Origin of the sequence: Chryseobacterium piperi, from assembly GCF_002285635.2 — a bacterium.
Taxonomy (GTDB): Bacteria; Bacteroidota; Bacteroidia; order Flavobacteriales; family Weeksellaceae; genus Chryseobacterium; species Chryseobacterium piperi.
The window spans coordinates 1,038,084-1,153,426 of the sequence record NZ_CP023049.2; the positions used below are offsets into that span (position 1 = coordinate 1,038,084).

A 115,343-nucleotide genomic window follows, 5' to 3' on the forward strand; every position below is an offset into this window, starting at 1 on the left:
AATAAGCTTAAAATCATTAAGTTTAATTTCTTGTGCATTCAACATTAAACTTAATATTAAAGTCAAAAAAAACAATAAGTTTTTCATTTTTGAAATATTAATGAGTAATTTTTTTTAAAGAGATTTCTCTAATCTCACTTTGTTCTAAGTTATCATAAAAATAAATACTATCATTCTCGATTTTTATTAAATCTATTATTTGATACATATCTGATATTACAGTAAATTCTAATGTAGAAGTATTTATTTTGACCAAATAAAATCCAGAGTTAAACCATTTTTTTCTAAAACAAGGAATATAAATAAATCCATTCTCATATAATAACGGACCTCCAAATATTTCTCTTTTTATCAGATTTCCATCAATAGACAATTTTCCAACTTCCGGACAACCTTGACAAATTTCGTATAGATCGTGATATAAAACTTCTTTTTTATTTGGAAGATTTATTTTTAGTCTAAAACTTATTGGGGTTTCAAGTTTCATAATTTTTAACGAGGAATAATTTTAGTTGCTTGATTTACTACACTTTTAGATTCTGTCAAAAACTGGATAGAGCCTCCTGTATAAAATCCTCCACCTTGAGGTCCAACTATTCCTATTTTAATTGGAGTTCCTTTAGGAACTATACCAGATGTATATTGAGTTAAAGGATTCCACTCTTGCTTTATTGCCACTACTGTTCTATTTGCAAATTCACTAGTTCCAACTCTTACACCCCAGAAATCACTCTTCCCAATAGACATTTGCCCAAATCTTTGAGCAGGAATATCAAAAGGAGCTTTCATATTAATACTTCCAAATAAGAACCCATCTGAAGTAGTTGCAACTTTTGCTACTGCTCCTAATGCCTTAGAAAATCCAATTTCTGCAGCTGCTCCTTGCAATCCATATAGACCCGCAACAGCTAACTGCCCCGATGGATTTCCCATTGCTGCTTCCGTTGAATTGGATGCAGGAGTTTCTCTTATATACGAACCATTATCAGGAGTACCAAAAGCAGCGACACTCATTGCTGATGCGGAATCACCTGCTTGAATTAAAGGATCTAAATTATTCATTATCCCCATTCCTCCCAATAAAGAGTTATTGGTATATGAACCATCAGAATTTAAGGCAGTTGTAGACCCATTCTCCGTTGTATATGTCCCAGATTTACCTAAATAAGTTTCATTTTCTCTTGCTGTTGCTTGGCTTGTTGCATTTTCATTCCAATAAACACTATTTGTTTGTCTATTGTGTACCCAATCCGTTCCTTGCCTTCCATCAGGGTCAATAAATCTCAAAGGATTATTAAAAGCATAGTTATAAGGACTATGTCTTGTCATTTTCTCCGCCAGCGGATCCACCACGCCCCATCTTCCCAAGTCAGGCATATAGAATCTTGCTCCATAATCATACATCCCGGTCTCTTGCAGCTCCTTGCCGTTATACTTGTAATTCAAGGAGGTTATCTAAAAAGCTTATTTATTGTTATATTGACATTTCTTCTGATCTTTTGTAAAAGACTTTTGAACTCTTTTCATTGTTCCTCCTGGGATTTCATAGTCATATGTATAGCTCTTTCCTGGTAAAGGATTATAAATCTTTTTATACTTATTATTATCCGTATTATAAACATAAATAATAACATATGGCTGATCTAACCAGCTTAATTTAAAATCATCTATTTCGTAAGTTTTTGATTCTGATTCTCCTTTACAGCTACTAGAGTATGTAAATTGAAAAGATTTGATTTGACTACCTTCTAATACTTTATAATCAGATTCCTTAAGTTGAAGTTTTCCAGGCTGTATAGTACCCTTTATTATTTCACCATTTTCTAAACCTATTTTAACATATGTATATTTTATTATTTCTCCATCAACCAATATTATAATATTGGCATTTCTATTTTGAGCATAAGTATAGAAACTTATACACATCAAAAACATATAAATCAATTTATTCATATTATTATTCTAAAATTCGTTTAACAGCTTTAGTTTCAAGTTTTAATGGTTCAGGATATGAACTATTATAAATAACAATCCCATTTGGATTAGCATTGGTTGTTGTTTCCATCTTTCCTGTAGAAGTATTGACACCAGATTGTCCCGTAGAATAGCCTAAAGGCCCAACAATAACATTGGTGTCATATTGAGCAAAGGTTGTTGTATCTGTAGCTGAAGGCTCTTGAGCATTACCACTATAAACTTTTTCTCCCACAACTTCCGTTTTAGTGGGATGAGAGTGTATGGATGCTGCTGCATCTGCTGTTGTTTTTCCTGTTGGTAGATCAGGTAACGTAGCACTTGCATAAGCATCCTTTCCATATTGTACTTCTGGGCCTTGTGTACCTCGTAAAACAGAACCATCTTTCATTACGATAGAACTTTCTTCTTTTTTACCACCATTGTTTATTGTTCTATCTAAAACATTTAAGCTTTCTTTTAATACGGCTGTACTTGGTAATGTCGCTCCTGATTTTACAGAGCTTGTATCAACATTCCCTTTTATTTTAGAAATAGATCTCGCCTCCTTATTATCTGTAACTACGACTCTTACTCCGTTATTCACTCCATCTGTACCAATTTTTTTTCCACTCAAATTGTAAAAATCAGTAAGAGGTGCTCTTCCATCCGGATCGATAAATCGAATTGGATTATCAAATGCATAATTATATGGAGACCACCTACGCATTAATTCAGCCTTCGGATCCACAACTCCCCAACGTCCTATATCTGGCATGTAAAATCTAGCCCCATAATCATACATTCCGGTTTCAGTTTGTAATTCTTTACCGTTGTATTTGTATTGATAAGCAGAATTTCCATTCAAGGGATTATATCCCTCATGCTTTAATCCAAATGGGTAGTAGTTATTCTCTTCAATAATTTCTAAGCTTGTATTGTTTCTGGTATAACTTAATCTCACATTTCCTAAATGATCCGTATAGTGGTAAATATACTTATTTTTTACAAAATCATAATAGCCCTCTGAGGTTGGAACAAATTGTAAAACATTATCTTCATATTGAAACCCATCCAGATAATCGGTTTGAATATCGATTGTAAGTCCCGGGATAGAATTCTTTTTTACTTTCACCCCATCTGATCTGTAAGTATAATTATAACTAGGTCTGAATCTCCCTTCACCCAATATCTTAAAGCTATTCGGTAAGTTTAAATAATTATAAGAGATTTCATTAATTTTTTTATCAGGATGACTCGTCATATTCCCATTTTGATCATAGCTAATGGTTGCTCCTCCGCCTGCCGGATACCCTAAAGAGCTTTGGGTTGCATCTGTAATTGTATTAAGTCTACTTCCATTGTAAGAATAGGTAAGATCATCAATTAATGCTGCGGTATTTCCAGATTGTATATTAGCTGATCTTTTGAGATTGATAATGTTTCCGCTCAAATCATAATCCATCTTTTCAAAATATTCTCTTGCCGATGGATTGGCATCTCTTTGATAGAACCCTGCCAGTAATCTATTTAAACCATCATATACATACCCATATCTTCTTAAATTATCATTAGGAGAAGATGCCGACTTCCAGTCGACTTCAGCAATATTTCCATTAAACTTAGGGAGTACCTTCAGATTAGAAAAGCTAACATTTGGCGTTTGTAATCCTTCTACCTGATTGTACTTCATTTTATACCCAAACAAATCAGTTCCCAGGTTAGCAGGATCATTCATATGAGTCACCCAGCCTCGGATATTGTATTGATAATCTACCTGCTGAAGTGGTGCAGCAGCACTAACTCCACCCACTTTCTTATTTTCCAACTGGGAAAGCTCATTGTATTTATTCTGGGCTAAAATCTCAAGAGGATTAGGCCCTACTTTATGTCGATGCATCAGAAGTCTGTTCTGATGGTCATACGTGAAATATTCGTGTATCTGTCTTTCGGCATCACCAGCCAACCTTTTATGGTAAGTACTGGTTCTAAGAGGTGTGCCAGAAAAATCAAGCTGATGGTTAAGAATGGTATATCCTCCTAAATGATTAATGCTTCTGCTTCCCATTACCTGACCTTTGGAATTATACCAGGTGAAGTTTCGGGTCCAGGCATCATCTTCTATATTTTTAATGTACGAGGCTAAAGGTAATCCTTTGGTGGAACGATCCTGTGAAGGGTTATCAGCTAAAAGCTGATGATTAAAAACATTGGTTACTGCAGGAGATCCCGGAGGATAGGTATCGTAGTAATTCACACTCAAAACCGTCTCTATATTAGAGAAGTGGCTGTTACTATAATAGATACGCATTCCATTGCGGATAAATCCACCAGATTCCCTTGATTCAATAATAGCTAAATTTCCTGCCTGAGTCTGCCTATCCATTCTATTGTTCCCAGTTAAAATTCCAGTATAGGCAACTCTTCCCAACTGATCATATTTAGTGATCAGCCATTTATTGGTCTTACGCATTTCTGCATCTTGAGTCATAATAAGACGGTCAGCTTTATCATACACCATATGTTCCCATTCTTTACCCGGAAGTTTCTTTTGTACTAGCCTGTTTTTCCCATCATAATGATACTGGTAACAGTGATTAATCAAAAACCCATCTAAAAACTGAACCCCTACACCTAAGCTTTTAGCAGCATTTGATCCTTCGGGCGGAAGGACAAAAGCCAATTGATTATATTCATTATAGATATAATAGGTATCTGCATTCTGACCGGCTCCTACTACTTTTCTGACTAAGACAGTTTGACCCTGGCCATTTTTAAACTCTATGGTTTCATTGCCATCTTCATCCTTTACTGAGTTCTTATACAGTTGATTGGCTTTATAAAATCCACTTGCAGAGTTCGCATCATTGGCAGCCACTTTTAAGACAGAATTCGTTCTTCCTTCTATGAAAGTGGTGGTGGTCACATATTTTCTGACCTCTGTAGCCGTATTGGTTCCATAGTCAAACTTTACCGGTTTTGTGTTCCAGGCATTACCCACCTGTTTCTGTTCCAGTATTCTATCCAGAGGAGAATTTTCCAGGGTCTTTTCTGCAAAGATCTTTTCCTGGCCATAGATGCTGGTCTGGGTGGCATTAGCTAAAGGATTGGAAACAACAGCTCCATTGGTGCTTTGAGCCTGGGGAACAGGAAGAAAGTCTTTGACCTGTCTTCCAAAGCCGTCATATTCAATATGGGTAACCACATCTCTTCTTAAAGGTGAGGCTTTGATATTAATAATTTGTTTAGGTCTCCCTAAACCATCAAAATATTCTACCGTTTCTGCAGTTTTGGTAGGCTGATTACTGGCATTATAATCAAGATATGTTTTAGAATAAACGTAATTTTCAGTCGGGCTTAATTGGGCATGGGCTAATCCTGCGATCAGCAAGGCTCCTATAGGGATAATTATTTTTTTCATCAGGGGTTAGTTTTTATAATTGTACTTGAATTCTTTGACCAAGTTTCCTGTTTTGGAATCCTGTCTTATTTCTTTCAGCCTGTTAGCGGTGTCATAGATATACACTTCTCTGATTCCTGATGGAGGCGTAATACTCGTTACTCCTACTAAAGGGTCGTAAGTATACGTTGTGATCTGGTAATTGGATAAACCTGAATTTTTTCTAAAGTTATCTAACGCGATAATCAGTGAAGGCTCCTGAGCAGGATCAGCTGCATCATCATTGGAAGCATTGACAATGGTAGTGATCAAGGATTGGGTAATATCAGATAGCTTGGCACCTTCTATTTTAGCAATAGGCTGAGTTCCATTATATCCCCAGATAATGGTTGTTGAAACTCCAGCTTTTGTAGTATACTGCTGAATGTTTCCTTTGGAATCATATCGATCATAGGTAACTTCGATAGTCCCTGGTGATGAAAGGTTGGAAATATCATAAGAGAGTACAGACATCGGTAATATGAGTCCTGATGTTTTTGTATTGGCTTCAGTTTGAGTTTTGGGATAGATGGTTTCTATTTTTGATAAAGTTTTAGTACTATTTCCAATAGTTTGAGTGGTCATTGTTTCTAAGGGAATACCCACTATATTTTTACTGATCATCAATGGATTGTTTTTCTCGTGAGCATAGCTAAATACAGATGTATTCTTAGTTCCAGTAGTATCTAAAAACTCCGTTTGAGTCACTTGATTATGTTGGTTTGACCCATAAAAATATTTCGTAGTTTGTACCAATGCCGGAGCATTATTATGGTAAAGAACCTCTTCTTTTTCACTTAAATAAGGATGATAAGAGTAGATATTATAAGCAGATAGCCTTATTAGCTCTGCTACTCCCTGCAGTCGTGTAAAAGCACCATCGGTGATCGCCTCACCATATACATTACTTTGAAAATCATATGCTCTGATATTGTCATCAAAACGTGTGGGAAGAGCATTATACTTAAAATTAGTTTGGTGTACAATCGCACCATTCTTATCCTTTTTAATAATGTTTAATGGTTTCCCTCTTTCAAAATCTAAGGAATTAAACCCAACGTATCTCAAATTATTATATAAAGAGTTAGTACTGAATGCTGAAAAAACATAAGCATTTGCACTCTTGTCTATATACCCGTTATCACTATTGGTAAAATTGTATTCGGTTGTTCCCCCATTCCCATTTTCAGAAACTTTTTCAATGACTTTAGTATAAACAATATGTTTTCCTTTAGTATTGTTTGTTTGAATTATAGGTACATCAGCAAATCTGTAAATTCTGGATTTACTATCCTGATCTTCTTCATAGTAAACCGGTTTTCCAGATAAAACTCCTGTAGACTTTCCATTTAATGCCCCATTCTCAGTATAAAAATAGTCTTTAACAATTCTTTGGCCATCTCCGGGATCTGTAATTATCCTTTTTATTCGTAATCCTCCTGCTATTTTTTTTGCTGTATCTTCTATATAAAAATTATATGGAGATGAAGTTTTAACATCGATGACTTTTGTATAATCATGCGGTTCGAAAATAAATTCACTAAACCCTTTTGTTGGGAAAGTCACTCTCTTTAAAACACCTTTTGTTAATTGAGCAGGATCCGTTTCTTTATAAGTTGGAAGTACATTTTTTAGTTGATTGGGTGTATAAAAAAGTCCGTCACCAGGTTGTACACTAGTTAAAAAGGATTTATTATTATAATATCCCCAATGATCATTTTTCCTCTGGTTATACTTTGGTAAATCTGTTGAAAAATAATCCATAGAATAAATTTGTCCGTTTTTATTAAAGCCTGTTAAGTATAATTTTTTATTGGGATCTTCCAAATAATTAAAATTAATTTCCTCTATTACAGCACTTTTGTCTATAGTTATTTTATCAAGCTTGAAAAAATGTTTAGCGTTCCTGATATCCACCCCATAGTGATGACTATATTGAAAGGATTCATTCCACTGTTGAGTAGTAATGGGTGAATAGTCATATTCTTCTACATTGGCCGGGGTTTTAAAAAAATTAATAGAATATTCATTGTTCACATTAATATTTTTCAGATAGGTAACAAAGGTTCTTTCCGGATTTATATATACACCTTGTTGTTTTTTAGCTGATACCCCTGAGTTTATATTATAATACATTGAAGTAAAAGAATGAGAGACTTTATAAAACGCTCTATTGTCTCTTTCATAATTGTAAGTAATTTCAAATTTATTAGGTAGAATTACTTTTGTCAGGAACCAGGAATTAGCAATAAAATGAGTGTTAAACGAATTAATTGTACTACTATTATAAGGAGTCGCTGAAAATTCAATAGATTCAGGGGTTTTACCAAAAATATATTGAGTCCCTTTTTTGTCAGTAAGAACAAATCCATAAATAATTCTTTTTACCCTATGGGTCTTACTGTTTAAAGGCTTAAATCCGTTTTCATAAACTTCAAAATCAGAGGCAAGTTCACTTGTAATTTTAATATCTTTAAAATCTCCGGATGCTACTATCCATTCTCCTTTATGATTCTTATAAAATGTTCCCGACATTCCATTGACACTGAAATTAAACTCATCTGGAGATGGATATACTGTTCTTCCACTCCCAAAAAGAGATTTGTTTATATTTATAAATTGATATAACTTAGATGATGAAGCCCAATCTGCAGCATCCAGCATTCCATAATTATCATAATATGAATATTTGTTACTTGGGGAGTCATTATGGACTAAAACTTCATCGATTCCTCCTTTCACTGTTCGGGTTATAACACCCCCTACATTTACATTCCATCCTACACCAGCCCAGGTAGGAGGAATATCTGGCTTTATAGAAGATAAATTGTAAGATAGATCAATATTCAAATTGTAATTATCTTTGGTATAGCTGAATAGATTAAAGGAAATAGACGGCTGTCCTGTAAATAAATCTATCCCCATCGGATCAAACTGTCCCAAACTTGCAGAAATAGGACTATTACTAAAAATAGTTGGAGTATATGGATTTCCACTATTAACCTGCCCATTAAATAAGGAAGAAAGCAATGTAGAAGCTAATATTATTTTTCTTTTCATCATGTTATTTTTTAATCAGTTTAGTACTTGCAGTTTTATTCCCATCCGTTTTTACAGTTACCAGATAAGCTCCCTGAATCAGGTTCTGAGTATTAATCTTCGTTACTTTATTCTTCGTTTTCATGCTCTGTAATTGTCTCCCGCTCATATCGTATATGGTTATCTCAGCCTCAAACAATCCTGCTTTTAAACCTTCAAATCCAATCTCCACATACGCAAAGTCAGATACAGGATTTGGATAGATCTTGATATCCTGTTTTTCAATCAACTGATCAAGCTGTTTATCTCCCAGCTTCACAATCTTCCAGTTCTCCTTTCCTAACTCATCTGCACTGGTTCCTGCCAGGATGATCGAACCATCTTTATTTAATTTTAAATCTGAAAGTCTTTCCTCTTTTTTCTTCTCCTTTCCTTTAACATGTTTTCTCCACTGTTCATTTCCATCCTGATTTACATACAGCATCCAGAACGTTTCATCATTAGATTCTATTCTTCCTTCTGCCTGGGTGTAACCTCCGAGTAAGATGCCCTTAGTTGCTGGTTGAGAGTTGCTAGTTGAGAGGCTACTAATAGTACTCATACTCATTAGAACGTCTCTGTTTCCAAAATTGTAAGATTTCTGCCATTGCTCATTTCCTCTTTCGTCTAGTGAAACCAGCCAAAGGTCAGTTCCTTCTTCAATCCCTACAGTCTTATTTCCTGATCTCTCAGATCTGGACTCTCCACCGATCATATATCCGTTTGATGTTAAAGCAAGGGTTCTTACATGATCATCTCCTTTTCCTCCAAAGTTCTTTTCCCATTCAACTTTTCCATCTTTGCTCAACTTTACGATCCAGTAATCACCTTCTCCGAAATTCTCAGTGGTTTTGGATTGATAAGTAATGGGTAATGAGTGATTAGTAATAGTAGAACGATCAGCTTTTGAATTGGAGATCGTCTCTTTTTCATTACTCATTACTGATTGCTGATTACTCATATTCACAGCTTCGCTGCGTGAGTAAATCCCTACCAACACACCTCCATCTTTTGTAGGAATCATTTTCTCTACTTCATCTAGTCCTCTCGCACCTAAAATCAGTTGTGAAATTTCTTTTCCGTCTTTATCAAGCCTGATGATCCACACATCTTTGGAGCCATAACCTTTAGAGGCATTTTGTACATTACCGGCTACAAAGAATCCTAAATCCGTGGTTTGAATAACAGATCTGGCTTCTTCATCAGCAATTGTCCCTAACGTTTTCTGCCATAATTCATCTCCAAACTCGTTGATTCTTATCAACCAGATATCGCTACCTCCTTTGGAATCTTCTTTTTTATCAAGACCCTTACCTGAATATGAGGTTCCTGCTAGAAGCGCTCCTCCTTCTTGGGTATTCACCGTTGCAGATAGATAGTCATGGTTGCTTCCTGAGAAGTATTTTTCCCAAATCTGCTCTCCCTGTTGATTGAGCTTCACCAAATGAAAATCGTACCCGTTATTCTGCCCGGTAGTACTTCCAGCTCCCATCTTCTGGCTTCCAGCCTGAATACTACTTCCTGTAATTAAATATTGCTGATCAATAGTAGTGGTTACCTGGCTCAAAAAATCCTGGGTAGAGGACTTGATATTTTTCTGCCAGAGTGTTTCCTGAGCAGAAATGCTCAGAATAGTACATATCGAAAATGCACTTAAGTAGAGTTTCTTCATCTATAACGCTTTTGTATTTTTTTATTATGGCTGCTAATCTAAAAGATTCGACTAATAATATCAAAAGAATTATGGTAAATATTTCACCTTCTAAAGAATTTTTAGATAATTTAATTGTGACTAAATTTCTTAATTAAAATGATTTTATATAAAATAAATATATAATCAATCAGTTATATATAAAATACATAACTAAATAGAATATAGTGAGTGGTATTGATAGATAATAAAAAAATAATATTAAATTAATTTTATTAATAAATAATTGTTTTTTAACGAAATATATACCTTTAAAAACACTAGATTCATAGCATAAAATGTGTTATTGGTCACTTTTTATGCTTCTGAATTTACTCAATATGGTATAGAAACATAGAAATTCAGCTTTTTTACTTTAAGTTTATATTTTTAGATGATTTTGAAAGAGAAGAAATAAGCCAATTTTGGTCAGGTTTTTGAAGCATTAATTAAGAATAATAATCATTTATTCTTTTTAATAAACCAATCACTTAAAAATATTATATTATGTCAACACAAAATCTGACTCATCTTGAGGCTATTAAAAAAATCCAGGAACTTTCTACTAATGCTAAAATCTGTATGTTCTGTACGGATCTGGAAACTTTGCCTGTTACTTCTCGTCCTATGGCGTTGCAGGAAACAGATGATAGTGGAAATCTGTGGTTTATCAGCAGTGAGACCAGCAATAAAAATTTTGAAATTAAAGAAGACCGCAGAGTACAATTGTTCTTTATGAATAATGGAGATTCACAATACCTTTCAGTATATGGAACTGCTTCTGTGTATAAAGATAAAGCTACCATAGAAGAAAAATGGTCTGCTATGGCCAAGGCCTGGTTTGACGGAAAAGATGATCCGAATGTTTCTATTATCAGGGTAGAACCTAAGGAAACCTACTATTGGGATACCAAAGCAGGAAAATTAGTGAGCTTATTGAGTTTTGTGGCATCAGCGGTTACAGGAATTAAAACAAATAATGCTGATGGCGTCGAAGGTAACGCCAAAGTATAAATAAAAAACAGGCAACCTTTTCAGGCTGCCTGTTTTTTATAAATATTTAAAATGGCTTTGCATCTTGTTTCATGAATTTTTTTCCAAAATAGCTTTAGTTGGAATCTTAAACCGGCAGGTCATTGGAGGCTAAAGCCTGGTTTGGAATAAGGGCTCCTATTCATTGAAAGCCATTTTTACTTATTTTTTTACATCTTCAAGAGAAGCTCCAAAATTAATATGCAATACATTTCCATTAGGAGTCACTAATGCAGGTACAGACTGTACCCCTGCTCTTTCTGCAGCTTCAATTTTACTTCTGTCTTCTCCAAGGTGAATACGTTCTACATTTTCTTCACCGATAAGGCTGATGATATCTTCCTCTGCACTGACGCATACCGGACATCCTGCATGATAAAAAACGGATTTTGTCATTGTATTATTTTTTAAGGTTTTTAATAATAATTTTTAATTCTTCAATTTCTTTTTCCTGCAAAGGTTTCAAAGGGCTTCTTAAGTTTCCGCCTTCTTCCCCCAGAATATTCAGACCTGCTTTAACGGCTCTTGGTAAGCCTTTAGCTACGATGAATTTTAATAATTCAACCTGTTGATAGAAAATATCCTGAGCTTCTCTGAGCTGATTATTTTCGATGGCCTGATATAATCCAATATTTAATTCCGGGATTAGATTAGGTGCTGCTGTACACCATCCCCTTGCTCCTGCTGCAAAAGCTGCCAATGCTAATGGATTTGAACCATTGTAGAAAGCAACATCTTCTCCCAATTCTTTTCTTAAATAATGCATTCTCTGAATATCACCCGTACTTTCTTTGATCATCGTGACATTAGGAATTTCCAATAATCTTTTCAAAAGAGCTGGTGACATATCTACCCCACCTGTTGCAGGATTGTTATAAGCCATGATAGGAATTGAAATTTTACGGGCGACCGTATCATAATGGGTAACAATTTCATCATCGGTGAGCTTCCAATAGGTCATGGGAATGATCATCACAGCATCAGCACCTGATTTTTCAGCAAATTGGGCATGATATACTGTTTTTTCAGTTGTGAGATTAGATACCCCTACCAATGTCGGAATTCTTCCCTTTACCTGTTGTATAGTTGCTTCAGTAATAGCCTCTTTTTCTTCATCGGATAAATAAGGCAAAACACCTGTGCTTCCCAGTGGAGCAATACCATGATTGCCTGATATCACTAATCTTTCGACAAGCTTTTTAAACAATGGAATATCTACCTTTTCATTGGCATCAAAAGGAGTAATGGGATAAGCAATAATCCCTTTAAATGGAACATTTTTCATATAAATCATTTTAAATTGTAATAGGATCTGATCAACATCTGTTTTGAGATCCTGTCAAAACTATTTTTGAAGTACTTTTTGTGGCTTTTAATTACTCAATCCACAGTATAAATAATTTCATCTCTGAAATGAACCAACTTTTGTTTATTTAAACCACCTTTATTATACATCATAAAAGCCACAAAAAGCATTCACCTGTTTACAGGTCTCTTCCTTCTTCCTCTCTCAATGCGACACCCAGATTCTGCAATTGGGGTGCATTTTCACAGGCAATATATTTTGCCGGTTCCGTATCGCTCAGATTTTGATGCTTATGCCATCCCCATGAAGGAATATATACTGCATCTCCAGCCTGCCACTCTACTTTTTCTCCTTCTATTTCTGTCCATCCTTTTCCTTCGATCACATACAATACCGTTTCATACGTATGACGGTGTTTGTTGGTCTGTTGTCCTGGTAATAGTCCACCAATGGTCATGCTTACATTTTTACTGGGCAGGTCTACAAAGAATACCGGATGTTTTCTCTCCGTTGAAAACTGATCATGCTCTCCTGCTTTTTCTACATTTTTATGAATCAAGTGAGTAGGTTTCTGAAACTGAGGTCTTGCAAAAGTTTCGTGAAAGTCTTTTGAACTAAATTTTTTACTGTCCATGATTTTAAAATTTTAGTGTTTTCTGCATTATTGCTCTACAAAAATATCTTATATTTGGACTATTCAGGTGATTCAGTTTTAACATAAATAGGTAGTCCAGATGTTGCGTCCATGGAAATTAGAATTAGAAATTGACAGAAAATCAGGTAAAGCCATTTACCTCCAGATTGCAGATACTATTATTTCAGATATACAATCCGGAAGGTTAAAAGCGGGTGATGCCCTTCCTGGAAGTCGTGTCCTGGCTGCTATGCTGAAAATAAATAGGAATACAGTAGTAGAGGCTTACCAGGTATTGATCAATGAGGAATGGGCAATTTCTAAAGACAGGAAAGGAATCTTTGTTTCCGATCGATTGCCTTCTTTAGGCATACAGCCAAGAAATAATATTCTGAAAGATCATGAACATACCGGACCAGACATTCCCTTTTTGATCAATTTTGATGATGGTCATCCGGATAGTAAAATAGCCCCTGTAAAAGAGCTGGCAAGAGCATATCGGCAGATATTCAACCGGAAAGCTAAATGGCAGATGATGGGATATACGGATGTACATGGCGATATAGAATTCCGGAAAGCAGTTTCTCAAATGCTCAATCACCAGAGGGGCATGCACAGCAATGAAGATGAAATTTCGATTACACGGGGAAGTCAGATGGCTATGTTTCTAACAGCTCAATGCTTAGTCGAAGCCGGAGATGCAGTAATCGTTGAAAACCCGGGATATCAGCCGGCATGGAGAACTTTTGAACATGCAGGCGCAAAACTTCTTCCCATATCTGTTGATGAGGAAGGTCTGGTTGTCGACGATATTCTTCATCTTTTAAAACAAGGAAATAAAATAAAAGCTATCTGTATTACTCCTCACAGACAGTATCCTACCACGGTTACCTTAAGCTTAGCACGAAGGCTAAAACTGGTAGAACTATCGAATACTTATGGTATAACGATTATTGAAGACGATTACGATAATGAGTTTCATTTCGGTTACCGCCCTATCTTGCCGCTTTCCAGTTTTCCGGAGCTGGATCATTATGTATACATTGGTACTATGAGTAAAGTTGTTGCGCCAGCTTTAAGAATAGGATATCTGGCTACTAAGGACCAAAATCTTCTTCAAAAAATTGGAAAGCTGAGAAAAATGATTGATGTACAAGGGGATATTATTATGGAACAAGCCGTTTTACAGCTGATCAGGGACGGTGCTGTTAAAAAGCACATTAAAAAATCTACCATCCATTATAAACATAAACGGGATTTTGTACATAACCTTCTGGAAAAGTATTTGAAAAACCAGGCAGATTTCAGCTTGCCGGATGGAGGATTGGCTTTTTGGATTGTACCGAAAGTAAAATTGAACTGGGATAAGGTAACTGATTTATTATTAGATAAAAATATCAGAATAATCCATCCTGAACAATACAGTTTTAGCACCCCGGTAAACGGATTCCGATTAAGCTACGGTTCCCTTTCTGAAGAACAACTGGAACAGAGTATCAGAATAATCGGAGAGATTTTAAGAGATCAGAATTAGATAATCTTTTACTTTTATCCTTTAAATTTAGTGAGTACTCCATTCTTATAACAATAAAATTCATAGACAGGATCTTTGCGGAAAGCAAATACTTTTTCCAGATCAATTCTGTCATATTGTGAACGTATCCGATCATATTTTTCTTTAAGATGAACCGGTAATTCGTCCGGTCGTATAGGCCTTTCTATTTCCAGTCCATCCTGAATAGCAAATTCAATAACAAAATCCATTTGCCTCCATGAGATTATGGATTCGGTTTGAAAATTATGGTGTGTTGCCGAAAAGGAAATGTTATCCTGTTCGATAATTTTGCCGGATGTTCCGATAAGAAGCATAATTCCTGATGCCACCATGGCTCCATATCCGATTTTTCTGAAAATAAACTCACTCAAATAAGGAAGAATATACTTCACGGTATAAGATGATACGATGGTAGCTACAGCAATGGCAAGTCCTAGCCAAAGTGCAGTTTTGGAATAAAGTCCCAAAGAAATATAAATAACCAGTTTTATCATATGCAGGAAAATCTCATTCGCTGCCCGGGTTGCCACAATTTCTTCTTTCTTAAGTCCGAACTTCAGATAAAAACGGTTAAAAAGCAAGCCTATAGCACCTGTAATTCCGGATACAAAGCCGGCACAAAAGCCAATTATACCCAGCATAAACTTGGGATAAGGCTTTTCTTCTTCAACAACTGTTTTTTTACTTTTGAAAAGCTCTGGAAGATTGGCCAATAGGAAAAATGCAACGATTAACTGAAGGTAATCAGGATTGACATATTTGATCATCCAGGCACCTGCCAGTACAGCCGGAATAGAAAAAGGCACAAACCAAAAGAATATCTTCCATTGGATATGCTTTTTAAAGACAGCAATCCTTGATGCCGAACTGGTAAAAGTTCCTATGGTTAATGAAAAAGGAACAACAGAACTGGGTAATAACAGATTAAGAATTGGAATTAATATTAAACTCGCCCCACCACCACAAATAGCACTAATCCAAAATGCTATGATAGCTCCTACAAATAAAAGAATGATATTGAAAGTCATGTTTTAAAATTGAATTGATCAGAAATTTTTTACCAGCCCTATCCCTACGTTTCCCTGTTGGTAAAAAGGCATCATCATTGTTTGGGATTTTTCTTTTTTTCCTCTTAAAATTTTGTTGATTTTAGGATATAGCCAGTATGCGAGTTCGGTGGATAAAATTCCAAAGCCTGCTCCTCCTACGACATCACCAAACCAATGTTTGTTATTCAACATCCGGTATACACCCGTAAAAACAGCAAATGAATATCCTGAGATTCCCAACCAAAAATTGGTGTCTTTGTATTCTCTAAACATAAACTGGGCAGAAGCAAAGGCCATCGCTGTATGCCCTGAAGGGAAGGAAAGATTGTTGGAACCGTCCGGCCTTTCTTCTTGGGTTATATGCTTAAGGGGTACAACCATTGCAGAAGAGATCAGTAAAGAAGTTCCGTAAATAATACTGCGATCGCGGAAATTATGTTTTCCCTTTATTCCTAAAGCATTTAAACCATATACAAGAGCTGCAGGAGCAAACTGAGAATAATTATCCAATTGGATAGGATCAGGTTTGTGTTCGCTGATTTCATACTGGGTTGAAGAGTTCAGTTGTTGAAGTCCTTTTATACTTAGGCTTGCAATACCATAAGAAATTAATGCAGCAGGTATAATCAGTTTTTTATAGGTTAATCGGTGACTGGTATCATTGATATCCGCAGGGGCTGAACTTATGACACTATCTTGAGGAGACGTAACCAATAAGCTGTCCTGAGCTTTTATATTTTGAAAGCCTATACAAATTAAAACCAGACTGATGAATATATGTTTCATTGGGTTATTTTATTTGACTTAAAACTTATAACTGTACCCTAATCTGATGACCTGTGTTTCATAGTAATCATCACTTGTATATCTAAATCCTGCACCCTGGATCTGTTTTTTTATAACCATGGTATTCAATAAATCAGAAGCATTGAGAAAAACTTCTCCCTTACCATTCTGTATTGATTTTTTTGCACCAAGATCCATTGAAAATCTTGAGCCTATTTTTCCTTGCGGAATAATATCCGGAGCCAAATATACCATCGTTAACTGCGCATTAATTCCTTTAGAAAACTTGAAAATATTGTTCAGTTTTACATTTCCTGAAACTGCAGACTGCTGATCTGCAGAAAATACATTAGGCTGAGGATACAGATTTTCAACACTAAATGCATTGATTTGGTTGCGGTAAATATTTCCATTGATATTAAAAGAATATACCGTGGATACTTTCTGATTCCAGATCGCTTCAAGCCCTGAATTATAACTTTTTCCTGCATTTTGAAATATAGCATATATCAGAGTACTTTCAGGAACAATACTGGAAATTCTGGTAATCGTTCCATTGGAAAAACGATGATAGATGGAAGAGTACAGGTATCCGCTATCCCAATTGTATTTATGGCCTAACTCTATAGAGTTGGTAAACTGTGGTCTGAGTCCCGGGTTTCCTACTTTAATGATTTCAGCATCATCATACTTAGGGAAAATTCTGATATCCACTTCATTCGGACGGTCTACTCTTCTGTTATAAAATATAGAAAACTTATTACGATCATTAAGCTTATAGGCTACTCTCAGATTCGGAAACGGCTGAGTGTAGTTGTACCCATCGCTTGAATAAGTTGGATGATTAGGGTTAACATCGTACTGAATTCTTACATACTCCATTCTAAGCCCAAGTTCCGCCTCCCATTTTTTGTTTTCAAAAATATAGTTTCCGTATACAGCAGGAATTAATTCCCTGTAATTAGCCCAGCCCCCTGCATTCGCATCGATCACAGAATTGGTTCCGGGCATAAAGTTCATATTGGTAGGAATACTTCTGTTTCTCAGTTTAATCCCGGCCTCAATACGTCCGTATTTGAGAGGTTTTACGTAATCAATATTGAAATCATAAACCTGTTCATCCGACAGAAGTTTAAAAGCATCGGTCCCTGAAGATGCCGGCAGAAAATTATCATAGAAATATTTTTCATCTTCCCTGTGGAAAGTATAATTAAAGCCAATATTTAATAAATGTCCGGCCTCCTTGAATTTATGCTGATAGGCCGCTGTGGCCATTACAGTAGTTTTCAGCTCATCTTCCAGAAACTGCCATAAGCGGAGTCTTTGTGATAAATTGCCATTAAAAAATGGCTGGTCTCCCCGATCGGTAATTTTTTCACTTCCATACATCCCTGAAACAGTTAATGTATTCTGGCTGTCGATGTTCCAGTCTATTCCTGCTTTTGTTGTCAGAAAATTGGTATTTCTGTTTCTTTTGAGCTGTGAATTGATAACTGTTCCATTATCATAAGTACGAGTTACAAATTCATTTTTATTAAGTGTTTCCGTATATAAGTTATCAGCCTGCAGGAAAACATTAATCTTATCTTTTCTGTAATTCAGAGAAACAGAAGGATTTATTTTCGGGGTTGAAGTATATTGAGGACGAATGGTTGGCAAATTACCCTTTCTTTCCCAAAGAGATCCTAATCCTAAAGTTAATCCTACTTTACCATTCCAGCCGTTTTGCTTGTTTTTCTTCATGATAATATTAATAATTCCGGCATTTCCATTCGCATCATACTTTGAAGACGGATTGTTAATGATTTCAATTTTATCAATGGCTGAAGAAGGAATGTTATCTAGTCCGGTCTGGCTTCCAAACCCCGTTAATGCAGTTTGTTTTCCGTCTATTAAAACCGTTACCTTATCATTTCCGCGTAGTTGTACCTTACCATCCTGTACGGTAATTCCCGGAAGATTCTGTATACTTTGAAGTACGGAGCCTCCACTCTGGCTGATATTATCAGCTACAGAATAGGTCTTTTTATCAAGCTGATTACTTATCTCACTCTTTTTATTAGCTGTCATTATCACCTCTTCAATTTTTGCTTCCCTGGCATTATTGTTCAATCCCATTTCTATTGGTGGGATATCCAGAAATTCGGAAAGACTTCCCACAAAAAGAACCTGTGTATGTGTTGTATACCCCGGAACAGAAGCTTCTACCAGATAACTTCCGGGTTTCACGTCTGTGAGAGAGTATCTGCCCTCTTCATTAGTGATGGTTCCGGATACAAATACACTGTCTTTTGCCGATTTCAGCATAATATTGGTATAGGGTAATGCAGATTTTCCGGCAGAGGTTACCATCCCTGAAACAGTCACCGATGATACCTGGGCTGTAGCTGCGGAAGAAAATAACATAACCATTAAGAAGAAAAATAACAGCTTGAATCTATTCATTATATTTTGTGTTTAGTCTTTAATTTCTTTTATAAAATTTCCTTGAGTATCAAAAATCAAATCCATTCCATTAACTTCAGCTTCATAAGTCTCAACTCCTTTTGAATCTGTAATTTTTGCAGCTTCTTTTATTTTATGATCAGGATATTTTTTCAGAATAAATTCTCTGGCAGGAACCGGAAGATCTTTGATATGAACAGGAACTTCCGTTTCTATAATATTTCCTGAAGCATTTAAAAGAACAGAATAAATTATCCCTTTCGACTGAAATCCGGCTTCATAATTTTCTTTTTCCTTTTCCCATTTCACATTTTTAAGATCAGGAAACTGTTTCTTTAAAGCAGACTGTACAGAAGCAGGAATCTCTTTTTGCTGGATCTTTTGTGCTTTCATGACAACCGTACCTGCAACGATAGTCAATAGCATGATTAATTTTTTCATTGTATTTAATTTTTATTCTGATACAATGATCGGACATGATTTAGAAGAAATTTAGAATTTTTGATTCTGGGGATTTAATATCACTGTTTTTTTATGTGAAATCATAACCATTACAACAAGTAACACTACAGAGACCATTGATGCATTCAGTGTTCCCAGATTCAGACCTCCACTTGAAAGAGGCTTGGTAAGAAAATCTCCGAAAGTAGCTCCAAAAGGTCTTGTAAAAACAAAAGCAATCCAGAACAGTAGGACATGATTAATCTTCGTGAAATAGTGCAGAAGAATAACGACAAGGATAATAATGCCGGTCACTAAGGCACCGGTTAAATAACTTAATCCCATATTATCGCTTAAGAAATCACCAAACGCAGTTCCAAGGCTGTTTGAAAAAAGAATAGCAACCCAGTAGTATACCTCTTTAGTCCTCTCAAAAATGGGATACACTTCAAGGTTCCAGTACTTCCTGTACCACAAAAATAGGGTTCCGGAAAGTCCGGTAATTAACAGTAGGCTTCCTACCAGATATCCTGCTTTCAGAGTTCTATCTATAAAATCGGAAATCTCCGTGCCTAATGTTGTGGTTCCTACAATCACCAGCCAGTAAATGGCGGGAATATATTTTTTAACCTTTAATTGAATGGATATGGTGGTTATGAAAAATAATAGAGTAACCGCAATTCCTACAGTATATCCAAGGTTAAGGGTCATAGAGATAAAGTCTCCTAGGGTTTCTCCAAGAGTTGTTGCTGTAATTTTCATCAGCCAGAAAAGAAGGGTGACAATGGCAACTTTGTTAAATGTTTGCATGATTTTTTATTCAAAGTTCCTAACCAATTTTGTAGAAATTTTGAATGTTTATTTTGTAAGGATTGATAAGATCTGCTAAATCAGCAAGATTAAAAATAATCTTCAACATCCGTGTAAATCTAAAGGTAATCTGTGGTGAAAAAATTAAACCACAAAAGACACAAAAGTTTTTAAACACTTTAGTTATTTAAGTCCAATTCATAATGTATAACAAGTACACATAAGCTTTTTAAAAATCAAAGATTTTTAAAAGATCTGCTAAATCAGCTCAATTTGCGAGAGCTAAAAATAATCCTCAACATCGGTGTAGATCTGAATAATCTGTGGTAAAAAATGAATCACAAAAGCTTTTTAAACAATTCATTTATCGTTCCGAAAGCTTAGCCACAAATGCACGAATGATCTTTCTGTAATGTCTTTTTTATCATTGTATTCGTGCATTCTTGGCTATAATATTTACCATTTTAAAAATCTGCTAAATCAGCTCAATCTGCGAGATTTAAAAATAATCCTCAACATCCGTGTAAATCTAAAGGTATTCTAAGACATATGCAAATTATATCTTGTTAAATTTACAAAAGGTTCTTCCCTTTTTACGACAGCAAATATTCTATATACAATTTTACAGCATACAGCATTGATAATAGAATTATGTGCTTTTCCCTGTTGTTTTTTTCTTTGGTAATAAGATTTTAATTCTTCATCATAAATTACGGCAGAATTAGCACCATTAAAAAGAATCGTTTTAATTCTTTTATTTCTAAGTTTACTTGTTTTAGTTTTGCCTTGAACACTTGTTCCTGATGTATGCTCAAAAGGAGCAATCCCTGCATAACAGTTGAATTTCCTTGGGTTTTGAAAACTTGTAAAATTATTCGTTAATACAATCATATAAGCTGCTGTGAGGAATCCAACCCCTTTCACTTTGGTTATTTTTTCAAAGTTTCGGTTGAGGTGTTGTTGATTATGGATTTCCTGTTTTATTTTTTCTTCAACTAATGCTATATTTTTATCCAGTTGCTGTATATGGCCCATAATATCATTAATTTCAAAACTTACATCAGCTATTTTATTGATCTGATAAAAAGCTTTTATCTCATTCTTGAACTGTGTTCTTACCTTTATCAAATGATTTCTGTAGGTAAGAAGATTTTTTATCTTAAGCAGTTCTTTACTGGGAAGGAGATAAGGTTTAAGTTCTTTGCAATATGTTTTTGCATACTTGGCAATCCTCCAGGCATCAACTCGATCATTCTTTCCTCTTTGTATTCCCTGACTTAATTTTATTTCGAGAGCCGGGACCTGATAATAGCTTATTTCTTGGCTTTCCAATATCCTGGCAAGGAGCAGCCCATAATTTCCTGTATTTTCAAAGCAATACCACAATTGAGCATTCTCTGGGATGTTTCTTGAAATCATACTTTCAATTCCTGATAGAGTATTTTCAACTTTAAAAAAAATGTCTTTCTCTTCAGAATCACTCATGATACAAACATCCAAGGTATCTTTGGAAATATCAATTCCTATAAAATAACTTTTCATAACTTTGGATTTAGGATTTATCCTGAATGAACCATTTTGAATAATGCTAAAACCTTTAATAAGCCTTAATGCTTAACATTCTAAATGGCAGATATTCAAAAGAGAAAATAAAGTCTGATACTCAGAATAGTTCTGTTCTGGAAATCTGTTTAGTTCACTTTATTTTCTCTGGTTCTTCAGAATATAATTATTATCTAATTTAATACTAATTCATTGTGTAAATCTAAAGGTAATCTGTGGTGAAAAAATTAAATTACAAAAGACACAAAAGTTTTTAAACACTTTAGTTATTTAAGTCCAATTCATAATGTATAACAAGTACACATAAGCTTTTTAAAAATCAAAGATTTTTAAAAGATCTGCTAAATCAGCTCAATTTGCGAGAGCTAAAAATAATCCTCAACATCGGTGTAGATCTGAATAATCTGTGGTAAAAAATGAATCACATAAGCTTTTTAAACAATTCATTTATCGTTCCGAAAGCTTAGCCACAAATGCACGAATGATCTTTCTGTAATGTCTTTTTTATCATTGTATTCGTGCATTCGTGGCTATAATATTTACCATTTTAAAAATCTGCTAAATCAGCCCAATCTGCGAGAGTTAAAAATAATCCTCAACATCCGTGTAAATCCATTTATGAAAAAGAAATAGAAAAAATATGGTAATTGTTATCAAAATGGTATTCTAAATTCCATTGCTGATGAATACAAATCTCCTTGATAATAGCTAATCCAAGCCCACTTCCATTATTATCTGTTGACGCTCTGGAAAATCTCTTGAATAAAGTATCTTTATTCAATGCAGCAGATCCCGAATTGGAAATAATCAGGTGCTTTTGAGTAAGTTCAATATTTGCCGTTCCATGAGATTGCGTATGCCTTACGATATTAATCAGGAAATTATTAATCAGAGTTTCTGCCAATGTTCTGTTACCTTTGATTGTGATTCCATCAGCAATTTGGGTGTGAAGTGAAATGCTTTTTTGGTCAAAATGTTCCTGAAACACCTCTATATTCTGATGAAGTATTTCACTCATCAATAGGCTTTCACTCTCTGCAAACTGAAAATTTTCAATTTTAGCGAGCAGCAACAGGTTTTTATTGATGCGGGCGCTACGGGTTAGCGCTCTATTGATCTCTTCTGCAATATGATATTGCTTTTCAGTGAGATCCTCATTTTGAAGCAGGATGTCCAGTTTATTTTTAATAATAGCTAGTGGAGTTTGCAGCTCATGAGAGGCATTTTCAGTGAATTCTTTCTGGGTTTTGTAGACAGAAACATTATGTTCTATCAGTTTCTTTAAGGACTGATTTAATTCTTCAAATTCTACAATATCAGAACGTTCAAATTCTATGGTATCCTGACTGTTCAGATTGAACGTCTTTAGCTTTTCCAATGTATTTCTGAATGGCCCCCATATAGAAGCTGAGAGTCTTCGGTTTAAAAACAAAAGTCCTAAAACAATCAACACGAAGAAAAAAACGGTGATTGCTGCAATCACTGCAATCGTTTCATGAGACTCTTCAATATTGGTTTCTACAGTAAAAAGATAAGGTTTTTGATTGATATAAATCACTTTTTTAAGGCAGCGGTAACGTTCAACCTCAGGCTGATCCTTAAATGTCTTTTGTTTCTCTGCCGTAAATGTTATATCTTTTTTTAGATGATTAAAGGGAATTTTTTCAATATCAGTTCCGGGTTGAATTCTATTCCAGAGAAGAATGCTTTTATCAAGTTCAGCCTCAGAGAGCTTTAGACGATTGAATCCATACGCTGTTTTCTCTGCAATCGTTATATTATGTTCATCCAGTTCACTTTCCCAGATTGTATCTACTACCCAGTAATAAACGGGGATGCTCGTGATCAGTATCACAAGAACATAGATCAGGAAGGGCTTTGTGGTTTTACTTAATAGAGGCTTCAACAATTTAAATTTATAATTAAGGTTAAAATTACAGGGTATTGAGTAGTTTTCTCTTTATTCTTCATCATTACTCATTACTCATGATTAATTAGCTATCTCCTTCCCATTTATACCCTGTTCCATATACTGTTTTTAAATAATGTTCACTGCCGGCATCATACAATTTCTTTTTCAAGTTTTTCACATGGGCATAAACAAAATCATGATTATCAAGCATATCGGCAAGATCACCGGAAAGATGCTCTGCCAGGGTACTTTTGGAGATTACTTTATTTTTGTTTCCGATAAAATAGATCAACAGGTCAAATTCCTTTTTAGTGAGGGCAATAGGTTGATTGTTAATTGCTACAGTTTTGGCCAATAGGTCGATTTGCAATTCATTTTGTTTGATAATATTGGAATTATTGAATTGTTTTCTTCTGATAATAGAATAAATTCGGGCCATAAGCTCTGAAAGATGGAAAGGTTTGGTCAGATAATCATCTGCCCCTAATTGCAATCCGGCAATCTTATCATCCAGTGCATTTTTTGCAGAAATGATAATTACACCATCCTGCTTATTCTGTTTTTTTAATTCTTCGAGTATTTTGAGCCCGTTTCCATCAGGAAGCATAATATCTAGTAGAATACAATCATATTGGAACACCTCTATTTTATTCAGTGCCTCATGAAATGTTGAAGCAAATTCGCATAAATAGTTTTCTCCCGAAAGATATTCGGCGATACTTTTAGCAAGTTCTGCTTCGTCTTCTATAATCAATATTTTCATGTGGCTAATTTACAGATTCAATTTTGAAGAAATTTTGAATACCTTAAAATAACCATTAAATACAATCTATTAAGCACCTAAAACAAAATGTTAAAGGTACCCATATCAAGACTCTCGTGAAACTATTGACTTTCCTATCCTATTGTAGAATAATAAGCTGGTTAAGTTCGCTTTTAAAGCAGCCCAATATAAACTCGGTGTAATATTTTTGTGCGTTAAATGCCTGTGTTTTCGGATGCAATTCCAGCTGTTTGGAAAGAATGACCTCTCCCTTATAGCTAAATGAGAAGAAAGAAAAGATTTTATAGGCTGAATTTCGGATAGGTGTTGCATACCCTGTAATCGCAATAGACCAATCCGTATTGAAAAGTTTAGCAACATTTAAAGCCATCGTTTCAGCAATATTTCTTGAAACACAGTCACAATTTTCGGCTTCTTCTTTATCAACATCCAGGAACTTTACTTTTTCGGGTAAAGTATAAGTGGTAATACCTCCTTTATAAAACAAAGAAGCATTAGGCATCTGTGAGAAAGCTAACTGCATCAAACCGGATGTAACACTTTCTGCTATTGAAATGGTTTCATTAGTGGTGATTAACGAATGGCTGATATATTCTAGTAAATTTTTTTGAAACTCCATGATAAATAATATTTTGTGGTGATTGAATAAGTATTAAAGCGTAATATATGGAAGGTTTTCCCTTCGCCCGGCTTGTAAAACTTTGAATATTAGATCTTTCAAATTTACAATCGAATAACTCACATTTTTATGACTTGAGTCATAAATCTCTGCTAAAACAGTATTTTCCTGTTCTCAATTCTAAGCATATTTTCTTTTTCCATTTTTTTCAAAACCCTTATCACTGTTTCTACACGTAGTCCTGTCAGATTGGCTATCTGTTGTCTTGTAAGCTGTACCTGAAAAGAATACTGGCAACTATCTTCCTGATAGCTTTTCAGGTATTCCATTAGTCCCTTTAACCTCTGAATAGGATTTTGGGATGCCATATTCTGAACCATGATGGTCTTATAATAAAGCTGCTGAGAAAGACATGAATTCATTTTTAAAGAAATATCCGGGTATTCTTTCAGAATTTCTAAAAAAACATTTTTAGGTAATCTTATAATTGTACTGGCCGTTATAGATACCGAATTAATTGGATAATATTTATCCAGAAAAATTAAAGGATCTCCAAAACTCTGCTTCTCTCCTAATATATTATGGATAAACTCCTTGCCTTCATCACTGTAATTATTGAGCTTCACCCTCCCTTTAATAATCTGAAAATAGTAAAGCGCGTGGTCTCCTTCTCTAAAAATCAATTCACCGGGTGTATACGTTTTAGTTTCTCCACCAAATGAATATAAAAGTTCTTCATCGATGTTCATACAGCTTACTGTCTTCATAGTTGTGCGCTTATTTTTTATCAGATATTAATGTTTAGTTTTTATAGGTAAATAATTCTAAGCAAATGTCACACCGCATTTTTATAAGAAATTGTTAATAAAAGTTAAATCCATAAATTCTTTTGAGAATAATTTAATTATTAAATAAAAACAAGATATATGTAAAATCGAAATTCGAGATTAATCTAAAAAAATAAAAGACCGCCGGAAAAGCAGTCTTTTATGTTATTATAGAAGCAAGTTTACTTTGCAAATTTTTTAGTGCCGGCGACACAAAGAATAACTCCTACCGTTACCCCAAGCATTCCCATACTTACCGGTTCGTGAAGCAGATAGGCAGCCAGTGCCAATCCAAAGAACGGTTGTAAAAGCTGTAACTGTCCTACCGTCGAAATACCACCCTGCGCGAGTCCTTTGTACCAAAAAATGAAGCCTATAAACATGCTGAATAAAGAAATATATCCCAATCCAAACCATCCTCTGAAACTCACATTTTCAATATGATCTGGAAAGTAAATAAAAAATAAAGGAATCATTAAAGGTAAAGATAAGACCAAAGCCCATGAAATAACCTGCCATCCACCCAAAGTTTTTGAGAGCTGAGCACCTTCAGCATATCCTAAACCGCATAAAATAATAGCAGCCAACATTAACAAGTCGCCTACAGGCGAAGCTGAAATTCCTTGTGAGACCGCAAAGCCTATTACAAGAAGACTACCTATAATAGAGAATAACCAAAATACAGGATGTGGACATTCACCCCCTCTTAATACTCCGAATATAGCGGTTGCCATAGGAAGCATTCCCAAAAAAACAATAGAATGAGCAGAAGTTAAATACTGTAATGCCAATGCCGAAAGTAAAGGAAAACCGATAACACAGCCTACAGATACCAATAATAATGGGAAGATCTGTTTTCTTATCGGACGTTTTTCTTTGTAAATTAATAAAACCGCCAAAGCGAGAATACCTGCGATCCCTGCTCTCGCAATTGTAACGAAAATAGGATCCATATCCATAACAGCCAGTTTGGTAGCAGGTAAAGAACCACTAAATAGAAGTACTCCTATAAAGCCATTGATCCAGCCATTAAGTGATTGATCTTTTGAGATTGTATTTGTTGTCATTGCATTTTTATTTAATAATTCAAAATTAGAAAGGAATAATAAATAAACACAGTCTCAGTTTTGTATATTTGCATGAGCACAGTTGAAATATGAACAAAGAATTTTTATATACCGAAATTACCAATGGACTCGCTTCTCAAATTAGAAACGGCCTCCTGAAGCCGGGAGATAAACTTCCTTCGGTACGAAACCTATGTCATGAGCATCAGATAAGTATGAATACCGCAAAGCGCGTATTCCTCGAATTGGAATCCCAATCTCTGATAGAATCCAAACCACAATCGGGCTATTTTGTGAGCCCGTCACTTTCTGTAAAACTACCCTTACCCGAAATAAGCCGCCCATCTTTAATTGCCAATAACAATGAACCCGATGAACTGATCAGTACGGTGTACGAAAATATGGGAAAAAGTAATCTTACTCTTTTCTCAATCGCGATTCCATCAGGTGATTTGCTTCCTCAGGCCAAACTTAAAAAAGAGATTATCAATGCAACCAGAGAACTTAAATCAGGAGGTGCAGAATATGAAGAGCTTCAGGGAAATTTAAAGTTAAGAAGAATGGTTGCCCAAAGATCATTGTCATGGGGTGGAAACTTTAATGAAAATGATCTGATCACCACAAATGGCGGAATGAATGCTTTGTCTTTTTGCCTAATGGCTTTAGGTAAACCTGGAGATACGATTGCTATAGAAAGCCCTTGCTATCCTGGGATTTTACAGCTGGCTACAGGTTTGGGGCTTAAAGTATTGGAACTTCCCACCCATCCTGCCCATGGAATTGAAATTGAAGCTCTTAAAAAAGCGATTCCAGATATTGATATCTGTTTGTTGATTCCTAATTTTAATACTCCCTTGGGAAGCTGCATGTCCGATGAACATAAAAAAGAAGTCGTAAAACTCCTTGCAGAAAACGGCATTCCCCTTATTGAAGATGATGTATATGGAGATATTTATTTTGGAGCACACCGTCCTAAATGCTGCAAATCTTTTGATAAAGAAGGAAATGTTTTGTACTGCAGTTCTATTTCCAAAACCCTGGCTCCAGGATATCGTGTCGGTTGGATAGCCCCCGGAAAATATAAAGATAAAATATTGAAGCTTAAGTTACTGCATTCCACATCATCGATTTCTATTGTCAATGAAGCTGTCGCTAACTTTTTAAAAACGGGACGGTATGACAAACATCTTCAGCAGCTTCGCAGAACATTACAAAGCAATTATCAGAATTATGTACAAACCATTGTGGAATCCTTTCCCGAAGGAACTAAAATAAGCAGACCTCAGGGCGGACTTTCCCTTTGGATAGAATTTGATAAAACCATACAGACCAGGAAATTGTATGATCTGGCTATTAAACAGGATATAAGTATTGCTCCTGGAAGGATGTTCAGCCTTCAGGATCAGTTTGAGAATTGCATGAGACTTTGTATAGGGCTTCCATGGTCTGAAACTATTCAGGAAAAATTAAAACAGGTAGGAGTTCTTGCTAAAACGATCTAGCGATCGGCTTATTTAATCTACCACAAAGTTTTTCCTGGCCAGCTCTTTTCTTACACGACTCAAGCTTTCAGGGGTAATTCCCAGGTATGAGGCGATCATCCATTGCGGCACTCTTAATAATAAGTCAGGATACATTTTGATGAATTTCAAATATCGTTCTTCAGCAGTTTCTCCCAATAACGAATTGATTCTATCCTGAAGACTTCTTACATGTTTTTGTAAAAGGATATCCCTTCTCTCTGCGCTGTCAGGAAATTGGGCAACCAGCTTATTAAAAAAATCAGGATGTAGAAATAAAATCTCGGAATCTTCTACAGCTTCGATATAATAGACCGATTGTTCGTTGAAGTAAATACTGGTGCGGTCAGAGATTAACCAGTTTTCAGGAGCAAACTGTATGATATGTTCTTTCCCATTTTTATCAATAGAATACATTCTCATCAGTCCTTTTTCTACAAAAAAGACGTATCGGCAGATTTCACCATATTGTAAAAGAAACTGATTTTTAGGAATTTTCTTTACCTCATAGTGCAGACTGCAGCTATTGACTTGCTCCGTGGGAACTTTTAAAATCTCGGCTAAATAGTTATTAATATTTTTCATCGTGTAATTTGAGTTATGGATATATCCTGGTGAGAAGCATGGTTAATTACTTTTCCGTTTTCTATAACAATCAACTGAGGACTTTGGTGATTGACACCAAGATCATCAGCTATTTTATTTGAAATAGATCTGTATGCCAGAAGATCTAAATAGTACAGATCCGTATCTTCATTCAGTCCATTCATTTCTTTCTCAAAATTCCGAAGTACTGTTTTACTGATGAAACAGCTGGTAGAATGTTTGAATATAGCAATTCGTTTATTGTATGAATTTTCAATAGCTTTTGCTAAATCTTCTTCTGACTGTATCTTTTTCCAGAAAGACTTCTGTTCTGATTGTTCTTCTTTACCGCCAAATATTTTATCAAAAAAACTCATACATTAAATTGTTTAAGGTGATGATTGAGGTGTTTGTATTCTAAAAAACCCCAATCTTTTTCAGTCATTGTTCCAAAAAGGCTATGTTTATCAGGTAAATTATGATGGGTATAGCAAACCTGATATTCCTTCATCGTTTTTAAAAGTCCTTCCCTTGCTTCATTAAAGTCACATTCAAAATTAACGATTAGTTTTTTAAAAGTAGGCATATTTCGGGGAATTCCATTGTTAAATGCCTGCATTTCTATCTTAGTAATCGTTCCTATTGCTTCAAAAAGAAGATTAACATGTGGCAGTTTTACTTTTTGTACAGCAACCTGAAGAACCAGGTCACAATGTTTCAGCATCTGTGCCACATCCATTCTCCCCCATTTACGGGTAGAATTTTCTGTGAGCTGAGAGATTCTGCCGATGATTTCCTCAAAATAGACCGGGTTATGTAAACTCTTTTTTACCAACCTTTTTCTTTCTTCAGATTTTCAATATGAGCAAAATGATGATGGCAATGCCATGCGTAGAAAGCAAGATAATATCTTAAATCATAATCCTGGTTATTTTCCGGATGATGAAAAGTTCTTTCGAATTGCTTATTGGTAAGGGTTTTGAGTAGAACATGCCATCTCTGATGAGTTCCTTTGATCATTCTCATGGCTGGTTTCACCGGCATGCTAATACTATCCTGAAGTTCAGCCCATTTGGCTTCATCATAAGGTTTTATGGTAGGATTATCTTCCGTCAAAGCCAATTTAAAACGAATAAAACTGTTGATATGGCTGTCAGCGATATGGTTAATGAGCTGTCTTACCGTCCAACCTCCTTCTCTGTACGGAGTATCTAACTGATCATCTGTAAAGTCTTCAATAAGGTCTTTTAATCTTTCCGGAAAAATCTTAATCACCTTCATGTACTTATCCAACTCGATATCACAAATATAATTAGGTTTTTCAAACTGCCCTATCGGAAATTTCTTTTGTTCTAGAGTACTCATTTTTAATTATCTTGGTTAATATGTTCTTTATTTTTAATTAGGCAATAGAAAATTTTCTACCCTTCCGAAATCCGTTCTAAAATTACTACAAGAAAAGCAACAAAACAATAAGCAGTAAAAGAATGGGAGAAATGTGGTACCTAATATTCGTTTTGTTGGAAAAGAATACAATAAAAAAGCTTCAATTCTATTAAATTGAAGCCATTATTTTTTTAAAATCTACACTTAATAACCATGCAGATTAATCCCTTCTGTTCTTTGTAGAGTTACTTTTTTCCCCATTTTCTTTTGAATTACTCTGAAATGATGCAATTCATCATCCGTCAGGAGACTAATAGCAGTTCCTTTTTCGTTGGCACGCCCGGTTCTACCAATACGGTGAATATAATCCAAAGGCGAACGCGGTAATTCATAATTGATCACACAAGGCAAAGAGTCTATGTGAATACCACGACCAAGTAAGTCTGTAGCAACCAAAATCTGAGCCCCGTTGACTTTAAATTCTTCTAAATTATTTCTACGGGCACCTTGGGATTTCTGACTATGAATCGCGACTGCTTTAATTTTATTTTTTTTAAGCTTTTCAACTAAATTATCGGCAGATTTTGTAGAAGAAACAAAGATTAAAGCTTTTTCAACCTTTTTTTCTTTGATTAAATAACGTAAAAAAGGACCCTTATCTTCCGGAGAAACATGATAGGCCAGTTGCTCAATATGATCAATTTCAACTTCTTCTTTTTTGATTTCAATAATCGTCGGATTTATTGACAACTGTTTCTTCATTTCAGAAACTTTATCATCTAAAGTCGCCGAAAACATTGTTGTCTGTTTCATTACAGGCATTAGAGCGAAAAGCTTGTTCATTTCTTCACCAAAGCCTAATTGAAACATTTTATCTGCTTCATCAATGACCAAGTGTTTAATCTCTGAAATGCTCAGTGCTTTATGATCAATTAAATCTAATAAACGACCGGGCGTTGCAATAAGAACTTCTACCCCAAACATCCCTTTCATTTGTGGGTTAATAGAAACACCACCATAGACAGCCATCGTTCGAATCTCACGCTTTAGATTTTCTGTAAAAGCTCTGAAAACTTCATCAATTTGAATGGCCAATTCTCTTGTAGGAACCAATATTAAAACCTGAATATTACGATCTTTCTTAACCTCTGCATTTTGTAATTTTTCTAAAATGGGCATTACAAAACATGCTGTTTTTCCAGAACCTGTTTGCGCAATTCCCATCAAATCTTTCCCCTCTAAAATAACAGGGATAGCTTGTTCCTGAATGGGAAACGGCTTTAAATAGCCCAGTTTTTTAACAGAATGAATAATATTGTGTGATAATCCTAAAGACTCAAATGACATAGACTATTGATTTGGTGCAAAGATAAGCTATTGATATTTACTTTTCGTCCGAAATACAATTCTGCTGATAATTATCAATTGTATGAGGAAGTTATATTCAAAATAGTAGAATGTTTTTTTCTGATTTTAAATTTTATTGTTGCCGTTTTGTCCGATTATTTGTTTTTGGACAATTTTTTGAATAGTAGTTTTTATAAATTTATCAAAAATTAGAGAAACCCTAATATGAAAAAAGCATTAATAATAGTAGATGTACAGAATGATTTTTGTGAAGGTGGAGCATTAGCTGTTCCGGGAGCCAATGAAATTATTCCTTATATTAATCTTCTGATGGAAGAAAATGAATATGATCAGATTGTTTTAACCCAGGACTGGCATCCGGCGGACCATAAAAGTTTCGCCAGCAACAATGGGAAAAAAGTAGGTGAAAGTATTATTCTTAATGGGGTTCCCCAATTTATGTGGCCTGACCACTGTATCCAGGGAACTTTTGGTGCTGAATTTCATAAAGATCTGAATAGAGACAAGGTAACTCATATTATTCAAAAGGGTAAAAATACAGAGATTGACGCATATAGTGGTTTTCAGGATAACAACCATTTCATGAAAACCGGCCTGGATGATTTCTTAAAATACCATGATATCCAGTTATTGGAAATTGTTGGTCTGGCAATGGACTATTGTGTGAAGTTTACCTGTACAGATGCCGTAGCTAACGGATATGTTACTTGTCTTCATTTCAATGGAACCCGTGCTGTCAATGTAAAACCGGATAACGGAAGGGATGCCATTTATGAGATGCTTCAAAAAGGAGTTACTGTCTTAGGATAGGACCCAAGAAATAATAAAAAGAGGCTGTCCTTTTGAGACAGCCTCTTTATTTTTCTAAATGCTAAATGATTTTCAATAAAAATTAAAAAAGATCTTAAAGCATTTTCAAATTGTTTACTTCTAATTCTGTAAGGATTCTCCAGTGTCCTCTTTTGATGTTTTTCTTGGTAAGACCTGCAAACATAACACGGTCTAAAGCTTCCACCTCATAACCTAATCTTTGGAAAATTCTTCTGATAACACGGTTCCATCCGATGTGGATTTCAATCCCGATTTCAGTTTTAGGTTTTCCTTCAATGTATGAGATCTGATCTACATTAGCTACTCCTTCATCCAAACGAATTCCTTCTGCGATTAATTTCATGTCTTCACCGGTTAATTTCTTATCCAATGTTACATGATAGATCTTTCTCGCTTCAAAAGAAGGGTGAGTCAGCTTTTTAGTCATGTGACCATCATTCGTTAAAAGAATTACACCTGTTGTAGAACGGTCTAATCTTCCAACCGGGAAAACGCGGTAAGGAGAAGCATTCGCTACAAGATCCATTACCGTTTTTCTTGCTTTATCATCTTTTGTTGTAGAAATGTATCCTTTAGGTTTATTCAAAAGAACATATACCGGCTTTTCAGGCGTAATATTTTGTCCGTCGAAAACTACCTTGTCGGTTTTCTCAACCTGGTAACCCATTTCTGTTACTACCTTTCCATTAACTTCCACCAAACCTTGGGTGATCAGTTCATCAGCCTCTCTCCTGCTGCAGATTCCTGAGTTTGCGATATATTTATTAAGACGAATCGTATCCTTATGGACATCCTTTTCTATTTTGTTATATCTTCTTTTCTGTACAAAAGATCTTGCTCTGTCTTCATCTCTTTCATTTCCGCTAGAAGGTCTTCTACCGTACTTTAAACTCCCTCTTTCATATTTATCTCTGCTGTCAAAATCTTTACCTCCTCTTTTCGGAGCAGATTTTCCAAAAGTTTTTCGTTCTCTTCCTTCACTTTGATTAGTGATGAAAGGCTTTCTTTCAGATTTTGAATTTCCCTCATCAGCTTTACCTTCAAAACTGCCTTCGCTCTTTTTGAAAGGTTTTTTATCAAACTTTGAATTGCTGCCTTTATGGTCAAGGTTTCTCTCTCCTGCTTTTGGAAAAGGTTTCTTGAAAGATTTTGATCCTGAAGAATTTCCAGATTTAGAAGCACGAGAATCATCAGAATTTTTTCTTGTTGAAATTCTTGGTCTTTGTGGTTTTCCTGACTTATTATTATCTCTGCTCATTCTAAAAATTTTTGCAAAGATAGTAATTTAGTTACGAGTTAAAAATTAAGAATCATAACTTTGCAATATTGTTTTACAATTAACTATATATAATTCCGGAAATGATAACACTATTAAACGATCAGTTTTCCCAGATCAATGCGTTTTTACATGAAAAATCTTTCAGTAAAATTTTCATCCTGGTTGATGAAAACACACATGAATACTGTCTTCCTACCCTTTTAGGCAATATGGAAACAGATTTAGCCTTTGAAATTTTAGAGATAGAAGCAGGTGAAGAGATGAAAAATATTCAGACGGCGAATCAGCTTTGGGAAATTTTAACCGAAATGCAGGCAGACAGAAAAGCACTGGTCATTAATTTAGGTGGTGGTGTCATCACAGACATGGGTGGTTTTGTTTCCTCTACCTACAAAAGAGGAATCCAGTTCATCAACATACCTACTACCCTTTTATCTATGTGTGATGCTTCTATTGGTGGAAAAACAGGAATTGATCTGATGCATTATAAAAATATGGTGGGAACATTTACTTTTCCGGAACAGATTTTCGTGTATCCTCAATTTTTAGAGACTCTTCCTTTCAAAGAGTTAAGAAGCGGATTTGCAGAAATGCTGAAACATGGCTTAATCGCTGATAAAACACATTGGGAAAACCTGATACAAATCCAGAAGCTTGACGTAGAATCTGTACTTACCCATATTCAAACATCTATGGAAATCAAGCAGGAAGTGGTGAATCAGGATTTCCATGAAAAGAATATCAGAAAAACACTGAATTTCGGACATACTATTGGACATGCCATAGAAAGCTCTTGTCTGGAGCAGGGAAATCCTGTTTTACATGGTGAGGCTGTTGCTGCGGGAATGATTTGTGAAACTCACCTTTCTCATCTGGAAGGTCTTTTATCCAAAGAAGATGCAGAGATCATTATCAGTAACATTCAGAGATACTATCCTTATTTGGATATCAGCGATTTTACAGATGAACACCTGTGTGCATTATTATTAAATGATAAAAAGAACACTGAAAAGAAGATTAACTTCTCTTTACTATCCGGAATAGGAGCTTGTGTATTTGATCATGAATGCAACCAAAAAAACATTGAAAAATCATTACACTTTTACAGAAAATTAAATGATGCTTAATCTTACATACAGAATGAGTACATCATAAAAAATGAACCTGTTTTTAAAGTGATACACAACCTCACTTTAAAACAGGCTCATTTACTATTTTATATTAATTGACTTTTTCTAATGCTTTCAATCGTTTCTCAAAATACTCTAAAGTATTTTGCATTTCTGTTTGAGCTTTCTTTAATCTTTCATTTTCTTTCTCAAGAACTTTGATCTTATCAGCCATTGCCTGACTGGCAGAAACATTAAGCATTGACAGCGCATCATAATCTACAGTTCTTACATCAGAAACTTCAGTACCGTAAACAAAGACTTTTCCTTTTAATATTCTTCCTTTCATATCTACTGTAATAGAATGAGGAGTTATTTTTTGTATCCCAAGAATTATTTCTCCGGATTCATCATATACTTTTAATTGCTGATCTTTTTCATCAATAGCAATAGGTTTTTCAAATGTAAAAGTAGATCCGTTTTGTTTGGATAGCTGATAAACATTAGGGATGAAAACTTTTGTTCCGTTTTTACTTACCGCTTGAGGATAAACGGATTCTACTTCCTGTGCAATTACTTTTTTAAACTCTTGTTTTCCATATACGGCTTCATCTTTCATCACATAATCTGTAATTGCAATTTTTCTCAATATTTCCAGATCTTTCGCACGGTCGGACCTTCCTTTGATATTTTTAATTCTCTGATCAGAAAAAAGTGAGGTTTGGGTTACACTAAGTTTTCCTACAGAAATAATATTCCCTTCCGTATATAAAGAAGTATTCGTATTAAAACCACCTATGTCGTTAGTATAATTAGCATAGGTTGCAGGAGTTCCGCCTGCTGTACCTGCATCCGGATTAATACCGTAATACGTAAGACTGGTAACTGCCAATGGCCACGAAGAAGTTTTTAAACGAATATCCAATGGAAACTTTGGGGTGTCTGTTCCGACTCCTATATTGCCATTCTGATCGATATTAATCCTTTTGTTTCCATCTCCGTCAGCAATAATAACCGTATTTGAGAGGGCCGCGGGTAATCCAATGATATTAGCTCCGATAATGGTGTTTGATTTACCGCTTATAATGCCCATACCAGCCTGATATCCTATTAAGGTATTATTCCCTAAATTTCCTGATGAATTGACATTATAACCCGCCCGGGTTCCAATAGCTACATTACCTCTCCCTGCAACTGTAGAACGAAGCGCATCACTACCTATTCCGACATTTCCATCGCCACTAATCAGTTCACGAAGCGTGCTGGCACCGATTCCTACATTTCCTATGGTGCTTTTTGCCGAATATATTGAAAAATAACCATTCGCGACATTATTGTTTCCATCCACATTAGAATATAACGCCCGGTAACCGTAGCCTGTGTTTTGTATTCCGGATTTATTATTGCTCAGAACTTCGGTTCCAATAGCGGTATTCATACTTCCTGTCGTATTCGAAATCAGATTTCCAGCACCTACGGCTGTATTATTGATTCCGGTTGTGTTGGTTGCAAGGCTGTTGACTCCAAATATAGTATTGGTTGTATTTAATACCCCAGATACAATATTATTACGCTTAAAGATCACATCTACATTATCTGTAGTTCCTATAAAATTGGTTCCATTGACCATTCCGGAATTTCCGGTAAGGCTCCATCCTGTCATTACTATAGGAGTAAGGTCATCTAACACTTTAGCCCATCGGGCCGCTGTTCCACTCCAATAATAATATCCAGGGACCATCCCATTACCTATTGTTGTATTGTAGACTATTAATGAATTGGAGGAATTGGGTATTGTAGTCATATCTGAGTTCCCACTTAACGAAACTCTAGGGATTAAAAGTCCTTTATTGTTGCTTACCATTTCCATAATAGAAGATGGATGGGGTTTTGTGGTATTGATTCCTATTTGCGCCTGAAGGTTATTTTCAAGAGCAAAGGCAAGCATTAGTACCATGCATTTTTTCATAGCTTAGATCATGTTAATGAATCCTTACAAAACGATTATGCTTTATAAGTTTAAATTCGAGTTATACTTTTAATGGTTTATCAGTTAAATATTTTTTTCTTTCGTGTGTTGTGATAGTGTTAAATACAGCAAATTTAATGAAGTGCCGAAAAATAAGCCTATAGAATTAATTCTTATCTCTCTATTAACAAATTATGATGACATTTATTTTTAAAACAGTGGGGAATAACTAAAAAAGTTGTTTCAAATAATGTAAATTTTTCTTGATACAAAGCCTTTTGCTTCTATTGCATTCATATAAATGAAAAATTAAGCGCAATTTAAATTATGTTAAACAAACATTTGTTTATATGTAAAAAATATTGATTATCAGCACATTAAGTAGAGTGGAAATGACATTTTAGTGACTTTCAACCACCTGACTTTTATCATATTTTAGTTTTTGGCATTCAATTTGAAAGATACTCTGCGTCTAACGAAAGTTGACAGTAGTAAAATTTAAAATTATAAATAGTAAAATATTAAAAAATTAAAGTTATGAAAAAGTTAATTTTGGGATTAGCAGTAACTGCAAGTTCATTAGCATTTGCTCAGCAAACAACTTCATCTTCTAATCCAGTTACATTTGGTATCAAAGGAGGTATGAACGTTTCATCTCTTTCTAAAGGAGCTGACTTGAGCGATTCTAAATCCAAAATCGGTTTTAATGCAGGTGTTTTCGCAAACATCCCTGTTGCTAGCTCATTCAGCATTCAGCCGGAGGTTCTTTATAACGACTTAGGTTCTAAAGTAACCAGAGAGTATAATGTACTTGGAAATACTTACAGAGATGAATCTTCAAGAAATTTAGGATATATCGCAGTACCGGTAATGTTCCAGTATAACGCAACTCCTGAATTTTTCTTAGAAGCAGGACCTGAATTTGGATTCTTGGTTAGCGCTAATGATAAATTTAAGAGTTCTACAAACAATAATACAAGCACAAGAGTACAGAGCCTTAACAAGGATAACTTCAGTACGTTCAATTTCGGGATCGGTCTTGGTGCAGGATATTATTTCACTCCAAACTTAGGAATTACAGCAAGATATACAGCTGGTTTAACAGATGTATACAAAAATAATAATGGAAGTGCAGTAAGAAACAATGTATTCCAGGTAGGTTTAGCTTATAAATTTAAATAAGCATAAAACACATTCACATAACAAATTTTAATTTCAGTAAAATGTCTAGATTTAAATTATTAAGTCTAGACATTTTTTTGTTTAAATGTTTCTTACTTCTATTTTAAACAGGCCTTTCATCCGGGGTTTCATTTTAGTTTTTGGCATTTAATTTGAAGGACATTCCGCGTCAAGCAACTTGACAATATTAAATTAAAAAAACATAAATTGATGAAAAAATTAATTTTAGGATTCGCGGTAACCGTCGGTTCACTAGCATTCGCTCAACAAACCACTCCACCTTCTAGTAATCCAGTTACATTTGGTATCAAAGGGGGGCTGAACGTTTCAACACTTTCAAAGGGAGCAGATCTTAACGATTCTAAATCCAAGACTAGTTTTAACGCAGGTGTTTTTGCAAACATCCCTGTTGCTAGCTCATTCAGTGTTCAACCTGAGGTTATTTACAATGCTCTAGGTTCAAAAGTTGTAAGGGAATATAATATCCAGGGAAACAGATATGTAGAGGCATCTTCAAGAAATTTAGGATATATCGCAGTACCGGTAATGTTCCAGTACAATGCCACTCCCGAATTCTTTATTGAAGCCGGTCCTGAATTTGGATTCCTGGTGAGCGCTAGGGATAAAGTAGAAAGCTCTACCAATAATAATACCATTACAAGAGTTAACGGTCTTAACAAAAATGATTTTAATACTTTCAATTTTGGAATCGGTCTTGGTGCAGGATATTATTTCACTAAAAATTTAGGAGTTACCGCAAGATATACGGCTGGTTTAACAAATGTTGTAAAAAACAGACCTAGTGGTTCAGATGGAGTAAGAAACAATGTGTTCCAGGTAGGTTTAGCATTTAAATTTAAATAAGCGTAAGTAATACATTCAGATAACAAGTTTTAATTTCAATCAATGGTTAGATTTCATAGTTAAATCTAACCATTTTTCTTTCTACCCTATTACTTCAATACTTTCCGATTAAAAGTTCTGTATGCCTAGTTTGTTTTAAAACTAAATTCATAAGCTATGAAAAAATGAGTATAATAGTATGATCGCATTTTAACCTTTAGAACGACTATTTTAGATTTAACCTAAATCATTGTTATTTATTTTTTATAAAATTAACATAATTTGGCAAGAATTTTGCATAAAAACAGTTGAAATTTCAAAACAATTTTAACTATGAAAAAATTATTATTAGGGTTAGCAGTCGTTGTAAGTTCATTGACATTTGCCCAGACGTTTGGAGTAAAGGCAGGTCTGAATATTTCCAGCATTTCAGGTGATGATACGAAATCAAAAGCCGGATTTTATGGAGGATTATTGATGAACGTTCCTGTTGCATCAAGTTTCAGTATTCAGCCTGAAGTTTTATATAATGGTATGGGAGCAAAAGCTGATGGAAATAATGATCTTAAAATCAATTTAAGTTACATTTCAGTACCGGTAATGTTTCAATACAACGCTACTCCGGAGTTTTATCTTGAAGCAGGGCCCCAGTTCAGCTTTCTGATCGATTCTAAATTTAAAAACAACTCTGCATCAGCAGACGCCAAGGATTTTATCAAAGGTTTTGATTTTGGTATCGGTCTTGGTGCAGGATATTTCTTTACAAAGAATATCGGAGTTAACGCAAGATATGTAGCTGGTGTAACAGATATTTCTAAAAAAGTAAATGGTATACAACCTGACGGTAAAAACAATGTATTCCAAATTGGATTGGCTTATAAGTTTAAATAATCAATTCATAACAAATAGTAAAGGTTAGATTTTACAAAGTCTAGCCTTTTTTTATGCTGTTTGATCATCATTTTGAAACTTATTACCACTCTACTTCTTTCTTATTTTCTTTATTTTTTTTAACAAGATGAAAAATATACCATGCATTAAATAAGGAAAAATAGTGACAAATTAGGGATTGGCATGACCATCTTTGTCTTGATTTAAGATCTTTTATAATAAAATCTGACAAAAACCGTGACTAATACAAATGAACTCAGAAAAAAGCTGTTATTTTTTTTAATTAAAAATTAACATAAAAAATAAAGCAATACATTACAATCGTTTAATATAATTCAACATAAGTTGAATATTTCTGTTTCTTTTTAATTTTCGCCCTATAATTTATCTTTTTGCAAATCATGGCATTAAAGGTTTGGCAAGCATTTTGCAAAATAAAACAAGTCTGAGTGAAAACTCGGATAAACAAAAGACTAAATAGTAAAATTAAAAAATAAAATTATGAATAAGTTATTTCTAGGACTAGCGATAGTTGCTGGTTCATTAGCTTTCGCTCAAGAAACACAAACGACACAGACTACTACTATTACTACTGTGACTACTGTTAATAAGGACAAAGATCCTGTTAGATTCGGTATTAAAGGTGGTGCTAACTCCGCTTACTTCAGCTCACAAAAGCTAAGTATCAACAACCAACAATTAGGATTCCACGCGGGTGCTTTTGTTAACATTCCGCTTTCTAAGGAAATTAGCTTACAACCAGAAGTAATGTTTAATCAGTTAGGAGCTAAAAGTGTACTTTCTGATGTGACAACACCAGATGGAGTGACTAGGACTCAACGTGACTACAGAACAACATTGAACTATATTTCAGTACCATTAATGGTGCAGTTCAAGCCAGCTGATAATTTCTATGTAGAAGCAGGTCCTGAGTTCAGTTATTTTGTTAGTGGAAAAAACAAAGGAGAAACTACGGTTACTACTACCACTGATAATATGACAACTACACAAAGATCTTCAGTTTCTGAAACCATCAACAAAGACAATATCAACAGATTCAACTTTGGTTTAGGATTAGGTCTTGGTTACTACTTTACACATAACTTAGGTATTAACGCAAGATATGTAAACAGCTTAACAAAAATTGATAAAAGTGTTCCTGCAGCGCTAAATAACAACAGAGTGTTCCAATTAGGATTGAATTATAAATTTTAATAATCACTAACCAATTTTTTAACCATAAATGCATCTTTTTGCATTGTAAAATGGCTGGGAGAATTTCTTCCAGCCATTTTTATTGAGTTGACAAACCTATTTAAATATTCTGGGGTCATCACTAATCACTCCATCAATTCCCATAATCCTAAGCTCCTGTAACCTTTCCTTGGTATTCACGGTCCATGGTATCACTTTCATGCCCAATTGGTGGCATTCTTGTACCAATTCAGGAGTGACAAGAGATTGATCAGGGCTATAGATAGTCGGAACAAAACTTAAAAACTTCATATCACCGGGTATCCCATTAAGATGGTCCGGATACAATTTAAACTTCTCTAAAGGTATATTTTTGAAATAGCTCCTTTGCTGTGCCAGCTTTTTATCATCTACTTTCTCTACCAGTAAAGCAGTCATTACCTTTGGGTATTCTTTGTGAATGATTTCCAACGTTCTCGGATCAAAAGATTGAATAATAACCCGATCCTGAATTCCTTTTGCTACGATAATCTTCATCATAAGAGCTACAAATTCTTTCGGTTCCGGATGAAAGATGTTATCTGAGAAAGGACGTGTTTTAGTTTCTATATTATAGAAAGGTAAAGGTCTTTTCAACTCACGGGAATAAGCTTCACAAGCATCTATTACGTCTTCAAAAAGAGGCTTCTGTACTTTCATTTTCTTTTGATCAGGATAATTATTAAGCGCTTTTAAACCTACATCAAACGTCTGAATTTTCGCATAAGGCATCTCATAAATTTTGTAATAAAACCCCGAGTCTCTGGGAATATAAGTTCCATCAGGCTTTGTGACCAATTCAGGTGAAAGAAAAGAGTCATGTGAAAGAATGACCTGCTTATCTTTTGTTATCGCCAAATCCATTTCAAGGGTGGTGACGCCCATTTTTAGAGCATTTTTCATTGCCGGAATGGTATTCTCAGGATATAGAGATTTACCTCCCCGATGTGCCTGTTTGTCAAAAGACTGAGCGGAACACAACTGAACAAATGCAATAAAAATACTTGTAAAAAATATACCTTTCATATTCTGAAGTTTAATTTCACGAAATTAAAACTTACCTGAATATTATATAATACAGCAATATTAAGCTTTTAATACATTTTCATAAAATGCCATTATTCGTAAGTGAAAACTCAGAAGAGCAAAAAATAGAAAAGGGTCAGATTATAATAACCTGACCCTTTTACTTGTATATGGTAAATACTATTAATTAAATAGTTCTACTTCTTCTCCTTTAGCCACAGGATATTTTTCTGTAAAACATCCGAAGCAATGATCAGAAGATCCTAAAATCTCTTTAAGGTTATCTGTACTTAAGAATTCTAAAGAATTTACTCCCAGGTAATCTCTAAGCTGATCCGTTGTCATATTAGCTGAAATCAGATCATCTTTTGAAGGAGTGTCAATTCCAAGATAACATGGAGCAATAATAGGTGGGGAAACACTTCTGAAGTGAATTTCTTTTACTCCTGCATCTTTTAAAATCTTAACCAATCTTTTAGAAGTAGTACCACGAACGATGGAATCATCTATGATCACTACCCTTTTTCCTTTAATTTCAGAAATGATAGGATTGAGTTTCAGATTAACGATCCTTTCTCTCATCTCCTGTGTCGGAACAATAAAACTTCTTCCAATGTATCTGTTCTTAATTAAAACAGGACGGAATGGTATTCCTGACGCTTTTGAGAAGCCAATAGCAGCCGGTACTCCGGAATCAGGAACACCAATGACAATATCAGCATCTACAGGAGCCTGTTCCCATATTTTCTCTCCTGACTTTTCTCTGATCTCATACACATTGATGTTTTCCAGCGTAGAGTCGGGTCTTGCAAAGTAGATATATTCGAAAGAACAAATTCTTTGTCTGCCCTTATCATTAACCATATAAGAATGTAATCCGGTTTCATTTTCGTTGGTATAAACGATTTCTCCCGGTAAAATATCTCTTACGTACTGTGCACCCACCGCATCTAATGCTACGGATTCGGAAGCAACAACATAGGTCTTTTCATCAATAGCTCCTAAAACCAAAGGACGGATTCCATTGAAATCCCTGAAGGCAAAAAATTTATTTCTGGTCATTCCTACGACGGAATAAGCCCCTTCGATCTTTTCCATAGTTGCTTTAATTGCTCCTCTTAAGCCTAAATCAAGATTTTTTTGAATTAATCTTAAAATAACTTCAGAATCTGAAGTTGCTCTGAACACTACCCCTTCTGCTTCCAGCTCAGCTTTGAGCTCTTTAGCATTAGTCAGGTTACCGTTATGTGCAATTGAAAGTATAATCTGGTCATATTCGTTTTTCGCGAAAAATGGCTGAAAATTATATTTCTTCTTGTCTCCTGCAGTCGTATAGCGGGTATGCCCGATTGCAGAATTTCCCATAAAAGCTTCAGGATCTTGAATATCTTTATAAACGTCTAATACCAAACCTTCATCTTTCAGGTTGTTGATCTTTCCGTTTTTCAGAACAGAAATACCACAAGCTTCCTGACCTCTGTGCTGTAAAGCAAAAAGCCCGAACTGAGAAAGAGAAAAGGTATCTAAATCATTATCAGAATACAATCCGAAAATTCCACACTCCTCATTAGGAGCATCCAATCTCTCTTCTTCCTGTGTTCTGAAAAGATTCCTACCATAAGGATGGTCTTTAAACTGTTTTAAATATTCACTTTTATGAATGTCTAAACTTTCCATTTTTTCTAAATATTAGAAGTTAGATCTCAGAATATTGTCTAAGTTAACTTCAAATTATAATTTTAAACTTTTCTTTAATGAATAAACCCTTTCCAGTGCATATGCATCTGGTGTTTAACTTCTGAATTATTTACCTAATAAGGTTTTCAGTCTGTTATAAATTTCAACGTATGCTTCAGTTACTTCTCCTAAATCTCTACGGAAACGGTCTTTATCCAATTTTTTCATGGTATCTTTATCCCATAGTCTGCAAGTATCCGGAGAAATTTCATCTGCCAGGATGATCTCGCCATCTGAGGTCTTACCTAATTCAATTTTGAAATCCACCAAAATAATATTCATCTTATCAAAAAGATCAATCAGAATTTCGTTGATGTCTGAAGTTAATTCATACATTTCATCAAGTTCTTCATAAGTAGCAGCACCTAAGAAAACAGCATGATGATCGTTGATTAGAGGATCTCCTAATTCATCTTTTTTATAGCAGATATCAAAAATAGTTACCGGAGATTTAATTCCTTCTTCTACTCCTAATCTTTGTGCCATACTTCCTGCAGAATAGTTTCTTACCACCATTTCCAAAGGAATAATAGACACTTTTTTTACCAATTGTTCTCTTTCGTCCAATTGTTTAATGAAATGAGTTTTAATCCCTTTTTCGTTTAAATACTCAAAAATTAAGGTTGTAATGGCATTGTTCATTTCGCCTTTCAAATCAACCTGTCCTCTTTTCTGAGCATTAAACGCTGTAGCATCGTCTTTAAAACGTACGACTACCTGGTCAGGATTATCGGTAGCAAACACTTGTTTAGCCTTACCTTCGTACAACATTTCTTTCTTTTCCATTTTCTAAATTGTCTTTATAGTTAGATTTATAATTATTGTATCAAAATTCCCGTTAAAACAGCCATTCCAAAACTTAAAAGTGTACCGACAAGTACATACTCCGTTAACTTTCTTTGTTTGGCCTGAGCCAGATCGCTGAATCTGAAAACAGATTTTGCAGCTACCATAAAACCTACGCCTTCCCAGTGATTCACTAAAATAAAAATGAATACCAGCAGACGTTCCAAAATTCCTATATATTTTCCGGCACTCGTTAAAGATTCGGTTTGTATATTATTTTGTACTTCAGCAACCGGAGTCCATGAAGACAACAATGTTTTAATAATAATAGATGAAGGTGTGGTCAGAAACAGAACAGCCATCAATATTTTCAGAAACTCCTGATCGTTAAAAATACCCAGATCAAACTCTTTAAAGTATAGTGAAATACCAGCGATAACAGCTACATGAAGAAACTGATCTATAAAAAACCATCTTTTTTTAGTTTTAATATTCTGAAAGCTAAGCTTACATACATCAATAATATAGTGAGACACCCCTACCAAGGCTGCAATCCACCACAGTTTTACATCCCAAAGGAAAATAAAAGCTAAAGCAGTATGAATGAGAATGTGAAAGTAAAGGTATTTGCTTTTCAGTTTACGATTTTCCTTATCAGCAACCCATGCATTTGGCTGAAGAAGAAAATCTCCGAGTAAATGTGCCAATATGAGCTTAGTGAAAATCATCTTTACAGTTCTGAAATTTTCTGTCTAAAATATTGATTAGTCTCTACGATAAGGTCATAGTTTGCCCGTTTCAGCCTCTGGCTCACCGAAGATTGTGAGATATTGAATTTTCTGGCCAGATCTTCCTGGGTAATATCTTTATTCATAATCATCTCATGAATAATCTCAGCAGTCGCCATAGTCCATTTATCAAAGTCTTTAGAAGACCATTTAAGAAGGATATTAAGGTCTCTGTCTACAATTTCACTGGACGTTTTAATCGCCACCGTATCGCCATCATTCTTAAGGTCATTTAGTAATCTTCCGGAGTTGACGTAAGCAGTTCCGTTAGACTCTGTAATTTTTTCAGATGAAAAATTTTCCTCGCCGATACCTATGGCTATTCTTACATCTAAATTCTCCAGACTTTTTATAATAGATTTGATGGCTAGAAAATGCCAGAAAACGTCATCAATATTACATTTAAGTTGAAATTCGTCGCCTCTGTAAATTTCCCATGTAAGAGGTGAGCTCCCCCAATTCTCCAGGAGATTCTTTAGTTTGGTAATCCAAACTTCCGTGTCTGCATGTTGCGAATTTATAATATCACCGGTAATGACCGCTATCATTTTGCAAATATAAGCATAATTACTTATAAATAAAAGATATAAGCAAAAACCCTTATAGATAATAATTATTAGTGATTCTGCTTATATCGATGATCCCTTAAATCTAAGATTTCATGCGGTTTACACGTTAATAATAAACATTGAAACCTATTTTTAACTTTTATTTTTTACTTAAAAATACAATACTTGTTTATTTTTTTATAAAATGATACGCTTTGTCATCTAACTGTAAGAGATAAACACCAGGCTGCAAATTCTGCACAGAAATACTTTTCTTATTTTTAAATGGTGTGTATTCTGTTGCTACTACCTTCCCTAATAAATTGATAATTTTTGCCATTTTTATATTTTCTGTTTTTCCACTCACAAAAATATTTTCCTGAACAGGATTCGGATAAATCTTAAAATTATTATTTGCAGCCAATCGATTATCTGAAACTGATAATGTTCCTAAGTCTTTACAATAATCACTTTCATAAGAATCCCATTCATCAATATCGAAAGTATTGATGGGTTGATTAACATAAGGTTTTCTGTAAAGAGAAACATTGCTTAATACTGAAGAATTGGATTGAAACCTTGTCCCTATAGCGTCTATAGTAGTAGATTTATACCTTAGTTCAATATACTGGCTTCCTGAATAAGTCATCTGAGGAGCTGCTGTTGCCAACTTGGCCTGATCTGTCGTAAAACAAGATAAATCAGCCTTGGGATTCAGAATGACAAACACCTCATTATTCTGAACAACACCTTCTAATTCGTAAGGTGCCGGAAAATAATAGTTATTTCCACTGAAAAACTGGATAGACAGTTTGTAATCACTCAGGCTAACTGCATGCCCTGTCTTATTGGTAATCTCAATAGCTTTATTATTAGAGGTTCCTTCAATATATTTGGAGACAAACAAATCCTTAGAATACATATCCGAAGCAAGTGTTGTAACAGTCGTACTATTGGTTTCAGAAGAAAATAAATACCCATTATCATAAGCCTTAACGGTGAAATTATAAGTTGTATCGGGAGAAAGATGATCAATACTGATCGAAGTATCTTTTGTTGAAGCCACCAATGTTCCGTTCTGATAAATTTTATACCCAATCACATCTGTGCTCGTACTTGGAGACCAATTTAACGTAGTAAAATAAGCCCCCGCTTGAGTAGCTGCGAGATTAGATGGTGCCTGGGGAGCGACGACATCAGGAGTTTGACTCCAGATAAGATCGACCCACTGTGGATAATCTACAAAAGGATTTCTATTGTGTTGGATGGCATAAACGTTATTATTTCTATCAATTTCTTTCTGAGAAACGGGATCCTGAGCATGCCATTGAAGGAGCATGGTTATATATGCATCATCAAAAGCCTTTTCCTCTGTGCCGTCCAAAGGATTGGTATCCGAAGCAGGATTTACGTTATTATTAAATCTGAAGGTTCCCAGCTTTCCTTCATATCGCACGGCAAAATACAAGAGACTTCTTGCTACATCACCTTTAAATTCATCAATCGGCTCATAAACACGACCTGTGTACGCATAGTTAGGAATTGCACTTCTTCCGATCTTTGAAGAATTCGTAAACGTATGAAATATACCGGAAGGAACTGTTGTTGAAACTCCATAAGGATAATTGCTTCTTAGTTGATTGATTCTGGCATCAGTAGGAATTACGAAAAACAAATCCGAATACATAGGATAATTACTGTAGAAAGTGCTTTGAGGCATCATATGTTCTCTGTTCCACCCCAGCCCCTCTGCAGATGCACTTCCAATAAGGTCAGCAGTCGTGTATTCATAAGCATCAGGACCTGTCGGAATCTCAGAATACATATCGAGCAATATCGTCGTATTATTTATATCATGGTCGTAATAAATATCCAGATCGGTCTGATTGTAATAATTGGTAAGATCGCTATAGTGCCAGTTGATATTCTTTTCTGAAATAATATCATGCAATTTAGATTTAAGAGCATAACCCGTTAACCCGGCTGTTCCGTTATAATATCCAGACGGAACCTGGGCATCAATAAAAAACGTCAATAAAAGGAAAGGAAATAAAAGTTTTTTCATACATTAAAATTTAGATACTTAAAATAGGGAAATAATTGAATTGTTCTACCCTATGCTCCATTAAAAAAAGATTAAATATTAGCCTGTAATAATCTGACAATTAAATTATTGTAAAATCAACCCTATCGCAGGGGCGATTTTTTTTCGTATTTCCACAATTTAAGTATCTTTGAGAACTAACTATTTATCACTTATATGAATACAGAGACTATGGACAATATTAAAATGATAGCAGAAACAGCAAGGGAATTTGCTGAAAAAAATATCAGACCCAATATTATGGAGTGGGACGAAAGCCAGACTTTTCCTAAAGATTTATTTCATCAGTTAGGAGAAATGGGTTTTATGGGAATTGTTGTCCCTGAGCAGTACGGCGGTTCTGGTCTTGGTTATCATGAATATGTTACTATTCTGGACGAAATTTCTCAGGTAGATCCGTCTATCGGACTTTCTTTAGCAGCGCATAATTCACTTTGTACCAATCATATCTATGAATTTGGAAATGAAGAGCAGAGAAATAAATGGCTTCCTCAGCTGGCAAGCGGAAAAGTGCTTGGAGCATGGGGATTAACAGAACATAATACAGGTTCAGATTCAGGAGGAATGTCTACTACTGCCGTAAAAGATGGCGACGAATGGATTATTAACGGTGCTAAAAACTTTATTACTCACGCCATCTCCGGAGATATCGCTGTTGTAATGACAAGAACAGGAGAAAAAGGAGCAAAAAATAATTCTACAGCGTTTGTCCTTGAAAAAGGAATGCCTGGCTTCACTTCCGGAAAGAAGGAAAATAAATTGGGAATGCGTGCTTCTGAAACAGCTGAGCTGATTTTTGATAATGTACGTGTACCGGATTCTCACCGTTTAGGAGAAGTTGGAGAAGGGTTCAAGCAAGCCATGAAAATATTAGATGGCGGTAGAATTTCTATTGCAGCTTTGAGTTTAGGAACGGCAAGAGGAGCTTATAAAGCTGCTTTAAAATATGCGAAAGAAAGACATCAGTTCGGAAAAGCTATTGCAAGCTTCCAGGCGATTAACTTCATGCTTGCTGATATGGCAACAGAGATTGATGCTGCTGAACTTCTTATCCAAAGAGCCAGTACACTGAAAAATGCAAAACAAAAAATGACAAAAGAGGGAGCGATGGCAAAGTTATATGCTTCTGAAGCTTGTGTAAGAATTGCAAACAATGCAGTTCAGATTTTTGGAGGATACGGATACACTAAAGATTTCCCTGCAGAGAAATACTACAGAGATGCTAAACTTTGTACCATCGGAGAAGGAACTTCAGAAATCCAGAGATTGGTTATCGGAAGAGATATCACTCAATAATTGTATAAAAACAATAGATTCTAATATCAGATATCTGCCGAAAACTTTTCGGAATAGGCTAAATTTTTAAAGCCTTATTATATAAATTAGAATTATCATACAAATAAATGAATAGCATACGCATTTTGTGTATGCTATTTTCTTTTTCTGATACAATATAAATTAAAGTATTTTCAATGTATTAAATAATATTTTAAATCAATACTCTAAATTTTTCTTAAAAAATTTTGTTTTTCGTGATAAAATTTTTATTAGCTTTGATATTCCACAATCAAAATATATTTTATATGAAAAAACAATTATCAATGATTGGGATGCTTCTCATTTCGGGCATCTCTTTCGCGCAGACTGATCGTCTTTGGTCTCAAAGCTCACAAAAATCAACCACAGAAATCTTTGAGAACAAGACTAGCATTAACAATCCGAAAGTGTATACACTTGATATTAACGGATTAAAAAATGCACTATCCAGAGCTCCCAAAAGATTAGCTGCCGGAGAAAAATCAGAAATTATTATTTCCTTTCCTAATTCTGAAGGGAAAATGGAAAACTTTAAAGTAAAAGAAAATTCAAATTTTGATCCGCAACTGGCCGCCAGATACCCGGATATCAAATCTTACGTAGGTGAAGGCCTTGAAAATTCTACTTCAACAGTGTATTTCAGTATATCTCCATTAGGGCTTTCATCAATGGAAATCTATGGAAATAAATCAGCAGTTTTTATTGAACCCTACACCAAAGACCTTTCGACCTATGTCGTTTACAAAAAATCAGATAAAAAAGACAATCTCAGCAAATTTGAATGTACTGTAATTGATGTTGCTCAAAAAGGAATTAACAACACTAATCTTGCGGCAAGACCCAATGCTGATGATGCTAAATTAAGAACATTCAGATTAGCTCTTTCCTCTACCGGAGAATACACGACGTACTTCGGAGGAACAAAAGCCAATGCCTTAGCAGCTATGAACAACACCATGACGCGTGTTAACGGTGTTTTTGAAAAAGATTTTGCCGCAAGAATGGTACTGATCTCTAATAATGACGCTGTTATCTATACCGATGCCTCTACAGACCCTTACTCTCCTTCTTCAGGTATGAGCAGCTGGAATTCACAGCTTCAAAGTACTTTAACTTCCGTAATTGGTGAAGCCAATTATGACATAGGCCATTTATTTGGCGCTACAGGAGGTGGAGGAAATGCAGGTTGTATCGGTTGTGTATGTACCAATGGATCTAAAGGAAGTGGATACACCTCTCCTGCCGATGCCATTCCTTCAGGGGATAATTTTGATATCGATTATGTAGCTCATGAAATGGGTCATCAGTTCGGAGGTAATCATACATTCTCAATGAGCAATGAAGGAACCGGTGCTAATATGGAACCGGGATCCGGATCGACTATCATGGGATACGCAGGAATTACAGCCCAGGATGTACAGCCTCACTCAGACGCTTTCTTCCATGCTATAAGTATTCAGCAGATTACCAATAACATCAAAGCTAAAACCTGCCCGGTAAGCACATCAACAGGAAATGCAATTCCAACAGCCAACGCCGGTCTTGATTATACTATTCCTAAAGGCACTCCATTTATCTTAACCGGAAGCGGGACAGATGCTGATGGCGATTCATTAACCTATATCTGGGAACAAATGGATAATGCCTCATCTTCCCAAACCGGAGCCAGCTCTGCAGCAAGTGCAACTAAAGCGTCAGGACCTACTTTCAGATCATGGGCTCCTGTAGCTTCACCTGTACGGTATTTTCCAAGAATGGCGTCAATACTTACCGGTGCTACTACAACAGCAGGTTCGGAAATCACCGTTGAAGCACTTTCTAACGTTGCCCGAACATTAAATTTCAGATTTACTGTTCGTGATAACAGAGCCGGTGGTTCAGGAAATAATTCTGATGATGCTGTCGTAACGGTTAATGCAACAGCAGGACCATTCACGGTATCCTCACAAAACTCTGCAACAACCTTTACAGGAGGTAGCTCTCAGACAGTAACATGGGATGTTGCCGGAACTACAGCCAATGGTGTGAATACTGCTAATGTTGATATCCTTTGGTCAACAGACAGCGGAAATACATGGACAACCCTATTAGCAGGAACTCCGAATGACGGTTCTCAGGCCGTAACGATTCCTAACTCTTCGACAACTACAGGAAGAATTATGGTAAAAGGCTCCAATCATATCTTCTTCGATGTCAACAATGCTAATATCACAGTGAACGCAGGATCAGGAGGTACTGATACTGTAGCTCCTACAGCTCCTACTCTTTCCGCTTCAGGAACTACTTCTTCAAGTACCAATTTATCATGGAGCGGTGCTACGGATAACGTAGGCGTTACAGGATATGATGTATATCAAGGTTCTTCACTGATTGGTTCTACAGCTTCTACTACATACACCGTAACAAGCTTAAGCCCGTCAACAACATACAGCTTTACCGTTAAAGCAAAAGATGCCGCAGGAAACATATCTGTTGCCAGCAATTCTGTCAGTGTAACTACTCTTGCAGGAGGTACTGTAACGTATTGTTCAGCATCTGCAACGAATACTGCTGACGAAAGAATCGGCAATGTAAAATTCGGAACAATCAACAATACTTCTACAGGAACTGCAGGATATGAAGACTTTACTTCCGTTTCTACCAATGTGACGAGAGGTAATGCTTATACTATTTCTATAACGCCTGTATGGACATCTACAGTCTATAACGAAGCTTATGCTGTATATATCGACTACAATCAGAATGGAAACTTTACAGACAGCGGAGAATTAGTATGGTCTAAAGCAGGCTCTACAACAACTCCGGTAACCGGAAGTATCACTATTCCTGCTTCTGCAACTTCAGGAGCAACAAGAATGAGAGTTATGATGCAGTACAGCTCTATTCCATCATCATCTTGCGGAAGTTATACGTATGGACAAGTGGAAGATTATACTCTTAATATTGTTTCTTCAGGAAAAGGAGACGTTCTTAACGCCGGTGACTTAATCACAGATGTTAAACTATATCCTAATCCGGTAAAAGATGTTTTAAGTATTTCAAATGCTACTACTGATGAGTTCAAAATTTTCGATATGGGTGGAAAGATAATTTACTCAGGAAAACTTGAAAGAGGAACTGTTAATGTAAGCCATCTTGTAAAAGGGGTATACATGATTCAAATCGGAGAAGCAACCAAGAGATTTATTAAAAACTAAATCTTAAAGTAAGTTATATCTATATAAAGGGCTGTCTAGAAATGGGCAGTCTTTTTTTATAGTTGATAGTTGATAGTTGATAGTTGATAGTTGATAGTTGATAGTTGATAGTTGATAGTTGATAGTTGATAGTTGATAGTTGAAAATTACAGATCTATTGAGTAACTCATCTTATCATTTGCTAATTAATCCACATCATGAATACATTTTACATGAATACGCTAATACAAATTTTGTCAAAGCTATTCATACAATTTATATTCTACATTGTACAAGATTTACTTTCAATCATTATCTTTGCTTTAAATTTAAAAAATTCATGGATAAAATTGATAGTCTGAACCAAGTAGCAGAATTCCATACTACTTTCAAAGCCCCTATTTTAGAAACACCACAAATCCCATCTCAGGAAAGATGCAATCTTAGGGTTGAACTTTTACAGGAAGAATTAAATGAATTGAAACAAGCTATTGAAGACAAAAATATGGTCGAAATTGCAGATGCTCTTTGTGATCTTCAGTATGTTTTAAGCGGAGCGGTTCTTGAATTCGGGCTTGGCAATAAATTTGTAGAATTATTCAACGAAGTTCAACGTTCCAATATGTCAAAAGCTTGCGATAATGAAGAACAGGCCAAAGAAACCGTTGAATTCTATAAAGAAAAGGAAGTAGAATCTTTTTATGAGAAATCAGGAGAGAAATTCAATGTTTACAGAAAGGCAGATCATAAAGTATTAAAAAACAAATATTATTCTCCTGCTGATCTCAAAACGATTATCGAACAATAACAAAATATGAAAAAATTTATTACAAATATTGTTGCCATTTCAAGTCTGGTCTTAGCTGCTCAGCAGTACCACGCTCAAAAAGTTGTGGTAAACCGTGAGGTTGAAACTCAAAAAGACGGAAAAATGCTTTTAGGCAATCAGTTAAAAGAACAGTTCTTAAAAGAACCGTATGCTGATTGGTATCTGAAAGAGCATGATGAATACACACTTGATCAGAAAGCAATCAGTGAGCTGAAAAAAGCTAAAATTGGTTCTTATAACATTATGGTTTTCATGGGAACATGGTGTGAAGACAGCCACAGAAATTTTCCAAGGCTGATGAAAATCTTAGAAGAAGTAAAGTTTCCTGAAAACAGATTGACAATTATTGCAGTAAACCGTAAAAAAGAATCTCCTTCTGGTGAAGAAGGCCTATATAATATTCATAAAGTACCTACCATTATTGTAGAAAAGTATGGTAATGAAATTGGAAGGATAATAGAAATGCCTAAAACCGGTTATGTAGAAAGAGATTTGGTAGAGATTTTGAAAAAAAATGACAAGTCGGTATTTAAAGAAATATTTAAAAAATAAATATTGAAAAATAATAAACTAATACTATCATTTGCAGCCGGAATTCTGGTTATGCTATTTCTATTTTTGGGAGTTAAATCATGTTTTAATTTTGGAAATAAAACTGAAAAGACAGATTATTATATTCTGACGAATCAGATTTCCAAAATGAATAAAATGGTCGTTCTGGAACAGAATACGTCCAGTATGCAAAAGACAAAGATGGGCTATGAAGTATTGGGCAACGAAGTTTCAAGTAACAGCATCATTACCTATACTAAAACCAATGCCCAGGTTACTTATGATCTCAACAAAATGAAAATGGAGGTAGACTCTGTCAATAAAAAGCTGATCATTACCGAATTGCCTGATGCAGAGATCAGAATTACCCCAAGCGTAGAAATACAGTCTCTGGATGATTCTTTTTTCAATAGGATTTCTGAAAAGGACATTAAAAATGTTACTCAGAAAGCGAAAGAAACTGCGATGAAAACAATTGATGAAAATCGTCTGAGAAATGAAGGTCGTCAACAATTAATGGAAAATCTTAATAATATTTTCGTTTTGGCAAAGGCTTTGAACTATACCATAGAAGATAAAACAGGTCAACTGGGTATCTTAAAACTTTAAAAATATAAAGCTATGGGTTCAAAAAACGATCAAAAGAAAAAAGAATCTACCAATTCTGCAGAATCAAAAAAGCAAAATCAGGATTTTCCTGATATTCCTGCTTCATCAAAAAAGACCAATCCACCGGATATTGATAAAGATGATGTTCAAAAGGCATCCAAAAACAAAACCGGGAAAACAGATAATACGGACGAATAAAATAAAAATAGTCTGCTTCATTTGAAGCAGACTATTTAATTATAAAAAAAATAAAATCAAACTCGTCATGAATTATACAATCGTAGACTTTCCAATCTTAATATTTTCAAAGTTGTAATATGACTTTTCAGAGAATTTAATATAATCTGCAATAAAATCACCTACTTCTGCTGTTGAATAAGGTTGTTTGGAATTCAGGTCAATAGTGACATATTTATTTTCAATAGCATGTTCTACCGACTCTCTCAATTTATTGGCAGCCTGTTCTAATTTCAAATGATCCAGCATCATAGCTACGCTTAAAATAGAAGCGACAGGATTGGCAATACCTTTTCCTTTGGCCTGTGGATACGAGCCATGAATCGGCTCAAATAAAGCATTAGATTCCCCTATTGAAGCTGACGGCAACAAACCGATTGATCCTCCAATAACACTCGCTTCATCTGAAATAATATCACCAAACATATTCTCTGTGACAATCACATCAAACTGTTTTGGATTTAGGATCAACTGCATGGCTGCATTATCTACAAACATGAAGTCAAGTTCCACTTCCGGATATTCCTGAGCAATTTCCCTACATATTTTTCTCCATAATCTTGATGTATCCAAAACATTAGCCTTGTCAATCAATGTTACTTTTTTTCTGCGTTTTTGTGCTTCCTGAAACGCCATGTGAACAATCGGAATGATATCTTCCCTGCTGTATCTACAAACATCATAAGCATAAGCTTCATTCTCTTCGGTAAATTTCTCTCCAAAATAAATTCCGCTTACCAACTCTCTGAAAATCTGAATATCTGTTCCTTCGATAATTTCCTGTTTTAACGGACTTTTTTCAATTAATGAAGGATATGTTTTTAAAGGTCTGATATTGGCAAAGAGACCTAACTCTTTACGAAGTTTTAAAAGCCCTTGTTCAGGTCTTACTTTCGCATCCGGATTATTATCAAATGAAGGATCACCTATTGCTCCGAAAAGAACAGCGTCAGACTTTTTGCAAAGTTCAAGGGTATCATCCGGCAACGGATTTCCCGTCTGAAAAATCGCTTCAGCTCCAATAAGTCCATATTTAAACTGGAATTTATACTGAAATACTTCACTGATCACATTCAGGATTTTCACACTTTCCTGAACCACTTCCGGACCGATCCCATCTCCCGGCAATACTGCTATTTTGAAATCATTATTGCTCATATACTTTTTGTGTTTTTAGTTCAAATTCTTTGATTGTTTCTTTTCTACTGATTAAAAAATCAATGTCATCATATCCGTTAAGCAAACATATTTTTTTATAAGAATCAAGTTCAAACTTTTCAGTTTTATCATTGAAACTGATTGTTTGCTGTTCGACATCCACTGTAATTTCTTTTTCAGGATTTTGTGTAATATCCTGTAATATTTCCTTTAAAAAATTCTCTGAAACTTTTACAGGTAGCAATCCGTTATTTAAAGCATTCCCTTTAAATATATCAGCAAAGTAACTTGATACAATCACTTTAAATCCATAATCAGTTAAAGCCCATGCCGCGTGTTCCCTACTGCTACCGCAGCCGAAGTTATTTCCTGCTACTAAAATCTCTCCGCTATATTGTAGGTTATTTAATACAAATCCGGTATTAGGAGCACCTGTATGAACATCATATCTCCAATCTCTGAATACGTTATTCCCAAATCCTTTTTTGTCAATACTTTTCAGAAACCTTGCGGGAATAATCTGATCCGTATCTATATTTTCCACCGGCATTGGTATAGCTCGGGATTTTATTACGATTAATTTTTCCATTGTAAATAATCAATAGTTTAAACTATGAATGTATGAGATATTTAAGATGTTTTAATAAAAGCTGCTTTTGATCATGTATAATTCACCTCGCAAAAGCAGCATTCTTTCTCATCTTTTGTTTTTTTTATTAATTTAAATTTTCAAATACTGAAATCCTTCCTTCTACGGCAACTTTAGCAGCAGTTAACGGGCTTGCCAAAATAGTCCTCGCTCCCTGTCCTTGTCTTCCTTCAAAATTTCTGTTTGATGTAGACACACAGTATTCACCTTCCGGGATTTTGTCATCATTCATCGCAAGGCATGCTGAACAACCGGGTTGCCTGATCTGAAATCCTGCTTCGTTAAAAATCTTGTCCAATCCTTCCTCATAGATCTGCTTCACAACCAACTGAGACCCCGGAACAATCAATGCTTGTACGTGTTCTGATTTGCTCTTGCCTTTGATATATTGTGCTGCCGACCGGAAATCTTCAATCCTTGCATTGGTACAACTTCCAATGAATACATAGTTTACCTTGATGTCAGCAGGAGATTGACCGGCATGCAATCCCATATATTTTAAAGCCTTTTCCTCTGATTCATTCTGAGGATCAGGAATCACATCTTTCAATGAAATTCCCATTCCCGGATTGGTTCCGTAAGTAATCATAGGATGTATATCAGCGGCATCAAACGTAAACTCTGCATCGAATATCGCATCCTGATCTGTTTTTAAGGTTTTCCAATATTCCAGTTTTTCATTCCATTCTTCTCCCTGGGGTGCAAAAACTCTTCCTTTTACATACTCAAAAGTAACATCATCAGGTGCGATCATTCCTCCTCTTGCTCCCATTTCAATACTCATATTGCAAACGGTCATTCTTCCTTCCATCGACATGTTTTCAAAAACTTCTCCTGCATATTCACAGAAATATCCGGTTCCACCATTAGTTCCGACTTTGGAAATGATATAGAGAATCACATCTTTAGACTGAACATCTTTATTCAGTTTTCCGTTTACCGTAATCCTCATGGATTTAGGTTTATTAAGTAATAAACACTGGCTTGCAAATACCTGTGCTACCTGGCTTGTTCCGATTCCAAAAGCAATCGTCCCGAAAGCACCATGCGTAGACGTATGGCTATCTCCGCAAACAATACTCATCCCGGGCTGGGTAACACCCAGTTCCGGAGCGATAATATGAACAATCCCCTGATACTGGTGTCCCAATCCGAATAATTCGATATTATTTTTAACACAATTCTCGGTCAATTGCATTACCTGATTTCTGGATGATTCGTCACGAATAGGAAGATCCTGATTCAGGGTAGGAACATTGTGATCCGCTGTAGCTACAATTTGCTTGGGTCTGAATATTTCTAGGTTCCTGGATTCAAGCTCTGCAAATGCCTGAGGACTGGTTACTTCATGAATCAGATGTTTATCAATATATATAATTTGAGGTCCGTCCGGAACAGTTTCTACAACATGAGCGTCCCAAACTTTATCAAAAAGTGTCTTTTTATTATTATCCATTTCTTTTATCTGTTTAAATAAGATATCCTGATTATCCTATTTTTCTATTAAACCCTACCATAATCGACTGAAGATCTTCGTTACAAATTTCTTTTTTACTATCTGCAATTTTCAGAAACTCCTGATATAAAACGTCAAGTTCATTCTTGGTAATATCAAAACCAATATGTTTAAAACGATACGCAAGAGCCGAACGTCCGCTTCTTGCTGTAAGAATAATTGAAGATTCACTCACTCCTACTTCTTCAGGATTGATAATTTCATAGGTTTCCCTGTTTTTGATCACTCCATCCTGGTGAATTCCCGAGCTATGGGCAAATGCATTCGCTCCTACAATGGCCTTATTAGGTTGGACTGGCATTCCCATTAATTCAGAAACCAAACAACTCATGGCATTCAACATTTTTGAGTTAACATTCGTATACAGGTTTAAATCATTATGTTGCTTTAAAATCATCACGACTTCTTCCAATGCTGTATTCCCAGCTCTTTCACCCAATCCGTTAATCGTACATTCAATTTGTCTTGCTCCGTTAACTACTCCTGCAATCGAATTGGCAGTAGCTAACCCCAGATCATTATGACAATGACATGATAAAACCGCTTTATCAATTCCTTTTACATTCTCTCTGAGATATTTAATCTTTCTACCATATTCTTCTGGCAGACAATATCCGGTCGTATCCGGAATATTCAAAACGGTTGCCCCAGCTTTAATAACTTCTTCACAGACCTTTGCCAGAAAATCATTATCCGTCCTCCCAGCATCTTCTGCATAAAACTCTACATCTTCAACAAAACTCTTTGCATATTTTACGGCCTGAACTGCGCGTTCTATAACATCTTCTCTGGTTGAGTTAAATTTATATTTAATATGTGATTCAGAAGTTCCTATTCCGGTATGTATTCTTGGTCTTTTGGCATATTTCAGAGCTTCCGCTGCTACTTCTATATCTTTTTTATTGGCTCTGGTCAGCCCACATACTTTGGCATTTTTTACCAGTTTTGAAATTTCAGAAACAGAATGAAAATCACCAGGACTGGAAACAGGAAAACCCGCTTCTATTACATCAATCCCTAGTTCGTCAAGCCTTTCGGCAATAACTAATTTCTGTTCTGTGTTGAGCTTACATCCCGGGACCTGTTCACCATCTCTTAACGTCGTATCAAAAATTTCAATTTTTTCGGAATTCATAATGGAATTTTTACTTAATTTTGATTCAAATCTATGACTTGAAATATTTTTCTAATTTCATTTTTCCTGAAAATTACAATATTCAAAAGCTGGAGGACTTGATCTAAAATAAAGATAATCAACTATTTAAATCTATAAAATTTACAATGGCAGAATTGCATAAAGATTTCTTATTCGTGCTTGTTAAATCATTAACGACTTCTGAAAAGCGACAATTTAAACTTTATGTTAACCGGTTAGGAATTAATGTGGATGCTAAATTTCTTTTGCTTTTTTCAGAGCTTGACAAAATGAGCGAGTACGATGAAAGCATTATACTCGAAAAGAAAATTTCCACCAAACAGCAGCTTTCCAATCTTAAGGCCCACCTTTACAAACAAATTCTTGTCAGTTTGCGCATGAATCCCAGCCATCAGAATTACCGGATCCAGCTTCGGGAGCAACTGGACTTTGCCAATATTCTATATCAAAAAGGGTTGTATAAGCAGGCTTTAAAAATATTGGATAAGACCAAACAATCTGCATTGGAATTAGATGAAAAAAGCATTGCTTCAGAGATTATCGATCTTGAAAAAGTTATTGAATCACAATTCATTACCAGAAGTATTGTAGGAAGAGCTGAAGAATTGATCAAACAATCAAAAGCCATTAGTAAGCAAAACCAGTATACGACTGAACTCTCGAACCTTTCATTGAGATTATACAGTGAAATGCTTACCCATGGCTATGTAAAGAATGATGAAGACCGAAAAGAAATCCTGGAAATATTCAACGCCCAGATTAAAAATATCAAGCCTTCCAAACTGAATTTTACAGAGAAATTATGGTATTATAAGGCGCATGTTTGGAAAAACCAATTGCTACAGGATTATAAATATACCTTAAAATATGCTTATCAGTGGGTAGAATTGTTTCATCAAAAACCGGAAATGATTTTCAGCCATCCTGTATGGTATATTAAAGGCAATACCTATTTGCTGAAAATTCTTTTCCTCTACGGAAATATCGATATTTTAGAAAAGCAGTTTGAAAACTTTAATGAAAGGGTTCACTCCCAGAATTTTGCACAGAATGAAAACCTTCAGTCTCTTATTTTCCTTACCCATTCTAATACTTTAATGAACATTCATTTTGTTAAGGGTGAATTTTTCGCGGGAACCAAGCTTATCCCTGAAATCGAACTAAAAATGGAAAAGCTTCGGGATAAAATAGATGAACACCATTTCATGATTTTGTATTTAAAAATGGCAGCGATGTTCTTCGGCAGTAAAAAATACCAGGAATCGATACGCTATTCAATGAAAGTTATAGAGTCTAAAGGAAATGTTCAGGAGGATCTGTTGTTCCATACCAGGATCCTTATTTTAATGGCTAAGTACGAATCCGGGAATGATGAAGATTACGATGAGTTTATCAAAGCAACTTTAAAATTTGCCTTAAAAATGAAAAAGCCGGAAGAGTTTCATTTTGAAAGTATTGATTTCTTCAGAAAGCTTAATAACTTGGAACCTAACAAAATACAGGAATCATTTGAAGCTTTCAGTGAAAAACTGGAATCATTTGCTCAAAATGAATACTACAGAAGGTCATTATTCTACATCGACATCCATGGTTGGGTAAAATCTAAAGTTCAGCATGTAGATGTTATCGAGATCATCAAACAGAAAGTAAAATATAAAAGATTAAAATAAAATGATGATTCCGCCAGAGATATATCATATTTGCCACGAATACACGAATGATTTATGATGCTATTTGCTATAGCCTATTTTTCTTTCTAACTACAGATTAAAATAAACATTTTATTTTTATTCGTGTATTCGTGGCTATAAATATTCCTAAAAGCTCATTACATTCCTGATAAAATTCAATGCATTTTTATGACTGATCTTCTCCATAATTTCCGGAGAAAAATCTTCAGCTAATCTTCTATTAATCGAAGGATATGTGGCTGCACTCCCAAACTCATCAAAGAAAAAAGGATACCTCGACCGGTCCGGATGTTCTTTATCAAAAAAGAAATCTCCTCCATAAGCGATATTGTTTTCCGCTCCCAGTGATAACCCATATTCAATATGCTCATAAAGCCTTTCAGGGACATGATGGTCAATATAATCTTTAATAAAATTAAGCCCGATCAGCCCTTCCCTTTCAATGAGTTCTTTAACCAGTTCATCCGGTAGATTTCTGTTATTTTTATATACCGACCTGTAATTGGAATGACTGGCCAGAACGTGAATTTTATAGTTTTTCTGATCAATATAATTCAGGATACCGTAAGCCAGCTGATCACTGGTATGTGCCAGATCAATCGCAATTTTCTTATCAGCTATATAATCAATTAATATCTTTCCATCATCTTTTAATCCTGCTTCGGAATTGTTTCCCCCTCCAAAACGGTTTTCACTGTGATGGGTGATTCCGATATATAAGATTTTCTGCGTATTGCTAATGATGGTTTCAAGGTTTTCAAAACCTGTTTCCAGATCCATATCTTCTTCGCAAAATGCTGATGCATTCTCAACCGAAGCCAATATTCCTATCTGACTTGAATTTTCAGAATGAATATCATTATGAGAATCAAAAAGAACAAAATCTTTATGATTCAGTAAATCAGCAAAAAGCTTGCTTTGCTTAATCCCTTCATCAACACTATTCTTTTGAGTAGCAGAATAAATAGCCATGATCTGGAGCTTTACATTCCCTTCTTTCAAATACGGCAAAGAGCATCCTAATTGACGGTCATCAAGCCTTGAACCAGGTCTTAATAAGTAGTATAGTAAATCGCAGTGCAAATCAATATTGAATTCATTCATGGTATTCTGTTTTTTTAGTAAAAAATTAAAGAGCTATTTTATTTTTGTTAAGTTCATCATTAATCCATTCAATACTTGTATCATCAAAAATCTCTAATAGCTTCGGAATAAAGTCACCAAATGTTTTATATTGTGTTCTATTAGCCAGATATTCTTTTAGTTTTTGTTCCAGCCTAGGGAGAAAAATAAAATTATTCTTACGGTGATAAGCTTCCAACATTTCAGCCCTTTCAAAATCATTTTGAATTATAGCAGTCTGGATTTCGCCTAATCTTACCAGATGTTCTGCAACACAAGTTTGAAAATCACCATAACCACCAGTCTTAATCATGACTTCCTTCAAGTTTGATTTTTCGAATAAATCTTTAAAACCCTCCAACTTATCTTTATATTTATAGACTTCTTTATTTATAAAAGAATGTCCGAATTCGTGAACCGTTAAAAATCTTGCCTGAAACTGATTATCATAGCCAAATTGCCCCTTCTCTTTTACCTTTACAAAGGGACTTGCAATTTCATAAATACTTTTATTTCCCGATTTTTGCTTAACATCTACCCCGATTCCCCGGCCTTCATTACCGTCAATCGGCCACATCATCATTGGTGAAATAAGAATCACATATTGATCAAAGCTTTCTCCATAAAACTTCTCCATAGCCGACGTGAAGCCAACCGGAATTTGATTATTATATTCCGCAATTCCCCCTTTATAGAATGCTTGATTTTCTTTAAAGAAATCAGCAATATTTTCCTGAACATAAAATTGGTGTAATTCAACAATATAATTTTTAATAAGGGAAGTTACCTCTTCATTCTGTTCTTTGGTCAGGCTATTACTATTAAACTGATACTCCTCATTCCAACTACTTGATGGAAATTCCTTATGATATAAGAGTGGCGACATCAATGCATCATTTCCAATACCGTATTTTTGTATCAATGTATCATTAATTGTTGCTGTTAGCTTAGCAATCTTTGAATTATTAAGGTTTCCATACTTTTCTAGGGCTCTTTTAACGATAGGCTGGTAGGTAGAACACTCTTTAATTTTAAAAGCTTCAAAATCTTTATTAACCTTTCTATGATCTGCTGAAAGGATTTCCGCAAGGAAATAGGTTTCGACATTCTTATTGTAAGAAACAATAAATTTTGAAGGTTTTTTCTGGGAAAAAGAAAGGGTAGAAAATAAAATCAAAAAAAATGTCAGGATTTTTTTCATGAATTTGAATTAATTGTTCATTCAAATATACGTTAATATATCATTTTAAATAAAAAATGCGTATTTTTGCAACTTAAAATTTCTTAGTAAACAATGATAAAAATTACACTTCCAGACAATAGTGTCAAAGAATTTGAAGGAGAAGTTACTCCTTTAGATGTGGCAAAATCTATAAGCGAGGGATTGGCTAGAAATACCATCTCTGCAATTGTTAACGGCAAACAAGTAGAAACGACCACACCTATAACCACGGATTCTACGCTGCAACTATTGACCTGGAATGATGATCTTGGAAAGAAAGCCTTCTGGCATTCTTCTGCCCACCTTTTGGCGCAGGCTATCCTTGAATTTTATCCTGATGCTAAGCTGACTATCGGTCCTGCAATCGAAAGCGGGTTCTATTATGATGTAGATTTCGGTGACGAAAGTTTATCTGAAAAAGATTTTGAGAAAATAGAAAAGAAAATCTTAGAAAATGCTAAGAAAGGTTCTACATTCTCATTATACCCTGTTTCTAAAGAAGAAGCTTTAAAAACGTATGCAGACAACCCATACAAAGTAGAATTGATCTCTAATCTTAATGATGGAGAAATTACTTTTGTAGCTCATGATAATTTCACTGATTTATGTCGTGGAGGACACATTCCGAATACCGGAATTGTAAAAGCTGTCAAAATATTAAATGCGGCCGGAGCATACTGGAGAGGAAATGAGAAAAATCCACAGCTGACCAGAGTATATGGTATTTCTTTTCCAAAACAAAAAGAATTAACCGAATACATTGAGAAATTAGAAGAAGCTAAAAGAAGAGATCACAGAAAATTAGGTAAAGAACTGGGGATTTTTGCATTTTCTGAAAAAGTAGGTGCCGGTCTTCCACTATGGCTGCCAAAAGGAACTGCTCTAAGAAAGAAATTGGAAAATTTCCTTACTGATGCTCAGAAAAAAGGCGGTTATGAATTCGTAATGTCTCCTCATATCGGGTCAAAAGAATTGTACGTAACTTCCGGACACTGGGATAAATATGGAGCAGACAGCTTCCAGCCTATCAAAACTCCTAATGAAGGAGAAGAGTTTATGCTGAAGCCTATGAACTGCCCTCACCACTGTGAAATTTATAAAACTTCACAATGGAGCTACCGTGACCTTCCTAAAAGATATGCTGAGTTCGGTACAGTTTACAGATATGAGCAAAGTGGTGAACTTCACGGTTTAACGAGAGTTCGTGGATTTACTCAGGATGATGCTCACCTGTTTTGTACTCCTGATCAGCTTTTGGAAGAGTTTGAGAAAACAATTGATCTTGTATTGTATGTATTCTCTTCATTAGGTTTCGGAGAAGATTTTGTTACTCAGATTTCATTAAGAGATCCTGAAAATAAAGAAAAATATATCGGTTCCGATGAGAATTGGGAAAAGGCTGAAAGTGCTATCGTTACTGCTGCAAAGAACAAAGGTTTAAAAACTATTGTTGAGTACGGTGAGGCTGCATTTTACGGACCAAAGCTTGATTTCATGGTAAAAGATGCCTTAGGAAGAAGATGGCAGCTGGGAACAATCCAGGTAGATTATAATTTACCGGAAAGATTTGACCTTACCTATATCGGAAACGATAACGAAAAACATAGACCGGTAATGATCCACAGAGCGCCATTTGGCTCTATGGAGCGTTTTATCGCTATTTTATTGGAGAATACAGCAGGTGATTTCCCACTATGGTTAAGCCCTGATCAGTATATAATTCTACCGATAAGTGAAAAATATGTAGATTATGCAAAAAAAGTTTCACAATTTTTGGAAAATCACGATATTAGCGGTCTGATTGATGATAGAAATGAGAAGACGGGGAAAAAGATCCGTGACGCTGAATTAAAGAAAATCCCATTCATGTTGGTCATCGGGGAAAATGAAGAGAACGATGGTACGATTTCTGTAAGAAGACGTGGAGAAGGAGATCTTGGAGTCATGAAGATGGAAGATTTCGTCAATTATTTTAAAAAAGAAGCAGCGATATAAAAGTAGAATCGCTGTTAAATAGAAAGTTAACCAATAAAATTTAAGACAATAGCACAAAGATTTAACAACAGAGGCCCAATGCGTCGTCCAGTACAGGAGGATTTGCATCAAATTAATGGTAAAATCAGAGCCAGAGAGGTTCGTTTGGTAGGTGACAATGTTGAACCTGGCGTTTACCCATTAGATAAGGCTTTGCAAATTGCCAAAGATCAAGAATTAGACTTGGTGGTAATTTCAGACAAAGCAGAACCTTTTATTGCAAGAATATTAGACTATAAAAAGTTTTTATACGAGCAAAAGAAAAAGCAAAAGGAACTTAAAGCAAAGCAAGTAAAAGTGGTCGTAAAAGAGATCCGTTTCGGACCTCAGACAGATGATCATGATTATGAATTCAAAAAGAAGCATGCTGAAAAATTCCTGGAAGAAGGTTCAAAACTAAAAACTTACGTATTTTTTAAAGGACGTTCTATTATCTTTAAAGATCAGGGTGAAATCTTACTTTTAAAACTGGCTCAGGAACTTGAGCATGTTGGAAAAGTAGATCAGCTTCCTAAACTTGAAGGTAAGAGAATGATTATGATGATGAGTCCTAAAAAACCAGCAAAATAATTCAATTAAATTTCGTATTTAATTTACCGATATTAAAACCTCAAATTGCTTGAGGTTTTTTTATTTGGGATAGCCACGAATGCCTTTAGATTTGCAAAAGGATTTAGTATTAAATTAGATAATAATAATTATTCTGAAGAACCAGAGAAAATAAAGTGAACTAAACGAATATACAGATTAGAACTATTTCGTGTATCAGACTTTACTTTCTCTTTTGAATATCTGCCATTTAGAATTTTAAGCATTAAGGCTTATTAAAGGTTTTAGCATCATTCAAATCGGTTCGTTCAGGATTACTCTAAATCCAAAGTTATGAAAAGTTATTTTATTGGAATAGATGTTTCCAAGGATACATTGGATGTTTGTATTTTAAATAACACCAATGAAAAAGAACTGTTATTGAAAGTAAACAATACCTTGGAAGGAATAGAAGAAATGATCAGATCTAGTTTTGATCAACAATCTGATCTTCACTGTTGCTTTGAACATACCGGAAACTACGGGCTTCTTCTTGCCAGGCTGCTAGAGGATCAGAAAATACCTTATTATCAGGTTCCTGCTCTTGAAATAAAGCTAAGCCAGGGTATCCAAAGAGGAAAGAATGATAAAATTGATGCACGAAGAATAGCCAAATATGTGAAAACATATTCTAAGGATCTTACTCCTTATCTTCTTCCTGAGCAAATACTTTTTAAAGTCAAGAACCTTCTTACCTATAGAAGCCTTTTGATTAAAGTAAGAACACAGTTTAAGAATGCTAAAAAATCTTTTGATCAGCTGACTAAAGTTCAAGATGTAGGCTATGAAATGGATGATATAGCCTTTCGTATAGAAGAACTGAATGAAAATATTGCATTAATAGAAAAGAAGATATATTATCACATCAGTGAACAGGAGAAAATAAGCAGAAACTTTGATAAAATAACCAAAGTAAAAGGAGTTGGTTTTCTGACGGCTGCCTATATGATTGTATTAACCCATAATTTTACAAGCTTTCAGAACCCAAGAAAATTCAATTGTTATGCAGGAATCGCTCCTTTTGAGCATACATCAGGTTCAAGTATTAGAGGTAAAACAAAAACCAGTAAGCTTAGGAATAGAAGAATTAAAACAATCCTTTTCAATGGTGCTAATTCAGCCATCATCTATGATGAGGAATTAAAAGCATACTACGAAAGGAAAAAACAGCAGGGAAAAGCACATAATTCCATTATTAATGCCGTTTGCTGTAAACTTGTCTACAGAATGTTTGCAGTGGTAAAAAGAGAAGAACCTTTTGTAAATTTAACAAGATATAACTTGCATATGTCTTAGAGTCTGTTTAAATTTTATTCAGTAATAATTTTATGGCGGATAATTTGACCATGTTTTCAGAGGATTCCATTAAGAGTTCATAATTTCTGCATAATCTTCTATCGTTATCAAACCAAGCAAATGTACGCTCTATAATCCATCGTTTATGAATTGGCTCAAACCCTTTTACTTTTTTGTCACTCCGCATTACGATCTGAATGATATAATTAAACTTAATTCTTATTTCCTCAATAATCTCTCCTCTATAACCTCCGTCCGCCAGGATTACCTGAAGCGGAATTAGTAAATATCGCAGTGTTTTGATCAGTAACAATGCAGCCTTACTGTCATGAACATTGGCTACACTTACCATTACGGCTAACAAAAAACCATTTTTGTCTACCACAACGTGTCTCTTGATTCCTTTTATTTTTTTACCTCCGTCAAAGCCATTGAGTGAACGGTTATTTCCCCAACGAACACTTTGACTGTCAATAATTCCTAAACTTGCCTGCGCTTTCTGACCCCTGTTTCGTCGTACTTCCTCTCTCAATTTTGATAATAATAAATCGAAAATCTCCAGATTTGACCATTTTGAATAATAGTAATAAACCAATTGCCATTTGGGAAAATCATGAGGTAAAAGTCTCCATTGACAGCCTGTTTTTACTAAATAACTGATAGCATTCCAAATGACAACCAAATCATATTTTCGTTTTCTGTCATCAAAATCTAATGCTTTTTTTATAAATTGCCACTGAGTTTGGGTTAAGTCCGTTGGATACATTGATGTTTTTTTCTTTTGCAACTCTAAAATGACAATTTTTATGCAACTTTTAACCCTTACTATTTTTTATTATTACTTTTTTAAACAGGCTCTTAGAATACACGAATAAAATTGTAATTAAAATGATTCAGTTATGTCATTTCGAACAAAGTGAGAAATCTCTTCATCATATAAAATCGCAAAATCGTTGATTCGTAAAACCGTAGGTTTAATGAAAGTTTCATTTATAATAATAAAACCTCATTTCATAAGTCGAGGTTTTATATTAAATTCATTTTAACTATGTAGTCTTAACTGGCTACAACTACTTTAAACAATGCATTTCTTTTAGTTTTTTAACTCTATAAATTGTGATTTAATCAAAGAATTATCTATATTTGCCGCTTAAAAAATTAATACATGAAAACGAAACTATTGACTTTTGTAAGTCTCTCAATGCTGTTAACTTCTTGTGGCCAGGATGATACTCTTGATAATGTAACAGTACAAAATGGAAAAGTACAGACAACCGAGAATACGAGCAAATCCTTTCCTGGTTCAGGTCTTACAACATTAAAATTTATTTCGGAAACAACCAATCACCCTCAAATATTAAATGCTGGAGAATCAATTAGCTTAGAGAATAATGGTGTCGTTTACCGACTTATCATGCAGGAAGACAGCAATCTTGTTCTATATCGTGAAACACCAGGCAGTTATTCAGCATTATGGAGTTCAAATACTGTAAGAAGCCAGGGTACACCAAAACTTATTGCACAAAATGATGGGAATCTTGTTATTTATAATAACAATAATCCTCTTTGGGATTCTGACAGTGCAGTTACAGGTAATGTTTCCAACCCACACATTAAACTTCAGCTTTATTCAAGAACCGGGTATTTAATAGGTAACGGTTTTAGAATTAAAATTATTTTGGGTGGAAATAATGAAGAAAGAAGAGAAATAACGTATAGAGATATCTAGTAGACAATTCAATGTAATTATGACCACTTACTTAAAGGGGTGTTTTTTTAAGATATGATAAAGTCACAAGTTATAAAAATTTGAATTGATATTTTTCGTATCTTTGCACACTGTTATCCTTAAGTCTCTTAGGAATAACAACAAATCAGATATTGATAACAAAACAATAAAAAAGCAAGACAATGCCAAAATTAAAAACGAAATCAGGTGCTAAGAAACGTTTTGCTCTTACCGGTACTGGTAAGATCAAAAGAAAAAACGCTTACAAAAGTCACATCTTAACTAAGAAAGAAACTAAGCAGAAGAGAAATCTTACGCAGACTTCTTATGTTGCTGCTGTGGACGAAAAAAGCGTTAGACGTCAATTAGCAATTAAGTAGTTTTTATAAATCTATATTCGGTTTATAAGAATTAGAAACAAATTCAGAATTTTTAACCCTGAAACGGAGCAGCTAAGTGTAGTGAAACAGCATACCGCCCTTTTCAAAAAAACAATTTAAATTATGCCTAGATCAGTAAATGCAGTAGCTTCAAGAGCTCGCAGAAAAAAAATTATTAAGCAAGCTAAAGGTTTTTTCGGTAGAAGAAAGAACGTTTGGACAGTAGCTAAAAACGCGGTAGAAAAAGCAATGCAATATGCTTACCGTGGTAGAAAAGAGAAAAAGAGAAATTTCAGATCACTTTGGATCACTCGTATCAACGCGGGAACTAGAGAACATGGAATGTCTTACTCTCAGTTTATGGGAGCTCTTAAAAAGAACAACGTAGAGCTTAACAGAAAAGTTTTAGCGGATTTAGCAATGAATTACCCTGAAGCTTTCAAAGCAGTTGTAGATCAAGTAAAATAATGTAAAATTTTTTGTTATCAATATAAATCCCGAGTTTTTTGCTCGGGATTTTTTTATTCTATACATTTGTTTTATTGAAATTAAGGAAAAAATTAACTATCATTATTAAAAGTGAAAAAAATATCTACCCTTCTACTGTTTTCTTTTGCTTCTTTAGGCTTACAGGCACAAAGCTTTATTCAGTCTTATCAAAACAGAGCTAATCAGGTTTCTCAAACCAATATTACAGCGAATCTCCATGCATTTGAAAACCTGGGGGTAAAAACTACAGGGACAATCAATAATACCAATGCCCTGAACTGGATCAAAGATCAATATGTTTCTTATGGATACAGTGTAAGTCAGATGACAGAAGATCCTTTTCCTTTTGGAAATACCACTTCCAAAAACCTGATTATTACCAAAACCGGAACCGTATATCCGAATATTTATGTGATTATCTGCGGTCATTATGATACAATTGTAGGACCGGGAGTAAGCGATAATGGAAGCGGAACATCAATTATTTTAGAAGCAGCCAGGATATTAAAAGATATTCCCACAGAATATTCTATTAAGTTTATCCATTTTTCAGGAGAAGAACAAGGATTGTATGGGAGTAATCATTATGCAGATAATGTCATTTTTCAAAATGGCTCCCGTCAGGTTAATGTAAAACTGGTATTCAATATTGATCAGGTCGGCGGACAACTTGGTAATAATAACAATACCATCAAATGTGAAAAAGGGGTCAATGGTGGTTCTGCTAATAATGCAACGTCAAGTGCCTTTACCCAACAACTGGCTACCTGCACCACACTCTACTCCCCTCTTCAGACAGTTATCAGTACGGCTTATGCTTCCGACTATATCCCCTTTGAACAAAACGGAGATATTATTACGGGCTTTTATGAGCATATTAAAAGTAACAATGAACATACGGTAGATGATACTTTTGCTAATATAGACCCTACTTACGTTTTTAACGTTGGAAAAGCAGCAGTCGGAGCTCTTCAACATTTTGCCGTAGCCACTACAGCCAACCTGGGAGTCAATGAAGCTGATCGCCAGAAATATTTAGAGTCTCTAAGGGTTTATCCTAACCCCACCAAAGATATTCTTAATATTGAGCTGCCAGAAGCTTTTAAAAGTTTCGATGTTGAATTAACTGACCTAGTGGGACACACTTTGATCAAAAAAGAAAACCAGAATACAATTAACGTTTCGCACCTTGTCAAAGGAGCTTATATTGCCATTATAAAAGCCGGAAATCAAACTGCAGTCAGAAAAGTTATGATTGATAAATAATTGAATATATTTCAAAACATATTGCTTATTAATTAATAAATTAACAACAAGAAATGCTTTTTATTACAGGTAATTAAAGCATTTTTTTATTCATGACATAACATTAACCATCTTTTGTTAGGAATTTATTATTACTTTTATAAAAAAATCACCTAACAATGAAAAATATCTTTACTTTTCTTCTTATAGGTTTTGTAAGCCATCAATTACAATCTCAAACTTTTATCCAAGCCTACCAAAACAGAGTCAATCAGGTATCACAAACCAATATTACCACCAATTTGCAGCAGTTTCAAAATCTTGGAATAAAAACAACAGGATCTACCAACAACGCCAATACCCTGACATGGATCAAGAACAAGTATCTGTCCTATGGCTATACCGCCAGCCAGATTGTAGAAGATCCTTTTACATTCGGAAGCACGAATTCTAAAAATTTAGTCATTACAAAAACAGGAACCGTATATCCTAATAAATATGTTATTATTTGCGGACATTTCGATAGTATTAACGGTCCCGGAGTTAATGATAATGGTAGTGGTACTTCTATTATCCTGGAAGCAGCCAGAATTTTAAAAGATGTCCCTACCGAGTATTCCATAAAATTTATTCATTTTTCCGGGGAAGAACAAGGCCTGAGAGGAAGCTACCATTATGCTAATAATATCGCATATCAAAATGGTGTTCGAAAACTGGATATAAAATTAGTATTCAATCTTGACCAGGTAGGTGGTAAAATGGGTAATACCAATAATACCATTTACTGTGATGAAGACCAGGGAGGATTATCCAGTAATAATGCTGCCTCTACGGCTGTAACGCAACAATTAATCAATTGCACTACCCTATATTCTCCACTTCAAACCGCTATTGATCCTGCTGAAAGCACCGATTATATTCCTTTTGAACAAAAAGGAGAAGTCATTACAGGATATTTTGAATATAAGAGAAGCAACTATCCACACTCTTCCAGCGATACTTTTGCCAATACAGATCCTGTATATATATTTAAAGTGGGCAAAGCAACCGTTGGGGCTCTTCAGCATTTTGCCACAGCAACAACAGCTTCCTCAGCCGCTTTAGGAACTAAAGAGAGCATGATCAGCACACTGGAGTCCGTAAAAATTTATCCAAATCCGGCCAAAGACTATCTTATGATTGAAGTGCCTGACTCTACAAAAAAATTCACCTTTGAAATTACAGACCTTACCGGTCGTATATTGCTCAAAGAGGAGAACCAAACAAGAATCAATGTTTCGAGTCTACAAAAAGGAGTTTACCTGGGTAATCTGAAAACGGATGACCATACGGTAGTAAGAAAATTGATCATCGAATAAAACACACCACATCATTCTCAATAGATTTTAATCAACAGAAACCATTCAGATTTTGAATGGTTTTTGTGGTTTTATTCTATAAATTCTTCTGATATTCTGAATATAAAACATAGCACTATAATCATACATCCAGTTTAAGTTTGTAATTCTTTATTGTTACTGTACTGGTTGTGGAATGATGCTACTCATCAAGTGATGTTGCTATTATGATCTCTTATTTTTACTTATTAGGAAAAATATAAGCTTCAAAATTAAAGCTATTAAAAATGAAGGAATGAGAAAAAATATTAATGTATAAAAGACCCATCCACTTGTTATTATTCTTTCCATTTCTAAAAAATACATTAATAAGGCATAACCAAATAATATAACTATCAAAGTAATGAAAATTTTGTCTTATTGGGCTTCACTATATAATATAGAATCAAACCAATAATAAGCGGAACTAGTATTGTATAAATGTAAAACATATTCTATTTTTTTTCTTTTGGATTTTCAGCTATTGATTTAACAATGGACTTACTCGTAAATCTTTTCAAATCCTATTAATAATACTTCAAAACGGTCGCAAATTGTAACCGTTTTGGAAAGTATCGATTCTCACCACACAAAAGGATTCGTGGCAACGGAGGATAGTCGTTGCTTTCCTCAATGATGGCTGCGCTATTTTCTTACAAAACTTAATAAAGAATCAGAACATTGTTTCAATGTTCTGATTTATCTTATAAACTATTTAACCAAAATTATTATTCCCTCAAAGTCAAAGACTTCACTTACAGATAGGAAATCGGAGAGTATACCAAATTTTATTGTATTTTATCTAATTCTTCATTGAGATCTCTTCTAAATTCTTCTAAAGATACGACGAAGCCTGACTTTCCGTTTATAGGAAACACATTAACTAAATAATTTTCAGAAGCAATAATTTTAAATAATTCATTTTCCAAATCCTCTAAGCAAATCTTTAAAGGCCTATAATTTTCCCACCCCTTATCCAGATTTGATAATATAAATTCTTCAGCTGTCCAGAATGATATAAGGCTATGGTCATCAACTTCAGATATTGCATAATCTCCGTTTTCATTAACAATTGTCCAAAGTTCTTCGAAATCAGCTATTTTTTTAATGAAATATTGGTATCTTTTAAATGGTTCCAATTTTATAATATTCTCTTTTTCTTTTAGGTTCATATTTATCTAAATCTTTTAATGTACCTGCCTTTTAAGAGCGATATGATAACAATGAATAGTCATTAAAGACTAAATTACTTAAGATCATTTAAATGTTTTTCTGATAAACAAGCTTCTTTATAATCAAAAATTTTATTCTCAAATTGTTTTTCCAAATAATCTCTTATTTCCTTATAGTTTATTTCTGGAGAAACATCTATAGCTAAAAGTTTTTGTTCATGCATTCCTTCCCAAGAACATTTTAGAGTTTCAATATCTTTGAGGACTTCTACTATTTTTTCTTTTTTAAAAAATACAATTTGTATAGTGCTATGCTCTGAAGCTTCAACAATATCATCGAAGTATAAGTGTCCGTTATCTTCCTCTACTGCTATTATATCATTATAAGCAATGTTTGGAGCAAAGAAAGGAATACTTTTCACTTGATATGTTACTTTTTCATTTATAGGTTCAATCCATAAAACTTCTTCTGCCAATTTATCTTCGACATCATAATAAGTTAAAATGACTTTTTTATCCATAATTTTTTAATGTTTATCTAAATTACATTTTCTACATAAAACCTGGCCATTATTCGGAGTACCACTACCGCCTTCTCTTTTTCTTATTATATGATCTACTTGAGCTTCATTTTGAGGAGGTACCACTCCTCTCTGTGATCTTTTACCTGGTATTGTTGGAATACCACAGGTTTGGCAAATTACTTTCCCATTATTTTTTAATTTATTTAAGAGCCTGTTTAAAAAAGTAATAATAAAAAATAGTAAGGGTTAAAAGTTGCATAAAAATTGTCATTTTAGAGTTGCAAAAGAAAAAAACATCAATGTATCCAACGGACTTAACCCAAACTCAGTGGCAATTTATAAAAAAAGCATTAGATTTTGATGACAGAAAACGAAAATATGATTTGGTTGTCATTTGGAATGCTATCAGTTATTTAGTAAAAACAGGCTGTCAATGGAGACTTTTACCTCATGATTTTCCCAAATGGCAATTGGTTTATTACTATTATTCAAAATGGTCAAATCTGGAGATTTTCGATTTATTATTATCAAAATTGAGAGAGGAAGTACGACGAAACAGGGGTCAGAAAGCGCAGGCAAGTTTAGGAATTATTGACAGTCAAAGTGTTCGTTGGGGAAATAACCGTTCACTCAATGGCTTTGACGGAGGTAAAAAAATAAAAGGAATCAAGAGACACGTTGTGGTAGACAAAAATGGTTTTTTGTTAGCCGTAATGGTAAGTGTAGCCAATGTTCATGACAGTAAGGCTGCATTGTTACTGATCAAAACACTGCGATATTTACTAATTCCGCTTCAGGTAATCCTGGCGGACGGAGGTTATAGAGGAGAGATTATTGAGGAAATAAGAATTAAGTTTAATTATATCATTCAGATCGTAATGCGGAGTGACAAAAAAGTAAAAGGGTTTGAGCCAATTCATAAACGATGGATTATAGAGCGTACATTTGCTTGGTTTGATAACGATAGAAGATTATGCAGAAATTATGAACTCTTAATGGAATCCTCTGAAAACATGGTCAAATTATCCGCCATAAAATTATTACTGAATAAAATTTAAACAGACTCTAAATCTTTAACAGATTCTTTACCTGCTTTAGTAAAATCTTTTCCTGGCCGTTCCTTTAAACTTAATTTTGCCGCCCTTGCTTCTGCTTTTAAAAGACCATTTTCTGCGGCCAACATTTTTAAAGCATCGTCTCCATTCTTTGTAACTATTAAAAGAGGTAATGCTGCTAACTGCATATTTGAATTATCCGAAGCTGAAAGTGCCATTCCCAGAACCTCCCACATTCCAAAAGGATCACCGGCACCACCCATCATCTGTACCCCTCTGTCATTTCTCATTCCTGACATTAGGTCTAAGTTTGCACCCCCATTATTATAGCTCCATCCTGCGAAAGATTGATTAACAGCCAAGCCCATTGCCAGAATATTAGGAAGATAATTACTCCCCATATTACAATTACTGCTGTTTCCTTTACCTTATTCTAAATATCCCAAAGTATTATTTTTTAACAACATAAGAAGAATCTCCTTTTATTTGATAGAGTTTTTTTGAATGTAAACTACCATCAATATTATAAAACTCAAAATATCCAGTCTTTAATTTACTTTGATAGCACTCTTGCGGATCAGAAGACTTTTTAAATCTATATACTCCTTTAGAAAAAAGGTTATGCGTATTTTTTTCTTCTACTGTTTCAGTGCCATAAAAATATTTATTTCTTGAACTATCTATTATGATAAAAGTATCAAAATGATCATTGTAAATGTCATTGTCTTTTTCTTTATAAACGTAAATTGTATCTATAAATTGATCTTCCTTAAACCTTCCATCTGCTTTAACAAAGTCACTTTTATCATATATACATGGAATAGGAATTGGACAAATAATTACTCCCCATATTCCAATTACTGCTGTTTCCTCTACCCGAAATAACCACTTCAGGAAGAGCCACATTTACTCCCATAAAATTGTCCCAAGCAGCTCCAAGGGCTCCGCTGTTACCTCCACCGCTACCTGCAATGGATGAAAAGACTTTCGTTACACTTCCTACATCACCTCCACCACGCATATAACTTCCAAATCGGTACATATCCATACCATAGAAAGTCCAACCTGTATTTGTTTCTACAATCTCTCTACCATCAGGATCAAAACTATTGATAGGGTTATTAGATACATAGGCGTAAGGACTCGTGCTATGATAAGCTTCCGCCAATTGATCTATCGCTCCCCATCTTCCCAATTCCGACATATATTGCCTCCAGCCATAATCATGCATTCCCGTCTCCGTCTGTAGTTCTTTTCCGTTATACTGGTAAGTATAAGCCGAATTTCCCAAAAGTGTATTGTAGCCCTGGTGTTTTAATCCAAAAGGATAATAATTGCTTTCTTCAATGACCTCTGTGCCTGAGCCATTCCTGGCATAGCTCAACCTTACATTCCCTAAGTGATCGGTATACTCGTAAATATACTTATTTTTTTCAAAATCATAATAGCCTTCGGAGGTAGGTACAAATTGTAAGCCCCCATTCTGATATTGGAATCCATCCAGATAATCCGTTTGGACTTCCGTAGCCAGATCAGGAATTGCATTCTTTTTTATTTTGGCTCCATCAGCTCGGTAGGTGTAATTATAACTAGATTTGGAACTGCCTTTACCCAGTAGCTTAAAACTGTTGGGTAAGTCTAAGTAATTATAGGTGATCTCATTAATGCTTCTATCAGGATGGCTAATCATATTCCCATTCAGGTCATACCCCATGGTAGCTCCTCCTGTCGGATATCCTGAAGTACTTTGGGTAGCATCGGTCACTTTATTAAGCCTGTTTCCATTGTAAGAATACGTTAAATCATCAATTAATGCTGCCGTACTTCCGGACTGTACCTGAGCTGATCTTTTAAGGTTGGTAATATTTCCATTCAAATCATAATCCATCTTTTCAAAATATTCTCTTGCTGATGGATTGGTATCTCTTTGATAAAATCCTGCCAGTAATCTATTTAAACCATCATATACATACCCATATCTTCTTAAATTATCATTAGGAGAAGAGGCAGTCTTCCAGTCAACTTCAGCAATATTCCCATTAAACTTAGGGAGCACCTTCAGATTAGAAAAGTTAACATTTGGCGTTTGTAATCCTTCTACCTGGTTGTACTTTATTTTATACCCGAACAAATCAGTTCCTAAGTTAGCAGGATCATTAATATGAGTCATCCAGCCTCGGATATTGTACTTATAGTCTACCTGCTGAAGCGGTGCAGCAGCACTTACTCCACCTACTTTCTTACTTTCCAATTGGGAGAGCTCATTGTATTTATTCTGGGCTAAAATCTCAAGAGGATTGGAACCTACCTTATGCCGATGCATCAGAAGTCTGTTCTGATGGTCATACGTAAAGTATTCGTGTATCTGTTTTTCAGTATCAGCTGGAATTCTTTTATGGTAAGTACTTGTACGCAGAGACATTCCTGAAAAATCAAGCTGATGGTTAAGAATAGTATATCCTCCCAAATGATTAATACTTCGGCTTCCCATTACCTGACCTTTGGAGTTATACCAGGTAAAATTCCGGGTCCAGGCATCATCTTCTATATTTTTAATGTACGAGGCTAAAGGTAATCCTTTGGTGCTACGGTCCTGTGAAGGATTGTCGGTCAGAAGCTGATGATTAAAAACATTGGTAACCGCAGGAGATCCCGGAGGATAGGTATCGTAATAATTGACACTCAAGACGGTCTCTATATTAGAGAAGTGACTGTTACTATAATAAATACGCATTCCATTGCGAATAAATCCACCAGATTCCCTTGATTCAATAATAGCTAAATTTCCTATCTGGGCCTGCAGATTCATTCTATTGCTCCCTGTTAAAATTCCAGTATAGGCAACTCTTCCCAACTGATCGTATTTAGTGATCAGCCATTTATTGGTCTTACGCATTTCTGCATCTTGAACCATAATAAGACGGTCAGCTTTATCATACACCATATGCTCCCATTCTTTACCTGGAAGCTTCTTTTGCACTAATCTGTTTTTTTCATCATAATGGTATTGGTAACAATAGTTAACCAAAAAGCCATCTAGAAACTGAACACCTACTCCTAAGTTCCTTGCTGCATTAGAGGCTTCAGGGGGAAGTATAAAAGCCAATTGGTTATATTCATTATAGATATAATACGTATCTGCATTCTGGTTAGCTCCTAATACTTTTCTGACTAAAACAGTCTGGCCCTGGCCATTTTTAAACTCTATGGTTTCATTGCCATCTTCATCCTTTACTGAGTTTTTATAGAGTTGATTGGCTTTATAAAATCCGCTTGCAGAGTTCGTATCATTAGATGCTACTTTTAAGACGGAATTCGTTCTTCCTTCAAGGAAAGTAGTGGTAGTCACATACCTTCTGACCTCTGTGGCAAAAACAAAATCCCTTCTACAGCAGAAAGGATTTTAGTCTATTTATTGATCAGAAATCTAACACATTAATAATTGAAATTAAGTGATACGGTATAATATCTTCCATTTCCTCTTACATATTCGGCATCTCTGGCTGTATACATGGATGTAGGTGTAAAATAGGTAGTGTTAAATACATTTTCAATACCTAATCCCAGGGTGATGAATTTATTAAATTTATAACTTCCCTGGAAATTGAAAAGATTAAAATCTTTCACAGGACCTTCACCTTCATCATACTTCCCTGATGCATTAGGTTCAAACTGATTTCTTTTAAAAGAGTACATATGATAAACTCCCAATTGAAGATTCTGGGCTTTGTTATTCCATTTAACATAAGAATTCAGCCTCGCCGGAGCAATTCTCAATCCGCTTAAATATTTCTCATAGGTATTATCATTTTTCACATCTACTTTTCCTTCCTGGAAAGTATAATTAGCTCCGATGCTTAGCCCTCTCGTTGGGTATACATTCATAGCCAGCTCTACTCCACTGATGTATTGCGGAGCCCTTAATGGAGTCCAGAATCCATTCACCGAAACCAGATCGGCTCCCAACTTGGAATAATTATAGAAATAACTTGCTGAAAAATCTACAAACCGGCCTATCTTACTGTTGAAACCTATTTCATAATTGTCTATCACAACCGGATCTGTATTGATTTCATTTAAAACATTGCTCTTCGCATCACGCAACACTCTTCCTAAATCGTAAATATTGAATCCTCTTGAATATGATGTAAAAGGTTGAAAGAAATCAAATGCAACATAGCTTAATCCTACATTATAAGATAGATTTGAATAGTTTAACCGACCACCCTGCACATTAAATTCCGTGTCTTTACCAGAGGGTAAAGTCGTATAATCAGGAACTTTTACAGACATCTTATCCCATCGCAATCCTGCTTTGACGGTCAAACCCCTGGTAAGAAATAATTTTCCCTGGACAAACGGAGCTGCTGCCAACATATTCATTTCAGGAACCCATATTCTTCCATCTACCAAAGGCTGGCTGGTTTTCTCATTCAATAAGTCAAGTCCGTAGGTAAGAGATCCTTTCACTTCATGATCTTTTTTGAATTCTGTATTGAAATCAGCTCTGAATCCGTATTTTTTTTCAAGAATTGCAGATTGTCCTCCAGTCTTCCATCTTGGAGGATTCCGGTAGTCATAGATGGTATAAAAATCCTGAAAATAAAGGGTAGTATTGAATGACGTATTCCTGAAAATATTTTTATTGGTATATTTCAGATACCCATTATGATTATATCTTGTTCCTTCTTCAACCCCTTCTCGTGTTCCTAATTTACCTGTCGAAGGACGTTCTCCATATTTTCCAAGATCCAGGATATATTTTGAATCCTGTAAACTCGAATAAAAATTATACATGAGTTCGAATCTGTTATTCTCATCCAAATTATACCCGATCTTACCAAAGGTATTACTCACACTGGTTTCACCTAATCCATACCTTGGATTCTGTACTAAACCATCTCCGTCTATCTTAACTCCATTCTGAGTAAATGTTCCGTTGACCAAATAATCCCATTTTCCTAAGCTTCCATAGAAAGTTTGAGATATTCTGTAACCGGCTCCTCCATCAGCCTTAAACATCTTATTATTAAACAGATCATGGCTGGTAAAACCTAAAACGGTGCTTCCTGCAAAAAGCTTGTTGGTTACATTCTTCTTAGTAATATAATTAATAATCCCTCCTTCTGCCCCATTTCCATAAATAGAAGTGGCTCCTTTAACCACTTCGATCCGTTCCAGTACGGATGGGTCTATACTTCTTATTTCTCTGTCATTATTTCTTAACGGGCTTGACTGAGGAATTCCGTCAATCATAATCAAAACGTTTCTTCCTCTCAAAGTTTGGCCTCTATTTCCTACCAGGTTATTTCCAAATGCCAGCCCGGGTACTTTATAGGCTAAAATATTACTAAGATCAGGAGAAATCATTGATTGTTCCTCAATCTCTTTTCTGTTAATGATATTCACTGTAGAAGCTGTTTTCTTTACAATTTCCGGCGATCTTGAAGCAGTCATAATAACTTCTTCCAGCCTGTTGTCATGTAATGAATCTTTCTTTTGTGCCCATAATGAGGAAGATACAATCAAACTCCCTACACAAAGAATCGTTTTTCTCATCTATATATAGTCTTATTTAGAATAATTAAAAACAAAAGTACTGTTTTCAATACATATTGTAAACTCACTTTCATTCACTAAGTATGAGAAAAACAAGGCTATAATTAATACATATTAATCAATGTTAGAATAAAATAAATACATTTAATGTAATTAATTATTAATATTAATCACATCTGATAATGGTCATATTTCTATCAGGCTTTTCGGTTTCTACCCTCTAAAACCTTCTCTATATCTGCCAGGGAAAATTCTTTTGCTTTCAATAAAATCAAAAAGTGATACAGCAGATCAGCAGCTTCATTTTTAAACAAATCGGCATTGTTATCTTTTGCTTCAATAACCAGTTCCACAGCCTCTTCCCCTACTTTCTGAGCGACTTTATTAATGCCTCTCTGATACAAGGAATAGGTATAAGATTCGTCTATTTTATTATCTATTCTTTTACTTATGGTTTCTTCCAGTTCGTATAAGAAGCCTTTGGAATCCTTTTCTCCAAAACAGCTGAAACTTCCGGTATGACAGACTACATTTTCAGGAATTACCTTAATTAGAATGGTATCCTGATCACAATCGATACTGATATCTTGCACTGCTAAAAAATTTCCGGATTCCTCGCCTTTTGTCCAAAGTCGGTTTTTCGATCTGCTGAAAAAAGTAACCCTTCCTTCTTGTTCGGTTTTCTGAAAGGCTTCTTCATTCATATATCCCAGCATCAGAACCTGTAATGTTCTGTTATCTTGGATAATGACAGGCACAAGGCCATTGCTTTTATTAAAATCTATGATCATCTAATCGGTATTTTTTGAGTTTGTAATTCTTTTTTTAAATCCTGAATGTGAACTTCTCCGAAATGGAAAATACTGGCTGCCAGTGCTCCTGTGGCTTTGGTTTTCTGAAATACTTCTTCAAAGTCTTTGACTCTGCCCGCTCCTCCGGAAGCAATAACAGGGATATTGATATGATCGGACACAGATTTTGTAATGTTGATATCAAAACCATTTTTGGTTCCGTCACCATCCATTGAGGTTAATAAAATTTCTCCTGCTCCGAGCGATTCTACTTCTTTAGCCCATTCTATTGTTTTTAGCGTCGTTATTTCTCTACCTCCTTTAATATGAACCCAATCTTGTCCATTCATATTCTTGGTATCTATAGCAACTACCACACATTGGCTTCCAAATTCTTTAGCCAGTTCAAAGATTAATTGGGGATTTTTTACTGCTGATGAATTGATACTGATTTTGTCGGCTCCTGCTTCCAGTAATTTTCTTACATCTTCTACAGATGAAATTCCTCCGCCTACCGTAAAAGGAATGCTCAGCTCTCTGGCAATCTCTCTGACAAGTGCTGTAAAGGTCTTTCTTTTTTCAATTGTAGCAGTTATATCGAGAAAGACCAGCTCATCTGCACCGTCCCATTCATATTTTTTTGCCAGACTTACAGGATCCCCGGCATTACGCAGTCCCTCGAAATTAATTCCTTTTACCGTAGTTCCATCTTTAATATCTAAACATGGAATAATTCTCTTTTTAAGCATTTTCAATAAAATTTTGTAATTCTTTCAGTTCTATTTCCCCTTCATAAATAGCTTTTCCAATAATAGTCCCTGAACAACCTATTTCCCTCATTCTGTATACATCTTTCATTCCCGAAATTCCTCCGCTGGCGACCAACTGTACAGAGCTATTTCCTAATATATCTTTGTAGAGCTCTGTTGAAGGACCTTCCAACATTCCATCTTTTGAAATATCGGTACAAATTACCTGGCGGATACCTTTCTTTTCATATTGATCAATAAAGTCTATAACGTCCAGATGACTCTCTTCCAACCATCCTGATGTCTTTATTTTCCGGTTTTGGCAATCAGCCCCAAGGATGATTTTTTCAGCTCCGTATTTCTTGATCAGAGTAACACAAAATTCAGGATCCTGAACAGCTATACTTCCAATAGTTATCTGACCAGCTCCGGCATTAAAGGCCATTTCAATATCTTCCCTGGTCTTTAATCCACCTCCGAAATCAATCTGTAGCGACGTTTCTCTGGCAATGGTTTCCAATACTTTATGATTCACAATATGTTTGGATTTAGCGCCGTCCAAATCCACCACATGCAGAAAGCGGATTCCAAAGCTTTCAAACTCTTTGGCCACTTCCACTGGATTTTCATTGTAAATTTTTTTGGTTTCATAATCTCCTTTGGAAAGCCTTACACACTTTCCATCAATAATATCAATGGCAGGAATAATTTTCATATCGACAGGTTTAAAAAGTTTTTAAGAATTTCAGCCCCTGTTTTCCCTGATTTTTCCGGGTGAAACTGGGTCGCAAAAAAATTATCTCTTTGTAACGATGCACTGAAAGGCAGGATATAGTCACAGACAGAAGTGGTATATTCCGACAGTTCACAGTAATAGCTATGGACAAAATAGACATCTTCTTCTTTTTCAAAGCCTGAAAAAACAGGAGACCACAGATCTGTAATGGTATTCCAGCCCATATGAGGGACAATCTCTTTCGATGGGAATTTTTTAACCCCAATATCAAAGATTCCCATTCCGGAAGTGTCGCCTTCTTCATTACCCTTACACATCAGCTGCATTCCCAGGCATATTCCTAATACAGGTTGCTTCAGGGTTGGAATAAAAGTATCCAAACCTTTTTCCTTTAACAGCTTCATGGTTGAAGAGGCCTCGCCAACGCCTGGGAAAATCACCTTATCGGCCTGTTGGATCAATTCAAAATCATCGGTAATGATTGATTCTGTTCCCAGTCGGTTGAGCGCATTTTGCACAGACTGAACATTTCCTCCGTTATATTTTATAATAGCAATCATCTTACAAACTTCCTTTAGTTGATGGTACATTAAAATTTTGATCCGTTAGATTTACTGCCATTTTCAGTGCTTTGGCAAAAGCTTTAAAAATGGACTCAATCTTGTGGTGTTCATTTTCTCCTTCCACTTTAATGTTCAGGTTAGATTGAGAGGAATCCGTAAAGGATTTAAAAAAGTGGGAAAACATCTCAGTAGGAACATCTCCAATCGCCTCTCTTTTAAATTCTGCATCCCAGACCAACCAGGATCTTCCTCCAAAATCAAGGGCAACCTGAGCCAGACAATCATCCATTGGCAGCAGAAAGCCATATCTTTCGATTCCTTTTTTCTTTCCTAATGCTTTAAGAACAGCTTGTCCAAATACAATTCCGGTATCCTCAATAGTATGGTGCTCATCTACTTGCAGATCTCCATTAACTTTAATTTTAAGATCCAGATTGCCATGTTTTGAAATCTGTTCCAGCATGTGATCAAAAAAATGTAATCCTGTAGCAATCTCTGAATTACCTTGTCCATCAAGATTGATTTCTATTTCAATATCTGTTTCATTGGTCTTCCTCGATACTTTGGCTTTTCTCGGAACATTTTTCAAAAACTGATAGATCTCAGACCATTGTTCAGTTGTAAGATCAGCATGTTCATTACTTGTTTTATTAATAAAAATAGCTTTTGAGCCCAGATTCTTAGCCAGCTGGATATCTGTAACACGATCTCCTATCACATAGGAATTTTCCAAATCATAATTCCCGTAAATATATTTACCAAGCATTCCAACACCCGGTTTCCTCGTTGGGAGATTATCCTGTTCAAAGCTTTTATCAATCAGGATATCATCAAAAATAATTCCTTCATTTTCAAATGCTTTTAACATCTTTTCATGAGGCTTAATAAATGTTTCATACGGAAAACTTTCGGTTCCTAATCCATCCTGATTCGTCACCATTACCAACTCATAATCCAGTTCTCTTGCAATTCTTGAAAGATTTTGAAAAACACCCGGATAGAATTCCAGCTTCTCCAGAGAATCTACCTGGAAATCTGTTGGGGGCTCAATAATTAAGGTTCCGTCGCGGTCTATGAATAATACTTTTTTCATCATCATATATTTTGTAAAATGGTAATTAGCTTAGTATTTTCTTCTCTTGTCCCAATATTGATACGGATACAATCCGGAATAGCGGGTGATCTTTTATTCGTTAAAACTTCGTTGCCTAACAACATCTGATGTACATTATCGACATCATTAAATTGTACCAGAAAGAAATTGGCATCCGTAGGAAATACTTTCACAATACAGGTTATATTCTGAAATTCATTTTGAAGCCAGTTTTTTTCTCTGATAATACCTTCTAAATTCCTTTTGAATTCATCTTCCCGGTCAATACAATCCATAATCAGTTCCTGGCTTAAAGAATTGACATTATAGGGAGCCTTCACCGTATTGATAAACTTAATAATTTCTGCGGAAGCACAGGCAATTCCTACCCTTGCTCCTGCTTTACCCCAAGCTTTAGAAAACGTCTGAAGAACAATAAGGTTAGGGTATTTCTCAAGAAGATCAAGACTTGTCTTCTGATCTGAAAACTCGATATAGGCTTCATCTACAACCACAATTCCATTAAAATTCTGAATATAGAATTCAATATCTTTAACACTATTTCCTGTAGGATTGTTGGGAGAGCAAATAAAAAATACTTTCACACCCTCATCATTAATGGTTTTCAGAAACTCATTTTTAACGATCTGAAAATTTTGGTCCAGATCCAGCCTGACTACTTTATTTTCATTGATAGCAGCATAGAATGCATACATGGCAAAAGATGGATTCATCATCATTATAGAATCCTTTTTGGGTTCGCAGAATATTTTGATGATCAGGTCGATAAGCTCATCACTTCCGTTTCCCACTGCAATCTGATCCGGGGAAATATTTTTCAAAGAAGCTATTTTATTTCTGAGTTTTCGTTGTGTAGAATCAGGATAGCGGTTAAAGGCTCCAAAAGGACTTTCATTAGCATCCAGTAAAACCGGTGTATCAAATTCATTATGATCCCTAAAACTGATATAAGGCTGTAATTCTAAAATATTCTTTCGAACAAACTGGTTGATTGTTAATTGCTTCATTTTCTTATTTTAATCGAATGGAAACGGCATTTTTATGGGCTGATAATCCTTCAGCTTCTGCCATTATTTTAATAGTTTTTCCTAAGTTTTGTAATCCCTGTTTTGATAAGTGCTGAAAAGTGATTTTCTTTACAAAACTGTCTAAAGAAACACCACTATAATTTCTTGCAAACCCGTTGGTAGGAAGTGTATGATTGGTTCCACTTGCATAATCTCCGGCACTTTCACAGGAATAATTTCCTAAAAAAACGGAGCCCGCACTTTGTACAGCCGGAATGTATTTTTCAAAATCATTCAAAGCCAGAATAAGGTGCTCGGGAGCATATAAATTACTTAAGCTGACCGCTTCTTCTACTGTATTCAAAAGTATAAAGTGACTATTATCAAGAGATTGTTGTGCAAATTCATTTCTCGGAAGCTTTTCTACCTGGCTGTGAATTTCTTCAATCGTTTCATTTAAAATCGCTAAATCCGTAGTAATAAAAACAACCTGGCTGTCACTGCCGTGCTCAGCCTGAGAAAGAAGATCAGCAGCACAAAATGCAGGAACCGCATATTCATCTGCTATGACGAGAACTTCACTGGGGCCGGCCGGCATATCAATTGCCACTCCATAGTTTTGAGCATATTCTTTTGCTGCCACAACAAATTGATTTCCAGGTCCGAATATTTTATATACATTGGGAACACTTTCCGTACCAATGGTCATTGCAGCAACAGCCTGCGCACCGCCGGTTTTAAATATTCTCGTAATCCCACAAAGTTTTGCAGTATAAAGAATAGCGGGATTAATTGTACCGCTTTTATCAGGTGGAGTACAAAGAACAATTTCCTTACATCCTGCCAATTGAGCAGGAACAGCCAACATCAGAACTGTTGAAAACAAAGGTGCTGTTCCTCCTGGAATATAGATTCCTACCTTTTCTACAGCGCGATTTTCTCTCCAGCAAACAACCCCTTTCATCGTTTCTATTTTCTGAATTTCAGTTTCTTGTGAAGCATGAAATAATGTAATATTTTCCTTAGCCACCTGAATTGCCTTTTTCAGCTCTTCACTCACTAACGTTTCAGCCTCTTCTATCTCATCTTGTGAAACGGAAATACTTCCTATATCGGCAGAATCAAACTTCTTACTGAATTCAAGCAACGCCTGATCTCCTTCTCTTTCAACTTTTTTAAAGATATCGGAAACAATTTCCGAGACTTCTTCTTTTTTAAGAACCGGGCGTCTGATCAATTCTGCCCAGGTACTCTTCTGCGGGTATCTGTGTATAAACATATTAAATAACCATTTTATCAATTGGAATAATCAAAATATCCTGAGCTCCTTTTTCTTTCAGTTCATCAATCACATCCCAGAATCGCTCTTCATCAATAACAGAATGAATACTGCTCCATCCTTCTTCTGCTAAAGGAATCACTGTAGGACTTTTAAGAACAGGCAATACCTTTGCTATATCTTCTATTTTTTCATCCGGAACATTCATCAGAATATATTTGGAATTTTTTGCTTTGAGCACAGCCTTAATACGGAAAAGAAACTTATTCAGAATATTTTCTTTTTCCTGATCCAGGTTCGGGTTTTTAGCGAGTACGGCTTCGGAGAATAATAATGTGATGGTTTCCCTTAATCCATTTTTGAAAAGAGTACTTCCTGAGCTTACAATATCACAGATACCATCTGCTAATCCGATATTAGGAGCAATCTCTACTGATCCTGAGATCACGTGAATATCTGCAGAAATCTTTTTATCTGTCAGGAATTTTTTGAGGGTATTTGGATAAGAAGTTGCTATCTTTTTACCTTGAAAATAGGTAAGTTCATCAGTTGTTATGTCTTTAGGAACTGCCAGAGATACACGACACTTTGAAAACCCTAGCTTCTGAACAATCTCAATATCTTTTTGTTTTTCTACTAAAAGGTTTTCACCAACAATAGCAATATCCACTACTCCATCCTCAAGATATTGCGGAATATCGGAGTTTCTGAGGTACATGATTTCGAAAGGAAAATTATCCACCGAAACCTTGAGTTGGTCTTTTCCATTGTTGATGAAAATTCCGCAGTCTTTCAAAAGCTGTAAAGAATCTTCGTAAAGTCTGCCACTTTTCTGGATGGCGATTTTTAATTTACTCATTTGGGATGTATTGGGTCTGAGTAAATAAAAAGTATTTTTTGAAAAATTTCCGGGGAAGAATTTTAGAAACAAAAAAACCGTCTGTTACTCAGACGGTTTTTAATTATTTTTTGATTTTAACACAGGTCATTATCAATCAATTCCGTCTTAGCAGAGATGATGATGATAATGATGTAATGTTAAAAAATTGGGTTTCATTGTTCAAAATTGTGCTACAAATGTAGAACTTATTTTTAAATATCAAATATTTTTTTCAAAAATTTTTTGATAAAAATTCATCAGTTCATTGGCAATCGGTTCATCATTAAACTTCTGAACAAACTCAAAACTCTTATCACTACGGCGTTTTCTTTCCGATTCATTGTCCCACAAAAATTGTATTTTGGATCGGATATCGAGTTCATTTTCCGGATTTACATAAACCGAGTCTTTCCCACCCGCTTCAGGAAGACAGCTCGTATTGCTTGTAATGGTTACCGTTTTTGAGAAAAGTGCCTCAATAACAGGTATTCCAAAGCCCTCGAAGAAACTTGGGTATACAAAAATATCGGCCAGTTTGTAGAGAATTGCAAGCTCATCCATAGAAACGCCTTCAAGAAAATAAACTTGTTTTTCCATTTTATTTTTCCTGATAAATGCCTCTACCTTTTTATAATATTTCGTTTTTCTTCCCACTACTACTAAAGGGATATTCGTGTCCTTGATGGCTTTTACAATATTCAGAAGATTTTTACGCGGTTCAATCGTCCCTACGTTTAGGATAAACCTTTCAGGAAGATTAAACTTCTCCTGGGTAGCGTGGATCAGCTCAGAAGGCTGTTCTTCTTTAAAAGCCTGATGACATCCCTGATAAATCACTTCAATTTTATCTTCCGGAACTTTTAAATACTGGATAATATCTCTTTTTGTCTGTTCTGAAATAGCAATGATACGATCCGCATTCTGCGCTGCTTTTTTGAACTTCCATAAGTGGATTTTACGGTCAAAAAAAGAATAATACTGCGGATATCGCATGAAGATCAGGTCATGAATAGTCACTACTTTTTTTATAGGAGTCTTCTCCCATTGTAAAGGTAATTCACCTGATAAACCATGAAAAATATCTGCATCTTGTTTTTGAGCATCCTTTCCCATCTTAAGCTGACGCGACATACTTCCTTTGGATGTTTCTACAAAATGGACATCCGGTTTTACCAAAATGTCCGCTCCTCGTTCTGATTTGTTTTTATTGAGCAGCAAATATGTATTTTCAGGGAAATAGTGAGACAGAATTCTCACCAGATCTCTGGAATAATTGCCTAGTCCTGATGTATTATGGAAAAAACGTTTTGCATCAAAGGCAATCTTCATGATTCTATCTTTTTTTGAAATTCCTGGAATGTTCCAAAGCTATACTTTTTATTTTTAAGCCACCCTATGAACTTATCAAATCTTTTGACCATATCCATTCCTGAATTTTTCACTGTAAATCCAGGGAGTTTAAATGCTTCATCCTTAATTTCCGCAAATTCCCACGGATGGAAATATACGTTTAAGTAATCATCCTTCTTCAAACTATCTGAAGCCAGTTTTTTGTAGATCGACAGCGGAAAATTATGAAAACTCAGCCAGAATAAAGGGATTCTGAAATTAGGAGAAACAGAGGCCGGAACCTGTGTCACATTTCCCTCTTTAAAATAAGTTCTTGATACTTTTAAATTATTGTAGCGACCCGGAAGGAATGTAGGATTAATCGATGAATTATAGGAATAGCCTGCTTTTTCTACGGCTTTTTCATCCACCGGCATCATCCTCGGCATTCTTAAACCCGTTACTTTCGTGGAAAATAAATCTTCCAGTCTTTCACGTGATTCTTTTAAATGCTTTTCTTCAAATTCGGAATGAAACCAGGTATGGGAAGCCAGCTCATGTCCTTCTTCCAATAATCGTTTAATCAAATGTTTGCTGTTTTCTGCAAAAACAACCGTTGAAAAGAACGTTGCTTTTACCTGATGTTTTTTAAGAATATCCAGTATCCTTTCCAGTCCGGTCTGCGAAATGGAAATCTGCCGTTCAAAAGGAATCGTTCCTTTGTACTCCAATGGCATATCAAATTCTTCAATATCAAAACTTAATAAAACCATTTTAAAAATTTTTATTTTTTATAATATAATTAGGTCTTTCTTTCACCTGTTTAAAGATTTTACCCAGGTAAATCCCAATAATTCCAAGAATAATCAGTTGTAGCCCTCCAAAAAATACAATGGTCATAATCAAAGATGCCCAACCTGAAATTTCAGTATGACTGACAAAGGAATGAATAACATAAATTCCGTATCCTATCACTGATATAGCGGAGAATAAAAAGCCCAAATAGGCTGCAATATATAGTGGCTTTACACTAAAAGCTGTAATTCCTGTAAAGGCAAAAGTCACCATCTTTTTAAGATTGTAACTGCTTTCACCAGCTACTCTTTCACAAGCTGTAAAATCTATTGCTGTTTGTTTGAAACCCATCCAGCTCGTCAATCCTCTTAAAAACAGATCGTCTTCATTGAACTGTCTCATGACTTCCACAGCACTGGCATCTAATAATCTGAAATCTGAGCCACCACCTTTGGTAAGGTTTACATCGGAGAGGCTGGATAAGAGTTTATAGAAAAAGTCCGAAGTTTTTCTTTTAAAGAAAGAAATTTCTTTGGGATATGTTCTTACGGTGAGTACAACATCATAGCCTTCTTCCCACTTTCTGATCATATCAGGAATCAGTTCCGGAGGATGCTGAAGATCACCATCCATCGAGATTACTGCATTTCCATGGGCATAATCCATTCCTGCTTTTACGGCAGGCTGATGTCCGAAATTTCTTGAAAATTCTATAAATTTCACTTCATCATATTGTTCGGATAGTGCTTCCAGTTTCTGCTGAGTACCATCCCTGCTTCCATCATTCACGAATATGATTTCAAAATCATAATTGTTGAGTCCTGAGAAAACCTCTTTGATTTTCTGATGAATCATAGCTACATTTCCTTCTTCGTTATAGGCAGGAATTACAATAGAAATCTTTTTCATAGAATCAGTTCAGGCTGTAATTTTTTTCAAAATCTTTGGTTAGAAGTTCATACACCACTCGCAACCAAACCGCAATGCAAGGTACTGCTTTTAAAGAATATTTGGTGATATACTCATTTTTAACCCATTTAGGGAATAGATCCGATGTTGAAAAACAAGTAAAAATAATAACAAAAATCAACAGACCGGTAGCAAGCGGTGTTCTTTCTTTCTGAAGGAAATACCAGATCATTACACCTACCACGGCAATAATATAAGTCGGTGATTCTGAGCTTGAGCTAAACAACACCAGAAATAATAAGCTGGAGGCTAAAATCATCAGCTGGAAAGCATAATGTTGGTATTGCTTAATCCGAATATATGGTAGCGCAAACAGTGGTAATCCAAACGCCAAAAACACCAGATTAGAAATAGATGCATCCCCCATAATTCTTCTGAAAAAGCCCATTAATGAAATATCCTGCATATTTCCCAATACCTGATTCTCATTATTTTTTTCGACAATAGAATGAAACCAATCAGCATAACTCTGGATCACAAATTGGGGTGTAGAATAGATCATCGGAATTACAACGAATAATACCGCAATGCCTATTCCTGAAAGAATGAATTTTGCTTTATTTTTAATAAAGAAAAATTGGGTAAGCCCAACAATACCGTAAATTTTCACAAAAATCCCTACCAGGATTGCTGTTACCGATTTTACTTCTTTTCTTTCGTAAATATAAATAGCAGATAATAAGAGCAAACCTGTTAAAGCAACATTAAACTGTAAACTTAGAGCAGCCGTAATGTATTCCTGCAAACAAAGAATTCCGAAAAGGGCTTTTTTAGTATCTGAAAAAGGCAATTTATGAATTGCATAAACAAATACGAAAGTATTAACCAGATTCCAAAGAGAAATCCCAAGCCAATCCGGCATCTCAGCAAACGGAGCGATCAGTAAGCTGAAAAAAACGCCATAATGATTCAGGTCAAAATAAAGATCCGGATAATGGATAAATAAATTCTTCTCATTGACCGTATTGAAAAATACGTTTTTAAAAATCAAATAGTTGTTGATTGCGTAATTTCCCCTAAAATATTTAGAAATCGCAGTAACTACTGATATAATAAGATAAACCCCAAATATATATTTAGGGTTTAATATGAATTTTAAAATTTTTTCTTTCAAAATTGCGGGTATTAGTTTTGTGTAAAAGTCTTAGACTGCTACGTTGTTTTCTCTCAACGCATCATTAAGAGAAGTCTTTTTATCAGTAGATTCCTTTCTTGTACCGATAATCAAAGCACAAGGAACCTGATATTCTCCCGCAGGATATTGTTTTGTATAACTTCCCGGGATTACTACTGAACGTGCAGGTACTCTTCCTTTGATTTCAACAGGTTGATCTCCTGTTACATCTATAATTTTAGTAGAAGCCGTTAATACCACATTCGCGCCCAATACCGCTTCTTTTTCTACATGTACTCCTTCTACTACGATACATCTTGAACCGATGAAACAATCATCTTCAATAATTACCGGTGCTGCCTGTAAAGGTTCTAATACACCACCAATACCTACTCCTCCACTCAGGTGAACATTTTTACCGATTTGTGCACAGCTTCCTACTGTAGCCCAGGTATCTACCATAGTCCCTGAATCTACATACGCTCCGATATTCACATAAGAAGGCATCATAATTACCCCTGAAGCAACAAAAGCTCCTTCTCTTGCAATCGCATGAGGTACAACTCTTACTCCTTTTTCAGCATAATTTCTCTTTAAAGGAATTTTATCATGAAATTCAAATGGTCCTACTTCTATAGTTTCCATTTTTTGAATCGGGAAATACATAACTACCGCTTTCTTCACCCATTCATTAACCTGCCATCCGTTGTCTGTAGGTTCAGCAACACGAAGTTCTCCGGAGTCTAATAAAGAAATAACCTCTCTTATCGCCTTCTGGCTCTCTTCATTTTGTAATAAATCTCTATTATCCCAAATGTTTTCAATAGTTTGTTGTAACGACATGTTTCTAATTTAAATTAATTTGAATAATTATTTCGGCCAAAGATACAAAAGTTCAGCAAAATATTTTCAATCATATTATCATTAGGATGATGTTATTGATTTGTATGGCCCCTTGAGGATGAACCTCTGGCTAAACAAATCTTTCCGGTTAAATTTAAATTTGATTAGAAATCTTGTCTAGAATAACAAACTCCATTGTTTTCTCAACATGCTGTTGTTCTGTTATTGGTCTTGCATATTTCCTGGTACTGTATTTTGTCAAATAAGCCGTGTTAATACGGTCAGTAAGATCATTGAGATCAGTTGGAATATATGCATTGATATGAAGAATAGAATCTCCACATTGTATTTGCCCCAGAGGATCCTGTAAAAAACTATTATACCAGCTTCTTTCTGCAAATCCCCAGGAACGTGCAAAGATCCTGTTATTGACAACAACCATCCAGACATCTAAAAATGTATCCCGCTGTAAACCGGCTTTTATTCCGATAATTTCATTTTCGCTAACATATTGTATAGCATCTTGTTGATTCATTTTAATAAGATTTCTCACAAAACTAAAATGAACAGATGAACCAAAAAATATTATTATTTACTTCGCCGTAAATATTATTCTATTGGCTACTTTATTGATGTCAATGAACTATAACATGATTTTATCCAGAGTATCGGTCAAACAATCGCGGTAGCTTTTTGCCACAGCTATTTTTAGTCCTTTACAAATAATATGATTATTTTCAAAAGATTCAACATTGGTTAAATTTACAATATATGAGTTATGTATACGCATAAACTCGTCAGGCAAACTTTCAACCAGATCTTTAAGAGTCTTGTAATAGGTATATTTTTTATCAAATGTGGTGTATATTTCTACATAATTTCCAAGACCTTTTATAATCACAATGTCATTAAAGAAAAGCTTCACCAGCTTCTTATCTGTTTTAATAAAAGCGAAAGTTTTATTTTTCATTCGTAAAAACTTTAAGCATAAAGATAGGTCTTTATACCATTATGGATACAGATGAAAAATATGAATAAGAAATTTATGTAATATTGATGACCAACTACTTTAAAATGATTATGGCTTTTTGATTAATTCCAAATCCTTTTTATACTGGTTTTCGCCATAATTATTATTGAAATTAACAGATAGCTTATCATTTGAATCCAGCTTTTCATAAAGCTTTATTCTAAGCGCTGCTTCAGCAGTTAAGTCTTTTTTTACCGGAAATTGTACCTGGTATTTTTCAATGAGGATTTTTTTAATTGCAGACAGCTTTTCATAATATGGGCTTTCCGGTAAATTACGATCTTTTTTCTGTTTGTCTTTATATTCGATATAGCTTGCCATTGGACAAAGACCAGTTCCCGGGATAACAGGATTCCCTCCTTTTTCTAAAAAATAAGTAGTGAGATCCAGGTCATCTCTTGCCGCAGCTTCCATAATGTTGTTTCCACTATATGAAAGATTATTAATATCAGCTCCCTGCTTGAGCAAATAATCAATCATTTTCCTTTCCGTATCATCCACACCACCTATCATCATGGCATCATACAGAGGAGAATCCCCTAACTGCGGGTTAGGGTTGGCCTTATAGCTGAAAAGCAGTTTAAGCATTTCGTAATTATTAAGTGCAACAGCATGTCGTAAAGGAGTTTTATATCCGTTATACGGAACTACAATATTAGGATTCGCCCCTAAATCCAAGAGCTTTTTCATGGCATTCATATCCTCAATAATAGAAGCGTACATCAACAGGGTATATCCTGTGTCTTCTCCCAGTTTATCAAGCGCTATATTTTTATCTTTAATTACTTTTTCCATCCCCTCCAGATCACCGTCCAGAATTTTCTGGGCAGCCAATAACTGATCTCCTTTGAACATTTTTGCAGGAGGATACTGCGTTTTATTTTCCTTTTTACGAGATCTGGGATTGAGATCTGAACAAGATAAGAGTGTCATCATCGAGAAAAGTATTAAAATAGTGGATTTCATAGTATTATATATCGTTAGCTAGAACATCTGTATTAATTGTTGAGATCATTGCCTCTAATGCATCTGCATAAGCACCATGCCCGCTGCCAAGCGTTTTAATGCCAAGTCCTTTATTATCTTCAATATAGCCAAAAATTTCATGTTGCTGACCTAAAGCTCTTGGTGCTGCTCCGGTCACAGCCCCAAAACCAGCCAGTAAATTAAGTCCCGGAATTCTTGAAAATGCCAGAGTAGAAAGTAAACCTTCCCTGTTATTCTGCAATCCGTTTAGGATATCATTACTTGTACTGTAATTAACAATATTAGATGTTGATTTTGCAGCTCCTTTTTCATCCAGATACTTCAATGTATTGGCATGAACTCCTCTTGCGTTGAAGGTATATCCTTTAAGCCCTGTATAATAAGAAGCCATTGCACTATTACCTCCACCCAGGGAATGTCCTGTAAAATTGACCTTCCCACCAGTGTTCTGATCCATTTTTTCCGCCAAACTTCTGGTTTTTTCTATTTGTGGAGTATTTGCACCAAATGCTTGTCCACCATCCTCTATAACCCAGTCTTTTACAAACTGATCTCCTGCTTCAGAACCTCTGAATGCTACAAAATATTCCCCCGTCTTATCATTATAATACAAAGAAGAGAAAAAGCCATTGTCTTCATTGGTATTAAAATCTTCAGGCTTCATAACTCCTGCTCCGAATCGTTTATCTAATTCCTCCTGATTATCAGTGTTTATACGGGAATAGTCTCCCAACTCTTTGGTCTGTCCTGTATTATCTTCATAAGAATCCTGAGCCATTTTTGCTGCTAAAAGAGCTTCTTGTAATTGAGAGACAGGAGGAAGATGAAAGCTTACTTTACCGCCGATAAAACATTTCAAAGAGGAATTTTGAAGTAACGGCTTTTTATTTTCAACCCTTACTTTTGGATGTGTATTTTCCCAGTCGCTCCCCTTACAGAGAAAAGAGCAGATATTTAAACAGTCATCGATAAGTGCACTTCCAGCCCAGGCTGCAGCAGCCAGTACAAAGAGCCCCCCTGAAAAGGCAGCAGCTACAGCTACTCCTGCTAAAGCTCCGGCGACCATCATTTCGGGACAGATAAAATTATCTTTAAACCGATCATCTTCAGTGGCCATCAGCTTTGAGCTGTTCTTCAATTTTACTGAAGACTGCGAGCTCACTCCTATTCCTATAAGCCTTCTTCCCTTGCTGCAGAAAAGCGGCGTATCCTGTGCGATATATAACTGGCTCATGATAATATCATTAAGGTTTATTTAATTTAATATGATACCTGCAAACGTAAAGCATTTCTGTATTCAGTTGTTCTTTTATATGGAATATCACTTCCGATAAAACCGAATCTTTATTATAGGTATATTCTCCTTCAACAGAATATCCATAATCCATGGGAATTTTCAATGTTTTTTGATAACTGTTTTCATAAATATCATCAAATTCCCTTGCTACATTTTTGCCTTTTCCTTTTATGCTGACATGAAATCCTCCCTCTTCAGATTTTGAGATCTCATACTGAGAATCATATGTAATTTCTTTTCCCGGAAACAGTGTAGATAAGGCTGTTCGTTTAGGAATATCCTGAATATATTCTTCTTCATTGAAAACCGGTAATGGATAAAACAAAATCTGATACAGCATATTATGCTTAATATTGTTATCTATTTTATGAAATTCTTTGTCGTAAATATTGATCATTTCACCATAACTACTCCGAATCAGTTCATAAAAATATAATTCCTTTTTTATTTCTTTCCATTTAGCAAGAATTTCTTCTTTATTTTCAACTTTGTCAATACTCTTATCAGGAGCAAGAAATAGATTTAAAGTATCTGTAGCTTTATTTACTTTTCCAAGAATTTCATAAAAAGGTTTCATCTGCCCATCTATAATAATGTTCTTTTGATCCAATACCTTTACCGTCATATGATTGTATTCTCCGGGGAGAATCATCCAGCTTTCTTCTATTTCGGTTTCGTTTGCTTTTCCTCTTCCTAATGTAAGATAAGACTTGGTATTAATGCTATAAGAGCCTTCTTTATACCATGCATATTTAAAACCTGTTAAATCTGTTTCTTTAAATATCATATAATGTATCGCAGAGCGGTTTATTTAAATTGACTTTCTACTATTGCTCTATCAGAAAAGCATTTTTGCTTTTAAGAGCCAATAATGTTTATTTCATATTGCTTCTCTTAGACTCATTTGATTTCAACCGAATCAGCGCTTCATGAGAAGAAATGGATAAAAATATCGGGATTGTTATTATAAATAGTATAATTTTCTTCTGTGCAATGGTCAACCGGTTGTCTTTGTCCTGTTGACATCATGGCATGTTGATCTGATTTTTAAGATTAATATTTTGTGATTGTAGTGTATATCTCTAAATTATGAATAATAAAAACGGCCAACAAAGCAATTTTCATAAAAATTAAAAATTGTCGTAGTTCTACGACTTTTGTTATATCACAAAAGTTGATAGGTATATCAGATATAAAAGTCAGCTATAGAAAGCTTAGAATGAAAATGATTGGCGAGAAAGTGACTTAAAGCACTCTTTGAGCATGAAGATAAGCCTTATTCCAGTATTTTTCGTTGAGAGAAGAAATGATTACCCCTTTTGAAGTTGAAGCATGGATGAACCGAATCTCTCCATCACTACCTATATCATGAACAATTCCCACATGAGATACTCTGCTTCCTCCTCCTGTTGCAAAAAACAACAGATCGCCTGGTTTTACCTCATTAATATCTATTTTCTTACCGGCATCTGCCTGATCAGACGATCTTCTCGGCAGCTTTTTGTCATTTTCTTCAAAAACCTTTACGGTAAATCCGGAACAGTCAAATCCGGAAGATGTATTTCCTCCAAACTTATAAGGAGTTCCTATGTATTTTTCGGCATCCTTCAGAATACTGTTGATAGAGCTAGGAACCCTTCCACTAAAATTAGAATCTAATCTTCTTAAATTTTCAGATTTCACAACCGTTTTTGTTGTATTCTTCTTTTTTGTAGAAACACTTTTAGCACTTCCGCATGAAACGACTATGGAAGTTGCAATCAATAAAGCAGCCAACTGCTTTATACTCCTGTTTTTTTCAAATAATACCGGCGTCATATGTGTCTGATTTTTATTAGGATAACTAATTATCGACAAATATACATTTTATATTTTAATTATATATATTCTATACTACAACTATATCATAAATATATGTTAAAATTTTGTATTTAATTAATTATCATTATATTTGACTCCAATTTTACAATTATGGCTACTTATGAAAGTTTAATTAAAATAACAGGATCCGTTGGGGATTTGGTTTTTTATACTTTGAATGGCAAAAATGTTGTTCGGAAGAAAAGCGGGTTTAATAAAAATGCTTTCAAAAAGAGCCCTTCCTATGAAAAAGTAAGGCAAAACAGTTCTGAGTTCGGGCATTGTTCTAAAATCGGAAAAATCATACGTCAAGCCCTTGATCCCCATATTAAAGCTGCACAGGATCCTCTACTCTATCAAAGTTTTGCAAAGCTGATGACAGAGATTAAAGATCTGGATTCCATTTCTGGAAGAGGTCAACGGAATGTAAAGAATGGTATTATTACAGAGGGTGGGAAAAAACTACTTACACAATTCCAATTCGGAAAAGTGGCTAATTGGGAGGATGCTGTCTCCGTTCAGTTAGGGCTTTGGGAGAATACCCTTCAATCTGATAAAAGTTTTAAAGGAGATGAAATCATTATCCTGAGTGTAAAAGTTGATTTTGACTTATACTCAACCGAGCACTTTCAGCAAAAAATCTCTTTGCAGCAACCTATTCAAAACATACCATTTGAAAAACATTTTTCGGATGATGATCTTGTTTTCTATTTTGTGGTTTTACAAAATGAGGGGCAAATTGTAAATATGGGGTTTGTCTGAGAATCAACTCACCTGAAAAGCTTTATTAAAAACCAAAAGTTAAACTCCTAAATAATTCTGATAAATACATTATTTTTTAACTAAATAATATCTAGAATATTGGAAAGCCTAATCAGCTATATATAATCGATGAACATATTCGTGCATTCGTGGCAACAATTTTGACTACAAATTCGTCGTCTCTATCACTAAAATAAAAAAGCCATCTCACATTGAGACAGCTTCTTTAATATTTTGATTGCCAATATATTATTGCTTTTTATCTTTCTCTCCGGCCCAAGATCCTGATCTTGCAGGATTCGGTACTGCATTCGTCCAGCTTCCGTTTCCTTTTTTATCTGTTCCTAACTTTCCTCTGAAATCTCCTTTTGAAGGTAAACCTACGGAAGCATTTAATTCCCCTGAATTATTCAGATGCCCCGTAATCTTATAATTTTCATCATTGATATCTGAATGCATGGTTCCGTTAACTGTTCCATCACTTCCCACTACAAAGTTCCAACCGCCTTTGTCACTTCCTTCATAAGTCCCGGACCAGGTTCCAATATAATCATAAATAGTATCATCATCCGAGCTACATCCTATCAATGCAAAAGTCGTTAATAAAAGAAAGAAAAGTTTCTTCATAGTTTTATAAATAATTTTTATTAGATAATCAAATTTGTGGAGAAACATATAAATCATTATGTGATCTTCACGTTTTTCAAAAGACTTTTTTGAATCTGGCAAATATATAATTTTAATTTAATTTTTTTACTTTTTGCCTTACTATTTCTTTTATCCGCAAAAAATAATGCTTAAAAAAATAGTTTCATATCTATTGATAAATAAATTCTTTGATAACGACAATATTAATTAATAAACTAGTAGCCAGATATTTAATGTAATAGCCTAATATTATATGGAAATTTAATCCTCAGAGTGATGAACACTATATTAAATAAAATGTAACAAAGTATTTGTATATGTGGTATAAATACTTACTTTTGTACCGCTTTAGTAAAAAATAGCAATAAGAGAAAAGGGGAATTAGCTCATCTGGCTAGAGCGTTAGACTGGCAGTCTAAAGGTGACGGGTTCGATCCCCGTATTCTCCACTAAGCAGAGATTCAAAATTTCTTTGAAAACCCTGTTAAAATCTATTAATCCTATAATTCCTCGGAAATATAGGATTTTTTATTTTTAAAGAGCACCTAAATAATATTATCATCCTTCAAAATCACCACAATCATGCTCTTTGAAAAGAGGTAATGCTTTTTCGGTTGTAAAATACCTGGATATTCTTTTATTATTTAATTCCAGTTTCTGACCTTCTACAGTCAGCTCGTAAACAGGTGCTTTATCTATCTGAGTTAAAATATAGGTTCTTCCTGTCGTTTTTAAAATCGTTCTGTTTCCTTTGGTAGTGAATGAGAAGTTGTCAATTTTAAAAGTATCCTTTTCATCACAAACGTTTGTCCATATCACTTTATCTTTTGTGATAGATAAGCTTGCTAAATCGCATGAATAACAATTGCCGGAGAACTCTATCCCATATTTCTCATAGACATTGGTACTTTTAGCATCCAGTAGATCAATAGGAACTAACGTTGAAAAATCAACAGGTATATCTGGTTTTGAGATCGTATCCTCTACCGGAACAGTATCTCTTTTTATCTCGGTAGAAGTTGCTTTATCTGCTTTCTTTTCTGTAGCAGGTGAACAGGAGGCCAGCAAAATGATTACAACTGAGCAGCCGGTTATTAGATTTTTCATTTTTATTAAAATAATTTATAATACTTAATATATCTTTTGCAAAATTGTTTAAAACAAGCCATTCAATATATCCCTGCTTTCAGCCATTTATTGCCTATATCAAGCGGTTTTGTTGGTCTCTTCCATCAATACTGATACCTTTGGCCAAAAATATAGAAAATGAAAACCTCATATCAATTCCTGATATCATCTGTGCTCGTTGTTTTTGTGGGATGTAATCAGCAAAATAAAATGCCGGAGACTAAGAAAGCACAAAAGGAAGTTACTCAAAAAGCCATAACATTGGCAGATTTCAAAAAAATAAAAGGAGTGGATAATGTACAGGATGTGCCCTTTCAATTATTTACCAAGCTGGATTCTGTACAGTTTTTTGTAACTCCAAGTAAAGATGCTGCCCACCTGAAAATGGCTTACCATAAACTAGATAATTACTATGGATTTGAAGAGTTTGAGGACTTCTACTCTATTCATTTCAGCATTAACAATAATATCTCGAACAGCATTGAAGCTTTTGTCCTGAAATCAGAATTCACAGCCGCATTTGAACTGACCTTACAAGGGGTGAACCTTTATGAGATCAGAAGCAGCACATTGAAGGAATCGACAGATTTTAAGAACAAATCTTTTAAAAAATTCGGGACAATCGCTGAGATTTCAGAACAGGAATTTAAAGCCAACTCAAAAAACCGAATCGATGAAACACTGGTAAAAAATCCGAATATACAACTGCAGAATGATGATTGGGTATACTGTAAATTCCAGTGATATTGACCACCTAATTCCTGATTAAATTGACCACTAAGAATGAAGTCAAAAAAGGTGTCTAAAAGATGGTTTAAAAATATAAAATAAATCTTTACTCTGAGCTGATTTTCTGATCAGCTTTTTTTCTTCTCATCGATTCTCCTTTAAGGTCTATTCTCAGGGAGTTGTGAACCATTCTGTCAAGTATTGCATCGGCTATTGTTTGTTCCGCAATGACTTCATGCCAGGCACTTACAGGCAGTTGCGAAGCAATAATAGTGGAACGTTTTCCGTGTCTGTCTTCTATAATCTCCATAAAATCCTGACGTTTAAGATTATCCAGGGATTGTAATCCAAAATCATCAAGGATAATAAGATCCTGCTTTTCTATTCGGTCTATCTCTTTAAGGTAAGATCCGTCTGCCTTAGCCATCTTAAGCTTTGAGAAGAGTTTGTTGATGCTGAAGTACATGACTTTATATCCCATTGTACAGGCTTTGTATCCAATGGCAGTTGCGATAAAACTTTTTCCAACTCCTGTACTGCCTGTAATAAGAATATTCTGTTTCTGTGATATAAAATCGCAGGAAGATAATCTTCCAATAGTATTCTTATCAATATTTCTGGAAGAAGAGGCCGTAATCTCTTCCATAAATGTCCTGTATCTGAACTTAGCTGTGGTAATCAATCTTTCTACCTTTCTGCTTTCCCTGTCGTCATACTCGGATTCAATCAAGTAGGCTATAAGTTCATCATTGGTATAGGAGATACTTCCTGTTTCCATTGTTGTGGAAAACGCCCTGTGCATCCCGTGGAGCTTTAAATGTTTCATTTTTTCTAATGTTGCCTGATTCATAGGTTTTGTATTAATGATTTAATTGTTAATGATTGTAGATGTTACTGATAGTATTTTCCGCCCCTTATGTTTTTGTGTTTAGGCAGTTTCTTTTCTTCAAAAAATGCATCGTCATCGGTTAGATTATCCAGCCCTCTTTCCAGAATACTTTTAATCATGGCAAGGCTGTATTTTTCATATCCCAACGCTCTTTTACAGGCATTGTCAAGTCTTATGTTGCCGATCTTTTTTGATAATGAAAGGATTCCCAGGCAGGTTTTATAGGACTGCTCAGGATGCTGTTTCTTTTCCAGGATTTTGATGATGTACTGCTCACAATATTCCCCGACAGACCTTCCCCAAGAGATAAACCGGGAGGGATTCCATTCAGTCATAAACTGATAAGATGAAGGCATATGTTCTTTTACAGTCGTATACTGATATTTAGCCAGGATTCTGTTATGGAATGCTATTCTGCGCTGGTCATAGTAAATCTCGACTGTATTTTTACTAAAAATAATGTTTACTTTTTTACCAATATAGCTGAACGGAACACTGTAATAATGCTGGTCTTTACTTAAATATACATGGCTGGTCTTATGAACGGTAGCACGTGCAGAATGCTTGAGCTGGTACATCATAGCTGGTAGTGGGGATAATGCATGTCTTTCAACCTCACGGAAAACATCAGCCCTGGAATACTTCTTTCTTTTCATGGGAGCTTCATTATATCCTTCCAGCAGGTTTTCTATAGCTTTGTTCAATGCTTCCAGGCTAAAGAAGTGATCTTTACGCAATGGAGCAAAAATGCGGGTATACACAATGCGTACCGCATTTTCAACCAAAGCCTTATCCTTGGGATGATAGGTACGCGTAGGAAGTATTGTAGTGCTATAGTGGGAAGCAAAATCCAGAAGAGAATCAGTGATGACAGGTTCGTACTTATGGCTCTTTTTTACGGCTGTACGCAGGTTATCGGTAACAATAGCTGCGGGAACTCCTCCATAATAATGCAGGGTTTTGGTAAGACTTCCAAGAAAATCTTCTTTCCCCTGGGTTCTTGTAGCTTCTACGAAGGTCATGCCACTGGCTCCAAGTATGGATACGAAGACCTCAACTTCCTGTTGTTCTCCTGTTTCTTTATTAATAATGTGAAGTTTTTTTCCTGTATAATCCACAAAAAGTTTATCCCCAGCCTTATGTTCAATATGCATGGAAGGGTTCACCTTTTTACACCATTCCCGGTAATGATGGCAAAAGCGGGAATATTGGTAGCCTGAAGGGTATTTATCTATGTATTCTTCCCATAGCAGATAACGGGTGACCCCAACACGTTTTAGTTCTTTGGATATGTAAGGAAACAACGATTCAAGTTGTTTTTTAATATTGGCCTTATCCCTTATATCGGTTGGCGGAGTCTCGAATAAATCATCTAAATCTTCATCACTCAGCTCTATCAGCTCGTCATATGTAAGCTGGTGTTCATGGAACAGGCTGATATACTTTTTAGCAGTATTGCGTGAGATACCCAGTTGTTTGCTTATCCGCAATTTACTTACCCCCTGGGTGTATAATCGTAATAATTGTTTAATGTTCAACATGTCTATTCTTTTGTTAGCCATTTGGTATTTTTTGGCTAAGTTATTCAAGACACGTTTTCTGACTTTTTTTTGGTGGTCAATTTGCTCAGGAATACCATGGTCAATTTGCTCAGGAATCAACTGATCATTTTCACAGGATTGAGATGGTCAATTTTGAAGGATTCTACACTTGAGAAGAATTATCTTTTTTCTCCTGTGTACAGGCAGTTACTGAAGCCAACATTAAAAAGATACTGCATACTATTGTTTTCATGCTTCGGGATATTATCATCATTTCATTCAATATTAGAGAGAATTGAAGAATAAGACAATCCCGATTATCAGCTATATTTTATGAGAATAGTTTCTTTTCAATTGAACAGGTTCAAAAATGAGATATTTAACGTGAACTCGATCGTAATTCATTTGTAAATCAACTAATTATACTCAATAAATTATGAAATGATTACAAAATTAAAACTTTGCGAACCCTGCTAAGTGAAACGCCTTTGCGAACTTAAAAATAATACAGTGTTAAAGGAAAAAAGAATCTTTGCGGGCCTTGCGTTTAAAAAAGCATATCGAGCTCACGTTATTTAGTAAAGAAGTAATTTTCCATACTAATTTGAAATTAATGATTAAATAAAATAGTTCCCGAAATTTAAAAGAACCATTAAGTCAAAAAAATAGCTCTCTTTTATTTTTCATTCTTCAACTGTAATGCACGCTGTAAAAAAGACTGATTAGCCAGCTTTTCTTCTGCTTCATCAATGGCTTTGAGCAAATGATTCTCATTATCGGCAATTTCACCCAGTACTCTTGTAATAAGCTCCCATACCGGTTTCATTTTCTCTATCAGCTCAATGCCTTTGGGAGCAAGCATAATTAAACGCTTCCGTTCATCCTGTTTGTCTTTCTTCGAAACAATCATTTTCTGCTTTTCAAGTTCTTTCAGTAAACTGATTGTCGAAGGATGGGTGTACCCTATTTCATTCGCAATTTCTACAACACTGAGTACTTCTCTATGATGTAAAGTAAAAATAACGGGAAACCATTTGGGTTCAAAATCAATATCAAATGCTTTATAGATGAATGCTCCATCTTTCCGCAGCTGTTCGCTCAGTCTTTGTAATCTTGTTGATATAGCCAGAATACCTGATTCGTTGATAACATTCATGAGATCTCTTTTAGATTAAGCATATAAAAAACATTATCGGCACTCATCAGAGGGAACCTGGAAGGAAGCTTTTCCTTATCTATTTTTTGGAATTGATTCCGCTCATAAAAACGAATAGCGGCTCCTAATACTGAAATGGTCCCTAACATAATTTCATCAATACCATTTTCTCTGCAATAAGAAATTAAAATCTCCAGTAAAATCTGCGCAATTTGAAACTCTTTTCCTCTGAATTCTTTTTTGACAAACATTTTCCGGATAGCAGCACTCCTCTCATCAAATTTAACTAATGCTATCGTTCCAACCAGTTCATTATCGATGAATGCTCCCCAGAAGTTTCCACCTCCTTCTATATAAAAACTTTCGATTTGTAACAGATCCGGCTGGTCTTCAATTGTAATAGGAATATTAAATTCTTTCTGCTGAATATTCAGAACCAAATCGATGACTTGTTCTGAGTATGAATTGTCTAAAGGTTTAATCTCTAATTTCATGATCTTTTCATTTAATGTACAAAACTACGTAGTTAACTACATATGTCCAAATAAAATATTTCTTTTTTCACTTTAATAGGAGTTTGAAACACTAAAAAATAAGATGGAGTTTATGCAAACACGGTTTTATTTATAGCCACGAATGCACGAATAAAATGCTTATCATCATATCTTAAGGAAGCGTAATTAATAATTATTAAAGAAAAAAATTCGTGCATTCGTGGCAAAAAAAGAAATGCCCCAAATGCACGAATTTAAAATACTTAATAAGTGGTGATAGAAACGGAAACCTTAAAAAGTATTTGATTATAATTCCTTACTTATTTTTCTGTCCCAGGTAAGCAGAATCACTAAAAAGATAACAAAACAAACGAGTGTTACAATATTGGTTTTAATCAGCAAAGCATGTATGGTAGCCGGGACAATAAATGCTTTTGTTTTAGAAACTGAAAATGTGAGTATCAAAGAAAAGACTACACAGAAGATAATAAATACACCAAAACCACCATACTGTTCAAAATCCTTAAAGATCAACAAATGCCAAAATGCCCAGAAAAAGCCGGAGATTACAGATTTTATAATGAGATTTATTTTTCCTAGGCTTTCTACTAAGTACCCTCTCCATGTATATTCTTCCATCATATCATAAACCAATGTCACCAGACAGAAAATAAGCGCCCAAAGATGTTCATTAAATCCATAGTCGTTTTCAATTCCATAAATGGTATAGCCTAAAAGTAATATCACCGGAAACAGAATACTTTTGAATGTATTATTACCGAAAACAGAAAACTCCTGTTTTACTTTGCTATACTTATAAAATAGAAATGAAACAATCAGAATGGCAATTGCATGATTAAAGTTCCAGGAAAACTTCAGATCTGTAAATTGCTTTATAATTATATTTAAAATATTGGGAACCTTCCTCGAAAAATACGTCGCAACCATAATAACCCCATAGAACAATACAATCTTTTTCCAGTTTATTTTCTTTATTTCATTCACTAAATTCATTTGCGACATATTGGTTTTGCTATTATAAAGGTCTGGATTAAAATCTTGGGATTTTAGTCTCAAAAATTAATATTGAAAAATATGTAATTGCCTTAATACCTCCAAATAAATTTTATTTTATTTCAATAAAAAAACGCATGCTGTTCACATGCGTTTTCTAATATTATGTTGATATCTTTTCTTATTTCCAGCCTCCTCCGAGTGCCTGGTATAAGTCAACGCCAGCTTTCATTTTGTTGTATTCTGCATTGGAGATATTCAATTCAGCATTTAATGAATTCACACTCGCATTCAATACTTCAAGATAGTTGGCCAGACCGTAGTTAACCAATTCCTGGGAAAAATCTACCGATTTTTTGTAGGCATCAAGCTCTTTCTTTTTCAAATCGATAAAAGAATCCTGAATAGAAAAAACCCTGATCGCATCCGAAACTTCTTTTCCGGCTGTAAGCACCGTTTTTCTGAAGTTTAAATAAGCCGTCTCCTGATTAGCAAGACTAACATCATAGTTCGTTTTAATCTGTCTTCTGTTTAAAATAGGTTGTGCTAAACCACCTACCACAGTTGCAAACAATGAATTAACGCTAAATAAGTGATCAATATCTACAGACTGAACCCCACCACTTCCGGTTAATTTCAATGTAGGATAAAACTGTGCTTTAGCTGATCTTGTCAATTCAAAAGCGTTCATCAGACCATACTCAGCTTGCATAACGTCAGGACGATTGGCTAACAATTGAGCAGGATAACCAAGTTTTATATCCTTTGGAAGATGCTGGTCTTCTAATGTCGATCTTTCAATCGTATGCGAAGGCTCTCCCATCAATAAACTCATGGTATTTTCCAACGACTGGATTTGAGTATCAATGTCAATCAATAAAGATTTTGCATTGAAAACAAGGGCTTCACTTTGTTGAACTGCTACTTCCGTCACGGTTCCGGATTCTTTTAATGCTCTTGTAGTTTCCAGGTTCTTTTCACGGACATCAATAGTTTCCTGGATGATTTTCTTTTGTGAATCAAAAGTCAGCAACTGATAATAAGCTGAAGCTACGGAAGCCACAAGACTACTTTTTACAGCCTTGTGCGCTGCTACAGTTCCTAAATAAGTAGCCAGTTGTGCTTTTTCCTGTGCTTTTAGCTTACCCCAGATATCAGCTTCCCAACCGATACTCGCTGTAATATCAAATTGATTGATATACCGTCTTTGCCCAAAAATCTGACCAAACTGGGTGTTGATAGACTGAGTCTGGAACGTATAATTAGGTCCAATCGAGACCGTAGGTTCATAAGCCGCTTTACTTTGTTTCAAATAAGCTTCTGCAGATACAATACTTTGCAATGCAATTCTGATATCTAAATTGTTTTCTAAAGCTTTTGAAATATGTCCCTGCAGGATCGGATCTGTGAAAATATCTTTCCACGAGATATTGGCGATGTTTGCACTGTCAGAAGGAAGCATATCCGTACGAAAAAGCTTTTCGTCAACAACATTTTTCGGTCTTTCATATTCTTTTCTTGCCATACAAGATGAAATGGCAGCCAGTATGAAAACTGAAAAAGTTATTCCTTTTATGATGTTTAATAAACTTTTCATTTTAAAAAATTGGAAGTTAGAAATTAGAGGTTAGAAGCCAGATGCCAGGTTTTAGACCAACAGCTAATGTCCAGCCTCTAACTTCTCTAATTTTATTTTTATTCAGCTAAATTGATGTCTTCTTTTTTAAGAGGTTTGATTTTCTCCTGCAGTGTTTCAAAAATCACATACAATACAGGGATTACAAAAAGTCCTAATATGGTTCCTATCAATAACCCTATAGCTGCTCCTGTTGCAATGGATCTGTTACCTACTGCTCCAATTCCGCTTGCTAAAACCAATGGCAATAATCCGAAGATGAAAGCAAATGAGGTCATCAGGATCGGTCTTAACCTTGCTTTTGCAGCATTGATCGCCGACATGACAATAGTTTCCCCATGATGCCTTCTCTGGACGGCAAATTCTACAATCAGAATGGCATTTTTTGCCAAAAGGCCGACGAGCATGATCAGGGCAATCTGGAAATAAATATTATTTTCCAATCCCATAATCTTTTGTCCGAAGTAGGCTCCCATCACCCCTAAAGGAAGTGAGATGACAACAATTAAAGGAAGAATATAACTTTCATACTGAGCAGAAAGGATGAAGTAGACAAAGATCAAACTCAATCCGAAGATCAAGACCGTTTGAGATCCTGAATTCAATTCCTCTCGTGTTAATCCGGTAAACTCAACATCATAATTCTGATTTAGCGTTTCCTCTGCTACCTGCTGTACCGCAGTAATCGCATCTCCGGAACTGTATCCTTCAGAATTTCCTCCTGTAATTTTCACTGATGTAAATAGGTTATAACGGCTTACCGATTGTGGTCCGTATGCCTTTTCAAGGCTTACAAATTGTGAAATAGGTGACATCACTCCCGAACCGGTCTTCACATAAAGCTCGTTCAGATTATCAATACTTTTTCTGGCATCCGGCAGAGCCTGAACCATTACTCTGAACTGCTTCCCGTATTTCGTAAAGTCAGCGGTATAAATTCCTCCAATATAACCTTGCATAGTGCTCAGGATATCACTTACTGAAACTCCAAGCTGCTTAGCCAATGGAACATTAATACTCATTTGGTATTGAGGATACTTCGTATTGAATGAAGTTTGAGCAAATTGAATTTCAGGTCTCTGCATCAATTTACCGATGAACTCATTGGTTTTATCATCCAAAGCAGCATACTCTCCTCCCGATTTATCCAATAGAACCATCTCAAATCCGGCACTGTTACCAAAACCAGGTACACTTGGCGGCTGGAAGAACACAATCTTGGCATCCGGTACTTTTCCGGAAATACCGAATAATTGCTTGGTAATATCTTCAGAGGTTAAATTATCTTTTTTCCGTTCATCAAAAGGTTTTAATTTGATAAAGGCAAGACCGTTATTACTTCCGTTTCCTGATAAGAATCCTCTTCCGGTAGATATGGTTACATTTTGTACGCCCGGAATTTTCATAGCATTAGCCTGAAGGGTTTTCAAAGCATTATATGTTCTTTCCATAGAAGCTCCAGGAGGAAGCTGTACATCGGTAAAGATAATACCACGGTCTTCAGTCGGTACAAAACCTTTTTTCATTGTGCTGCTCGCCCAGAATAAAATTCCTCCGGTAATCACAAAAATGATCAAAGTAACCCATTTATGTCTTAATAAGAAAACGAATCCTCTTCCATAACGTTCCGTTGTTGTTCTGAAAGCAATATTAAACTTATAGAAAAACTTCTGAAGAAAGTTCAGGTTCTTATATTCTTTATGATGTTCAGAATGAGGTTTAAGGAATAGTGAACATAAAACCGGACTTAACGTTAATGCATTCACCGCCGAGATAATGATCGCTACAATAAGCGTGATCCCAAACTGCTGGTAAAATACACCGGTTGGCCCTGTAATAAATGTCACCGGAATAAATACCGACGCCATTACCAAAGTAATTGAAATAATTGCTCCCGTAATCTCATCCATTGCCTCTACCGTTGCTTTTTTAGCATCGGAAATACCATGCTCCATCTTGGCATGAACAGCCTCGACGACGACAATCGCATCATCCACCACAATACCAATAGCCAGTACTAATGCAAATAACGTTAAAAGGTTGAGTGAGTACCCAAACAGATTCAGGAAGAAAAACGCCCCTACAATAGATACCGGAACTGCAATAGCCGGAATCAAAGTAGATCTGAAATCCTGTAAGAAAATATATACTACAATAAATACGAGAATAAAAGCTTCGATCAAAGTACTAACTACTTTTTCAATAGAAGCTTCAAGGAATTCATTCGTATCAAAGTTAAATGTATACTTCACTCCCTGAGGGAAGCTTCCTTCTGCCGATTTCAGATAAGTTTTAATATTTTTAATAATCTCCTGAGCATTGGAACCCGGTGTCTGGAAGATCCCCATACTGATGGAAGGATTGTTTCCGTTCTCCCCGATTCCTGTGTATGACTGACCAGCCAGTTCTACTTTAGCTACATCTTTCAACATTAAATTCTGTCCGTCAGAAAGAGACTTAATGATGATATTGTCATACTGAGATTTATCGTTGAATTTTCCTACATATTTAATAATATATTCAAAAGAACTACCACTATTCTGTCCGATAGATCCTGCCGCAGCTTCTCTACTCTGTTCATTAATAGCATTGGTAACATCGTTAGGAGTAACCCCGTAAGACGCCATTTTAGCCGGATCCAGCCAGATTCTCATCGAATAGTTTTTACCCCCGAAAACGTTAGCATCCCCAACACCATTAATCCTTTTAAGATTAGGAATAATGTTGATGTTCAGGAAGTTTTGAAGATAAACATCATCAAGGTCCTTATTTTCAGAATAAAAAGACATGTACATCAAGGCACTTGTCTGCTGTTTCTGAGTAACAACCCCCGAACGGGTTACTTCACTGGGAAGTAACGGTGTAGCTCTTGTCACACGGTTCTGTACGTTCACCGCAGCAATATCCGGATCAATACCTTGTTTAAAAAATACCTGAATATTGGCAGAACCATCATTTCCGGTTGTAGAAGTAATATAATCCATTCCTTCCACCCCATTGATCTGCTCTTCCAATGGAACTACTACACTTTTCATCACCGTCTCAGCATTTGCTCCGGTATAATTGGCCGTCACACTTACCGTAGGTGGGGCAATATCCGGATACTGGGTAACAGGTAATGAAATAAGTCCTAAAACACCGAGAATAACTATTAATATAGATATTACGGTAGATAAAACCGGTCTGTTAATAAAATTCTTTATCATTAGAATTGCGGTTTTATAGATTGAACGAGACTATCCATCTTTATAGGTTTAGGTTTCACAGGAGTTCCTGATTTTAACCCTCCGATTCCTGCTGCAACAATGGTCTCACCTTTAGTTACCCCTGATTTTAACAGAGCCATATTATCAATTCTTTCAATCACCTTCACTACAACATTTTTCGCAGTATCTTTTTCTACTTTATATACGTAAACAATTCCCTGCTGTTCGTAAGTGGCACTTTCAGGAACTACCAAAACATTATCATAAGCTTTTGGCAATCTGATCGTACCGCTATTTCCGTTACTTAATAATTTGTGGGCATTTGAGAAGGCTACTCTGAACTGAATCGTTCCTGTTGTCGGGTCTATCTGTCCGGTAATCGCTTCTACTCTTCCTTTCTCAGGATATAAACTCCCGTTAGCCAGCTGTAGCTCAACCATTGGAAGATTCTTAATCTTTTCCGGCATGGTTGCTCCTTCCGATTTTTCAAGGAAATCAAAATATTCTTTTTCATTCATTGAAAAATAAGCGAAAACTGATGATGTATCGGAAATAGTTGTTAATGGTACCTGATCTGTTGGTCCCACTAAACTTCCGACCTTTAAAGGAAGTTTTCCGATAACTCCGGAAATCGGAGCACGAATAATAGAATACTCAATATTGGCTTCAACACCTTTATAATTAGCTGTTGCTTGTCTTTTAGCAGCGATTGCCTGCTGCAACTGTGCCTGTGCCTGAGCCAGATTAGCATGTGCAGTCTGAAGCTGAATATTACTGATGATATTTTTTGCGACCAAAGGCTTTAACTTGTTCACTTCTACCTGTGCAGCATTTACTGCAGCCTGTGCAGCAGCAATAGTAGATTCAGCGGCGCCAATTCCGGCTTTTGCCGCAGCAGCATTTTCAGTAAGTATATTAGTCTCCAAACGGAACAACGGTTGTCCTTTGGTAACGTATTGCCCTTCATCCACTAAAAGCTGGGTAATATATCCCTGAATTTTTGCTCGTACATCATTATTCACACGACCTTGTATGCTGGCAGGAAATGTTTGGTATCCTACAATATTTTTCTCTTCTACCTTGATTACAGGATAAGGTTTTGCACCATCCTGTTTCGGAGCATCTTTCTTGCAGGCTGTCAGTGACAGAGCTGCTACAGAAAGTATGATTAGTTTATTTGTCATTTTATAGTTTATTAAGAGATTCCTGAATATTTGAAATATTTTTGTTTAATAGCGCCTTATAAATCTTAATTTTCTCGTTGTAGTCTTCATCTTGTACCTTTCTAAAATTGTTTAAATCGTCTAGGAGTTTTAATTCATCTTGCATTTTCTGAACTATCTGTTCAAATCGTATCTTCATAAATTCGTCATTGATAAAGAAATACCGCTTTCGTTCATCCATTTTGTTATGATCAATGATCAGTTGGGAATTTAATAACAATGAAATGCTGGTGGAAACAGAACTTTTACTGGCTGAAAGTACTTCGACAAATTCATCAAAGGTAATCCCCTCTTTTTCGAAATCGAAAAGAAGATAGGCATAGATCTTTGAAGCTAGTGGAGGTAAGTTCAAGATGGTCCCGTAAAATCTTACCGCATCTTGGAAAATTTTTTCATCAATCTCAATACTTTGATGCATAATTTTAATTTGAAGCAAAAGTAGAAATTAGTTCAGAACTAAACGAACGAAAACCAATAGAGTTTATAAATATATGGCGTTTTAAAAATTCAATGAAAACTGATTTAACTTTTTACTCAAATTATAATCTTCTCAAATGCTTTTCTTACACCGCCTGCTAAAACAACTTCACCACAATAAGAATATCCTTGTTTTTCAAGAATTTTTAACATCGCAATATTATCGTAGTTAGTGTCCACTTTTATACTTTGAACACCATTGGTTTTTGTAAAATCTTCAATATGATCAAACAGTTTTTTCACCAACCCCTGTCCTGCAAATTTTTCAAATACGGCCACTCTATGGATCACCAGGAATTCCCCATCACTAAGCCATTCCCCTTCAATAGTACTATAAGCAGGCTCATCATTAAATATTAAAGCGGCATAGATGGCAACTTCACCATCTACCGTAAGCACATAACCAAAACCTTTCGCAATATCGCTTTCTACTGTATCTTGATTAGGGTATCCGTCCTGCCATTGACTGCTCCCATCTTTTCTTCTTCTTTCAATGGCTTGTTGTAAGATTTCCCAGATGATATTCTTGTCTTCTATTTCTGCTTTCCTGAGTTTAATTTCCTGAGTCATAGTATTGAATTATTGAAAAAATTAAAAGATTGAAAATTATGAATATTTTCAATCTTTATGGTTTATTTTATATTAAAAATAAATTAAAAAACCGAAAACTAATTGAAATTAATTTTCGGTTCGAAGTAGTAAAATTTAAAATTATGAAATTGTTTTATTGGTTGGCATTCTGTTGAATATAAGTATCAATAACTTCGAATGCTTTTTTTTCGTCTTCCAAATTTACCATAACCTTCAGAGATGTGGCCGTTGGCGTCGTCGTAAAGGTTAAGTAATTATTTTCAACACAATTGGTAATTTGGGCATCGTCTAATTTAGATTTGATCAATTGAATTTCTGAAGGATTATCACTTTCAAAAACTGATACTCGCGTATTTCTTTCCATATTCTATCCTTTTTGAATCCTAAATGTACAATGTTTTTTCCAAAATTACAAATCTGCCGTTTTAAATTTTGTTAATATTATTTTCTATTTTATCTAAAGCCAGTTGAATTTCTTCCCTGGAAACATTCAAATGAGGTCTAAAACGAAGCGACTGATCGCCACAACCTAAAATAATTAATCCATCTTTAAAAAGTTCATCTCTCAAATGATCTCTTTGTTCTCCTGACGGTAAATCTATCGCACACATTAATCCTTTTCCTCTTGCATTGGAAATTTTTTCAGGATATTTCTGAGCCAGACCTTGTAAGCCTTCTAATAGATATTCTCCTACCAATCTTGCATTTTCAACCAAGTTTTCTTTTTCAATGACTTCCATCACCAATTGGAAACGAAGCATATCAATAAAGTTTCCTCCGAAAGTGGAATTGATTCTTGAACTTTCTCTAAAAACATTATTAGCAATCTGATCAAATTTTTCTTTGTTAGCCAAAACGCCACATACCTGAGCTTTCTTACCAAAAGAGATAATATCAGGTTTTGCAGTAAAATGTTGGAAAGCCCACATTTCACCAGTGATCCCGATTCCTGTCTGTACTTCGTCAAAAATCAATAAGATGTCATTGTCATCACAAATCTTTCTCAATTCAACAAAAAACTCATCTCTGAAATGGTTGTCCCCTCCTTCAGCCTGAATAGGTTCTATAATAATGCATGCAACTTTATCCGGATTAGAAAGTATCGCCTCTCCGATATGAACTAATGCTAATCTTTCATTTTTAATGGTCTCTTCCAAATTCTCCTCAGTAATTGGGAAGATCAGTTTCGGATTAAGGATTCTCGGCCATTCAAACATTGGGAAATATTGATATTTTCTAGGATCAGAAGTATTCGTTAAACTTAAAGTATAACCGCTTCTTCCATGGAATGCTTGTCTGAAATGGATACAAATCCCGGCCTCAGTCTGAAGACCTTTTTCAAAATTCTTACGCGTTTTCCAGTCAAAACATGCCTTCATAGCATTTTCAACTCCTAATGTTCCACCTTCAATAAAAAAGGCATATTGAAGCTCTTCAGGAATAACCACTCTTTCAAAAACTTCAAGAAAATGAGCGTATTCCTCAGAATAGACATCAGCTAAAGTAGGCTTATTTACAGCCATTTTCCCTAACCAGTCTGACTTTGCTACAACATAAGGATGGTTGTATCCGATAGATCCGGATCCGAACATCGAAAACATATCTAAAAATTCTCTATCAGTAAGTTTATCATATAACCATGATCCGTGT

Annotated in this window: 106 protein-coding genes, 1 tRNA gene and 1 pseudogene (1 of these 108 only partly in view); 28 read left to right on the top strand and 80 right to left on the bottom strand. The window is 35.2% G+C overall.

All coding sequences use genetic code 11. From position 1 onward, the window contains the following. Positions 1-97: 97 nt before the first annotated feature. From CJF12_RS04555 to CJF12_RS04580, 6 genes and pseudogenes are all read right to left on the bottom strand, one after another. Complete coding sequence (locus tag CJF12_RS04555; protein ID WP_034682514.1) at positions 98-487, bottom strand: hypothetical protein; 390 nt, start codon at positions 485-487, stop codon at positions 98-100. A gap of 773 nt (positions 488-1,260) precedes the next feature. Continuing rightward, positions 1,261-1,449: pseudogene (locus CJF12_RS20480) on the bottom strand (RHS repeat-associated core domain-containing protein); the annotation flags it as partial. A gap of 15 nt (positions 1,450-1,464) precedes the next feature. Beyond that, positions 1,465-1,953, bottom strand: a complete 489-nt coding sequence (locus CJF12_RS04565) for a hypothetical protein (RefSeq protein WP_034688381.1) — start codon at positions 1,951-1,953, stop codon at positions 1,465-1,467. A 4-nt stretch (positions 1,954-1,957) separates the two neighbouring features. After that, a complete protein-coding gene (locus CJF12_RS04570) occupies positions 1,958-5,374 on the bottom strand; it encodes a DUF6443 domain-containing protein (protein WP_099668546.1) in 3,417 nt (1,138 codons plus the stop codon). 6 nt (positions 5,375-5,380) lie between these two features. After that, entirely contained in the window at positions 5,381-8,452 is a 3,072-nt protein-coding gene (locus tag CJF12_RS04575; protein ID WP_131329607.1) for a hypothetical protein, read from the bottom strand. Between the two features lie 4 nt (positions 8,453-8,456). After that, the gene (locus CJF12_RS04580; RefSeq protein WP_099668547.1) at positions 8,457-10,142 is read right to left on the bottom strand and encodes a T9SS type A sorting domain-containing protein; all 1,686 of its coding nucleotides are present in this window, start codon (positions 10,140-10,142) and stop codon (positions 8,457-8,459) included. 525 nt (positions 10,143-10,667) lie between these two features. Here CJF12_RS04580 and CJF12_RS04585 point away from each other — a divergent pair. Further along, positions 10,668-11,174: a pyridoxamine 5'-phosphate oxidase family protein gene (locus CJF12_RS04585; RefSeq protein WP_034687968.1), complete on the top strand. Its 507-nt coding sequence runs from the start codon at positions 10,668-10,670 to the stop codon at positions 11,172-11,174. A 180-nt stretch (positions 11,175-11,354) separates the two neighbouring features. On the opposite strand, the gene CJF12_RS04590 is transcribed toward CJF12_RS04585, so the two are convergent. From CJF12_RS04590 to CJF12_RS04600, 3 genes are all read right to left on the bottom strand, one after another. Continuing rightward, on the bottom strand, positions 11,355-11,588 hold the full coding sequence (locus CJF12_RS04590) for a thioredoxin (RefSeq protein ID WP_034687970.1): 234 nt from the start codon (positions 11,586-11,588) through the stop codon (positions 11,355-11,357). Between the two features lie 4 nt (positions 11,589-11,592). Continuing rightward, positions 11,593-12,477 (bottom strand): dihydrodipicolinate synthase family protein, encoded by an 885-nt coding sequence (locus CJF12_RS04595; protein ID WP_034687990.1) that lies wholly within the window; start codon positions 12,475-12,477, stop codon positions 11,593-11,595. 199 nt (positions 12,478-12,676) lie between these two features. Then, positions 12,677-13,132: a cupin domain-containing protein gene (locus CJF12_RS04600; RefSeq protein ID WP_034687972.1), complete on the bottom strand. Its 456-nt coding sequence runs from the start codon at positions 13,130-13,132 to the stop codon at positions 12,677-12,679. Positions 13,133-13,232: 100 nt separating this feature from the next. Between CJF12_RS04600 and pdxR the strand changes: the two genes are divergently transcribed. After that, entirely contained in the window at positions 13,233-14,666 is a 1,434-nt protein-coding gene (gene pdxR, locus CJF12_RS04605; protein ID WP_034687974.1) for a MocR-like pyridoxine biosynthesis transcription factor PdxR, read from the top strand. Between the two features lie 14 nt (positions 14,667-14,680). Here the strand turns inward: pdxR and CJF12_RS04610 are convergent, their stop codons facing one another. From CJF12_RS04610 to CJF12_RS04660, 11 genes are all read right to left on the bottom strand, one after another. Next, positions 14,681-15,715 (bottom strand): sulfite exporter TauE/SafE family protein, encoded by a 1,035-nt coding sequence (locus CJF12_RS04610; RefSeq protein WP_034687978.1) that lies wholly within the window; start codon positions 15,713-15,715, stop codon positions 14,681-14,683. Between the two features lie 18 nt (positions 15,716-15,733). Then, positions 15,734-16,522 (bottom strand): phosphatase PAP2 family protein, encoded by a 789-nt coding sequence (locus tag CJF12_RS04615; RefSeq protein WP_034687980.1) that lies wholly within the window; start codon positions 16,520-16,522, stop codon positions 15,734-15,736. 18 nt (positions 16,523-16,540) lie between these two features. Next, complete coding sequence (locus tag CJF12_RS04620) at positions 16,541-18,967, bottom strand: TonB-dependent receptor domain-containing protein (RefSeq protein ID WP_034687982.1); 2,427 nt, start codon at positions 18,965-18,967, stop codon at positions 16,541-16,543. A gap of 12 nt (positions 18,968-18,979) precedes the next feature. Next, positions 18,980-19,408 carry a PepSY-like domain-containing protein gene (locus CJF12_RS04625; RefSeq protein ID WP_034687984.1) on the bottom strand — a complete coding sequence of 143 codons (429 nt, stop codon included), beginning with the start codon at positions 19,406-19,408 and terminating at the stop codon, positions 18,980-18,982. A gap of 51 nt (positions 19,409-19,459) precedes the next feature. Then, positions 19,460-20,218 carry a COG4705 family protein gene (locus CJF12_RS04630; RefSeq protein WP_034687986.1) on the bottom strand — a complete coding sequence of 253 codons (759 nt, stop codon included), beginning with the start codon at positions 20,216-20,218 and terminating at the stop codon, positions 19,460-19,462. A 540-nt stretch (positions 20,219-20,758) separates the two neighbouring features. Next, a complete protein-coding gene (locus CJF12_RS04635) occupies positions 20,759-21,760 on the bottom strand; it encodes an IS110 family RNA-guided transposase (RefSeq protein ID WP_034683537.1) in 1,002 nt (333 codons plus the stop codon). 637 nt (positions 21,761-22,397) lie between these two features. Continuing rightward, the gene (locus CJF12_RS04640; RefSeq protein ID WP_034686300.1) at positions 22,398-23,687 is read right to left on the bottom strand and encodes a sensor histidine kinase; all 1,290 of its coding nucleotides are present in this window, start codon (positions 23,685-23,687) and stop codon (positions 22,398-22,400) included. Positions 23,688-23,775: 88 nt separating this feature from the next. Continuing rightward, complete coding sequence (locus CJF12_RS04645; RefSeq protein WP_034686302.1) at positions 23,776-24,456, bottom strand: response regulator transcription factor; 681 nt, start codon at positions 24,454-24,456, stop codon at positions 23,776-23,778. 139 nt (positions 24,457-24,595) lie between these two features. Continuing rightward, the gene (locus tag CJF12_RS04650; RefSeq protein WP_034686303.1) at positions 24,596-25,096 is read right to left on the bottom strand and encodes a CinA family protein; all 501 of its coding nucleotides are present in this window, start codon (positions 25,094-25,096) and stop codon (positions 24,596-24,598) included. Positions 25,097-25,248: 152 nt separating this feature from the next. Beyond that, entirely contained in the window at positions 25,249-25,863 is a 615-nt protein-coding gene (locus CJF12_RS04655) for a Crp/Fnr family transcriptional regulator (RefSeq protein WP_051887354.1), read from the bottom strand. A gap of 242 nt (positions 25,864-26,105) precedes the next feature. Then, on the bottom strand, positions 26,106-26,990 hold the full coding sequence (locus tag CJF12_RS04660) for a DMT family transporter (protein WP_034686305.1): 885 nt from the start codon (positions 26,988-26,990) through the stop codon (positions 26,106-26,108). An 89-nt stretch (positions 26,991-27,079) separates the two neighbouring features. Between CJF12_RS04660 and CJF12_RS04665 the strand changes: the two genes are divergently transcribed. After that, positions 27,080-28,492: an aminotransferase-like domain-containing protein gene (locus tag CJF12_RS04665; RefSeq protein ID WP_034686307.1), complete on the top strand. Its 1,413-nt coding sequence runs from the start codon at positions 27,080-27,082 to the stop codon at positions 28,490-28,492. A gap of 12 nt (positions 28,493-28,504) precedes the next feature. Here the strand turns inward: CJF12_RS04665 and CJF12_RS04670 are convergent, their stop codons facing one another. From CJF12_RS04670 to CJF12_RS04690, 5 genes are all read right to left on the bottom strand, one after another. Then, positions 28,505-29,095: a Crp/Fnr family transcriptional regulator gene (locus tag CJF12_RS04670; RefSeq protein ID WP_034686309.1), complete on the bottom strand. Its 591-nt coding sequence runs from the start codon at positions 29,093-29,095 to the stop codon at positions 28,505-28,507. Further along, on the bottom strand, positions 29,092-29,472 hold the full coding sequence (ytxJ, locus tag CJF12_RS04675; protein WP_034686311.1) for a bacillithiol system redox-active protein YtxJ: 381 nt from the start codon (positions 29,470-29,472) through the stop codon (positions 29,092-29,094). Before ytxJ ends, CJF12_RS04670 begins: the two co-directional genes overlap by 4 nt. After that, the gene (locus CJF12_RS04680; RefSeq protein ID WP_228379107.1) at positions 29,469-29,930 is read right to left on the bottom strand and encodes a DUF1569 domain-containing protein; all 462 of its coding nucleotides are present in this window, start codon (positions 29,928-29,930) and stop codon (positions 29,469-29,471) included. Before CJF12_RS04680 ends, ytxJ begins: the two co-directional genes overlap by 4 nt. After that, the gene (locus CJF12_RS04685; protein WP_034686312.1) at positions 29,924-30,460 is read right to left on the bottom strand and encodes a YfiT family bacillithiol transferase; all 537 of its coding nucleotides are present in this window, start codon (positions 30,458-30,460) and stop codon (positions 29,924-29,926) included. The genes CJF12_RS04680 and CJF12_RS04685 overlap by 7 nt, the downstream gene beginning before the upstream one ends. Before the next feature lie 225 nt (positions 30,461-30,685). Next, a complete protein-coding gene (locus CJF12_RS04690) occupies positions 30,686-31,828 on the bottom strand; it encodes a DEAD/DEAH box helicase (protein WP_034686314.1) in 1,143 nt (380 codons plus the stop codon). Between the two features lie 225 nt (positions 31,829-32,053). On the opposite strand from CJF12_RS04690, the gene pncA reads away from it, so the two are divergent. Continuing rightward, positions 32,054-32,659 (top strand): bifunctional nicotinamidase/pyrazinamidase, encoded by a 606-nt coding sequence (gene pncA, locus CJF12_RS04695; protein WP_034686316.1) that lies wholly within the window; start codon positions 32,054-32,056, stop codon positions 32,657-32,659. A 94-nt stretch (positions 32,660-32,753) separates the two neighbouring features. Here pncA and CJF12_RS04700 read toward each other — a convergent pair whose 3' ends face one another. Then, positions 32,754-33,674 carry a pseudouridine synthase gene (locus CJF12_RS04700; protein WP_034686365.1) on the bottom strand — a complete coding sequence of 307 codons (921 nt, stop codon included), beginning with the start codon at positions 33,672-33,674 and terminating at the stop codon, positions 32,754-32,756. 365 nt (positions 33,675-34,039) lie between these two features. On the opposite strand from CJF12_RS04700, the gene aroB reads away from it, so the two are divergent. Beyond that, positions 34,040-35,086, top strand: a complete 1,047-nt coding sequence (gene aroB / locus CJF12_RS04705; protein WP_034686318.1) for a 3-dehydroquinate synthase — start codon at positions 34,040-34,042, stop codon at positions 35,084-35,086. A gap of 94 nt (positions 35,087-35,180) precedes the next feature. On the opposite strand, the gene CJF12_RS04710 is transcribed toward aroB, so the two are convergent. Next, positions 35,181-37,037, bottom strand: a complete 1,857-nt coding sequence (locus tag CJF12_RS04710) for a tail fiber domain-containing protein (RefSeq protein WP_034686320.1) — start codon at positions 37,035-37,037, stop codon at positions 35,181-35,183. A 537-nt stretch (positions 37,038-37,574) separates the two neighbouring features. On the opposite strand from CJF12_RS04710, the gene CJF12_RS04715 reads away from it, so the two are divergent. The 4 genes from CJF12_RS04715 to CJF12_RS04730 all read left to right on the top strand — a co-directional run bounded on the left by CJF12_RS04715 (position 37,575) and on the right by CJF12_RS04730 (position 41,168). After that, the gene (locus CJF12_RS04715) at positions 37,575-38,219 is read left to right on the top strand and encodes a porin family protein (RefSeq protein WP_034686322.1); all 645 of its coding nucleotides are present in this window, start codon (positions 37,575-37,577) and stop codon (positions 38,217-38,219) included. A gap of 210 nt (positions 38,220-38,429) precedes the next feature. Next, the gene (locus CJF12_RS04720) at positions 38,430-39,083 is read left to right on the top strand and encodes a porin family protein (protein ID WP_034686323.1); all 654 of its coding nucleotides are present in this window, start codon (positions 38,430-38,432) and stop codon (positions 39,081-39,083) included. A gap of 312 nt (positions 39,084-39,395) precedes the next feature. Next, positions 39,396-39,953, top strand: coding sequence for a porin family protein (locus CJF12_RS04725; RefSeq protein ID WP_034686324.1), 558 nt, complete (start codon positions 39,396-39,398; stop codon positions 39,951-39,953). A gap of 501 nt (positions 39,954-40,454) precedes the next feature. Further along, complete coding sequence (locus CJF12_RS04730) at positions 40,455-41,168, top strand: porin family protein (protein WP_034686325.1); 714 nt, start codon at positions 40,455-40,457, stop codon at positions 41,166-41,168. 96 nt (positions 41,169-41,264) lie between these two features. On the opposite strand, the gene CJF12_RS04735 is transcribed toward CJF12_RS04730, so the two are convergent. The 6 genes from CJF12_RS04735 to CJF12_RS04760 all read right to left on the bottom strand — a co-directional run bounded on the left by CJF12_RS04735 (position 41,265) and on the right by CJF12_RS04760 (position 48,136). Next, complete coding sequence (locus CJF12_RS04735) at positions 41,265-42,212, bottom strand: glycerophosphodiester phosphodiesterase family protein (RefSeq protein ID WP_034686326.1); 948 nt, start codon at positions 42,210-42,212, stop codon at positions 41,265-41,267. A gap of 183 nt (positions 42,213-42,395) precedes the next feature. Then, the gene (gene purF / locus CJF12_RS04740; RefSeq protein WP_034686327.1) at positions 42,396-43,889 is read right to left on the bottom strand and encodes an amidophosphoribosyltransferase; all 1,494 of its coding nucleotides are present in this window, start codon (positions 43,887-43,889) and stop codon (positions 42,396-42,398) included. 126 nt (positions 43,890-44,015) lie between these two features. After that, complete coding sequence (purC, locus tag CJF12_RS04745; RefSeq protein WP_034686328.1) at positions 44,016-44,735, bottom strand: phosphoribosylaminoimidazolesuccinocarboxamide synthase; 720 nt, start codon at positions 44,733-44,735, stop codon at positions 44,016-44,018. Positions 44,736-44,767: 32 nt separating this feature from the next. Next, positions 44,768-45,463, bottom strand: coding sequence for a DUF3307 domain-containing protein (locus CJF12_RS04750; RefSeq protein ID WP_034686329.1), 696 nt, complete (start codon positions 45,461-45,463; stop codon positions 44,768-44,770). Between the two features lie 2 nt (positions 45,464-45,465). Then, the gene (locus CJF12_RS04755; protein ID WP_034686330.1) at positions 45,466-46,071 is read right to left on the bottom strand and encodes a SatD family protein; all 606 of its coding nucleotides are present in this window, start codon (positions 46,069-46,071) and stop codon (positions 45,466-45,468) included. A 190-nt stretch (positions 46,072-46,261) separates the two neighbouring features. Next, the gene (locus CJF12_RS04760) at positions 46,262-48,136 is read right to left on the bottom strand and encodes an endonuclease (protein ID WP_034686331.1); all 1,875 of its coding nucleotides are present in this window, start codon (positions 48,134-48,136) and stop codon (positions 46,262-46,264) included. Positions 48,137-48,331: 195 nt separating this feature from the next. On the opposite strand from CJF12_RS04760, the gene CJF12_RS04765 reads away from it, so the two are divergent. The 6 genes from CJF12_RS04765 to CJF12_RS04790 all read left to right on the top strand — a co-directional run bounded on the left by CJF12_RS04765 (position 48,332) and on the right by CJF12_RS04790 (position 54,856). Continuing rightward, the gene (locus CJF12_RS04765) at positions 48,332-49,471 is read left to right on the top strand and encodes an acyl-CoA dehydrogenase family protein (protein ID WP_034686333.1); all 1,140 of its coding nucleotides are present in this window, start codon (positions 48,332-48,334) and stop codon (positions 49,469-49,471) included. Positions 49,472-49,758: 287 nt separating this feature from the next. Then, positions 49,759-52,689: a reprolysin-like metallopeptidase gene (locus CJF12_RS04770; RefSeq protein WP_034686335.1), complete on the top strand. Its 2,931-nt coding sequence runs from the start codon at positions 49,759-49,761 to the stop codon at positions 52,687-52,689. Positions 52,690-53,008: 319 nt separating this feature from the next. After that, positions 53,009-53,476: a pyrophosphohydrolase domain-containing protein gene (locus CJF12_RS04775; protein WP_034686336.1), complete on the top strand. Its 468-nt coding sequence runs from the start codon at positions 53,009-53,011 to the stop codon at positions 53,474-53,476. Between the two features lie 6 nt (positions 53,477-53,482). Further along, positions 53,483-54,049, top strand: coding sequence for a TlpA family protein disulfide reductase (locus tag CJF12_RS04780; RefSeq protein WP_034686337.1), 567 nt, complete (start codon positions 53,483-53,485; stop codon positions 54,047-54,049). A gap of 3 nt (positions 54,050-54,052) precedes the next feature. Continuing rightward, positions 54,053-54,658 carry a DUF4230 domain-containing protein gene (locus CJF12_RS04785; protein WP_034686338.1) on the top strand — a complete coding sequence of 202 codons (606 nt, stop codon included), beginning with the start codon at positions 54,053-54,055 and terminating at the stop codon, positions 54,656-54,658. Positions 54,659-54,670: 12 nt separating this feature from the next. Continuing rightward, positions 54,671-54,856: a hypothetical protein gene (locus CJF12_RS04790; protein ID WP_034686339.1), complete on the top strand. Its 186-nt coding sequence runs from the start codon at positions 54,671-54,673 to the stop codon at positions 54,854-54,856. Between the two features lie 72 nt (positions 54,857-54,928). Here the strand turns inward: CJF12_RS04790 and leuB are convergent, their stop codons facing one another. From leuB to CJF12_RS04810, 4 genes are all read right to left on the bottom strand, one after another. Continuing rightward, complete coding sequence (gene leuB / locus CJF12_RS04795; RefSeq protein ID WP_034686340.1) at positions 54,929-56,053, bottom strand: 3-isopropylmalate dehydrogenase; 1,125 nt, start codon at positions 56,051-56,053, stop codon at positions 54,929-54,931. Next, a complete protein-coding gene (gene leuD / locus CJF12_RS04800; protein WP_034686341.1) occupies positions 56,043-56,642 on the bottom strand; it encodes a 3-isopropylmalate dehydratase small subunit in 600 nt (199 codons plus the stop codon). Before leuD ends, leuB begins: the two co-directional genes overlap by 11 nt. Positions 56,643-56,769: 127 nt before the next feature. Next, positions 56,770-58,158 carry a 3-isopropylmalate dehydratase large subunit gene (leuC, locus tag CJF12_RS04805; RefSeq protein WP_034686344.1) on the bottom strand — a complete coding sequence of 463 codons (1,389 nt, stop codon included), beginning with the start codon at positions 58,156-58,158 and terminating at the stop codon, positions 56,770-56,772. Between the two features lie 31 nt (positions 58,159-58,189). Next, complete coding sequence (locus CJF12_RS04810; RefSeq protein ID WP_051887355.1) at positions 58,190-59,353, bottom strand: 2-isopropylmalate synthase; 1,164 nt, start codon at positions 59,351-59,353, stop codon at positions 58,190-58,192. A 146-nt stretch (positions 59,354-59,499) separates the two neighbouring features. Here CJF12_RS04810 and CJF12_RS04815 point away from each other — a divergent pair, with 146 nt between their 5' ends. Continuing rightward, positions 59,500-61,044 (top strand): hypothetical protein, encoded by a 1,545-nt coding sequence (locus CJF12_RS04815; RefSeq protein WP_034686347.1) that lies wholly within the window; start codon positions 59,500-59,502, stop codon positions 61,042-61,044. A 147-nt stretch (positions 61,045-61,191) separates the two neighbouring features. On the opposite strand, the gene CJF12_RS04820 is transcribed toward CJF12_RS04815, so the two are convergent. Then, on the bottom strand, positions 61,192-62,169 hold the full coding sequence (locus CJF12_RS04820) for a dipeptidase (RefSeq protein WP_034686349.1): 978 nt from the start codon (positions 62,167-62,169) through the stop codon (positions 61,192-61,194). A 25-nt stretch (positions 62,170-62,194) separates the two neighbouring features. Next, complete coding sequence (locus CJF12_RS04825; protein ID WP_034686352.1) at positions 62,195-63,388, bottom strand: DUF4932 domain-containing protein; 1,194 nt, start codon at positions 63,386-63,388, stop codon at positions 62,195-62,197. A gap of 93 nt (positions 63,389-63,481) precedes the next feature. Here CJF12_RS04825 and thrS point away from each other — a divergent pair, with 93 nt between their 5' ends. The 3 genes from thrS (at position 63,482) to CJF12_RS04840 (ending at position 67,327) form a co-directional block, all read left to right on the top strand. Further along, the gene (thrS, locus tag CJF12_RS04830) at positions 63,482-65,404 is read left to right on the top strand and encodes a threonine--tRNA ligase (protein ID WP_034686356.1); all 1,923 of its coding nucleotides are present in this window, start codon (positions 63,482-63,484) and stop codon (positions 65,402-65,404) included. Positions 65,405-65,482: 78 nt separating this feature from the next. After that, positions 65,483-66,013 carry a translation initiation factor IF-3 gene (gene infC, locus CJF12_RS04835; RefSeq protein WP_051887356.1) on the top strand — a complete coding sequence of 177 codons (531 nt, stop codon included), beginning with the start codon at positions 65,483-65,485 and terminating at the stop codon, positions 66,011-66,013. Between the two features lie 312 nt (positions 66,014-66,325). Next, a complete protein-coding gene (locus tag CJF12_RS04840; RefSeq protein WP_034686359.1) occupies positions 66,326-67,327 on the top strand; it encodes an IS110 family RNA-guided transposase in 1,002 nt (333 codons plus the stop codon). Positions 67,328-67,334: 7 nt separating this feature from the next. On the opposite strand, the gene CJF12_RS04845 is transcribed toward CJF12_RS04840, so the two are convergent. Beyond that, entirely contained in the window at positions 67,335-68,093 is a 759-nt protein-coding gene (locus CJF12_RS04845; protein WP_095591055.1) for an IS5 family transposase, read from the bottom strand. Between the two features lie 399 nt (positions 68,094-68,492). Here CJF12_RS04845 and CJF12_RS04850 point away from each other — a divergent pair, with 399 nt between their 5' ends. From CJF12_RS04850 to CJF12_RS04870, 5 genes are all read left to right on the top strand, one after another. Further along, the gene (locus CJF12_RS04850; protein WP_084675701.1) at positions 68,493-69,056 is read left to right on the top strand and encodes a hypothetical protein; all 564 of its coding nucleotides are present in this window, start codon (positions 68,493-68,495) and stop codon (positions 69,054-69,056) included. A 182-nt stretch (positions 69,057-69,238) separates the two neighbouring features. Beyond that, positions 69,239-69,436, top strand: a complete 198-nt coding sequence (gene rpmI / locus CJF12_RS04855; protein ID WP_034688279.1) for a 50S ribosomal protein L35 — start codon at positions 69,239-69,241, stop codon at positions 69,434-69,436. Positions 69,437-69,559: 123 nt separating this feature from the next. Next, positions 69,560-69,904 carry a 50S ribosomal protein L20 gene (rplT, locus tag CJF12_RS04860; RefSeq protein WP_034688276.1) on the top strand — a complete coding sequence of 115 codons (345 nt, stop codon included), beginning with the start codon at positions 69,560-69,562 and terminating at the stop codon, positions 69,902-69,904. 111 nt (positions 69,905-70,015) lie between these two features. Beyond that, a complete protein-coding gene (locus CJF12_RS04865; RefSeq protein WP_034688274.1) occupies positions 70,016-71,191 on the top strand; it encodes a M28 family peptidase in 1,176 nt (391 codons plus the stop codon). A gap of 158 nt (positions 71,192-71,349) precedes the next feature. Continuing rightward, entirely contained in the window at positions 71,350-72,528 is a 1,179-nt protein-coding gene (locus CJF12_RS04870; protein ID WP_034688272.1) for a M28 family peptidase, read from the top strand. A gap of 806 nt (positions 72,529-73,334) precedes the next feature. On the opposite strand, the gene CJF12_RS04875 is transcribed toward CJF12_RS04870, so the two are convergent. From CJF12_RS04875 to CJF12_RS20485, 3 genes are all read right to left on the bottom strand, one after another. Continuing rightward, complete coding sequence (locus CJF12_RS04875) at positions 73,335-73,718, bottom strand: DUF2750 domain-containing protein (RefSeq protein WP_034688270.1); 384 nt, start codon at positions 73,716-73,718, stop codon at positions 73,335-73,337. Between the two features lie 74 nt (positions 73,719-73,792). Continuing rightward, complete coding sequence (locus CJF12_RS04880) at positions 73,793-74,239, bottom strand: DUF4265 domain-containing protein (RefSeq protein WP_034688268.1); 447 nt, start codon at positions 74,237-74,239, stop codon at positions 73,793-73,795. A gap of 6 nt (positions 74,240-74,245) precedes the next feature. Continuing rightward, positions 74,246-74,365, bottom strand: a complete 120-nt coding sequence (locus tag CJF12_RS20485) for an HNH endonuclease (RefSeq protein WP_394336994.1) — start codon at positions 74,363-74,365, stop codon at positions 74,246-74,248. Between the two features lie 176 nt (positions 74,366-74,541). Between CJF12_RS20485 and CJF12_RS04890 the strand changes: the two genes are divergently transcribed. After that, positions 74,542-75,300, top strand: a complete 759-nt coding sequence (locus CJF12_RS04890) for an IS5 family transposase (protein WP_095591055.1) — start codon at positions 74,542-74,544, stop codon at positions 75,298-75,300. Here CJF12_RS04890 and CJF12_RS04895 read toward each other — a convergent pair. The 23 genes from CJF12_RS04895 to CJF12_RS05010 form a co-directional block, all read right to left on the bottom strand. Further along, positions 75,297-75,698 (bottom strand): hypothetical protein, encoded by a 402-nt coding sequence (locus tag CJF12_RS04895; protein WP_034688372.1) that lies wholly within the window; start codon positions 75,696-75,698, stop codon positions 75,297-75,299. The genes CJF12_RS04890 and CJF12_RS04895 overlap by 4 nt on opposite strands. Positions 75,699-75,747: 49 nt before the next feature. After that, on the bottom strand, positions 75,748-76,203 hold the full coding sequence (locus CJF12_RS04900) for a hypothetical protein (protein ID WP_034688370.1): 456 nt from the start codon (positions 76,201-76,203) through the stop codon (positions 75,748-75,750). After that, positions 76,103-78,646, bottom strand: coding sequence for an RHS repeat domain-containing protein (locus tag CJF12_RS04905; RefSeq protein ID WP_095591066.1), 2,544 nt, complete (start codon positions 78,644-78,646; stop codon positions 76,103-76,105). Before CJF12_RS04905 ends, CJF12_RS04900 begins: the two co-directional genes overlap by 101 nt. An 86-nt stretch (positions 78,647-78,732) precedes the next feature. Beyond that, entirely contained in the window at positions 78,733-80,856 is a 2,124-nt protein-coding gene (locus CJF12_RS04910; RefSeq protein ID WP_034687488.1) for a TonB-dependent receptor, read from the bottom strand. Positions 80,857-81,053: 197 nt separating this feature from the next. Continuing rightward, positions 81,054-81,647 carry a bifunctional phosphoribosyl-AMP cyclohydrolase/phosphoribosyl-ATP diphosphatase HisIE gene (hisIE, locus tag CJF12_RS04915; protein ID WP_034687490.1) on the bottom strand — a complete coding sequence of 198 codons (594 nt, stop codon included), beginning with the start codon at positions 81,645-81,647 and terminating at the stop codon, positions 81,054-81,056. Beyond that, on the bottom strand, positions 81,644-82,396 hold the full coding sequence (gene hisF, locus CJF12_RS04920; RefSeq protein WP_034687492.1) for an imidazole glycerol phosphate synthase subunit HisF: 753 nt from the start codon (positions 82,394-82,396) through the stop codon (positions 81,644-81,646). Before hisF ends, hisIE begins: the two co-directional genes overlap by 4 nt. After that, positions 82,389-83,111: a 1-(5-phosphoribosyl)-5-[(5-phosphoribosylamino)methylideneamino]imidazole-4-carboxamide isomerase gene (gene hisA, locus CJF12_RS04925; protein WP_034687494.1), complete on the bottom strand. Its 723-nt coding sequence runs from the start codon at positions 83,109-83,111 to the stop codon at positions 82,389-82,391. Before hisA ends, hisF begins: the two co-directional genes overlap by 8 nt. Then, a complete protein-coding gene (gene hisH, locus CJF12_RS04930; protein WP_034687497.1) occupies positions 83,108-83,692 on the bottom strand; it encodes an imidazole glycerol phosphate synthase subunit HisH in 585 nt (194 codons plus the stop codon). Before hisH ends, hisA begins: the two co-directional genes overlap by 4 nt. A gap of 1 nt (position 83,693) precedes the next feature. Beyond that, a complete protein-coding gene (gene hisB, locus CJF12_RS04935) occupies positions 83,694-84,788 on the bottom strand; it encodes a bifunctional histidinol-phosphatase/imidazoleglycerol-phosphate dehydratase HisB (RefSeq protein WP_034687531.1) in 1,095 nt (364 codons plus the stop codon). 2 nt (positions 84,789-84,790) lie between these two features. Continuing rightward, entirely contained in the window at positions 84,791-85,816 is a 1,026-nt protein-coding gene (hisC, locus tag CJF12_RS04940) for a histidinol-phosphate transaminase (RefSeq protein WP_034687499.1), read from the bottom strand. A 4-nt stretch (positions 85,817-85,820) separates the two neighbouring features. Beyond that, entirely contained in the window at positions 85,821-87,095 is a 1,275-nt protein-coding gene (hisD, locus tag CJF12_RS04945) for a histidinol dehydrogenase (protein WP_034687501.1), read from the bottom strand. Position 87,096: 1 nt separating this feature from the next. Next, on the bottom strand, positions 87,097-87,954 hold the full coding sequence (gene hisG / locus CJF12_RS04950; protein WP_034687504.1) for an ATP phosphoribosyltransferase: 858 nt from the start codon (positions 87,952-87,954) through the stop codon (positions 87,097-87,099). 240 nt (positions 87,955-88,194) lie between these two features. Continuing rightward, complete coding sequence (locus tag CJF12_RS04960; protein WP_034687507.1) at positions 88,195-89,304, bottom strand: glycosyltransferase family 4 protein; 1,110 nt, start codon at positions 89,302-89,304, stop codon at positions 88,195-88,197. After that, positions 89,301-90,077, bottom strand: coding sequence for a polysaccharide deacetylase family protein (locus CJF12_RS04965; protein ID WP_034687509.1), 777 nt, complete (start codon positions 90,075-90,077; stop codon positions 89,301-89,303). Before CJF12_RS04965 ends, CJF12_RS04960 begins: the two co-directional genes overlap by 4 nt. A 1-nt stretch (position 90,078) precedes the next feature. Next, complete coding sequence (locus CJF12_RS04970) at positions 90,079-91,008, bottom strand: glycosyltransferase family 2 protein (RefSeq protein WP_034687512.1); 930 nt, start codon at positions 91,006-91,008, stop codon at positions 90,079-90,081. Between the two features lie 4 nt (positions 91,009-91,012). Next, on the bottom strand, positions 91,013-92,182 hold the full coding sequence (locus tag CJF12_RS04975) for a glycosyltransferase family 87 protein (protein ID WP_034687514.1): 1,170 nt from the start codon (positions 92,180-92,182) through the stop codon (positions 91,013-91,015). A 30-nt stretch (positions 92,183-92,212) separates the two neighbouring features. Next, complete coding sequence (locus CJF12_RS04980; protein WP_034687516.1) at positions 92,213-93,025, bottom strand: 2,3,4,5-tetrahydropyridine-2,6-dicarboxylate N-succinyltransferase; 813 nt, start codon at positions 93,023-93,025, stop codon at positions 92,213-92,215. Between the two features lie 154 nt (positions 93,026-93,179). Next, the gene (locus tag CJF12_RS04985; RefSeq protein ID WP_034687518.1) at positions 93,180-93,560 is read right to left on the bottom strand and encodes a DUF2255 family protein; all 381 of its coding nucleotides are present in this window, start codon (positions 93,558-93,560) and stop codon (positions 93,180-93,182) included. A 108-nt stretch (positions 93,561-93,668) separates the two neighbouring features. Continuing rightward, positions 93,669-93,995: a LytR/AlgR family response regulator transcription factor gene (locus CJF12_RS04990; protein WP_034687519.1), complete on the bottom strand. Its 327-nt coding sequence runs from the start codon at positions 93,993-93,995 to the stop codon at positions 93,669-93,671. A gap of 108 nt (positions 93,996-94,103) precedes the next feature. Then, a complete protein-coding gene (locus CJF12_RS04995; RefSeq protein WP_228379125.1) occupies positions 94,104-94,991 on the bottom strand; it encodes an ankyrin repeat domain-containing protein in 888 nt (295 codons plus the stop codon). A 34-nt stretch (positions 94,992-95,025) separates the two neighbouring features. Continuing rightward, entirely contained in the window at positions 95,026-96,276 is a 1,251-nt protein-coding gene (locus tag CJF12_RS05000) for a PAAR-like protein (RefSeq protein WP_034687521.1), read from the bottom strand. 10 nt (positions 96,277-96,286) lie between these two features. After that, positions 96,287-97,126, bottom strand: coding sequence for a hypothetical protein (locus tag CJF12_RS05005; RefSeq protein WP_034687523.1), 840 nt, complete (start codon positions 97,124-97,126; stop codon positions 96,287-96,289). Between the two features lie 458 nt (positions 97,127-97,584). Continuing rightward, entirely contained in the window at positions 97,585-98,157 is a 573-nt protein-coding gene (locus CJF12_RS05010) for a C40 family peptidase (RefSeq protein WP_185097174.1), read from the bottom strand. Positions 98,158-98,310: 153 nt separating this feature from the next. Here CJF12_RS05010 and CJF12_RS05015 point away from each other — a divergent pair, with 153 nt between their 5' ends. Continuing rightward, a complete protein-coding gene (locus CJF12_RS05015) occupies positions 98,311-98,961 on the top strand; it encodes a hypothetical protein (protein WP_034687525.1) in 651 nt (216 codons plus the stop codon). 249 nt (positions 98,962-99,210) lie between these two features. On the opposite strand, the gene CJF12_RS05020 is transcribed toward CJF12_RS05015, so the two are convergent. Continuing rightward, complete coding sequence (locus CJF12_RS05020) at positions 99,211-99,588, bottom strand: membrane lipoprotein lipid attachment site-containing protein (protein WP_034687536.1); 378 nt, start codon at positions 99,586-99,588, stop codon at positions 99,211-99,213. Between the two features lie 396 nt (positions 99,589-99,984). Here CJF12_RS05020 and CJF12_RS05025 point away from each other — a divergent pair. After that, positions 99,985-100,058: transfer RNA gene (locus CJF12_RS05025), tRNA-Ala, on the top strand. Between the two features lie 109 nt (positions 100,059-100,167). Here the strand turns inward: CJF12_RS05025 and CJF12_RS05030 are convergent. Beyond that, the gene (locus tag CJF12_RS05030) at positions 100,168-100,716 is read right to left on the bottom strand and encodes a hypothetical protein (RefSeq protein ID WP_034687527.1); all 549 of its coding nucleotides are present in this window, start codon (positions 100,714-100,716) and stop codon (positions 100,168-100,170) included. Between the two features lie 159 nt (positions 100,717-100,875). Here CJF12_RS05030 and CJF12_RS05035 point away from each other — a divergent pair, with 159 nt between their 5' ends. Continuing rightward, positions 100,876-101,481, top strand: a complete 606-nt coding sequence (locus CJF12_RS05035) for a hypothetical protein (RefSeq protein WP_228379126.1) — start codon at positions 100,876-100,878, stop codon at positions 101,479-101,481. 91 nt (positions 101,482-101,572) lie between these two features. On the opposite strand, the gene istB is transcribed toward CJF12_RS05035, so the two are convergent. The 12 genes from istB to lat all read right to left on the bottom strand — a co-directional run. Then, entirely contained in the window at positions 101,573-102,316 is a 744-nt protein-coding gene (istB, locus tag CJF12_RS05040) for an IS21-like element helper ATPase IstB (protein ID WP_034681199.1), read from the bottom strand. A gap of 41 nt (positions 102,317-102,357) precedes the next feature. Next, positions 102,358-104,016: an IS21 family transposase gene (gene istA, locus CJF12_RS05045; RefSeq protein WP_228423500.1), complete on the bottom strand. Its 1,659-nt coding sequence runs from the start codon at positions 104,014-104,016 to the stop codon at positions 102,358-102,360. A gap of 556 nt (positions 104,017-104,572) precedes the next feature. Next, the gene (locus CJF12_RS05050) at positions 104,573-105,052 is read right to left on the bottom strand and encodes a MarR family winged helix-turn-helix transcriptional regulator (RefSeq protein ID WP_034687750.1); all 480 of its coding nucleotides are present in this window, start codon (positions 105,050-105,052) and stop codon (positions 104,573-104,575) included. Further along, a complete protein-coding gene (locus tag CJF12_RS05055; protein ID WP_034687755.1) occupies positions 105,049-105,546 on the bottom strand; it encodes a GNAT family N-acetyltransferase in 498 nt (165 codons plus the stop codon). Before CJF12_RS05055 ends, CJF12_RS05050 begins: the two co-directional genes overlap by 4 nt. Positions 105,547-105,852: 306 nt before the next feature. Then, entirely contained in the window at positions 105,853-106,560 is a 708-nt protein-coding gene (locus CJF12_RS05060) for a CPBP family intramembrane glutamic endopeptidase (RefSeq protein ID WP_228379131.1), read from the bottom strand. Positions 106,561-106,741: 181 nt separating this feature from the next. Then, the gene (locus CJF12_RS05065) at positions 106,742-108,157 is read right to left on the bottom strand and encodes a TolC family protein (protein WP_051887406.1); all 1,416 of its coding nucleotides are present in this window, start codon (positions 108,155-108,157) and stop codon (positions 106,742-106,744) included. Between the two features lie 98 nt (positions 108,158-108,255). After that, positions 108,256-111,402: an efflux RND transporter permease subunit gene (locus CJF12_RS05070; RefSeq protein WP_034687768.1), complete on the bottom strand. Its 3,147-nt coding sequence runs from the start codon at positions 111,400-111,402 to the stop codon at positions 108,256-108,258. Next, positions 111,402-112,586, bottom strand: a complete 1,185-nt coding sequence (locus CJF12_RS05075; protein ID WP_034687770.1) for an efflux RND transporter periplasmic adaptor subunit — start codon at positions 112,584-112,586, stop codon at positions 111,402-111,404. Before CJF12_RS05075 ends, CJF12_RS05070 begins: the two co-directional genes overlap by 1 nt. Before the next feature lies 1 nt (position 112,587). After that, on the bottom strand, positions 112,588-113,043 hold the full coding sequence (locus tag CJF12_RS05080) for a hypothetical protein (protein WP_034687772.1): 456 nt from the start codon (positions 113,041-113,043) through the stop codon (positions 112,588-112,590). A gap of 116 nt (positions 113,044-113,159) precedes the next feature. Next, positions 113,160-113,672 (bottom strand): GNAT family N-acetyltransferase, encoded by a 513-nt coding sequence (locus CJF12_RS05085; RefSeq protein ID WP_034687774.1) that lies wholly within the window; start codon positions 113,670-113,672, stop codon positions 113,160-113,162. A 154-nt stretch (positions 113,673-113,826) separates the two neighbouring features. Then, positions 113,827-114,057, bottom strand: a complete 231-nt coding sequence (locus CJF12_RS05090) for a DUF2007 domain-containing protein (RefSeq protein WP_034687776.1) — start codon at positions 114,055-114,057, stop codon at positions 113,827-113,829. A gap of 61 nt (positions 114,058-114,118) precedes the next feature. Further along, positions 114,119-115,343, bottom strand: the 3' portion of a protein-coding gene (lat, locus tag CJF12_RS05095) for an L-lysine 6-transaminase (protein ID WP_034687794.1). 101 nt of this gene lie beyond the right edge of the window; only the last 1,225 of its 1,326 coding nucleotides appear in the window; its start codon lies off the right edge, out of view — the gene reads right to left on this strand; its stop codon occupies positions 114,119-114,121.

What these genes read in the sequence shown, in the direction of transcription:
- CJF12_RS04555 (WP_034682514.1), bottom strand. Translation starts at nt 487, where the DNA reads ATGAAACTTGAAACCCCAATAAGTTTTAGACTAAAAATAAATCTTCCA.
- CJF12_RS04565 (WP_034688381.1), bottom strand. Translation starts at nt 1,953, where the DNA reads ATGAATAAATTGATTTATATGTTTTTGATGTGTATAAGTTTCTATACT.
- CJF12_RS04570 (WP_099668546.1), bottom strand. Translation starts at nt 5,374, where the DNA reads ATGAAAAAAATAATTATCCCTATAGGAGCCTTGCTGATCGCAGGATTA.
- CJF12_RS04575 (WP_131329607.1), bottom strand. Translation starts at nt 8,452, where the DNA reads ATGAAAAGAAAAATAATATTAGCTTCTACATTGCTTTCTTCCTTATTT.
- CJF12_RS04580 (WP_099668547.1), bottom strand. Translation starts at nt 10,142, where the DNA reads ATGAAGAAACTCTACTTAAGTGCATTTTCGATATGTACTATTCTGAGC.
- CJF12_RS04585 (WP_034687968.1), top strand. Translation starts at nt 10,668, where the DNA reads ATGTCAACACAAAATCTGACTCATCTTGAGGCTATTAAAAAAATCCAG.
- CJF12_RS04590 (WP_034687970.1), bottom strand. Translation starts at nt 11,588, where the DNA reads ATGACAAAATCCGTTTTTTATCATGCAGGATGTCCGGTATGCGTCAGT.
- CJF12_RS04595 (WP_034687990.1), bottom strand. Translation starts at nt 12,477, where the DNA reads ATGAAAAATGTTCCATTTAAAGGGATTATTGCTTATCCCATTACTCCT.
- CJF12_RS04600 (WP_034687972.1), bottom strand. Translation starts at nt 13,132, where the DNA reads ATGGACAGTAAAAAATTTAGTTCAAAAGACTTTCACGAAACTTTTGCA.
- pdxR (WP_034687974.1), top strand. Translation starts at nt 13,233, where the DNA reads ATGTTGCGTCCATGGAAATTAGAATTAGAAATTGACAGAAAATCAGGT.
- CJF12_RS04610 (WP_034687978.1), bottom strand. Translation starts at nt 15,715, where the DNA reads ATGACTTTCAATATCATTCTTTTATTTGTAGGAGCTATCATAGCATTT.
- CJF12_RS04615 (WP_034687980.1), bottom strand. Translation starts at nt 16,522, where the DNA reads ATGAAACATATATTCATCAGTCTGGTTTTAATTTGTATAGGCTTTCAA.
- CJF12_RS04620 (WP_034687982.1), bottom strand. Translation starts at nt 18,967, where the DNA reads ATGAATAGATTCAAGCTGTTATTTTTCTTCTTAATGGTTATGTTATTT.
- CJF12_RS04625 (WP_034687984.1), bottom strand. Translation starts at nt 19,408, where the DNA reads ATGAAAAAATTAATCATGCTATTGACTATCGTTGCAGGTACGGTTGTC.
- CJF12_RS04630 (WP_034687986.1), bottom strand. Translation starts at nt 20,218, where the DNA reads ATGCAAACATTTAACAAAGTTGCCATTGTCACCCTTCTTTTCTGGCTG.
- CJF12_RS04635 (WP_034683537.1), bottom strand. Translation starts at nt 21,760, where the DNA reads ATGAAAAGTTATTTTATAGGAATTGATATTTCCAAAGATACCTTGGAT.
- CJF12_RS04645 (WP_034686302.1), bottom strand. Translation starts at nt 24,456, where the DNA reads ATGAAAATATTGATTATAGAAGACGAAGCAGAACTTGCTAAAAGTATC.
- CJF12_RS04650 (WP_034686303.1), bottom strand. Translation starts at nt 25,096, where the DNA reads ATGGAGTTTCAAAAAAATTTACTAGAATATATCAGCCATTCGTTAATC.
- CJF12_RS04655 (WP_051887354.1), bottom strand. Translation starts at nt 25,863, where the DNA reads ATGAAGACAGTAAGCTGTATGAACATCGATGAAGAACTTTTATATTCA.
- CJF12_RS04660 (WP_034686305.1), bottom strand. Translation starts at nt 26,990, where the DNA reads ATGACAACAAATACAATCTCAAAAGATCAATCACTTAATGGCTGGATC.
- CJF12_RS04665 (WP_034686307.1), top strand. Translation starts at nt 27,080, where the DNA reads ATGAACAAAGAATTTTTATATACCGAAATTACCAATGGACTCGCTTCT.
- CJF12_RS04670 (WP_034686309.1), bottom strand. Translation starts at nt 29,095, where the DNA reads ATGAAAAATATTAATAACTATTTAGCCGAGATTTTAAAAGTTCCCACG.
- ytxJ (WP_034686311.1), bottom strand. Translation starts at nt 29,472, where the DNA reads ATGAGTTTTTTTGATAAAATATTTGGCGGTAAAGAAGAACAATCAGAA.
- CJF12_RS04685 (WP_034686312.1), bottom strand. Translation starts at nt 30,460, where the DNA reads ATGAGTACTCTAGAACAAAAGAAATTTCCGATAGGGCAGTTTGAAAAA.
- CJF12_RS04690 (WP_034686314.1), bottom strand. Translation starts at nt 31,828, where the DNA reads ATGTCATTTGAGTCTTTAGGATTATCACACAATATTATTCATTCTGTT.
- pncA (WP_034686316.1), top strand. Translation starts at nt 32,054, where the DNA reads ATGAAAAAAGCATTAATAATAGTAGATGTACAGAATGATTTTTGTGAA.
- aroB (WP_034686318.1), top strand. Translation starts at nt 34,040, where the DNA reads ATGATAACACTATTAAACGATCAGTTTTCCCAGATCAATGCGTTTTTA.
- CJF12_RS04710 (WP_034686320.1), bottom strand. Translation starts at nt 37,037, where the DNA reads ATGAAAAAATGCATGGTACTAATGCTTGCCTTTGCTCTTGAAAATAAC.
- CJF12_RS04715 (WP_034686322.1), top strand. Translation starts at nt 37,575, where the DNA reads ATGAAAAAGTTAATTTTGGGATTAGCAGTAACTGCAAGTTCATTAGCA.
- CJF12_RS04720 (WP_034686323.1), top strand. Translation starts at nt 38,430, where the DNA reads ATGAAAAAATTAATTTTAGGATTCGCGGTAACCGTCGGTTCACTAGCA.
- CJF12_RS04725 (WP_034686324.1), top strand. Translation starts at nt 39,396, where the DNA reads ATGAAAAAATTATTATTAGGGTTAGCAGTCGTTGTAAGTTCATTGACA.
- CJF12_RS04730 (WP_034686325.1), top strand. Translation starts at nt 40,455, where the DNA reads ATGAATAAGTTATTTCTAGGACTAGCGATAGTTGCTGGTTCATTAGCT.
- CJF12_RS04735 (WP_034686326.1), bottom strand. Translation starts at nt 42,212, where the DNA reads ATGAAAGGTATATTTTTTACAAGTATTTTTATTGCATTTGTTCAGTTG.
- purF (WP_034686327.1), bottom strand. Translation starts at nt 43,889, where the DNA reads ATGGAAAGTTTAGACATTCATAAAAGTGAATATTTAAAACAGTTTAAA.
- purC (WP_034686328.1), bottom strand. Translation starts at nt 44,735, where the DNA reads ATGGAAAAGAAAGAAATGTTGTACGAAGGTAAGGCTAAACAAGTGTTT.
- CJF12_RS04750 (WP_034686329.1), bottom strand. Translation starts at nt 45,463, where the DNA reads ATGATTTTCACTAAGCTCATATTGGCACATTTACTCGGAGATTTTCTT.
- CJF12_RS04755 (WP_034686330.1), bottom strand. Translation starts at nt 46,071, where the DNA reads ATGATAGCGGTCATTACCGGTGATATTATAAATTCGCAACATGCAGAC.
- CJF12_RS04760 (WP_034686331.1), bottom strand. Translation starts at nt 48,136, where the DNA reads ATGAAAAAACTTTTATTTCCTTTCCTTTTATTGACGTTTTTTATTGAT.
- CJF12_RS04765 (WP_034686333.1), top strand. Translation starts at nt 48,332, where the DNA reads ATGAATACAGAGACTATGGACAATATTAAAATGATAGCAGAAACAGCA.
- CJF12_RS04770 (WP_034686335.1), top strand. Translation starts at nt 49,759, where the DNA reads ATGAAAAAACAATTATCAATGATTGGGATGCTTCTCATTTCGGGCATC.
- CJF12_RS04775 (WP_034686336.1), top strand. Translation starts at nt 53,009, where the DNA reads ATGGATAAAATTGATAGTCTGAACCAAGTAGCAGAATTCCATACTACT.
- CJF12_RS04780 (WP_034686337.1), top strand. Translation starts at nt 53,483, where the DNA reads ATGAAAAAATTTATTACAAATATTGTTGCCATTTCAAGTCTGGTCTTA.
- CJF12_RS04790 (WP_034686339.1), top strand. Translation starts at nt 54,671, where the DNA reads ATGGGTTCAAAAAACGATCAAAAGAAAAAAGAATCTACCAATTCTGCA.
- leuB (WP_034686340.1), bottom strand. Translation starts at nt 56,053, where the DNA reads ATGAGCAATAATGATTTCAAAATAGCAGTATTGCCGGGAGATGGGATC.
- leuD (WP_034686341.1), bottom strand. Translation starts at nt 56,642, where the DNA reads ATGGAAAAATTAATCGTAATAAAATCCCGAGCTATACCAATGCCGGTG.
- leuC (WP_034686344.1), bottom strand. Translation starts at nt 58,158, where the DNA reads ATGGATAATAATAAAAAGACACTTTTTGATAAAGTTTGGGACGCTCAT.
- CJF12_RS04810 (WP_051887355.1), bottom strand. Translation starts at nt 59,353, where the DNA reads ATGAATTCCGAAAAAATTGAAATTTTTGATACGACGTTAAGAGATGGT.
- CJF12_RS04815 (WP_034686347.1), top strand. Translation starts at nt 59,500, where the DNA reads ATGGCAGAATTGCATAAAGATTTCTTATTCGTGCTTGTTAAATCATTA.
- CJF12_RS04820 (WP_034686349.1), bottom strand. Translation starts at nt 62,169, where the DNA reads ATGAATGAATTCAATATTGATTTGCACTGCGATTTACTATACTACTTA.
- CJF12_RS04825 (WP_034686352.1), bottom strand. Translation starts at nt 63,388, where the DNA reads ATGAAAAAAATCCTGACATTTTTTTTGATTTTATTTTCTACCCTTTCT.
- thrS (WP_034686356.1), top strand. Translation starts at nt 63,482, where the DNA reads ATGATAAAAATTACACTTCCAGACAATAGTGTCAAAGAATTTGAAGGA.
- infC (WP_051887356.1), top strand. Translation starts at nt 65,483, where the DNA reads ATGCGTCGTCCAGTACAGGAGGATTTGCATCAAATTAATGGTAAAATC.
- CJF12_RS04840 (WP_034686359.1), top strand. Translation starts at nt 66,326, where the DNA reads ATGAAAAGTTATTTTATTGGAATAGATGTTTCCAAGGATACATTGGAT.
- CJF12_RS04845 (WP_095591055.1), bottom strand. Translation starts at nt 68,093, where the DNA reads ATGTATCCAACGGACTTAACCCAAACTCAGTGGCAATTTATAAAAAAA.
- CJF12_RS04850 (WP_084675701.1), top strand. Translation starts at nt 68,493, where the DNA reads ATGAAAACGAAACTATTGACTTTTGTAAGTCTCTCAATGCTGTTAACT.
- rpmI (WP_034688279.1), top strand. Translation starts at nt 69,239, where the DNA reads ATGCCAAAATTAAAAACGAAATCAGGTGCTAAGAAACGTTTTGCTCTT.
- rplT (WP_034688276.1), top strand. Translation starts at nt 69,560, where the DNA reads ATGCCTAGATCAGTAAATGCAGTAGCTTCAAGAGCTCGCAGAAAAAAA.
- CJF12_RS04870 (WP_034688272.1), top strand. Translation starts at nt 71,350, where the DNA reads ATGAAAAATATCTTTACTTTTCTTCTTATAGGTTTTGTAAGCCATCAA.
- CJF12_RS04875 (WP_034688270.1), bottom strand. Translation starts at nt 73,718, where the DNA reads ATGAACCTAAAAGAAAAAGAGAATATTATAAAATTGGAACCATTTAAA.
- CJF12_RS04880 (WP_034688268.1), bottom strand. Translation starts at nt 74,239, where the DNA reads ATGGATAAAAAAGTCATTTTAACTTATTATGATGTCGAAGATAAATTG.
- CJF12_RS04890 (WP_095591055.1), top strand. Translation starts at nt 74,542, where the DNA reads ATGTATCCAACGGACTTAACCCAAACTCAGTGGCAATTTATAAAAAAA.
- CJF12_RS04895 (WP_034688372.1), bottom strand. Translation starts at nt 75,698, where the DNA reads ATGGGGAGTAATTATCTTCCTAATATTCTGGCAATGGGCTTGGCTGTT.
- CJF12_RS04900 (WP_034688370.1), bottom strand. Translation starts at nt 76,203, where the DNA reads ATGTGGCTCTTCCTGAAGTGGTTATTTCGGGTAGAGGAAACAGCAGTA.
- CJF12_RS04910 (WP_034687488.1), bottom strand. Translation starts at nt 80,856, where the DNA reads ATGAGAAAAACGATTCTTTGTGTAGGGAGTTTGATTGTATCTTCCTCA.
- hisIE (WP_034687490.1), bottom strand. Translation starts at nt 81,647, where the DNA reads ATGATCATAGATTTTAATAAAAGCAATGGCCTTGTGCCTGTCATTATC.
- hisF (WP_034687492.1), bottom strand. Translation starts at nt 82,396, where the DNA reads ATGCTTAAAAAGAGAATTATTCCATGTTTAGATATTAAAGATGGAACT.
- hisA (WP_034687494.1), bottom strand. Translation starts at nt 83,111, where the DNA reads ATGAAAATTATTCCTGCCATTGATATTATTGATGGAAAGTGTGTAAGG.
- hisH (WP_034687497.1), bottom strand. Translation starts at nt 83,692, where the DNA reads ATGATTGCTATTATAAAATATAACGGAGGAAATGTTCAGTCTGTGCAA.
- hisB (WP_034687531.1), bottom strand. Translation starts at nt 84,788, where the DNA reads ATGAAAAAAGTATTATTCATAGACCGCGACGGAACCTTAATTATTGAG.
- hisC (WP_034687499.1), bottom strand. Translation starts at nt 85,816, where the DNA reads ATGAAGCAATTAACAATCAACCAGTTTGTTCGAAAGAATATTTTAGAA.
- hisD (WP_034687501.1), bottom strand. Translation starts at nt 87,095, where the DNA reads ATGTTTATACACAGATACCCGCAGAAGAGTACCTGGGCAGAATTGATC.
- hisG (WP_034687504.1), bottom strand. Translation starts at nt 87,954, where the DNA reads ATGAGTAAATTAAAAATCGCCATCCAGAAAAGTGGCAGACTTTACGAA.
- CJF12_RS04960 (WP_034687507.1), bottom strand. Translation starts at nt 89,304, where the DNA reads ATGAAGATTGCCTTTGATGCAAAACGTTTTTTCCATAATACATCAGGA.
- CJF12_RS04965 (WP_034687509.1), bottom strand. Translation starts at nt 90,077, where the DNA reads ATGGTTTTATTAAGTTTTGATATTGAAGAATTTGATATGCCATTGGAG.
- CJF12_RS04970 (WP_034687512.1), bottom strand. Translation starts at nt 91,008, where the DNA reads ATGAAAAAGATTTCTATTGTAATTCCTGCCTATAACGAAGAAGGAAAT.
- CJF12_RS04980 (WP_034687516.1), bottom strand. Translation starts at nt 93,025, where the DNA reads ATGTCGTTACAACAAACTATTGAAAACATTTGGGATAATAGAGATTTA.
- CJF12_RS04985 (WP_034687518.1), bottom strand. Translation starts at nt 93,560, where the DNA reads ATGAATCAACAAGATGCTATACAATATGTTAGCGAAAATGAAATTATC.
- CJF12_RS04990 (WP_034687519.1), bottom strand. Translation starts at nt 93,995, where the DNA reads ATGAAAAATAAAACTTTCGCTTTTATTAAAACAGATAAGAAGCTGGTG.
- CJF12_RS04995 (WP_228379125.1), bottom strand. Translation starts at nt 94,991, where the DNA reads ATGATGACACTCTTATCTTGTTCAGATCTCAATCCCAGATCTCGTAAA.
- CJF12_RS05000 (WP_034687521.1), bottom strand. Translation starts at nt 96,276, where the DNA reads ATGAGCCAGTTATATATCGCACAGGATACGCCGCTTTTCTGCAGCAAG.
- CJF12_RS05005 (WP_034687523.1), bottom strand. Translation starts at nt 97,126, where the DNA reads ATGATATTTAAAGAAACAGATTTAACAGGTTTTAAATATGCATGGTAT.
- CJF12_RS05010 (WP_185097174.1), bottom strand. Translation starts at nt 98,157, where the DNA reads ATGACGCCGGTATTATTTGAAAAAAACAGGAGTATAAAGCAGTTGGCT.
- CJF12_RS05015 (WP_034687525.1), top strand. Translation starts at nt 98,311, where the DNA reads ATGGCTACTTATGAAAGTTTAATTAAAATAACAGGATCCGTTGGGGAT.
- CJF12_RS05020 (WP_034687536.1), bottom strand. Translation starts at nt 99,588, where the DNA reads ATGAAGAAACTTTTCTTTCTTTTATTAACGACTTTTGCATTGATAGGA.
- CJF12_RS05030 (WP_034687527.1), bottom strand. Translation starts at nt 100,716, where the DNA reads ATGAAAAATCTAATAACCGGCTGCTCAGTTGTAATCATTTTGCTGGCC.
- CJF12_RS05035 (WP_228379126.1), top strand. Translation starts at nt 100,876, where the DNA reads ATGAAAACCTCATATCAATTCCTGATATCATCTGTGCTCGTTGTTTTT.
- istB (WP_034681199.1), bottom strand. Translation starts at nt 102,316, where the DNA reads ATGAATCAGGCAACATTAGAAAAAATGAAACATTTAAAGCTCCACGGG.
- CJF12_RS05050 (WP_034687750.1), bottom strand. Translation starts at nt 105,052, where the DNA reads ATGAATGTTATCAACGAATCAGGTATTCTGGCTATATCAACAAGATTA.
- CJF12_RS05055 (WP_034687755.1), bottom strand. Translation starts at nt 105,546, where the DNA reads ATGAAATTAGAGATTAAACCTTTAGACAATTCATACTCAGAACAAGTC.
- CJF12_RS05060 (WP_228379131.1), bottom strand. Translation starts at nt 106,560, where the DNA reads ATGAATTTAGTGAATGAAATAAAGAAAATAAACTGGAAAAAGATTGTA.
- CJF12_RS05065 (WP_051887406.1), bottom strand. Translation starts at nt 108,157, where the DNA reads ATGAAAAGTTTATTAAACATCATAAAAGGAATAACTTTTTCAGTTTTC.
- CJF12_RS05070 (WP_034687768.1), bottom strand. Translation starts at nt 111,402, where the DNA reads ATGATAAAGAATTTTATTAACAGACCGGTTTTATCTACCGTAATATCT.
- CJF12_RS05075 (WP_034687770.1), bottom strand. Translation starts at nt 112,586, where the DNA reads ATGACAAATAAACTAATCATACTTTCTGTAGCAGCTCTGTCACTGACA.
- CJF12_RS05080 (WP_034687772.1), bottom strand. Translation starts at nt 113,043, where the DNA reads ATGCATCAAAGTATTGAGATTGATGAAAAAATTTTCCAAGATGCGGTA.
- CJF12_RS05085 (WP_034687774.1), bottom strand. Translation starts at nt 113,672, where the DNA reads ATGACTCAGGAAATTAAACTCAGGAAAGCAGAAATAGAAGACAAGAAT.
- CJF12_RS05090 (WP_034687776.1), bottom strand. Translation starts at nt 114,057, where the DNA reads ATGGAAAGAAATACGCGAGTATCAGTTTTTGAAAGTGATAATCCTTCA.